Source organism: Pectobacterium jejuense, assembly GCF_026800125.1.
In the GTDB taxonomy this organism is placed as follows: domain Bacteria; phylum Pseudomonadota; class Gammaproteobacteria; order Enterobacterales; family Enterobacteriaceae; genus Pectobacterium; species Pectobacterium jejuense.
On record NZ_JAPQKX010000010.1, the window covers coordinates 1 to 115,343 of the forward strand.

A 115,343-nucleotide genomic window follows, 5' to 3' on the forward strand; every position below is an offset into this window, starting at 1 on the left:
AGACTTTTTATATCGTTAAGATACGGTCTTGTGAGTGCCCACACAGATTGTCTGATTAAATTGTTAAAGAGCAGTGCCACTTCATCGGTGGCGCGGGCTGCATATACTATGCTTTTCCGCTGTGAAGTCAAGTCATTACTGACCGCCTTCGTTGAATCTTTTTTCCTGTCACCCCAACCGCATGTCGCTGTTGCCGTGTCAGTGGAGGCGCATTATAGGGACTTCTCGGCCACTGACAAGTGCTAAATGCAAAAAAATTACCGAGTGGGGATTTTTTCAGCAAAGCGAATTAAAAGACGCCGTTATGCCGGATTTTTCGCCGCTAATTGAGCGGAAATCTCATCGGACAGACTGGCGTACCATTAATTCCGGCGTCAGCACCAACGCATTTGGCGCGGTATTAGGATGTTCCAGACGATACAAAAGTGTATCCACCGCTAATTCGCCGAGTTCATCCTTCGGTTGGTGAACGGTAGTTAGAGGTGGAGACATATAGCGGGCCAGCTCAATATCATCGTAACCAATAACTGCCATATCTTGCGGAATAGAAAGTCCAGCCTGATAAAGCGCATGGTACACGCCAACGGCCATCGCATCGTTACTGGTGAACACCGCTTCAGGTTTATCTTCCAGCGCTAACAACTGCTGCATAGCGCGATAACCCGCTTCAAATTCAAAATCGCCGAAAATTTCATAATCAGAGGGAATGAATAGCCCAGCGAGCTGCATCGCCTGTCGATAACCTTCTAATCGGTTATAGGCGGTCGTCTTATCTTTCGGACCCGCAATGCAGGCTATCTTTTTATAGCCACGAGAAATGAGGTAATTGGTCGCGATCTCTCCACCGAGCAGAGAGTTATCTTTAATGACGTCCATGACGCCTTCAAAAGGTGCCCAATCCATCATGACCATAGGTATAGAAGGATAGCGGCTCATCATTTCAGGCAAAGGGCGATGGCTTTCGGTGCACATCAGCAGTACGCCGTCGACCCGCTTTTGTAGCAGCGTTTCGAGACTATGGCTCATTCTGTCGCGATCGCCTTCGGTGTTGCACAGAATCAGGCTATAGCCTCGCTCATAACAGCAGCGCTCTACGCCGCGAACCACTTCGGCATAAAACGGGTTATTACTGGCAGTGAGCAACATGCCGATGGTGCGGGTCTGGTTTATTTTCAGACTTCTGGCCAGCGCAGACGGCGCATAGTTGAGATCCTCAACGGCCTTCATCACTTTTTCGCGAATGGCATCGCTGACAAAGCGATTGTTATTAATGACGTGAGATACGGTAGAAGTAGAAACGCCCGCAAGACGGGCGACATCTTTCATGGTGGCCAAAGATCACCCCTGGGTTTGCAAAAATGCGTCGATCTCTTCACGCCACGGGACAGAGGGCTGAGCGCCTCGGCGAGTAACGGCTATCGCAGCTGCCGCATGGGCAAATTTTACTGCGGAGGACATGGGTTTATTTTCCAGCAATGCAGTCACTAACGCGCCATTAAACGTGTCTCCGGCGGCGATAGTATCCACGGCTTTTACACGATAGCCCGGAATTCGCTGCCCCTGACCGTTTTCACTTAACCATACGCCACGGCTACCCAATGTGATGAGAACCGTTTCGATGCCTTTATCATGCAGAACCTGTGCTGCGCGAGCCGCATCGTCTTCCGTCTCAACGGTAATTCCTGTCAGGAACTGTGCTTCGGTTTCATTCGGCGTGATCATATTGACCAGCGATAACAGTTCATCGGGCAGTTCACGGGCAGGGGCGGGGTTAAGAATCACTTTCGTTTGGTGTTCATGCGCCAGTTTAGCGGCCGCAATGACCGTTTCCAACGGCGACTCAAGCTGCATAAGCAATGCTGATGCATCAATAATGTGTTGCTGATGACGATGAAGGTAATCAGGCGTCACAGCAGCATTCGCGCCGGCGTTAATCGCGATCATGTTCTCAGCGTCGGCGTTAACAAAAATCAGCGCAACGCCAGTTGTTTCCCCGGAGATAGCCTCAACGGCGGAAACATCAATATTGTCCTTGGATAGCTGCTGGCAAATACGGGCGCCGATATCATCTTCACCAACGCAGGCAATGAAAGCGATGTCTGCACCGCTTCGACCCGCGGCAACGGCCTGATTGGCACCTTTCCCACCGAAAGCAACGTTATATTGCTCACCGATCACCGTTTCGCCTGGACGGGGAAATTGCTCAAGATTGAGAATATGGTCAGCATTAATACTGCCCAGCACCACCAGCTTACCCGTTTTCATTATGTCGAATCCCGCTACGTTAATAATGCGCCACCACAAACGGGTGGCGCGAGCCCTGCTTTATTCTTTAATTATTTTGCGACCAGCTTCAGGTCAACCGGAATGATGGCCTGCGTTTTTTCGCCTTTCAGCACTTTCGCAGCGGTTTCGATACCGATCACACCGATCTGATCAGGACGCTGAGCAACAGTCGCAGCCAGCTTGCCTGACTCAACAGCCTTCACGCCATCCTGAGTGCCGTCAAAGCCGACAACCAGCACATCTGTTTTGCCTGCGGTTTGCAGTGCACGCAGTGCACCCAACGCCATTTCATCGTTCTGAGCAAATACGGCCTGAACGTCAGGGTGCGCGGTCAGCAGGTTCTGCATCACGTTCAGCCCTTTAGTACGGTCGAAGTCAGCTGGCTGGCTGGCCAGCATGACGAATTTATTTTTCTCAGCAGATTTCATGAAGCCAGCCCCACGCTCGCGCGCGGCAGACGTTCCAGCAATGCCTTCCAGCTGAATCACTTTGGCACCTTCACCCAATTTCTTGGCAAGGAAATCACCGGCAACTTTACCGCCGAAGGCGTTATCAGAAGCCACGTGGCTCACCACTTCACCACTGCTCGCAACGCGGTCCAGTGTAATAACAGGGATTTTGGCCTGGTTAGCCATTTTGATCGCATTACCTACCGCATCAGAATCGGTCGGGTTGATCAGCAGAACTTTGGTTCCACGCACCGTCAAATCCTGAACGTTAGCCAGTTCTTTTGCTGGGTTATTCTGGGAATCCAGCACAATCAGCTCGTAACCCAGTTTGTCAGCTTCTTTCTGCGCACCCTCTTTCATTGAAACAAAGAACGGGTTATTCAGCGTAGAAACCACCAGAGCAACCGTATCTTTGGCCAAGGCATTAGCACTGACAGTCGCGCTCAGCGCAACAGCGGAAACCAGAGTAGCCAGCTTTTTCATATTCATAACTCAATTCCTGTGTGAATGAAGGTTATTTACTGCTTTTGTTATCTACCAGAACCGCCAGCAAAATGACGACTGCTTTAACGATCATTTGGTAGTAAGAAGAAACACCTAATAAATTCAGTCCGTTGTTGAGGAAACCAAGGATAAGCGCGCCGATCAACGTACCAACGATACGCCCTTTTCCTCCAGCCAGACTGGTGCCGCCCAATACTACAGCCGCGATAGCATCCAGCTCATACCCTGTACCCGCCGTCGGCTGTGCAGAGGACAAACGTGCGACTTCGATAATTCCCGCCAGGGCAGACAACAGCCCACACAGGGAATAGACAATAATCTTGACTCTATCAACGCTGATGCCGGACAAACGGGTGGCAGACTCGTTGCCGCCCAGCGCATAGATATAGCGCCCCAGACGCGTATGGTGCAACATGTACCAGGCTGCCGCGAACACGATAGCCATGATCCAGATTGGCGTCGGAATCCCCAGCGGACGACCGATACCAAACCAGCCAAAAGCATCTGCTACGTCGGAAAAGCCGGTATTAACCGGGCTGCCGTTGGTATAGACCATCGTCACACCGCGAAGTAACAGCATCATGACCAACGTGGCAATAAACGCCTGCACTTTGCCTTTGGATACAATGACCCCCGTACCCGCACCAATCAGCGCCCCCAGCGCCAGCGCGCCAAACACCGCCACCAGCGCATTGACTTCAAGCCCGACGATGGAAGCCGCTACGGCACCAGTCAATGCCAGCAGTGAACCCACTGACAAATCGATGCCCGAGGTCAGAATCACCAGCGTCATGCCGACGGCCATGATGGCGTTCACCGACGTCTGCTGGAGAATATTGAACAGGTTGTTCAGGGTAAAAAAGTTAGGGCTCATGGCGGAAACAACCGCAATCAGGATCAGGAGCGCGATCAGCGATTTCTGCTCCAGTAACCACTCTTTGCTGAACCAGCGTTTTGCCGCGATAGATTGAGAACTCATGTCTGACTTACTCCTGCTTTGCGCCGTATTGCTTACCAACGGCCGCGGCCATCAGTGCTTCCTGGGTTGCTTGCTCAATAGGGAAATCACCGCTCAAGCGCCCTTCATGCATCACAATGATGCGATCGCTCATTCCCAAGACTTCGGGCATTTCGGATGACACCAATATGATGCTCAGCCCTTCTTCTTTGAATTGATTGATTAACTGATAAATCTCTTTCTTCGCCCCGACATCGACGCCACGCGTCGGTTCATCGAGGATCAGGACATTTGGGCGCGTCATCAGGCCACGGGCAATCGCCACTTTCTGCTGATTACCGCCGGAAAGCAGGCCGATAGGCTGCTCCATCGAAGGCGTTTTCACGTTGAACAGGCGAATAAAGTCGGCAACCGTCAGTTGCTCTTCGGCGTGTTTCAGACGACCACCCGCATGGCTGAAATAGCGCAGCGCGGTTAAGGACATGTTTTCTTTTACCGACATGCCCAGCACCAGACCATCGCGTTTACGATCTTCTGATATGTAAACGATGCCGTTCGCCAGGCCATCCTGCGGTTTACGGGTCACTACGTCACGGCCATCCAGCGTCACATTACCGCCAGTTCGCGGCAGCGCACCGTAGAGAATCTTCATCAGTTCGGTACGGCCCGCGCCCATCAGCCCTGCGACGCCCAGAATTTCGCCTTTCCGCACCGTAAAGCTGACGCTGTCGACGCCCGGCCCTGACAGGTTCTGCACCTTAAGGCGAACCTCTCCCGGCACTTTATTCGAACGCGGGTACTGATCTTCCAGCTTACGACCCACCATCATTTCAATCAGCGTATCTTCCTCTAAGTCACTGACCGGACGCTCGCCGATAAACTGACCATCGCGGAACACGGTAATGTCATCGCAGATTTCAAAGATTTCTTTCAGGCGGTGGGAAATATAGACAATGCCGCATCCCTGAGATTGCAGCTCTTTGATCACGCTGAATAACGAAGCGGTTTCAGTATCTGTCAGGGCATCGGTCGGTTCATCCATGATGATGACTTTCGATTCAAAGCTCAGCACCTTGGCAATTTCTACCATTTGCTGATCGCCAATCGATAAATCCCCAACCATACGGCGGCTGTCATAGCGCAGATTAAGACGCTTCAGCAGCTTATCGGCTTCCGCATACATCTTGTTCCAGTCGATACGACCGAACCGGTTGGTAAATTCACGACCAAGGAAGATATTCTCGGCAATCGTGAGTTGGGGTATCAGGTTAAGTTCCTGATGGATAATGCCGATACCTGCTTCCTGGGATGCTTTCGGTCCGTTGAAATCCACCTCTTGTCCAAGAAAATGGATGCTGCCGGCATCTTTACGATAGATCCCGGTCAGGACTTTCATCATGGTGGACTTGCCCGCACCGTTCTCGCCCACCAGCGCCATCACTTTTCCCGGACAGACATTGAGTGCCGCACCGGAAAGCGCTTTAACGCCGGGAAAAGATTTCGTGATGCCTTGCAGTTGCAGTAAAGGTTGCATTGATGCCTCAGAACGTTACGCCAGCACAAAGGATGACATTGGCATACGGAGAGCACTCTCCGCTGCGAATGATGGCCCGGCTTTTGCCGCTTTGGGTTTTAAATTCTTCATGGCTGACATAGTGCAATGCAATTGAGTTTCCCTGATGTTGTTCAAGTTGCTTCAATTGATCGAGTAATGCGTCATGGACGGCGGGGTTCTTTTCAATAATCTCTTCCGCCAGAATAGCGGCCTCGACCTGCATTTCGCTGGTGACAACGCTAACCACCTGCAAGAACGTCGGAACGTTATGCGTCAACGCCAGATCGATACGGGTCGTCGTTTCAGGAATCGGTAAACCGGCATCACCAATCACAAGACTATCGGTATGCCCCAGTCGAGAAATCACGGAAGAAATATCTGAATTCAATAATGCTGCTTTTTTCATCTTCTCACCCCACCAGCGAAACGTTTCGCTAATAACATTCTAGAAAAAGAAGCAAGAAAGGCAATGAAGAGATAAAAAAAATGTGATCACCATCGAAACGTTTCGCTAACAAAAAAAGAAAGGAAACGATAGGTCATTATAGACCCTAAATAATTCGAGTTTCAGGCAGGCGGCGAGTGAGGGACAAATTCGTCGGGAACGAATTTGTCCAGCCAGCGGCTGGCCTTCGGTGAGAGACAGGATGTCTCTCATTTCATCCCGATGAGCTTACTCAAGTAATTGACTCTGGTGACAAATCTTCCGGGATCAGATTTGAACGCTGCTTGCAGCGGCCCTTCAGGGCGAGTATTTGAATGAAGCCAACGCACATGCAACGTGAAGAATGACGGATATAGGAGATTGATAAATAGAGAAATGGCGGGCAACAGCCCGCCAATAGGGAACACAGGATAATGCGTTAGAGTTTACGAATCTGCTTCACATCCACCCCGACAGCGTTGAATTCTTTATCCAACTCGCCTGAGATTTCCACTTTATCGGTGGGTGAAATCATCTGGCCATTCCAACGCTTGTGATCGATCTCGACTTCCATCGTGCCCGTTGAATCGCGGAACAGGTAGTTTTCATCGCCGAGTCGTTTTTCAATATTCCCTCTCAGCGTCACCCAGCTGTCATCACGCAAATCTTTAGCTTTATCTACCGTGGTGAGGGAACTCTGCGAATCGACGAATCCCCCTTGATGGGTACCAACGGCTGGTGTTTCTGGATTGACAAAACCACCGCCACTTTGTGCAGCAAATGCTGGTGCAGAAACCAGAGCGGTAATGGCGAGTAACGCAGCTGCTTTTTTCATATTTACCTTCCTTATTTGCCTGTCGTTTCGCAGTCAACCTGCGGGAGTAATCGGTCTTCGATAAGGATTAAAGCAAACCATTCTTAACAGAATCTTAAGGAACCAACTTTCGCATTGTTGTTTTTTTATATTGCCGGATATTGCCCAGTTTCAGTGATTTGACCTGTACACACCGCCTCTCTATTTCGTATAAAACCGGAAAAGGCATAAGTGCAACAGTAGCATTCCCTGTGAGACAGCCATGAGAATATTGTTAATCGAAGACGATCGCCTGATTGGCGACGGCCTGAAAGCTGGGTTGAACAAACTGGGCTTTAATATCGACTGGTTTACGGAAGGTAAAGCAGGTGCCACAGCATTGAAGGCAGCACCCTATGATGCGGTGGTGCTCGACCTCAGCCTGCCGGGCATGGACGGGATGGATATTCTGCGCCAGTGGCGTCAGGCTGGGCATGACGAACCGGTACTGATTCTGACCGCCCGAGATGCACTGGAACAACGGGTGGAAGGGTTACAGCGAGGTGCCGATGATTATTTATGTAAGCCCTTTGCGCTGACAGAAGTGGCTGCTCGCCTGCAGGCGCTGATTCGCCGTCGTCATGGTCAACTTCAACCGACATTAACGCACGGCGCGGTTTCCCTTGAACCGGGATCGCGGAGCGTGACGCTTAACAACGAACCGCTGATACTAAAATCTCGCGAACTGGCGTTACTGGAACTGTTCTTGCTCAATCAGAACCGTGTACTCACGCGTACTCAGTTGGAAGAAAAGCTCTACGGATGGGACGATGATGTCTCCAGCAATGCGGTAGAAGTGCATATCCACCACCTGCGTAAAAAGCTGGGCAGCGGGTTTATCCGAACCGTGCATGGCGTTGGCTATATTCTGGGAGAGGCGCCATGAACCGACTCAGCCTGCGCTTACGCCTGATTGCGGGTTTTACTCTGCTGACATTGATCTGCTGGGGCGTAGCCAGTCTGCTTTCGTGGTATCAAACACGCCATAATATCAATGAGTTATTTGATACCCAGCAAATGCTGTTTGCCAAACACCTGGCCACCATGAACCCTGATGAGTTGCGAATCCAGTCAGTTTCTCTGCCCAAAACCAAAAGTCTGGTACATAAAGACCGAGGCAAGCAGGAAGAGGATGCGCTGGCCTTCGCTATTTTTACCCGCGACGGGAAAATGGTGCTGAATGATGGCGAGAACGGCAAGGATTTCATTTTTGACTATACGCGCAACGGCTTTACTGACGGCAAACTACGCGATGACAACGACGCCTGGCGCATCGTCTGGCTAACAACGGCAGATAATCGCTATGTGATTGCTGTCGGGCAGGAGTGGGAATATCGTCAGGACATGACGCTGGATATTGTAAAAACCAACCTGATGCCCTGGCTGTTCGCCCTGCCGATCATGCTGGCGCTGCTGTTCTGGCTGGTCACGCGTGAGCTCTCGCCGCTAAAACGCATCACCGCCGAGCTTCAGCGGCGTTCACCCGATGAAAGCACACCGCTGGCGACACAGCACATCCCGCAAGAAGTTCGCCCGTTGGTCAACGCGTTAAACCATCTGTTTTCCCGCATCAGCGACATGCTGGTGCGGGAACGCCGTTTTACCTCCGATGCGGCTCACGAATTACGTAGCCCGCTGGCAGCGTTGAAAGTCCAAACCGAAGTCGCACAGCTGGCGCATGATGATGAAGCCATGCGGCACCATGCGCTGGTCAATCTGGATAAAGGCATCGAACGGGCTACACGGCTGGTGGATCAGCTCCTGACGTTATCGCGGCTGGATGCCGAATCGTCCCCTGAAGGGATGCAGCCCGTCCAGTTCAATGAACTATTACAACAGGCGGTGATCGCGCATTACCACTCGGCGCAAACCGCAGGTATCGAGCTGACGCTGGATTTACCGGATACTCCGGTTATCCGGCAGGGTCACCCGCTGTTGCTGACTCTGCTGGTACGCAATCTGCTGGATAATGCTATTCGCTACAGCCATGAAGGGGGGACAGTAAGCCTGACGCTGACAGCGCGCGGCTTTCAGGTTGCCGATAACGGACCGGGCATTAGCGAGGAGGCGCAGGCAAGAATTGGCGAACGCTTTTATCGCCCGCCGGGGCAGGAGAAATCCGGCAGCGGTCTTGGGATTTCCATCGTCAATAACATCGCCAAACTGCACCACATGCGGGTCACGTTCACCAACCAGCCCCAAGGCGGGCTGGTTGTCGCCATAAATTGGTAAAGGTCATTCTCTCTACAGTTAACACACTGACAGTAACATGCCCCCAACCAACAGCGACTCGTTGTTGGTTGTTAGGGAAACACGGGGATGAGGTTCCCGCAGGGACGCATCGCCCCGTGGTCGACCGTGTATCTCGATCTTATCCCAACATAACGCCCTAATAGTGGGTTCACTTAAATCTCAACCTGTATCCCTAGCTCAATCAGCCTGTTCGGCGGTATTTCAAACTGATCTGCCGCTCTCAGCGCATTACGGCTGAGCATCATGAATAGCTTACCGCGCAAGCGTAGATACCACGGGCGCTCGCCGATAATCAGCGATTCATTGGACATAAAGAAAGACGTTTCCATCATTTGGCAGGTTAACCCATCCTGCCAGCAGCGCTGAAAGACCTCTTCCACATCTGGCGTCTCACGCCAGCCATAGTTGGCAATCACGCGCCAGAAAGTCGGCGAAAGCTGTTCAACCGTCACTCGACGCGCGTTCAGCACATAGGGCGCATCCTCTGTTCGCATGGTCAACAGCACCACGCGCTCGTGCAGGATCTTATTGTGCTTAAGGTTATGCAGCAGCGCGAACGGAATCACACGAGTCGCGCGCGAGAAATACACGGCGGTCCCCGGCACGCGCGTCGGCGGCGTTTTCTCCAGCGAGGCAATCATGGCATCCAGCGAGTTACCATGCTCATGCAACCGACGCAGCAGCCTGAAGCGCTCGCTTTTCCACGTCGTCATAATGATAAACATCACCATACCCAGCGCCAGCGGCAGCCAGCCGCCGGAGAGGATCTTGACCACGTTTGCCAAAAACATCGGCACGTCAATAATCAGCAAGCCCGCCAGTAAAACCCACGCCAGATAGCGATTCCAGAGCCAATTTTTCACCGCCACCGTACAGAACAGAATGCTGGTAATCACCATCGTACCCGTTACCGCAATCCCGTAAGCCGCCGCCAGATTGCTTGAATGCTCAAAGCTGACAATCACGATAACGACGGCGATATACAGCATCCAGTTAATGGCGGGGATATAAATCTGACCGGATTCCATATCTGACGTGTGTACGATACGCATCGGCGGCAAGTAGCCCAGCCGCACCGCCTGACGCGTCAGGGAGAAAACGCCGGAAATCACTGCCTGTGAGGCAATGATTGTCGCCAGCGTGGCCAATATCATCAGTGGAATCAGCGCCCAATCTGGCGCCAGCAGGAAGAAGGGGTTCTTGATCGCCTCCGGGTTCTTCAACAGCAGCGCACCCTGGCCGAAGTAATTTAATATCAGTGACGGCAGCACCACCGTAAACCAAGCCAGACGAATCGGGAATTTACCGAAGTGACCCATATCGGCATACAGAGCCTCGACCCCGGTAATCGCCAGCACCACCGCCCCCAGCGCGAAGAACGACACCGCTTTATATTCGATAAAGAAGCGCACGGCATACATCGGGTTCAACGCCTGCAAGACTTCGGGGTTAGCAATAATGCTGCGCGCGCCCAGTACGCCAAGCGTCAAAAACCAGATCAGCATCACGGGCGCAAACAGCTTGCCGACGCTACCCGTACCGTGTTTTTGAATGATAAACAGTAATGTCAGAACGACAATCGAGAGTGGAACGATATAGCTGTCCATCGACGGCGCGGCGATTTCCAGCCCTTCCATCGCCGACATCACCGAGATGGCTGGCGTGATGACCACTTCCCCATAGAAGAAGCTGCCGCCAATCAACCCCATGATGACCAGCACGGACGTCATGCGATCGGAGGTATTGCGCCCAGCTAGCGACATTAATGTGAGAATCCCGCCTTCGCCTGCGTTATCGGCACGCATCACATAGGTCAGATATTTCAGCGAAACAACGAGGACCAACAGCCAAAAGATCAGTGAAAGAAAGCCAAAAACCGAATCAGGTTCGACCCCAAAACCAAACTGCCCTGATAAACATTCCCTTAGCGTATAAAGAGGGCTGGTTCCTATATCTCCATAAACCACCCCGATGGCCGCCAGCGTGACAGCCGGAAGCGAACGTTTATGTTCTGAGCTCATATCTATCTTCTGTTGTTAATCAGTCCGCGAAGCGCGTCATCCACAGCAACTCGTCCAAGAGCGCACAGTATGCACAAATCAGGGTAAAAACCCATTTTTATTGTGCGGCCACCTCTACCCCTAAATAATTCGAGTTGCAGGAAGGCGGCAAGCGAGGGAGACCCGATGAGCTTACTCAAGTAAGTGATTCGGGTGAGTGAACGCAGCCAACACACCTGCAGCTTGAAGTATGACGGGTGTATACGAAACATCCTGTAAAAGGTGGTTTATTGCTTACTTACCCCGTTAGGGTGAATAATCCGTAAAAGTATTCTAATAAAAAACTGTGATCTGCCGTTTATTATTACTATTGTCTTTCTGAAAGTAGGGTTTTTCTGAGACACCGCTTTCAGTAGAGCAACCAGATTCAAAAATAAACGATTTCGGTGCATCACATCATGGGACTAACGGATTAATTATGCGTCAAACTGCGGCATTGGCTGAAAGAATTTCTCGTCTCAGTCATGCGCTAGAACACGGGCTCTACGAAAGACAGCACACCATTCGTCTCTGTCTGCTGGCAGCGCTAAGCGGGGAAAGTGTTTTCCTGCTGGGGCCGCCAGGTATAGCCAAAAGTATGATCGCCCGGCGTCTTAAATTCGCTTTTCGTCATGCGAACGCGTTCGAGTACCTGATGACTCGCTTTTCCACCCCGGAAGAGGTATTCGGTCCCCTTTCCATTCAGGCGTTAAAAGACGAAGGGCGCTATCAGCGTCTGACAGCCGGCTATCTGCCGGAAGCTGAAATCGTGTTTCTGGATGAGATCTGGAAAGCGGGCCCCGCCATTTTGAACACCCTGCTGACGGCCATTAACGAGCGGCGTTTCCGTAATGGCAACAGCGAAGACACCATCCCGATGCGCCTGCTGGTCGCCGCGTCGAATGAACTGCCGGAAGCGGATGGCGGTCTGGAAGCGCTCTACGACCGAATGCTCATCCGTCTGTGGCTCGATCGCGTGCAGGAAAAACAGAATTTCCGTGCACTGCTCGTGAATAACAGCAGCGAACGCGATAACCCCGTTCCGCCCGCTCTCAGCGTCAGCGATGAAGAATATCAACAGTGGCAGAAAGATATTGAGCACGTCACGTTGCCAGAAGTCGGTTTCGAACTGATTTACACACTGCGTCAACAGCTCGATGCGCTGGAAAATGCGCCTTACATTTCCGATCGACGCTGGAAAAAAGCCCTGCGCCTGCTTCAGGCCAGCGCGTTTTTCTGCGGACGGGATGCCATTACACCAATTGATATCATTCTGCTGAAAGACTGTCTCTGGCATGACCAAAGCACGTTAACGCTCATCGAGCACCAGCTTGAATTACTGATTACCGAGCACGCCTACCAGCAGAAAAGCCTACTGTTCCGCTTACAACAGGTGAACACCCGACGTCAGCAATACCAGCGTGAACAAAGCGAATTACAGGCATTTTCGGTGGAAAAACAGGGGCACTTCCTCGGCCGCAAATTCCACTACACCTTGCCTGACACGATCGCCGCTGAAACGCTGGATCTGGTGCTGCAACGCCCGCTGATCCTGCACGATATTGAAGTCAACCACCTGATCATTGAGAAGCATGCTTTGCAAGGCTGGCTGCAAAAAGGGGGAGAAATCCGGGGCAAGCTCAACGGCATCGGCTTCACGCAACGTCTCGATCTGCTGGTGGACGAACGCCAACATCTGACGGTTCGTGATATCAGCCTGCAATCCTCTATTCTCTCTCTGCCGGAAAAGCGCGACTGTGCGCTTCCTGCCGACATTATCGATGAGTATGAAAAGCTGAACATGCAGTTGCGCGAACAGCGCCGCTTATTCAGCCAGCATCAGCCTTGCCTGTTCGTCCCCAGTGAGTGGTTGGCCAAAATAGAAGCCAGCCTGCAACAGGTCGCCGAGCAGATCCAGCAATCAGAGCAACAGGACTAACGCCCGATGATCACGCTGGAATCACTGGAAATGCTGCTGTCTATCGATGAAAACGAGCTGTTAGACGATCTCGTCGTCACACTGCTGGCGACGCCTCAGCTCGCTTTCTTCTTTGAAAAGTATCCCAGCCTGAAGTCCGCGTTACTCAACGACTTACCTCACTGGAAAGAAACCTTAAAACTGCGCCTGCGTGCCACACAAGTACCGCAGGAGCTGGAAAAAGAATTTAGCTGCTACCAGCGTTCACAATCGATCGACAATCAGACTTTTCAGACACGCCTGCCTGCGATTATGGATACGCTGAACAACGTGGAATCCCCCTTTCTGACGCAGGCCTCACAGCTCATGGCCTCTCCAGAGCGAACCTTAGGGCAGAAGATCACGAGCGGGCTTCACGCGCTCTTTCTTCAGCGCTGGCGGCTAAGCCTCACTCTGCAAACGGTTTCACTGCATCAGCAATTGATGGATCAGGAGCGGGAAATCCTGCTGGATGAACTGCAACAACGCCTGACCCTCAGCGGCAAACTCGAACCTATTCTGGCCGAAAACGAAAATGCGGCCGGGCGGCTCTGGGATCTCAGCGCCGCACAGCGTATTCACACCGATCCCCGTCCGTTACTGGATTTCGGCGCTTTCCTGCAACGCCAGCCTGCATTACAAAAACTGGCGGAACGCCTGGGTCGCAGCCGCGAAACCAAATCCATCCTCACGCAGGAAGCCCCGAAAGAAGCCTTCCGGGTCAGAGTACGGGAACCCGCCACCGTGCCTGAGCAGGTGAGCGGCGTGCGTCAGAGCGATGACATTTTGCGTTTGATGCCGACGGAGCTGGTCACGCTGGGTATTAGCGAACTGGAATATGAATTCTACCGTCGCCTGCTGGAACATCGGCTGCTGACCTATCACTTACAGGGGGAGAGCTGGCGCGAGAAAATCACCGAGCGCCCCGTGGTCCATCAGCAAAACGAACAGCAGCCGCGTGGCCCCTTTATCGTCTGCGTCGATACGTCAGGCTCGATGGGCGGCTTTAATGAGCGCTGCGCCAAAGCCTTCTGTCTGGCGCTGATGCGTATCGCGCTCGCCGACAATCGTCGTTGCTACATCATGCTGTTTTCTACCGGCGTGGTGAAATATGAACTCACGTCTGCGGACGGCTTAGAGCAGGCGATACGTTTTCTCAGCCAGTCCTTCCGCGGCGGCACGGATATGAGCGCCTGTCTGTCAGCATTGTTGGATAAGATGGATGACGTACTCTGGCATGATGCCGATGCGGTGGTGATTTCGGATTTTATCGCCCAGCGGTTGCCGGATGAGGTGGTAAATAAGGTGAAAAGCCGTCAGAAGCAGCTACAGCATCGTTTCCATGCTGTAGCGATGTCCGATCATGGCAAACCCGGCATCATGCATATCTTTGACCATATCTGGCGCTTTGATACCGGGTTAAAAAGCCGCTTAATGCGCCGTTGGCAGCACGGCAAGGCTTATTAAAGCAGGCCGGAAACTGACTCACGCAGCGACTGTGGCCACACACCGCACTGAACCTGACCAATGTGCGGCAATTGCAGCAACAGCATGACCAGGCGAGACTGACCAATTCCCCCACCGATCGTTTGCGGCATTTCACCGCGCAGCAGCGCCTGATGCCATTCCAGTTTCAGACGTTCTTCATCCTGCGTCAGCGCCAACTGGCGTGTTAAGGCTTCCGCATCGACACGGATGCCCATGGATGAAATCTCAAATGCATCGTTCAGAACCGGGTTCCACACGACGATATCGCCGTTCAGACCCGCCAGTTCCTGCTCGCCCGGCGTCGTCCAGTCATCATAATCCGGCGCACGCACATCATGAGAGTGTCCGCTGGACAGCTTACCGCCAATCCCAATCAGGAAGACAGCACCCAGTTCTTTAGCGATAGCACGTTCACGCCCTTTGGCGTCCAGATCGGGGTAGCGCTGCAGCAACGTTTCGGTATGCACAAAGTGAATCTGCTCTGGCAGGAAAGGCTGAATGCCAAACGCCTGATGTACTGCGGCTTCCGTCGCTTTAATGCCCTGATAAATACGCGTCACTGTCGATTTCAGATATTCCACATTACGCTCGCCATCCCCCATCACGCGCTCCCAGTCCCACTGATCGACATAGACCGAGTGGATCGGGCTCAGACGATCTTCGTCCGGGCGCAGTGCCTTCATGTGGGTATAGATGCCTTCGCCGAAGCTAAAATCATACGCACCCAGCGTTTTACGTTTCCATTTCGCCAGAGAGTGCACCACTTCAAATGTGGCATCTGGAAGGGCTTTAACCTTAACCTGCACCGCTTTTTCGGTACCGGACAAGTTATCCTGCGTACCGTCGCCGATACGGCTGAGAATCGGTGCCTGAACTTCAATCAATCCCAAAAGCTGCTCCAGCTGGCTGGAGAAGAAAGACTTAACGAAGCTGATTTGCTGTTGTTTTTCGATGTACTGCTTTTTCATTGCCGCGTCTCTTATTCATCGTATTTAGTTATTCATTAAGCAATAAAAACTGCCAGTCATTCAATAATCTTATGGATAAATTGCACTTGTGCTTTTAATCCGTCATTTTAGAGCGGTATAAAATCATTATTCGCTAAAATAGGGGGCTCAAAGTGGCAGAAATTTATCAGATCGATAATCTCGATCGCGGCATTCTTTCCGCCTTAATGGAAAATGCGCGCACGCCTTATGCCGAACTGGCAAAACAGTTTTCTGTCAGTCCAGGCACGATCCACGTTCGAGTGGAGAAAATGAAGCAGGCGGGCATCATTGTCGGCACGCGTCTGGATGTGAATCCCAAACAGCTGGGCTATGACGTATGCTGTTTTATCGGCATCATTCTGAAAAGCGCCAAAGATTACCCGTCTGCTCTAGAGAAGCTGAACAATCTGGAAGAAGTGGTCGAGGCCTACTACACCACCGGGCATTACAGCATCTTTATTAAGGTCATGTGCCGCTCGATCGAGGCGCTGCAACATGTGCTTATCAACAAGATCCAAACAATTGATGAAATTCAGTCCACTGAAACGCTAATCTCCCTGCAAAACCCCATCATGCGGACGATCGCACCGTAATGCTTTTTTCCTATACCCATATTATCCACAGGTAGATCCCAGCCAGATCACAGCGTACAATGTCCCGTCTTTTATCGGATGGGATCGCTATGGCAGACATTACCTTAATCAGTGGCAGTACCCTTGGCAGTGCCGAATATGTTGCAGAGCATTTGGCTGAACTGCTGGAGAAGGATGATTTTTCCACTGAAATTCTGCATGGCCCTACGCTTGATGCACTGCCTGAAAGCGGTATATGGCTGGTGGTGACGTCTACGCACGGCGCAGGGGAATTCCCTGACAACCTGAAAGCGCTGTTTGAACAGCTGGAACAGCAAAAGCCCGATCTTTCTCAGGTGAGTTTCGGTGCGGTGGGGATCGGTAGTAAAGAGTACGACACGTTTTGTGGCGCGATCCAAACAGCGGATCGTGTGCTCGCTCAATTAGGGGCCAAACGGATCGGTGAAATCCTCGAGATCGACATCACTCAGCATCAGATTCCAGAAGATCCAGCAGAAGAATGGCTAGGATCGTGGGTTAATTTACTCAAATAAGATGAAATATTCGGCAGTTGAATGTGGATAACTATGCTTAATTCAGGTGTAAAAGCCGTAGTTATCCCAATAACAACCCAAGTATGTTTTTTGTCCTGTGCATAAACCCGCATTAAGATCCCAGCTTATACTGTCCAGGATCACCGATCATTCACAGGTAAGGATCAACGCCATTCTCTTGATCTTTAATATGAATAATCACTTATCCACACAACATGACGATCCTAATAAGAGATCTAATAAAGAGATCTTTAAATAAAAAGATCTTTCTTTAATTAACGAGGATCCAACGGACTTGGTCGTTGGCTCAAAGTTGAGTAGAATCCCCATCCCAGGGCAAATAACGATCGTTCGCCACTCATCATTCGCGATAATGCGAGGAGCAGTACCATGTTTTATCCAGATCCATTTGACGTCATCGTGATCGGTGGCGGTCATGCCGGAACAGAAGCCGCTATGGCCTCTGCCCGAATGGGCCAACAGACGCTTTTGCTCACACACAATATTGATACGCTGGGACAAATGTCTTGTAACCCCGCGATTGGCGGTATTGGAAAAGGTCATCTGGTTAAAGAGATCGATGCCATGGGAGGCTTGATGGCGCGTGCCGTCGATCAGGCAGGTATACAGTTTAGGATACTAAACAGCAGCAAAGGCCCGGCAGTCAGAGCGACGCGCGCACAAGCGGATCGCGTGCTCTATCGTCAGGCGGTTCGCACCGCACTGGAGAATCAGCCAAACCTGACGATCTTCCAACAGGCTGTTGACGATCTGATCGTGGAAAACGATCGCGTCGTCGGGGCTGTTACCCAGATGGGACTAAAATTCCGTGCAAAAGCCGTGGTGTTGACGGTAGGCACTTTCCTTGATGGCAAAATTCATATCGGGCTGGATAACTACAGCGGTGGCCGTGCAGGCGATCCGCCTTCCACTCCGTTAGCACGTCGCCTGCGTGAACTGCCTCTGCGCGTCAACCGCCTGAAAACCGGTACTCCGCCACGTATTGATGCCAGAACGATCGATTTTAGCGTGCTGGCTCAACAGCACGGTGACAACCCGATGCCGGTTTTCTCATTCCTGGGTAATGCGAGCCAGCATCCGGCGCAAATACCGTGCTACATCACGCATACCAACGAGAAGACCCATGATGTGATCCGTAATAATCTGGATCGCAGCCCGATGTATGCCGGGATCATCGAAGGGATCGGCCCACGCTATTGCCCATCGATCGAAGACAAAGTCATGCGCTTTGCCGATCGAAATACACATCAGATCTTTCTTGAACCAGAAGGACTGACCAGCAACGAAATTTATCCTAACGGGATATCAACCAGTTTGCCGTTTGACGTCCAGTGGCAGATTGTTCGCTCAATGGCAGGCATGGAGAATGCACGCATTGTTCGTCCTGGCTATGCGATTGAGTACGATTTCTTCGATCCTCGCGATCTGAAACCTACGCTGGAAAACAAATTTGTTCATGGTCTGTTCTTCGCCGGACAGATCAACGGAACAACAGGTTATGAAGAAGCGGCCGCACAGGGCATGCTGGCTGGGCTGAATGCGGCTCGACTGGCTGCCGATAAGGAAGGCTGGTCACCACGCCGCGATCAGGCTTATCTCGGCGTGCTGGTTGACGATCTCTGTACGCTGGGGACGAAAGAACCCTACCGTATGTTTACCTCACGCGCTGAATATCGTCTGATGCTGCGCGAAGATAATGCCGATCTGCGTTTGACTGAAATGGGTCGTGAGCTGGGAATGGTCGACGATCATCGCTGGGCACGTTTCAACGAGAAGCTCGAGAGTATTGAAAAAGAGCGTCAGCGCCTGCGCGACATTCACGTTCATCCACAATCTGAGCAGCTAGACCAGATCAACTCACTGCTAAAGACACCGCTGTCCCGTGAAGCGAACGGTGAAGAGCTGCTGCGTCGCCCGGAAGTGGATTACGTTCAGCTTACTGCGCTACCGCTGTTTGCCCCAGGATTAACCGACGAGCAGGCTGCCGAACAGGTTGAAATTCAGGTCAAATACGAAGGGTATATTGCTCGCCAGCAGGATGAAATCGAGAAACAGCAGCGTAATGAAAATGCACTGCTGCCTGCCGATCTGGATTACAAACAGGTGAGTGGATTGTCCAATGAGGTGATTGCCAAGCTGAACGATCATAAACCTTCGTCGATCGGTCAGGCTTCACGGATTTCTGGCATTACGCCTGCGGCGATCTCCATTCTGCTGATCTGGCTTAAAAAACAGGGTCTGCTGCGTCGTAGCGCCTGATTTAAGGTAAACTTATCCCCTAAATAGCCGGTCCTCCGGCTATTTTTATTACTAACCTCATATTTTTCATCGGGATCTTATTGTGCGCAACACACTCGATAATCTGCTAAACGCGGCCGGCATTGTGATTTCAGATAAGCAAAAAAATCTTCTGATACAGTATGTTGATATGCTGAATAAGTGGAACAAAGCTTACAACCTGACGTCGGTACGCGATCCGCAGCAAATGCTTGTCCGTCATATTATGGATAGCATCGTGGTTGAGCCACATTTACACGGACAGCGTTTTATCGATGTGGGTACCGGACCTGGATTGCCGGGAATTCCATTGGCAATTGTTCGCCCTGATTCGCATTTCACTTTGCTGGATAGCCTGGGTAAGCGTGTGCGCTTCCTGCGTCAGGTCCAGCATGAACTACAGCTTGAAAATATCACGCCAGTGCAGAGTCGCGTTGAGGCGTTTCCAGCAGAGCCACCTTTTGATGGGGTGATCAGCCGGGCATTTGCCTCTTTGCAGGACATGATTAGCTGGTGCAGCCATCTTCCGGCCAGACCGACAGGGCGGTTTTATGCTCTAAAAGGCCTACTTCCAGAGGATGAATTGTCATCCTTGCCACAAGATGTCCTATTAGATCAGGTTGTTCGCTTATCCGTTCCCGATCTGGAAGGTGAGCGCCATTTGGTTGTGCTTAAACCAAACTAATTTTGTTTTTTATCAAAAAAATTATAACTAAATATTGCATGTCAGGATGCCATCTCGTCTATCGGTGGCATTGTTCCAAAACGCATCGCGATCACTGAAATTTTACATCTTCGTTTTTTCAGCGTTGTCCTTTTGCTTTCGCACTGAATAATAACGAGCGAAAATAAATCATCGGCATCAAAATTTAGTTATTTTTGTGTTAATTGAGTAAAAAAACGATATCAATAATGTCAATAGGTGGTTGAAACGTTATTTATTGCGATTTTTGGATAAGTTTTTTATTAACTTATTGAAATTAATTAAAATAAATACGTTTTATTGCTAAGGTCAAAAAAAGATACATCCTGTTGTAAATATTCGTAAGCCCTTTTATGTGAGTCATATCACAGATTAGAGGCCTTTAGAAATTAATGACACTAGGCATGAGTCGTGATGATTGTTAGTAAAAACGAGGCTTCAGAAAGAAATTTAAATAATTGTTCACCTTTTCGCTACTTATCGATTGAATTCGCAGGTGTGACCCGTATAATTTGCTCGTTTTTTGCTGCTTGACTCAGTGGTGTAAAGGCAGTTTTATACGTCATTCGGTATACCTCTGAAAAGGTACGGAGAGAGCAAACGTCATGCCTGTATCCCTTTACAGCGGAAAAGTAGCCTTAAGGCTGCTGTTGTTACAGTTAGTGACTTTTGCTTTGTTGAGTGCTGCTTTCAGCCTCAATAGCGTCAACGCTGCTGCTTCTGCATTAGGCGGAGGATTGGCAGCCTGGTTACCGAATGTGTTGTTTGTGCTGTTTGCCTTGCGTCATCAGTCACTCAAGCCTGCTGATGGGCGTGTGGCCTGGTCATTCGCGATTGGCGAGGCGCTTAAGGTATTTATCACCATTGCACTGTTAGTGGTGGCGTTAGGCGTGTTTAAAGCGGCATTCTTTCCGCTTGGCCTGACTTATTTATCGGTGCTGGTTATGCAGATCGTGGCACCGGCCGTAATTAATCGTTGCCGTAATTAACAACAAAAGGGTAAGAGACATCATGGCTGCTGGAGAAATCTCTACTCCGCAAGAGTATATCGGTCACCACTTGCAGCATTTGCAGGTCGGGACGGGTTTTTGGTCGATCAACGTCGATTCGATGTTTTTCTCCATCGCTCTTGGGGTCCTCTTTCTGGTTATCTTTCACCGCGTAGCGAAACGTGCGACCAGCGGTGTGCCAGGTAAGCTGCAAACGGCTGTCGAACTGATTATCGGTTTCGTTGATGGCACCGTACGCGATATGTTCCATGGCAAAAGCAAACTGATTGCTCCTCTGGCGCTGACCATTTTCGTCTGGGTTTTCCTGATGAACCTCATGGACCTGCTGCCTATCGATCTGTTGCCGCAAGCCTGGGCGGGCATCTATAGCCTGTTGGGATACGATCCGGCGCATGCTTATCTGCGTGCTGTGCCGACAGCCGACGTGAACATCACGCTGTCGATGGCGCTTGGGGTGTTTGTTCTGGTTCTGTTCTACAGCATCAAAATGAAGGGGCTCGGTGGTTTTGTTAAAGAACTGACCATGCAGCCGTTCAACCATCCAGTATTTATTCCTATCAACCTGATTCTTGAAGGTGTCAGCCTGCTGTCCAAACCTATTTCTTTAGGCTTGCGACTGTTTGGCAATATGTATGCGGGTGAGTTGATCTTCATCCTGATTGCCGGTCTGTTGCCGTGGTGGTCACAATGGCTGTTAAATGTGCCTTGGGCTATTTTCCACATTTTGATTATTACGCTTCAGGCTTTTATTTTCATGGTTCTGACGGTTGTTTATCTCTCGATGGCATCTGAAGAGCATTGATTTTCTTTCAACAAATAACGTTTTTAACTGAAACAAACTGGAGACTGTCATGGAAAACCTGAGTGTGGATCTGCTGTACATGGCTGCCGCGTTAATGATGGGTTTGGCGGCAATCGGTGCTGCGATCGGTATCGGCATTCTGGGTGGTAAATTCTTGGAAGGTGCTGCTCGTCAGCCTGACCTGATTCCTTTACTGCGTACACAGTTCTTTATCGTCATGGGTCTGGTTGACGCCATCCCGATGATCGCTGTTGGTCTGGGGCTGTATGTGATGTTTGCGGTGGCCTAAGCAGAATGTTTTCTGCTGAGGTTAAAACATCAACTTATTTAACTTTGAAAGAGGCATTGTGCTGTGAATATTAATGCAACAATCCTCGGCCAGGCCATTGCGTTCGTCCTGTTTGTCTGGTTCTGCATGAAGTATGTATGGCCGCCTATGATGGCAGCCATCGAGAAACGTCAGAAAGAAATTGCTGACGGTCTGGCTTCTGCTGAACGTGCCAAAAAAGATTTGAACTTGGCTCAGGCCAATGCGACAGATCAACTGAAGAAAGCCAAAGCGGATGCTCAGGTTATCATCGAGCAGGCGAACAAACGCCGTGCTCAGATCCTGGATGAGGCGAAAGCTGAAGCGGAAGCTGAACGTAACAAGATTGTGGCGCAGGCGCAGGCTGAAATCGAAGCCGAACGTAAACGTGCTCGTGAAGAGCTGCGTAAGCAAGTTGCCGTATTGGCGATTGCCGGTGCCGAGAAAATTATTGAACGTTCCGTGGATGAAGCTGCTAACAGCGACATCGTTGATAAACTGGTCGCTGAACTGTAAGGAGGGAGGGGCTGATGTCTGAATTTGTCACGGTAGCTCGCCCCTACGCCAAAGCAGCTTTTGACTTTGCGGTTGAGAATCAGGCCTTGGATCGCTGGCAGAACATGCTGGCATTTTCGGCCGAAGTGGCGCGCAATGAGCAAATTGCCGAGTTGCTTTCTGGTGCGGTTGCACCGATTGAGCTGGCGAAAACATTTATTGCCGTTTGTGGTGATCAACTTGATGAAGCCGGTCAGAACCTGATTAAGGTGATGGCCGAAAACGGACGTTTACCAGTGCTTCCTGAAGTACTGGAACAATTTATTCAACTGCGGGCAACTCTGGAATCGACGGTTGACGTCGATGTGATTTCTGCCAGCACGTTGAGTGAGCAGCAGCAATCAAAGATCGCTGCCGCTATGGAAAAACGTCTGTCACGCAAAGTGAAGCTGAATTGCAAAATTGATAAGTCTGTCATGGCCGGCGTGGTTATCCGCGCGGGCGATATGGTGATAGATGGCAGCATTCGCGGTCGTCTGGAACGTCTGGCAGACGTCTTGCAGTCTTAAGGGGACTGGAGCATGCAACTGAATTCCACCGAAATCAGCGAACTGATCAAGCAGCGCATTGCTCAGTTCAATGTGGTGAGCGAAGCTCACAATGAAGGTACTATTGTTTCCGTCAGTGACGGAATCATCCGCGTCCACGGTCTGGCAGACGTGATGCAGGGAGAGATGATCTCTCTGCCGGGTAACCGTTATGCGATCGCATTGAACCTGGAGCGCGACTCTGTTGGTGCGGTTGTTATGGGTCCGTATGCGGATCTGGCTGAAGGCATGAAAGTAAAATGCACCGGCCGTATTCTTGAAGTTCCAGTTGGCCGCGGCCTGCTGGGTCGTGTGGTCAACACACTGGGCGCACCGATTGACGGTAAAGGCGCATTGGATCACGACGGTTTCTCTGCGGTTGAAGCGATTGCGCCTGGCGTTATCGAACGTCAGTCCGTTGATGAGCCAGTACAAACGGGCTATAAGTCCGTTGACGCCATGATTCCAATCGGTCGTGGTCAGCGTGAGCTGATTATCGGTGACCGTCAGACGGGTAAAACCGCACTGGCCATCGACGCCATCATCAACCAGCGTGATTCCGGCATCAAATGTGTGTACGTCGCTATCGGCCAGAAAGCTTCCACGATTTCTAACGTGGTACGTAAACTGGAAGAGCACGGCGCACTGGAAAACACCATTGTTGTTGTTGCTACCGCGTCTGAGTCTGCTGCTCTGCAATATCTGGCACCGTATGCCGGCTGTGCGATGGGCGAATACTTCCGTGACCGCGGTGAAGATGCGCTGATTATTTATGATGACCTGTCTAAACAGGCCGTTGCTTATCGTCAGATTTCTCTGCTGCTTCGTCGTCCGCCAGGTCGTGAAGCTTATCCTGGTGACGTTTTCTATCTCCACTCCCGTTTGCTGGAGCGTGCATCGCGCGTTAACGCCGATTACGTTGAAGCATTCACCAAGGGTGAAGTGAAAGGGAAAACCGGTTCGTTGACCGCTCTGCCGATCATCGAAACGCAAGCGGGTGACGTTTCTGCGTTCGTTCCGACCAACGTAATTTCTATTACCGATGGTCAGATCTTCCTGGAATCTAACCTGTTTAACGCCGGTATTCGTCCTGCGGTTAACCCAGGGATTTCCGTATCCCGTGTGGGTGGTGCAGCACAGACCAAGATCATGAAGAAACTGTCCGGTGGTATTCGTACCGCTCTGGCACAGTACCGTGAACTGGCAGCATTCTCTCAGTTCGCTTCCGATCTTGATGATGCAACCCGTAAGCAGTTGAGCCACGGTCAGAAAGTGACCGAGCTGCTGAAACAGAAACAGTATGCGCCGATGTCTGTCGCACAGCAGTCTCTGGTTCTGTTTGCGGCAGAACGTGGTTATCTGGAAGATGTTGAGCTGTCGAAAGTCGGTAGCTTTGAAGCGGCACTGTTGGCTTATGCTGACCGTGAGCATGGCGAACTTCTGCAACAAATCGACCAGACTGGCGCTTATAACGATGAGATCGAGGGCAAGTTTAAAGGCATCCTCGATACTTTTAAGGCAACCCAGTCCTGGTAACGCCCGGTGGCCTGCTGTAAAGCAGGCCGCAAGGCTTTGAGGAGAAGCAAAGATGGCCGGCGCAAAAGAGATACGTAGTAAGATCGCAAGCGTCCAAAATACGCAGAAGATCACCAAAGCAATGGAAATGGTCGCCGCTTCCAAAATGCGTAAATCGCAGGATCGTATGGCGGCCAGCCGTCCTTATGCGGAAACCATACGCAATGTGATTGGTCACCTTGCGTTAGGAAATCTGGAATATAAACACCCGTACCTGGAAGAACGCGACGTTAAGCGCGTTGGGTATCTGGTGGTGTCTACTGACCGTGGCCTGTGCGGTGGTTTGAACATTAACCTGTTCAAGAAACTGCTGGCTGATATGAAATCCTGGAGCGACAAAGGCGTTGAAACTGATTTAGCGCTGATTGGTTCCAAAGCGGTTTCTTTCTTCGGTTCGGTAGGCGGAAACATTGTTGCTCAGGTTACCGGTATGGGGGATACCCCTTCCGTATCAGAATTGATCGGCCCGGTTAAAGTTATGCTGCAAGCCTATGACGAAGGTCGTCTGGACAAGCTGTATATCGTAAGCAACAAGTTTATTAATACCATGTCTCAGGAACCGCTTGTTGTTCAAGTGTTACCGTTACCGCCTTCGGATGACGGTGAGTTGAAGAAGAAAGCCTGGGATTACCTGTATGAACCCGATCCTAAGTCGCTGCTGGATACCCTGCTGCGCCGTTATGTAGAATCTCAGGTTTATCAGGGCGTCGTAGAAAATCTGGCTAGTGAGCAGGCCGCGCGAATGGTTGCGATGAAAGCCGCGACCGATAACGGCGGTAGCCTGATCAAAGAGCTGCAGTTGGTATACAACAAAGCTCGTCAGGCCAGCATCACCCAGGAACTCACCGAAATCGTCGGGGGAGCCTCCGCGGTTTAAAGCAGGTTTACGAATTACGTATTGTCGAATTACGTAGAGGATTCAAGATGGCTACTGGAAAGATTATCCAGGTAATCGGCGCCGTGGTGGACGTCGAGTTCCCGCAAGATGCCGTACCGAAGGTGTACGATGCGCTTGAGGTAGAGAACGGCGCTGAAAAACTGGTGCTGGAAGTGCAGCAGCAGTTGGGCGGCGGCATTGTTCGTTGTATCGCAATGGGTTCTTCTGACGGCCTGCGTCGCGGGTTGAACGTGAATAACCTGGACCACCCGATCGAAGTACCGGTAGGTAAAGCAACGCTGGGTCGTATCATGAACGTATTGGGTGACCCAATCGACATGAAAGGCGATATCGGCGAAGAAGAGCGTTGGGCTATCCACCGTTCAGCTCCGAGCTATGAAGAGCTGTCAAACTCACAGGAACTGCTGGAAACCGGCATCAAGGTTATCGACCTGATGTGTCCGTTTGCCAAGGGCGGTAAAGTGGGTCTGTTCGGTGGTGCGGGCGTAGGTAAAACCGTAAACATGATGGAGCTGATCCGTAACATCGCGATCGAGCACTCCGGTTACTCCGTGTTTGCAGGCGTAGGTGAGCGTACCCGTGAAGGTAACGACTTCTACCACGAAATGACCGACTCCAACGTAATCGATAAAGTATCACTGGTGTATGGCCAGATGAATGAGCCGCCGGGTAACCGTCTGCGCGTAGCATTGACCGGTCTGACCATGGCGGAAAAATTCCGTGATGAAGGCCGTGACGTACTGCTGTTCGTCGATAACATCTACCGTTATACCCTGGCCGGTACGGAAGTATCCGCACTGCTGGGTCGTATGCCTTCTGCGGTAGGTTATCAGCCGACGCTGGCGGAAGAGATGGGCGTTCTGCAAGAACGTATCACCTCAACCAAAACCGGTTCTATCACCTCCGTTCAGGCCGTTTACGTTCCTGCGGATGACTTGACTGACCCGTCACCAGCCACCACCTTTGCTCACTTGGATGCAACCGTGGTACTGAGCCGTCAGATCGCTTCTCTGGGTATCTACCCGGCCGTTGACCCGCTGGATTCCACCAGCCGTCAGTTGGATCCGCTGGTTGTTGGTCAGGAACACTATGATGTTGCTCGTGGCGTGCAGTCTATTCTGCAACGTTACCAGGAACTGAAAGACATCATCGCGATTCTGGGTATGGACGAGCTGTCTGAAGAAGACAAGCTGGTGGTATCCCGTGCGCGTAAGATTCAGCGCTTCCTGTCTCAGCCGTTCTTCGTAGCGGAAGTATTTACCGGTTCTCCGGGCAAATACGTTTCCCTGAAAGACACCATCCGTGGCTTTAAAGGGATTATGGAAGGCGAATACGACCACCTGCCAGAGCAGGCGTTCTACATGGTTGGTTCCATTGAAGAAGTCGTGGAAAAAGCCAAGAAACTGTAACGCCTTGTAGGAGGGTGACATGGCTATGACTTACCATCTGGATGTCGTGAGTGCAGAACAGCAAATGTTCTCCGGTCTGGTGCAGAAGATCCAGGTAACGGGGAGCGAAGGCGAACTGGGTATTTATCCGGGACATGCCCCTCTGCTCACTGCCATTAAGCCGGGTATGATTCGTATCGTTAAGCAGCACGGTGAGGAAGAGTATATCTATCTTTCTGGCGGCGTCCTTGAGGTGCAGCCGAATATTGTCACCGTACTGTCTGATACCGCTATCCGTGGGCAGGATCTGGATGAAGCACGTGCGCTGGAAGCGAAACGCAAAGCTGAAGATCATATCCGCAATTCGCATGGCGATGTGGATTATGCTCAGGCTTCCGCAGAGCTGACTAAAGCGATTGCGAAGCTGCGTGTTATCGAGCTGACCAGAAAAGCGATGTAACAGATAAGCTTGCAATAATTAAAGGCCAGTCAGTTCACACTGACTGGCCTTTTTCATTTAAGGTGATGCCTCTTCTCTGCCTTCACAGATTCACCTCTTAGTGACATTTTTATGCAGACTAAGAGATGGTTTCGTGCGCGATAGTTTCGCCATTTTCATGCTACTCCGTATCACGCGCCCGACGCAGGGACGCTCAGTCGCCGCCGCCCTGCGAACCCAGGCTTCCGGCTAAATTATGCCGCTACGCGGTTCCTTCGTCGGTATCGGGCTTAACGGACCGCTTGCGACACGTTCCTGACGTGGCGCAAGCTTTCGCCGCGTCCATGCGGCTCATCCTAAGCCTGCTATCTCCTCAGCATAACTTTTTTGCGCCGGATAATGGCAAAATCTGTGATGCTCTCTGCACAAACTTATTTTTTCTTCAGGAAGTCGCCAAGTACCAGATTGCCTTTGGCATCACGTGTAAACGCCTCAGGGATAGCTACCGACACGAAATTATTTACGGTGATTTCCTTACCTTGCGCGTTAACCGAACGGTCGCCTTTGATGAAATAGTTGGTGTTATCGATATTGCCGACAACCGCATCATCATATTTACCCGCTTTGGTTTTCAGCGAAACGTTGTTTTTGAAGACGCCTTGTTTTTCCGGGCCAGAGTAAGGGCTTGGGCGGAAAATGAAGTTAAAGCGTTCGTTATCTAACGCGATGTTGTCTTCAACGATCAATGCACCTGGGTTGAAGTTGTCAGTGAAACCATCAAGTTTGTTGCCCACAGCAATGCTGTTTTTAACCTGATGAGCCACTGGCTGGCCTTCGCCACCCATTTTGAAGCCGTTGCTGGTGTTGTTCATGGCAATTGAATTCTCGATCACCACAACGCCGTTTGCGCCGTCTTCAATTTTGTTAAACAGGTCGAAGCCATCATCGATGTTGTTGTGCGAGAACGCGCCGCGAATCACGTTGCCTTCACCCACACGCATTTTCACCGCGAAACCGTCGGCGTTAATTTTGCCTGGGTCCTGATTGCTGTGAGATTCTGAATTCAGAATCAGGTTGTGGCTGGCCCACAGTGGTCTGCCTACATCAGCCGTCGACGTCACCTGAATACCGGTATCGTCAGCGTGGTGCGCCAGAACACGTTCGATGGTGTTGTAGCTCCCCTCGATACGGAACGGTTTCTCTGTGATTTCAATCCCTTTAACATGCCAATGGCTCGCTTTCAGCTGTAGGCCATGAATCACGGCTTTATTGCCGACAGCAAACAGGTTCTTGACGGTTTTTTGCTGGCCGCTGGCGCTGACAGGGATTTCAGTTGCGCTGTAATCACCATCGTTGAGCCAGATTGTGCCACCAGCAGGCAGAGCGGCGACGGCGCTGGCTAAATCGATCGGTGCATTTTTACTGCCGTCATTGCTGGCTGAACCTTGTGGCGAAACATACAGATTTTTAGCGTCTGCGTAGGCCACTCTTTCAACCTTGAACGTGCTCTCTTTTACGGCTTTATCATCACCTTCAGCAGGTTGGTAGGCAATCTTGAACTCAGCGCTATTACCGGCAATTTTCGCTGGCAGAGATAAGGTTTCTCCCGCTTTTACCTGCTTTGCTTCACCCAGAGGCTGACCGTTTTGCGACACCGCGATCGTGCCAGCGTAGTTGGCTCTGGCCTGAACCACATAGTGTTCGCTGGTGGTTTTAGGCGATGACATCACCTGGAGCAAAGGATCATAGGCCTTAGCCTTGAACTCCGGTGACGCTTTGGTTTGCGCTGGCGTTGTCGTCAACTGTGCATTGCTGACGGTGATTTTGGCATTACGGGAAGCAAAGAAACCGACATAGTAGTGGTCTTTATCCAGCTTGGTGACAACATCCGCGCCTTTAACTTCTTTTGATACCCAGTTATCCGTGCCTTTCGGCGCATAAGAGGTAATAAAGCCGTCGTTGGTACGTTCCAGTTTCAGACGGAACGTCGGCGTTTGCTCCAGATTCACATTTTCCTGGTAGCTGGTCTTGGTAATTTTCGCACCGGCATTTCCCCACGGCTGTGTGACGCCATTGCGCAAAATAGCCTGCAGCTTGATTTCGGTATGAGACTTCTTATCTTGCGTCATGATGGCGTTCATCACCATGTTGGATGCCGCAGGGAATTCCTCATACCCTTCTTTCAGCGGTTCCTGACGCGGCACGCCAATAATATCGCGTACCAGAATCCCCGCTCCTTCCTGAGCCGCCGGCTTAGCGCCGTTTTCTGGCCCAAACTGCTCCACGGTAATATCAGACTGAAGCGTGAAATTCACATTCGCAGGCAGCTGCGTATAGAAGAACGTCAGCCCGTCATGGGTGTTGGCAATCTTTCCGCCACGACTTTCGATCGTGATAGGTGCGGATAAATCAGCGTTATCCCCCGGTGCTAATTTCTTGCCGTTAATGGTGACGTCGTTAACACCAATCTTTTCTGGCAGGACATTGGATGAGAAGTTTACGTCTGTTGATTGACCAAAGGCGATGCCGTGCCAGACAGGGGTTGATTCTGTCGCAGCGTGTGTACTAAAGCTAAAGAGTAATGCATTCGTCAACGCGACGGCTGCGAGGCGTGAAGAACGGTGTTTCCGTAATGAATCACATTTTTGTGAAGAACAACGTTTCATTGTATCTCCTTCGTTATTGAATTATTTGCCCGCGTATATTGCTATAAATGAAACACTGTTTCTTTTGTGTGTGTCACAAATGGAAATACTTAAAAACAAAGTCTGTTTTTTATGAAACTCTGTGTCATTTCTGTTTAGGTTGAGAGTATGGTGCTTGTATCTTCTTCTCGTGAACATTCGTCGTTTTGAGCGAAATTTTCAGAAAAAACTCACCAAAAAGTATCCGCGTTAAGCATGAGTTTCGGTAAACTCAGGTTATTCATGCCGTAACAGGCTGGTCATTTTATTCTTGCGGAGCGGTGGCTCCGTACTGTCAGGATACTTATGTCAAATAGTGCGATGAGTGTGGTGATCCTTGCTGCGGGTAAAGGAACCCGTATGTATTCCGACCTTCCCAAGGTGCTGCATAAACTGGCGGGTAAACCGATGGTTCAGCACGTTATTGATGCTGCCATGACGACAGGCGCGCAGCACGTTCATCTGGTCTATGGCCACGGAGGCGATTTGCTAAAACGTGAATTGGCCGATCCGGCATTGAACTGGGTATTGCAGGCGGAACAGCTGGGAACCGGGCATGCGATGCAGCAAGCCGCGCCTCATTTTGCTGATGATGAAGATATCTTGATGTTGTATGGCGATGTGCCGCTGATTTCATCGCAAACGCTGGGGCGTTTACGTGAGGCTAAGCCGCAGGGTGGTATCGGCCTGTTGACGGTGAAGCTGGACGATCCGACGGGCTATGGGCGAATTGTGCGTGAAAACGGTGCTGTTGTCGGGATCGTCGAGCACAAAGATGCCAGCGAAGAACAGCGCCAGATTAACGAGATCAATACCGGTATTCTGATCGCGAACGGCAAGGATCTGAAGCGTTGGTTAAGCCAGTTGAATAACAACAATGCACAGGGTGAGTTTTACATCACCGATATTATTGCGATGGCAGCGGAAGAAGGTCAGCGTGTCGAAGCGGTCCATCCTGAGCGACTGAGCGAAGTTGAGGGCGTCAATAATCGCCTGCAACTGTCGGCGCTGGAGCGGGTTTATCAGCGTGAACAGGCAGACAAGCTGCTGCTGGCCGGTGTGATGCTGCTCGATCCGGCACGATTTGATCTGCGTGGCGAGCTGGCTCATGGTCGCGATGTGGTGATTGATGTCAATGTTGTCGTGGAAGGCAATGTTAAGCTGGGTAACCGGGTGAAAATCGGTGCTGGCTGTGTGATCAAAAACTGCATCATTGGCGATGACAGTGAGATCAGCCCTTACTCTGTGTTGGAAGACGCGGTGTTAGAAGCAGAATGTACCGTTGGCCCATTTGCCCGCTTGCGTCCAGGCTCAGAACTGGCCGAGGGCGCGCATGTCGGCAACTTTGTCGAATTGAAAAAAGCGCGTTTAGGTAAAGGATCAAAAGCGGGTCACCTTAGCTATTTGGGTGATGCGGATATCGGTTCCGGTGTTAATATTGGCGCGGGAACGATCACCTGTAATTATGACGGCGCGAATAAACATAAAACGGTTATTGGTGACGATGTATTTGTCGGTTCGGATAGCCAACTGGTGGCACCCGTTAGCGTTGCCAGCGGTGCGACTATCGGCGCGGGAACGACGGTTACGCGCGATGTGGCAGAGAATGAGCTGGTGGTCGGTCGCGTGAAGCAACGGCATATTTCCGGCTGGCAGCGTCCGGTGAAAAAGAAATAATATTTAATGCCTCCGCATAGGGCGGAGGCGGTTTTGTCCTGTGCTTTGGCCGATCCCTCTGCGGAGTCGATCCCAGAGTGCAGAACAAAACATAATAATCCCCAACTCTCTACAAGGCTCGGGGAGCCCGGAAAAACCGGAATAATCAGGTCTAAGACATCCCTGGTGACACAATATGTCACTTTTATAGGAATACCATCGATGTGTGGAATTGTAGGCGCAGTTGCGCAACGTGATGTTGCTGAAATTTTGTTGGAAGGTTTACGCCGTCTTGAGTACCGCGGCTATGACTCTGCGGGGTTGGCGGTTGTTGACAGCGAAGGACATGTCGCCCGTTTGCGCCGTCTGGGGAAAGTGCAGGTGCTGTCTCAGGCAGCCGAAGAGCATGAACTGCACGGCGGTACCGGCATCGCCCATACCCGTTGGGCAACGCACGGCGAACCTTCTGAAGAGAACGCACACCCGCATGTTTCTGAACATATCACTATCGTTCATAACGGCATTATCGAGAACCACGAGCCGCTGCGCGAACTGCTGATCGGCCGCGGCTATCGCTTTGTCTCCGAAACCGATACGGAAGTGGTTGCCCATCTGGTTCATTTCGAACAGCAGCAGAATGGCGGAACGCTGGTTGAAATCGTTAAGCGCGTGATCCCACAGCTGCGCGGTGCGTATGGCATGGTGGTGTTGGATAACCGTGACCCAAGCGTATTGGTTGCCGCTCGTTCTGGTAGCCCGCTGGTGATTGGCCGTGGTGTCGGAGAGAACTTTATTGCCTCCGATCAGCTGGCGTTGCTGCCTGTGACGCGTCGCTTTATGTTCCTGGAAGAAGGCGACATCGCAGAAATCACCCGTCGTGATGTGCGCGTGTTTGATAAATCAGGTCAGCTTGCCGCACGTGAAGAAATTGAATCAAAAGTGAATTACGATGCTGGTGACAAAGGCGCGTATCGTCACTACATGCAGAAAGAAATCTACGAACAGCCGATGGCAATCAAGAACACCCTTGAAGGGCGTTTCAGCCATGGTGAGATCAATCTGTCTGAGTTAGGCCCGAAAGCGGATGAGCTGCTGGCGAAGGTTGAACACGTTCAGATCATTGCCTGCGGCACATCCTACAATTCCGGTATGGTTTCCCGTTACTGGTTTGAATCACTGGCTGGTATTCCGTGCGACGTGGAGATTGCTTCCGAATTCCGCTATCGCAAGCCTGCCGTGCGTAAGAACAGCCTGATGATTACCCTGTCTCAGTCCGGTGAAACGGCGGATACGCTGGCAGCACTGCGTTTGTCCAAAGAGCTGGGCTATCTGGGATCGCTGGCTATCTGTAACGTTGCGGGCTCCTCGCTGGTGCGTGAATCCGATCTGGCGCTGATGACCAAAGCGGGTGTAGAGATTGGCGTGGCCTCGACCAAAGCCTTCACCACTCAGCTTACCGTTCTGCTGATGCTGGTGGCTCGCGTTGGCCGCCTGCGCGGTATGGATGCGCAGATTGAGCATGACATCGTTCATGGTTTGCAGGCGCTGCCAGCGCGTATTGAGCAGATGCTGTCTCAGGACAAGCTCATCGAAGCTCTGGCAGAAGGTTTCTCTGACAAGCACCATGCGCTGTTCCTCGGCCGTGGCGATCAGTACCCGATCGCGATGGAGGGGGCGCTGAAGCTGAAAGAGATCTCTTATATTCACGCGGAAGCCTATGCGGCAGGCGAGCTGAAACACGGCCCGCTGGCGCTGATTGATGCGGATATGCCGGTTGTCGTCGTGGCACCGAACAACGAACTGTTGGAAAAATTGAAATCCAACATCGAAGAAGTGCGGGCGCGCGGCGGTGAGCTGTATGTCTTCGCTGATGAAGATGCGGGTTTCACCAGCAGCGAAAATATGAAGATTATTCCACTGCCGCATATCGAAGAAGTGATTGCGCCAATCTTCTATACGGTGCCGTTGCAGCTGCTGTCTTATCACGTCGCGCTGATTAAAGGCACCGATGTCGATCAGCCACGTAACCTGGCGAAATCCGTTACGGTAGAGTAACTTTCCGGTATTTTTTCGTTACGATCGTCCGCCTTATGTCGCAAAGCATAAGGCGGATTTTTTTATATCCATTTTTTAATTGTGATTATTGTTCTGCCTCACACTACAGATATCTGTGTGCTGAAAACCTGAGGCAGGGAACCATGTTTCTTTTGTCAGGTTATCTCTATTTTGTGTAAAATAGTTTTAATGATGCATTAATTTTACATCTTGCATCAGAAACGAATTCTTTTTTGGCAGTGATGTTTTTGTTTGATAGGGATTTTATGAAAAAACAGATTATTTTCGCCGCTTTAGTCTCTGTTCTTATATTGACGGGTTGTGCTGAGCGTACGGTTCCGGTAGCGAATGTGACACAGTCCATCACTGGGCAGCACACCACTGAACAGGTAAAGAATGCCATTATTGAAGCAGGGCAAAAGCGTAAGTGGGCGATGACTCAGGCTTACGCCGGTGCGATTGATGGTCGTCTGGTTCAGCGTAGCCATGTGGCAAATGTTCGCATTACCTATTCGCAAACCAGTTATTCCATTAGCTATGTTGGAAGTGAGAATTTGTTGGCGGGAGGTGGGAAGATTCACCGAAATTATAATAATTGGATAAAAAATCTGGATCATGAAATTCAATTAACACTTGCCGGTCAACAGATTAAATAATTTTAATAGTCGGATATCTCCATTGTTATCCGACTCTATTTTTTGTTGTTCTTTTCTGATCGTTTTTGTCCGACCTCAAGGGAAAAGTCAGTGTATTACGGATATGACAAAGATAATGTCAGCGCGCTGGATGCTATTACTGAAGCGCAGCGAATTGCGTTTGCTCCCATGCTGTTTCAGGCGGCTATCAATCTGCGTAACCACGGTATTTTAGATTTTCTGGATAAGCGCGGTCATCAGGGCGCAAATCTCGATGACATTGTTGCCATTACCTCATTAAATCGTTACGCCGTTGAACTGCTGCTGGATGTTGGGCTGAGTGGCCGCATTATTATCCAGAAAGAGGAAACCTACGCGCTGGCTAAAATTGGTCATTATCTGCTCCATGACCGCATGACGCGCGTCAACATGGATTTTACTCAGGATGTTTGTTATCAGGGGATGTTTTACCTTGATGAGGCGTTGGCAAAAAATGAACCCTCTGGATTAAAAGTCTTTGGTGAGTGGCCGACAATATATCCAGCGTTAAGCCAACTGCCGCCGCAGGCAAAGTCGAGTTGGTTTGCGTTCGATCATTTCTATTCAGATACCGCATTTGATGCTGCCTTGCCGCATGTCTTCCAGCTAAAGCCAAAACATCTCTACGATGTCGGCGGGAATACCGGTAAATGGGCCATGCGCTGCTATGACTACGATCGTGATGTGAACATGACGATTTTGGATTTGCCGGAGCAAATTGCGCTGGCGACAGAAAATATTGCAGAAGCAGGGAAATCTGATCGTATTAAGGGCTGTGCTGTCGATATGCTCTCCGATTGCCCGTTGCCGGGTGAAGCGGATATATGGTGGATGAGCCAATTCCTCGACTGTTTTAGTGAAGAACAAATCGTGGCTATCTTGCGTAAAATCGCCGGCGTGATGAAGCCAGATGCCAGAGTCTGTATTTTGGAAATTTTTTGGGATCGTCAGCGGTGGGAAGCTGGTGCTTTTAGCCTGAATGCTTCTTCGCTCTACTTTACCTGTCTTGCCAATGGGACCAGCCGTTTCTATGCCGCCAGACGATTTTTACCTTTAGTAGAGCAGGCTGGATTTGTCGTTGAAAATCAAATCGATAATATTGGCGTGGGTCACACGCTGCTGATCTGTAAAAAGCGATAATAAAATAGCGGACGTAAACGGGAAATAGCAGCGATAACGCCGAAATAGGTCGGACTGGAAGAAGGCAGTATGAGATTAGCATTTTCAATCATTGATTGGCAGGCCAGCGCGCCGGGCCTCAGCAGCGCGGACGATTGGCTGAATTGGTCGCGGGTATCTGCTGCGATCAATGCCGAGCAAACTTTGGATAAATGTCGACATTTACCCATGATGATGGCTCGTCGCCTCAATCAAGGGAGCCGTTTGGCGGTCGATAGCGGGTTAGCGCTACTGCGTCGCCAGTCGGTGGATGCCATTGTCTTCACCTCGCGCCACGGCGAGCTGGAACGCAACCTGAATATCCTGAAGGCGCTGTCAGAAAATGAGAACATTTCTCCTACTGATTTTGCAATGTCGGTACACAACGCGGCAGTGGGAAGCCTGACGATTACGGCGAAAGCCCCGCTGGTTTCTACGTCGATTGCCGCAGGAATGGACTCTTTCCAGCAAGGCCTTATCGAAGTAAAGGCATTACAGGCCGCGGGATACCGCAATATTCTATTGGTTGATTTTGATGGTGCGATCCCTGATTTCTACCACCCACATGTTTCGGCAGATATGCCTGGTTACCCCTACGCTGTCGCCCTAGTGTTAGGGGATGGTGATGACATGGTGTGTGAATCGCGACCTCAGGCGGAATCTCACAGCGGTGATTCACCACAAAGCCTGTTGTTCTTGCAGGCTTTTCTTGCCGAGAAGCCGAGTTTTTCCCTACCAGGCGAACGCGTTGACTGGGCGTGGGAGAGAAGGGATGTCTGAGTCATCGCTGGTGCTTCGTTCTTCGACTTATCTGAATCGTTTATGGCGATTAATGATGACCGGCGCGTGTTTTGCCATGTTTGGCGTTGGCGGTTTACTGCTTTCTCTGGTGTGGTTCAATGTGTTGCTGATTCAGCGTGATACCACCCGCCGCCGCCAGCTGGCTCGCCGCAGCATTTCCGCCAGCTTCCGCTTTTTTTTATGCAGTGCCCGCAAATTAGGGGTGCTGGATTACCGCATTGACGGCATCGAAACCTTACAGCGCGATCGCAGCTGTTTGATTGTCGCCAATCACCCGACGTTAATTGACTATGTTTTGCTGGCATCCGTCATGCCAGATGTCGACTGTCTGGTTAAGGCCGATTTACAGAAAAACCTGTTTTTCCGCGGCGTCATTCGTGCGGCGGATTACCTGCTTAACAGCCAGTCTGATGCGCTATTGCCGGACTGTCAGCGACGGCTTGATAACGGCGATGCGATCATTATTTTTCCTGAAGGCACACGTACGCGTTATGGCGAACCCCTTGTTCTGCAACGCGGTGCCGCAAATATTGCGGTGCGTTGCGGCTGTGATTTGCGGGTCGTGCATATTCGCTGTAGCCAAAAAACATTGGGAAAACAAAGTCGCTGGTATCACATTCCGCCTGAAAAACCGTGTTTCACGGTGAGCGTACGCGAACGCATCAATAACGACACTTTTATGGCGCCTGAAGAGGCGCGATCCTTGGCGGCTCGCCGTTTGAACCGCCTTTTGCAGCAATCTTTAACACCAGAAAGCTGATCACCATTTGGAAATACATATGGAAAGTATGTTTGTTGAAATCAAAGAGATGATTATCGACTCTCTTAATCTTGAAGATATCAGCGTTGATGAAATAGAAACGGACGCCCCGCTTTTTGGCGATGGCCTTGGTCTGGATTCTATCGATGCGCTTGAGCTGGGATTAGCGGTAAAAAACCGTTATGGCGTCGTGCTTTCTGCGGAAAGTGAAGAGGTACGCCAACACTTCTTTTCCGTTGCAACCCTTGCAGCTTTTATCAACACTCAGCGCGCCGTGAGTGCCTGATAGTAAAATAAAATGAGTTGATGATGGATAAAAACGAAATTTATCAGGAAATTACAGGCTTACTGGTCAAGCTGTTTGAACTGGATGCTGATGATATCAAACCTGAATCCCGCCTCTATGAAGATCTTGAGCTAGATAGCATCGATGCGGTGGATATGGTGGTTCACCTGCAAAAACGCATCGGGCGCAAAATATCGCCGGAAATTTTTAAATCTGTGCGTACCGTGCAGGATGTGGTTGATGCGGTAGAAAGCCTGCTCCGTGAAGGTTGATGAGTTCGCCAAGTGATGCGTGTGCTGATAAGTAGTCTGAACATCTTAATGACGCTCGCCTGGCCTTTTCTGGCCTGGTTTAGCATCACACACCCTGAGCATCGTTGGCTACTCGCGGTATTGGCACTGATGTTTGTTCTGCGTTTCGTTACGTTGCGTGATGCAAACAATTTATTTGAAAACAAGGCATTCAAAGGGACGGCCCTGTGGCTGGCCGCGGCTGGGGTGGTGCTTTCCGTTGCCAGTTTATTACTGCGCGATGGCGGTTGGCTGCTGTGGTATCCCGTTGCGGTAAATAGCGTCATGTTGATGCTGTTTGGTGGCTCGCTCTATAGCGGTATGCCGATTGTAGAGCGCCTTGCCCGCCTTCGGGAACCGGAACTCCCCGTTCAGGCTATTGCCTATACGCGGCGTGTGACGAAAGTCTGGTGTTGGTTTTTTATTTTTAACGGCAGTATCGCCGTGCTGACCTGTCTTGTCGGCAATCTTCATTGGTGGACGTTATGGAACGGCGTGATCAGCTATGTGCTTATGGGGTTGTTGATGGGGGGAGAGTGGTTGATACGCCAGCGTCTGAGGAAGCGCGTATGAACGGGTCGACTGTCCGCGCCGTCAATGACTGGCTGGCGGGAAATGATTCCCTTCAGCGCATTGTTGCCAGTAATGGTGCCAGTACGTTTACGCTGGGATCGTTGAAAGCGCAGGTGATCGCACTTTGTCAGCAGCTAAGTCTGCGACAGGAGACGCGTTGGGCGCTGTGTTTTGAAGACAGCTACCGCTTCACTATCGGGCTTCTGGCTGCTCTTCATGCAGGAAAAACCCCGGTCATCCCCGGCCACTGTCGCCAATCCGTATTAGAAGAACAGGCGGATGAATTTGACGGGGTGCTGACCGATGTGTCCCTGCATCTGGATTGTCCGGTGTTTGCTCTGACGGCAGATACGGAGAGCGTCGCGGATGCCGTGTTGCCCCCCATACCGGATGATGCCTGCGTTGTGTTATTCACGTCAGGCTCCACCGGCAAGCCTCGTCAGATTGTTAAACCGGTACGCTGTCTGGATGAAGAGTCGCGTTGGCTGGCGGAACGCTGGGGCACACGCTTGCAAGGCTGTGATGTGATCGCTTCCGTTACCCACCAGCATTTATATGGGCTGACGTTTCGCATCTGGCTGCCGATGGCGCTGGGGCTGCGCTTTGATAGCCGCCAACTGCTTTATACCGAACAACTTACTTCACAACAGCATCAGCGGCGTTACGTGTTTATCAGCAGCCCGGCATTCTTACGTCGCATCGATCGTGCGCTTCCTGCTCCCTTGTGTTCGTTAATCGTCTCTGCGGGGGGAACCTTGCCCTGGCTGCATGCTGAAGCGGCAGCGGCGTGGTTTAGGCAGCCCGTCAATGAGATATACGGCAGTACAGAAACGGGTGTTTTAGCATGGCGCTCGCGCGAGACGGATACCGTACCGTGGCAGCTATTCCCCGGTGTGTCACTGCGGCGCGATGAACAAGATAACTGGTGGGCGCAGTCGGCGCTGATTCCACATGTTCTGGGGCATAAGCTGGATGATCGACTGGCGTTTGATGACGCGGGGCATTTTCAGCTGTGTGGCCGACACGACCGCGTGGTGAAGATCGAAGATAAGCGTATTTCGCTAAGTGAGATAGAACGGCGTTTACTCGATCTGCCCGACATTGCTGATGCGGTTGCGCTTCAGGTGACGCGCCCGGAGCGGAGCGGTATTGGCGTGGTACTGGTGCTGAATATTCCCGATAAGGCCGATGACTTACCGAATTTGAAACGCCAATGGCGGCATGAATTGCAAAAATGGCTGGAGCCGTTAGCGATGCCGCGTTTCTGGCGCATCGTCGACGTTATTCCCCACAATAGCCAGAGTAAACGCGCCTGGCCGCAGATACAGGAATTGTTTCATGTTGCCCGTTGAGCTTGTCCGGCACGATGTAAAAAAGACGGATGAAACGTCTCAGATCGAATTGATGCTACAGGCTGATCCTGAACTGTTCTGGTTCAAGGGTCACTTTACGGGTCAGCCGCTGTTGCCTGGTGTGGCACAGCTGGATTGGGTCATGCATTACGCAACGACGGTGCTGGCGCAAGGGTGGACGTTTTTGTCCATTGAGAACATTAAATTCCAGCAGCCGATTTTGCCCGGCAAAACGCTGCGTCTGGTGCTGACATGGCATACCGGAAAGCAACAGCTGACCTTTAGCTACACCATTCTGGATGGCGAGACTGAGCGCACGGCCAGCAGCGGGAAAATAAAGCTCACGCCGATGATGGAAGATCGCCCATGTCAGTAAATGGCGCCTTCTCGCCCTGCGTGGTAATCCCTTGTTATAACCACGGTGCCATGATGGCATCGGTGTTGGCGCGTTTGGCACCGCTAGCGCTGCCCGTTTTCATTGTTGATGATGGAAGCGATACGGCAACGCAACACGTTCTCGCTCAACTGGCCGCGGAAAATGACGGCGTGACGCTGATTCGGCTGGCGCACAACAGCGGCAAAGGTGCGGCGGTGATTCGTGGCATCGAAGCCGCAGCGCAGGCTGGCTTTAGCCATGCTTTACAGGTTGATGCCGACGGGCAGCATCAGATTGAAGATGCACCGCTTCTGCTGGATGAGGCGAAAACGCACCCGCATTGTCTGATTTCCGGTCGACCGCGTTACGATGCCTCTGTACCGAAATCACGGCTTTACGGGCGCTATGTCACCCATGTTTGGGTCTGGATTGAAACGCTATCTCTCTCCATCAAGGACAGCATGTGCGGTTTCCGTGTCTATCCGGTTGCCGCCACGGTCTCTCTTCTTTCACGAAAGTCTCTCGGTCACCGTATGGATTTCGATACGGAAATTATGGTGCGTCTGTATTGGGCGGGAACGCCTAGCCGCTTTATTGAAACGGCGGTGACGTATCCAGAAAACGGCCTGTCTCATTTCGATGCGCTACACGATAACCTGCGGATTTCCTGGATGCATACCCGTCTGTTTTTCGGCATGCTTCCGCGCATTCCCGTGCTGCTGATGCGGCAACGTCAGCAACACTGGGCTGGCGTGTCTGAACGCAAGGGCCTGCTCGGTATGCGGTTCATGCTGGCGATATATCAACGGTTAGGTCGCGGGGTATTTACGCTGTTTCTCTGGCCTGTGATTGCGTTTTACTGGCTGACTGGCCGTACCGCGCGTCAGGCGTCTCAGTCATGGCTGCGGCAAATCGGGGATTATGCGCATCAGCACGATATCACGCTGCCTAAACCGCTCAACAGCTATCACCATTTCCTCCGTTTTGGTCAGGCGATGCTGGATAAAATCGCCAGCTGGCGCGGCGATCTGCACTGGGGCCGCGATATTGATTTTGCCCCCGGTGCTCTGCAAACCATTGAACAAAGCAGACAGAAAGGGCAACTGATTCTGGCTTCACACCTCGGCGATATCGAGGTGTGTCGGGCGCTGGCGCAGCAGGTGAGTGGACTGGTGATTAACGCGCTGGTGTTTACTGAAAATTCCCAGCGTTTTAAGCAGATACTGGAAGAGATCGCCCCGCAGGCTGGTGTGAACCTTATTCCTGTCAGCGACATCGGGCCGGATACCGCCATCATGCTGCAAGAAAAGCTGGATGCCGGCGAATGGGTGGCGATTGTCGGCGATCGCACAGCGGTCAATCGTCAGCGTGGCGGTGTACGACGCGTGGTGTGGAGCCCATTTTTGGGAAAAGAAGCGCCTTTTCCTCAAGGGCCTTTTATTCTGGCGGCGGCGCTGCGTTGCCCTGTGCTGCTGATGTTTGTCATTCGCGAGCAGAAAAAGCTGCGCGTCTACTGCGAACCCTTTGCCGATAGCATTGCGTTGCCGCGTCCAACCCGACAGCAGGCCTTACAGCAGATCGTCGATCGCTATGCCGAACGGCTGGCGCACTATGCGCTGAAATCTCCGCTCGACTGGTTTAATTTTTTTGATTTCTGGAGCCTGCCTGATGATGACGGCCAAGCTGCTGGGAAAAAGGAGTAAGGGTGCTAAACGATTCTCGCTTAAGCCATGAAGTTGAACTGACGGTGTCTTTCCATGATTGCGACCCGATGGGCGTGGTGTGGCATGGTAACTATTTTCGTTTTTTCGAAGTGGCGCGCGAGGCGCTGCTGAGCAAATTTAACTATGGCTATCGTGAAATGCAGGCCTCTGGCTATGTGTGGCCTGTGGTCGATACGCGGGTGAAATACCGTGCGGCGCTGACTTACGAACAGCGTATACGCATTCGCGCCACTATCGAGGAAGTCGAGAATCGTTTGCGCATCGCCTACCAGATTTTCGATGCTGAAAGCGGCCAACGTGCCACGACGGGCTATACGATTCAGGTCGCGGTACAGGAAGGATGCCGCGAGCTGAGTTTTGTTTCTCCCCCCATTTTGTTTGAGCGCCTTGGAGTGACGCCATGATACGACTGATTGTCGCAGTTTTTGTGCTGTTGAGCGGTGTGGCGCAGGCCGTTACGCTGGATGATTTACAACAGCGGTTCAGTAGCCAGCCTGTTGTGCGGGCTGATTTCACCCAACTGCGTGAAATAAAAGGCATGGCAAAGCCGTTGAAATCCAGCGGACAACTGCTGATCGCGCAGGACAAAGGGCTGTGGTGGCATCAGGCCACGCCGTTTCCGCTGACGATGGTGTTGGATGAAACGCGTATGGTTCAGGTGATGAACGGACAAGCGCCGCAGATCGTCACAGCGGAAAGCAATCCGCAGATGTTTCAGTTTAACCACCTGTTACGCGCCTTGTTTCAGGCCGATCGCCTCGTATTAGAGCAGAATTTTTCCATCGATTTTACCGATCTCGGCAAGCAGCAGTGGAAACTGGTGCTGACGCCCAAAACGTCGCCGTTAGATAAATTGTTTAACTCGATTACGCTGAACGGCGGTGAATTTCTTGACGGCATTGCGCTGGATGACCGCCAGGGCGACATGACCCGAATTACGCTGAACAATCAGCGGATCGAACCCCGGATGTTGAGTGATGATGAGCAACAGCGTTTCGTTTTCTGACGGCATTCGTCGCGCGGCGCGGGTTTGGATTGGCTGCTGTGTCGTGCTGATCGCCGCGCTGGCGCTGTTGCTGCCGAAGGCGCAGATCAACAGTAGCGTATTGGCGCTACTGCCCAAGCAGTCGATGGGCGCACTTCCTCCTGAGCTACAGCAAGGCTTTATGCAGCGCCTCGATCGGCAAATGGTGTGGCTGGTGACGCCGGGCAAGCAGGCGGATCCTGCGGTCGCGGACTGGTGGCTGAAACACCTGCGTGCGCTTCCCGATCTACAGCAGGTTAATGGCCCTATTGATGCCGAACAGCAGCAGCGATGGGGGAAATTCGTTTTTGAACATCGCAATGGTCTGGTCGATCCCGTCACGCGCGCGCGGTTGGAGAATGGCGGCGCGGCGCAGGCCGATTGGGTGCTGGCACAGCTTTATTCCGCGTTTGCTGGCGTGAGCGGCAAGGAGTTAAATCACGACCCTTTGATGCTGGTGCGCGGATCTCAATTGGCGTTGCAGCAAAATGCCAACCAGTTGGGGCTGTCACAAGGCTGGTTAACGGTAAAAGACGCGCAAGGCCGCACCTGGTATTTCCTGCACGGCGAGCTTAGCACCGGCTCATTTGACATGGCGCGTAACCAGCAACTGGTTGATAAACTCGGTGTCCTTGAGCGCGATCTCAAGGCCGCATTCCCTGATGCCGAGGTGCTCACTCGCGGGACGGTACTGTTCAGCAACTACGCCAGCCAACAGGCCAGACAGGATGTGTCTACTCTCGGCGTCGCCACGGTGGCGGGCGTTCTGCTGCTGATCTTCTTTGTGTTTCGTTCACCGCGCCCGCTGTTGCTATGTGGATTATCGGTGGGCATCGGTGCGCTGGCAGGTACGGTCTTTACCCTGCTGCTGTTCGGTGAGCTGCATTTGATGACGCTGGTGATGAGTATCAGCATCGTCGGGATTTCAGCGGATTATACGCTCTATTATTTGACCGAACGGATGGTGCACGGCGGCCATGTTTCGGCGATGGAAAGCCTGAAAAAGGTGCTGCCCGCGCTTCTGCTTGCGCTGGGTACGGCGGTGGTGGCCTACCTGATCATGGCGCTGGCTCCGTTCCCCGGCCTACAGCAGCTGGCGGTGTTCGCCGCAACCGGGCTGACAGCCTCCTGTCTGACAGTGGTGTGCTGGTATCCTTTTCTGGTTAAGGGACTGCCGGTCAGACCCGTTCCCGCGATGGTGCTGATGGGGCGCTGGCTGGCTGCGTGGCGGCGTCAGCGTGTCGTACGTTTCGGGATCCCACTGGCACTGCTGGTGCTTTCTGTCGTGGGGCTGCTGCGGCTGGAGGTCAATGATGATATCTCCCAGCTACAGGCGCTGCCGCAGGATTTGATGCAGCAAGAGCGGCAGTTGACGGCATTAACGGGACAGAGTGCCGATCAAACCTGGTTCGTGGTCTACGGCGACAGCGCAGAAGAGACATTGCTGCGTCTGGAACAGCTCGCGCCTAAACTGCGTGACGCGCAGCAACAGGCGTGGCTAAAGCAGTATCGGCTGCTGCCGCTTTCTTCTCAGGCTCAGCAACAGCGCGATAGTCAGCTTATTGCATCGGCCGCGCCTGTGGTTATCGAGCGTCTTAAAGACACGGGGGTTGATGTGGCCATGCCGGATCTACAACCGATGCCGGTCACGCCGGAGCGCTGGCTCGATAGTCCGATAAGTGAAGGGTGGAGGCTGCTGTGGCTGACGTTACCCAATGGGAAAAGCGGTGTTCTGGTTCCAGTCAGCGGCGTGAGCGATAGCGCTGCGCTGGGACAGATGGCTAAAACGCTATCGGGCGTGGAGTGGATCGACAGAAAAGGGACATTCGATGCCCTGTTCGGTTTCTATCGCGTCATGCTGGGATGGTTGCTGGCGGCTGCGCTGGTCGTGATTGCGCTGAGCTACGTGATCCGGCTTGGGCTGCGTCGTGGCGTCATCAATGTGGTGCCGTCGGTGCTGTCGCTGGGCGGTGGACTGGCGGTGCTGGCGTTGAGCGGTCATTCGCTGAACCTGTTCTCATTGCTGGCGCTGGTTTTGGTGCTGGGTATTGGCATCAATTACACGCTGTTTTTCAGCAATCCACGCGGTACGCCGATGACTTCGCTGCTGGCAGTAACGCTGGCGATGTGCGTCGCCTTGCTGACGCTGGGTATGCTGGTTTTCAGCAGCACTCAGGCCATTAGCAGCTTCGGGATTGTGCTTTGTAGCGGTATTTTTATCGCCTTCTTGCTGGCGCCTCTGGCGTTGCCTGATTCAAAAGGGAAACGAAAATGACATTATTGCGACGTGGGCTTCTGCTTATTGGCGTGCTGCTACTCAGCAGCTGTGCCAGCAAACAGCATGATGATAATCGTCCACAGGCGTGGCTCAAACCGGGTGTGAAAGTCACTCTACCCGCCCCCGCGTTTACTCCGTCGGTCAACGAACAGCAACTGCTGACGGGAACCTTTGACGGTAAGCAGCAATCGCTGCTGGTGATGTTGAGTGCCGATGATAAGCAGCTTTCACTGGTCGGGCTTTCCTCTATCGGTATTCGTCTGTTTAAGGTCACCTACGATGCGCAGGGTGTTCATACGGAACAGTCCATCGTCCTGCCGCAGCTGCCGCCAGCCAGTCAGGTTCTGGCGGATATCATGCTGAGCCACTGGCCGATTGCCGTGTGGCAGACGCAGCTACCAGCCGGTTGGATGCTGAAAGATAGCGATGACAAGAGACAGCTGCGTGACGATCGCGGCACGCTGATTACGGAAATTCGCTATATGACGCGGAATAACCAGCGTGTGCCGATGAGCGTTCAGCAATTCGTCTTTGGTTATCACATCGTGATTCAACATCTGGATAGCTAGCATGATTTACATTAACGCCGTCGGGGCGCTGAATGCGCTGGGCAATAATCTGGATGAGATTGCCGGTAACCTTGCCAGCGGTCATGCGCCGGGCATGCGCCCTGACACTGGATGGCTGCTGCACGATAAGCCCTGTTGGACAGGAAATGTGGATGCGGAATTACCGGTTATTCCGGTGGAGTTGGCGGCGCATGACAGCCGTAATAACCAGCTCTTGCTGGCCGCCCTGGAGCAAATTCGACCTCAGGTTGACGCGGCTATCGCGCAGTTTGGCCCCGAGCGGGTAGCGGTGATTCTGGGCACCAGTACCTCTGGATTGGATGAAGCCGATCGGTATGTCAGCGAAAATCTTCCCACTTATCACTATGCGCAGCAGGAACTTGGCGATCCTTCCCGGTTTCTGGCCGCCTATCTGGCGTTAAATGGGCCGGCTTACACGATATCAACCGCCTGTTCTTCCAGCGCCAGAGCGTTGATCAGTGGTAAACGATTGATTGATGCCGGGCTGGTGGATGTCGCCATCGTCGGCGGCGCGGATACGCTGAGCCGTATGCCGCTAAATGGCTTCGATAGCCTTGAGTCGCTTGCATCAACGCGCTGCCAGCCGTTCAGCGAAGAACGTAATGGGATCACCATCGGTGAAGGCGTGGCGCTTATGCTGATCGGGCGGCAACCCGATCGTGTGGCGATATTGGGCGTCGGGGAGTCGTCCGATGCTCACCATATGTCGGCACCGCACCCGGAGGGTGAAGGGGCGATTCGCGCGATAACGATGGCGTTGTCGCAAGCGGGATTGCAGCCTGATGACGTGGGTTATATCAATTTACACGGTACTGCCACGCGCCTGAATGACCAGATTGAAGCCAGCGTGATTCACGCCGTGTTTGGCGATCGCGTGCCTTGTAGCTCAACTAAACACCTTACCGGCCATACGCTGGGAGCGGCGGGGATCAGTGAAGCCGCGATCTGCTGGCTGCTTCTGACGCGGGATCTCCCTTTGCCCGCGCAGGATTTCTCATGCAGTCACCCCGATGCCTCACTGCCATCATGCGGCTTGCTCAGTGCGCCTGCTCCGCTTGCACGCTCGGTCATTCTGTCTAACTCTTTTGCGTTTGGCGGCAATAATACGTGTCTGATCCTGGGGACGAATCATGAGTGAGTATCCGGCTGCGGCAGCTTATTTGCCCCATTCCGCCCCAATGGTGCTGGTGGATGAGGTGATCCATGTTGATGATGAGCATGCGCACTGCCGTGTGGCGGTCAGCCGCGAGAGTATTTTGGCACCGTTTCTGAATGATCAGGGACATCTGCCTGCCTGGTTTGGTATTGAAATTATTGCTCAAACGATTGGGGTTTGGTCTGGCTGGCACGGGCGTCAAATCACTGGGCTGCAAGAGAAGCCGCGCCCCGGCATGTTGCTGGGCGGACGGGGTTATCGCTGCAAGCAGGATAATTTTCCTGCCGGCTCCCTACTTGATGTGACCGTCACGCTGCTGATGCGTGACGATAAAATTGGTAGCTTTGAGGGGGAGATCGCGATAGCCGGGGAGACGTATGCCTCTGGCCGGTTGAACACCTATCAGCCTGACGAACATGAGTTAAAAGCACTTTTAGAACAGGGAAAGCTATTATGACAACCGGAAGAACGACGATGACAACCGGGGAAACTATTATGAAAACCGGGAAAACAGGCATGACGCGCTCTGTGTTAGTGACCGGTGCCAGCAAAGGGATTGGTCGAGCCATTGCGCTGCGTCTGGCGGCGGATGGTTTTACCGTGGTGGTGCATTATCACCGTGATGAAAACGGGGCGCAGGAAACCTTACGCCAGATTACGGCACAAAACGGTTCCGGCCGTATCGTCAGTTTCGATATCGCCGATCGGGAAACGTGTCGCACCGTGATTGAGCAGGATATTGAGGCGAACGGTGCCTACTATGGCGTGGTCAGTAATGCGGGTATCACCTGTGACGGCGCTTTTCCCGCCCTCGACGATCAGGCGTGGGATAGCGTCATTCACACCAACCTCGATAGTTTCTATAACGTGATTCATCCCTGTGTGATGCCGATGATCGGTCTGCGTAAAGGCGGACGCATTATCACGCTGTCTTCGGTTTCCGGGATCATGGGAAATCGGGGGCAGGTTAACTACAGCGCCGCGAAAGCGGGCATTATCGGCGCAACGAAAGCGTTGGCTATCGAACTGGCGAAGCGAAAAATCACCGTTAACTGCATCGCTCCCGGTTTGATTGATACTGGCATGATTCAAATGGAGCCAGTAGCCGTTGAAGAAGCCATGAAGATGATTCCCATGAAGCGCATGGGGCAGGCGGAAGAGGTCGCAGGGCTGGCGAGTTATCTTATGTCCGATATCGCGAGTTATGTCACGCGTCAGGTCATTTCTATTAATGGAGGGATGCTGTGATGCGTCGTGTTGTGGTAACGGGTATGGGCGGTGTCACCGCGTTCGGTGAGTCCTGGGAAAGTGTGTCTGACGGGTTGCGTGCGGGTCGTAATGCGATACGTAAGATGCCCGAATGGCAGGTTTATGATGGCCTGAATACGCAGTTGGGCTCGCCGATTGATCACTTCAGTCTGCCAGAACACTACACGCGTAAACGCATCCGTTCGATGGGGCGCGTGTCTCTGATGGCAACCCGAGCAACTGAGCTGGCGTTGGAACAGGCTGGATTGATTGGTCATCCGGTGCTGACTAACGGAGAAACCGGCATTGCTTACGGCTCCTCAACGGGCAGCACAGGGCCGGTGAGCGAATTCGCCACCATGCTGACCGAAAAGCACACCAATAATATTACCGGTACGACCTATGTGCAGATGATGCCGCATACCACCGCGGTGAATGCTGGCCTATTTTTCGGCCTGCGCGGCCGTGTGATTCCGACGTCCAGCGCCTGTACGTCGGGAAGTCAGGCGATTGGCTACGCCTGGGAAGCGATTCGTCATGGTTATCAGACGGTCATGGTGGCGGGCGGTGCGGAAGAACTGTGCCCGTCAGAGGCCGCCGTGTTTGATACGCTGTTTGCCACCAGCCAACGCAACGATGCGCCGGAAACAACGCCGTCGCCTTTTGACACCAGCCGTGACGGTCTGGTTATCGGCGAAGGGGCGGGGACGTTAGTGCTTGAAGAGCTTGAACATGCCGTCGCGCGTGGTGCGACGATTTATGCCGAACTGGTTGGGTTTTACACCAACTGTGATGCGGCACATATTACGCAACCTCAGCGTGAAACCATGCAGATTTGCATTGAAGGATCGCTGCGCTGCGCGGGTTTGCAGCCTAGCGATGTGGGGTATATCAGCGCACACGGTACCGCAACCGATCGGGGCGATGTCGCGGAGAGTCAGGCTACCGCTGCCGTGTTCGGTAAATCCACGCCGATTTCGTCGCTGAAAAGCTATTTCGGCCATACGCTGGGTGCCTGTGGTGCGCTTGAAGCATGGATGAGTATTGAAATGATGCGTGAAGGTTGGTTTGCACCGACGCTTAATTTACGGCAACCTGCAGAAGACTGTGGCGAGCTGGATTACATCATGGGTGAGCCGCGCCATATTGAGACGGATTATATCCAGTCTAATAACTTCGCCTTTGGCGGCATCAATACGTCGCTGATTTTCCGTCGTTGGCAATAATGGATTGAGAACGTTAACGGGTTCATGATGAATAACAAACAACAATACCTGGATATCGCTGAAGGGAAGGGTGAAAAAGCACCTTCAACGATGGTGGCCTTTTCCTCACGAGAGATGAGCTACCCGCTGCTGGAAAGCCTGCTAGAGGCGCAGTCATTTTTCACCGATGGCGAAGTAAGCTATACCGAGCAGGGACAGGGCGGATTCTTTTATACCTGTCGTCATCACGATCGCGAGCTGACCTTTTATCTTGAGGTATCGGAGCGCGATCCCGAGAATAGCATCACGCCGATACATTCAACCGACCCGATTTCGCCCGAGCTGCTGGCGCAGGCGAATGCGGCGACGCAGGAAGTGATGGTTGAGTGTATTTTTGGGCCAAATCCGCTGGAAGACTACGTTCATCAGCTTCGCTTATTAAACGCCGTGGTACCGGATTTTCTCCTGGGGATCGATATTTCTGCTGCTGGTAACGTGTTTACCCGTGAATGGCTGAATTTTCAGCTGGAAGATGATGTCCTGCCGGAAATTGAATCGCTGTATACCATTCATGCCGTGTACGACACCGAGAACGATCCGCCCACGACATTCTGGTTTCACTCGCATGGTCTGGCGCGATGCGGCCTGACAGAGGCCGAATTAGTCATTCCCGAGACGCTCAGTTCGTATTATGGCATCCCGGATTTATTCAGAAGTTTTGTCAATAATGCCATTCAAAATCAGCAGATTACCTTTAACGAACCTATTCTGTGCGGGCAAACGGACAGCGGCTATGAATATCTGGTGGCGTTGCCGTTTGAAGAAGGGCTGCGGCATGTGAATCAATCCACGCCGATTGACCAACTGCGGCCTCTGGAAGACATGCGCTATGATCTGGAAGGGACGCCGGAAGGCGTGTTTCTGGGCGATCGCGCCGATCGGGATGACGTGCATCAGGAGCCTTCCTGTATGCTGTTTCGTACCAACGAAGAAAACCCTGTACTGCAAACGTTCTTCAAAGGGTTTGATGAGCAGAACGCTATCATGTTCTGGCGCACGAATGCGGAAACGGCAGAAATGTCACGTAAGGCACAGCTGCGCTGGCGTTATTTCGTCAACATGTTTAAAAACTACCACGTGAGTGACGAACCGGCTAAGCCGGGTTTTTTAGCTAAGCTACTAAAAAAAGCACCTAAACCTGTCGAAAGTGAATGGCGCTTTATGGTGAAGTTTGGCATTCCTCATGGCGAAGAGGGAGAAGAGCGTGAACACATGTGGTTTATTCCCGAAAAAATCGACGACACGGTCGTCACCGGGACATTAATCAATCATCCGTTCTACGTTGAGGATATGCAGGAAGGCGGTGTGTATTCTATTGATATATCGTGGGTAACCGACTGGGCGATTTATTATCAGGGCGATAGTTATAAGCCTGATACAATTTACAAACTGCTTAGCCATAGCCAGACTCACTGACCTCTTTCCTTCCCCAGTCAGAACGCCTGTTCTGGCTGGTGGCACCTGAATTTCCCTGCATTCTGCGCCATTGTCATAAAACTGTCATATTGCGTACATTTTACTGTCACCAAACTGTCCTATTTTTCCTCCTGCGAACTACACTCTGATTTGATAACTCTGATAGATAACGACGTTACGTCGACACGTTTGAGTATCCCACAGGAGGGATTATGAAACTGATGCGTACCACTCTTGCCAGTGTTGTTGCGGCAACCTTTTCTCTGACGGCATTTTCTGCTTTAGCTGCTGCTAACCTCACCGGTGCCGGTGCGACATTCCCTGCGCCTGTTTATGCCAAATGGGCTGACTCCTATCAAAAAGAAACCGGTAATAAAGTTAACTATCAAGGCATCGGTTCTTCTGGTGGTGTAAAACAGATTATCGCTAAAACAGTCGATTTCGGTGCTTCTGACGCCCCTCTGGCTGACGACAAATTAGCACAGGATGGTTTATTCCAGTTCCCAACCGTTATCGGTGGTGTGGTGCTGGCAGTGAACGTTCCTGGTATCAAATCTGGCGAATTGACGCTGGATGGTAAAACGCTGGGTGATATCTACCTGGGCAACATCAAAAAATGGAACGACCCAGCAATCACTAAACTGAACCCGAATGCCAAGCTGCCGGATCAGGACATCGCTGTGGTTCGTCGTGCTGACGGTTCTGGTACGTCTTTCGTGTTCACCAGCTACCTGGCAAAAGTGAACCCAGAATGGAAAGAGAAGATTGGTGCAGGTTCTACTGTGAACTGGCCAACCGGTCTGGGCGGTAAAGGTAACGATGGTATCGCGGCGTTCGTACAGCGTCTGCCTGGTTCTATCGGCTACGTAGAATACGCGTATGCCAAGCAGAACAACCTGGCTTACACCAAACTGATTTCTGCCGATGGCAAAGCGGTTAGCCCGACTGGCGCAAGCTTCAGCAACGCGGCTAAAGAGATCGACTGGAGCAAGTCTTTCGCTCAGGATCTGACTAACCAGAAAGGCGCTGATGCATGGCCGATCACTTCAACCACGTTCATCCTGGTTCACACCAAACAGGAAAAACCTGAGCAGGGCACTGAAGTGTTGAAATTCTTCGACTGGGCGTTCAAAAAAGGCGGCGAGCAAGCTGAAGCGCTGGATTACGCCACACTGCCAAAAGAAGTGGTTGAGCAAATCCGTGCTGCCTGGAAAACTCAGGTAAAAGACAGCAGCGGTAAAGCACTGTACTAATTATTGCATCGACACGTCGTGTTGATAACCAGAGCATGATGAGGCTATCAGGTTCTGGGAAATACGTAGTGGAATAACAAGTCGTATCGGGGCGGAGAGGTGATAGCAACCTCTCTGCCTTCAATAGCTTATCAAATGTAGTTAAAACGAGAAGAGAGACGTATGGCGGAGTACAAGCCAACTATCAAAGCCCCGGGAAAATATGGCGATATCCTCTTTAGCACGCTGGTAAAACTGGCGGCGCTGGTCACGCTACTGCTATTGGGTGGCATCATTGTTTCCCTGATTGTGGCGTCCTGGCCTAGCATCGAGAAGTTCGGTTTTGCCTTCTTGTGGACGAAAGAGTGGGATGCGCCCGCAGAGCAGTTTGGTGCACTGGTTCCGATTTACGGCACCATCGTTACCTCACTGATTGCACTGATTATTGCGATTCCGATTAGCTTCGGGATTGCGCTATTTCTGACAGAACTGGCACCAGCCTGGTTGAAGCGTCCGCTTGGCGTGGCGATTGAATTGCTGGCGGCCATACCGAGTATTGTTTACGGCATGTGGGGGCTGTTCATTTTCGCTCCGCTGTTTGCCAAATACTTCCAACAGCCAGTAGGCAATGTCCTGTCCGGTATTCCTATTGTTGGCTCGCTGTTCTCCGGCCCGGCATTCGGGATCGGTATTCTGGCGGCTGGCGTCATTCTGGCCATCATGATTATCCCGTACATTGCGGCGGTGATGCGTGACGTGTTTGAGCAAACGCCGGTGATGATGAAAGAGTCCGCTTACGGCATTGGCTGTACGACGTGGGAAGTCATCTGGCGCATTGTGCTGCCTTACACCAAAAACGGTGTAATCGGCGGGGTGATGTTGGGACTGGGACGCGCGTTGGGGGAAACCATGGCGGTGACCTTTATCATCGGTAACACCTACCAGCTCGACAGCGCGTCGCTGTATATGCCAGGCAACAGTATTACTTCTGCGCTGGCGAACGAATTCGCCGAAGCGGAATCCGGCCTGCACACGGCGGCACTGATGGAGCTGGGGCTGATTCTGTTTGTGATTACCTTTATTGTTCTGGCATGTTCAAAGCTGATGGTTATGCGTCTGGCTAAAAATGAGGGGGCGCGCTAATGGCTGCATTAGGCATAGAGCAAGACGCTGCTCTGGAGCGTTCGCGGCGTAAAATGCAGGCCTGGCGTCGCCAGAAAAACCGCATTGCGCTGTTCTTATCCATGTCCACGATGGTGTTCGGTCTGTTCTGGCTGGTCTGGATCCTGTTTTCGACCGTGACCCGAGGCGTGGATGGCATGTCTCTGGCGTTGTTTACTGAAATGACGCCGCCGCCTAATACGGCGGGTGGCGGGTTGGCGAATGCCATCGTCGGGAGCGGATTACTGATTCTGTGGGCAACGCTGCTGGGGACGCCGCTGGGGATTATGGCGGGCATTTATCTGGCGGAATACGGTCGTAAATCCTGGATCGCTGAAGTGATTCGTTTCATCAACGACATTTTGCTGTCAGCACCGTCGATTGTGGTGGGTCTGTTTGTTTACACGCTGGTGGTGGCAAAAATGCAGCACTTCTCCGGCTGGGCGGGCGTGATTGCGCTGGCGCTGCTGCAGGTGCCGATTGTGATTCGTACTACCGAGAACATGCTTAAACTGGTACCGGATAGCCTGCGTGAAGCGGCTTATGCGCTGGGTACGCCGAAATGGAAAATGATTTCTGCAATTACGCTGAAGGCCTCGGTATCGGGCATCATCACCGGGATATTGCTGGCCATTGCGCGTATCGCTGGGGAAACCGCGCCGCTGCTGTTTACGTCGCTGTCGAATCAGTTCTGGAGCACGGATATGATGCATCCGATTGCTAACCTGCCGGTCACCATATTTAAGTTTGCCATGAGTCCGTTTGTGGAGTGGCAACAGCTGGCCTGGGCGGGTGTACTGCTGATTACGCTGTGTGTGCTGCTGCTGAATATTCTGGCGCGCGTTATTTTCTCTGCCAAGAAGCACTAATTCGCTAAGAAAGCGTCGTTTTCTGAGAAACATTAAATAAATTCAAGGTGCTGCTAGTCAGCGCCAGGAAAAAGAGAGAAGTCTTGATGAGTATGGCTACTGAGACATCCAACAAAATCCAGGTACGCGATCTGAATTTCTATTACGGAAAATTCCACGCGTTGAAAAACATTACGCTGGATATTGCCGCGAATCAGGTTACCGCATTTATCGGCCCGTCCGGCTGTGGTAAATCCACGCTGCTGCGTACGCTGAACAAAATGTATCAGCTCTACCCGGAGCAGCGCGCCGAAGGCGACATCCTGCTGGATGGCAATAACATTCTGACGGATAAGCAAGATATCGCGCTGCTGCGCGCCAAAGTCGGCATGGTGTTCCAGAAACCGACGCCGTTCCCGATGTCCATTTACGACAACATCGCGTTTGGTGTGCGTCTGTTTGAAAAGCTGTCTCGTGCCGATATGGATGAGCGTGTCCAGTGGGCGTTGACTAAAGCCGCACTGTGGCAAGAGACGAAAGATAAACTGCACCAGAGCGGCTATAGCCTGTCCGGTGGTCAACAGCAGCGTTTGTGTATTGCGCGCGGTATCGCGATTCGCCCGGATGTCTTGCTGCTGGATGAACCGTGTTCTGCACTTGACCCGATTTCTACCGGCCGTATTGAAGAGCTGATCTCCGAGCTGAAAAAAGACTACACCGTGGTCATCGTGACGCACAACATGCAGCAGGCAGCGCGTTGTTCAGATCATACGGCGTTTATGTATTTGGGTGAGCTGATCGAGTTCAGCGATACTGATACCCTGTTTACTGCCCCACGGCAGAAACAGACTGAAGATTACATCACCGGCCGTTACGGTTGATTAGGAAGCATCATGGATAATCTGAATCTGAACAAACACATTTCCGGTCAGTTTAACGCCGAACTGGAACACATCCGCACGCAGGTCCTGACCATGGGCGGGCTGGTGGAGCAACAGCTGAGTGACGCGATTACCGCGATGCATAATCAGGATGCGGAGCTGGCTCAGCAGGTTATTGAAGGCGATGCCAAAGTTAACCTGATGGAAGTGGCGATTGATGAAGCCTGCGTGCGCATTATTGCGAAGCGCCAGCCTACCGCCAGCGATCTGCGTCTGGTGATGGCGATCATCAAAACCATCTCCGAGCTGGAACGTATCGGTGACGTGGCGGATAAAATCTGTCGCACCGCGCTGGAGAAGTTCTCCCATCAGCATCAACCGCTGCTGGTGAGTCTGGAGTCATTAGGGCGCCACACCGTGCAGATGCTGCATGACGTGCTGGATGCGTTTGCCCGCATGGATCTGGACGAAGCGATTCGTATTTATCGCGAAGATAAAAAAGTGGATAAAGAGTACGAAGGGATTGTGCGTCAGCTGATGACCCACATGATGGAAGATCCTCGCACCATCCCAAGCGTACTGACGGCGTTGTTCTGCGCCCGTTCTATCGAGCGTATCGGTGACCGTTGCCAGAACATCTGCGAATTTATCTTCTACTTCGTCAAAGGTCAGGATTTCCGCCACCTCGGCGGCGATGCGCTGGAAAAACTGCTGGCGCAGAAAGATAAGAAAGAAGAAGAGTAAGCCCGTTCTTACGCTTATCATGCTGACGCCCTGCTTGCAGGGCGTCATTTTTTATCACGATTTAGTTTTTATCAGGGTAGTGAATCAGGTCGTGAAAGCGTGCCGCGGTATCGGCAGGGTTGTGGTAGCGGTGTTCTCTGTCGGCGGCAAAGCGTAGAGCATCTCCGGCGGACAGCACATGCGTCTGTCCATCAACGGTCATCTCCAGTTGTCCCTCCAGCACAATAATATGCTCGATCACCCCGTTTTCATGCGCCGATGAGGTGCTGCTGGCACCCGCCGCCAGCTCAATAACCAACATATCAAAACGTAGTTTTTCGTCGAAGGGGAAGAGGGGAACCACGTGCATTCCCGCTTCGTTTTCCCTGAATGACGATCCCGCACCCGAGCGATAGGTCACGTCTTCATCCGCGAGCGTTGGTTCGATAAAGGTAGAGAACGCGACATTCATGCCGGTCGCAATTTTCCACAGCGTGGCGACTGTCGGGCTGGATTCACCGCGCTCGATCTGGCCGAGCATCGCTTTGCTCACCCCCGTCTCTTCTGCCGCGCGCGTGAGGCTCCAGCCTTTCTCTTGTCTTAACGTTTTCAGCGTATTGCCAATACGGCGGATTAGCTCATCAGACATCAATATTGGCTCCTGCTTGTGCGTTATAGCGCACGCTGCTATGTTAACGCTTTCTGTGCGTTATAACGTACGACAAGAGTGAAGGTATACCATGCCTGCGTCATTTGCGCTAAAAGATGTCACCTTTTCGACCCTCATCGCTGGTTTTGTTGCGGTGCTGGTGGGCTACACCAGCTCGGCCGCCATCATTTTTCAGGCAGCGGAAGCGGCGGGTGCCAGTGCGGTGCAGATCGGCGGCTGGTTAAGTATGCTGGGGATTGCCCAAGGGCTGGCGTCGATTAGCCTGTCGTTGTATTACCGTGCGCCGATACTGGCGGCTTGGTCAACACCGGGGGCAGCGCTGCTGGTCACCAGCCTGCCGGGTACGTCGCTCAATGAGGCGATCGGCGTGTTCCTGTTTGCCTCCGCGCTTATCTTTATCTGTGGGATCACTGGTCTCTTTGCCCGCCTGATGAATGTGATTCCACAGGCCATTTCTGCCGCTATGCTGGCGGGGATTTTGCTGCGCTTTGGCGCGGATGCCTTTCTTTCCCTGCAACAGGATTTCTGGCTGGTTTTTGCGATGTGCGTGACCTATTTGCTCAGCCGTCGGCTGCTGCCGCGTTTTGCCATTGTGCTGACGCTGCTTGCTGGCCTGCTGCTGGCCTTATTTCGTGGGCAAATTGCGGTTTCTGATTCGCCGCTGGTGTTCGCTGTGCCGGAATTCATTACGCCGCAATTTTCGTTGGCGTCTCTGCTGGGCGTCGGTATTCCATTTTTCATTGTCACGATGGCATCGCAGAACGCACCGGGCGTTGCCACGCTGAAAGCGGCGGGCTATCAGGTTCCCATATCACCGCTGATTACCATTACCGCATTAATCGCACTGATTTTGACGCCGTTCGGTGGTTTTTCCGTGTGTATCGCCGCGATTACCGCTGCGATCTGTATGGGGCCTGATGTGCACCCCGATCCCAAGAAGCGCTATCTTGCTGCCGTCGCTGCCGGTGGCTTTTACCTGCTGGCGGGCGTTTTCGGTGGATCTATCGGGCAGCTTTTCACGGCTCTACCACAGCCGCTGATTCACGCTATCGCCGGTTTGGCGCTACTAAGCACCATTTCGGGCAGTCTGTACCGCGCGTTGCTGGATGAAAAACAGCGCGATGCCGCGGTGGTTACTTTCCTGATTACCGCCTCTGGATTGACGCTGTGGGGAATTGGCGCAGCGTTTTGGGGACTGATTGGGGGGATGATGACCTGGTTTATTCTGTCAGCATACGCTGACGAGGCGCGTTGAATCATCAGGATAATCTGCCAGAATACCGAAGTAACATAAGGTTATATTATAGCTATTTATGTTATTTCCCGCGTTTTCGCCCTGCTGATAGCCTGCGGTTAATACAGCAATAATTAAGGGGCAGGGAATGAAAAAGCAGATTTTGACAGTGACTTTATTGGCCGGGTTGGCTTCCGTTTCTGGTGCTGCACAGGCAGATAAATTAGATGATATTCAGAAGGCGGGCGTGGTGAAAATTGCCGTCTTCGACAGTAATCCGCCGTTTGGCTATGTCGATCCGCAGAGCAAAAAGCTGGTGGGTTATGACGTGGACATCGCTGAGGCGATTGGTAAGGCGCTGGGCGTAAAAGTTGAGCTGCGCGCAACTAATCCGGCTAACCGCATTCCGCTGTTAAGCTCGCAGAAAGTCGATCTGATCGCCGCGAACTTCACCATTACCGATGAGCGTGCCAAGCAGGTTAACTTTAGTATTCCTTACTTCGCTACCGGACAAAAATTCATCGCCCGTAAAGGCGTGCTGAAAACGCCGGAAGACATCAAAACGCTGCGTATTGGCGCGGATAAAGGCACCGTGCAGGAAATTACCCTGCGCGAACATTACCCGACGGCCAAAGTGATTTCCTATGACGATACGCCGCTGGCTTTCGCCGCGCTGCGTAACGGCAACGTTCAGGCCATCACGCAGGATGATGCTAAGTTGGTCGGCTTGCTGGCTAACGTGCCTGATGCCCAGAAGGCGGAGTTTGAAATCTCTCCGTTCAGCATTACCAAAGAGTATCAAGGCGTTGGAATCCCGAAAGGCGAAGAGCGTCTGACGGCGAAAATTAACGACACGCTGATTAATTTGGAAAAACAGGGTGAAGCGAAGACGATTTACGACCGCTGGTTCGGGCCGAGCACGAAATCATCCCAGCCGCGCGGCGATTTCACCTTTGCCCCGTTGGATCAACAACCTAAATCCTGATAGCTGACGCCTAGTGCTATGATCTCAGCCCTCTGCATTGCAGGGGGCGTTTCTATTTATACCTCGTAATAATGACAAAGAGAGATAAAACGCATGGATACGGCGCTGCAATCGCTTGAATCGTGGCTGTTGGCTCCTCAATACCTCATCTGGCTGTGGCACGGTTTCCTGATCACGCTGGGCATTTCCCTGAGTACGATCGTGCTGTCTACGGTGTTGGGCTTTCTGTTGGCAGCGGCCAGAGACAGCCATATTCGTGTGCTGCGCGGCGTTGTGGTGGCCTATAGCTCGCTATTTCGTAATACGCCGCTGCTGGTGCAGCTGTTTTTCTGGTATTTCGGTGCCGGGCAGCTTTTTCCCTCAGAGATGATGCAATGGCTGAACACCCCACATGCTCTTTCGCTGCTGGGCACGACGTTAGCGTGGCCTTCTTTTGAGTTTTTGGCGGGATTGGCCGGGCTGACGCTCTACTCCAGCGCGTTTATTGCGGAGGAAATCCGCTCCGGTGTTCGCGGTGTAGCGCGCGGGCAGAAGTACGCGGCGCATGCTCTGGGATTAACTGGCTGGCAATCCATGCGTTATGTGGTGCTGCCGCAGGCGCTAAAAATCGCCCTGCCGCCGCTGCTTGGGCAGTACATGAATATCGTTAAGAACTCATCGTTGACGATGGCGATTGGCGTCGCTGAATTGTCTTACGCATCGCGTCAGGTGGAGACGGAAACCTTGCGCACGTTTCAGGCGTTTGGCGTAGCGACGGTATTGTACATCGTGATTATTGCGGTGATGGAAGGCTGGGGCATGTGGCGTCAGCAGCGTAGTCTGGCGGAGAGACACTAAGATGGATTTTACCGTTATCACCGATAACATCGACTATTTGATGTGGGGCACGTTCCCGGATGGCCCGCTGGGTGGCGCGGTGTTGACGCTGGTGATGAGTCTGCTGGCGGGCGTAGCCTCTGCTGTTTTGGGTACGGTGTTAGGCGTGGCGCTGGCGATGTCTCGGGGATGGTGGAGTGCGTTGTTGGCGATGGTGTTGGGGTTCTTCCGTGCGATTCCCGTCATCATGCTGATTTTCTGGACCTACTTCCTGCTGCCGATCGTTTTTGGCGTCGATATCCCTGAAATTACGACCGTGGTGTGTGCGCTGGCGCTGATCGCCTCGGCGTATCTGGCGCATGGCGTGAAGGCCGGTATTGTCGCTATTGGACGCGGTCAGTGGCAGGCTGGACTCTCATTGGGCTTAAGCCGCTGGCAGGTGTTGTGGCAGATTGTCCTGCCGCAGGCGTTGCGGATGATGGTGCCTTCCTTCATCAACCAGTGGATTTCCCTGATTAAAGACACCTCACTGGCCTACATTGTTGGCGTCGGCGAGCTGACGTTTCTTGCTACGCAGGTCAATAACCGCAGCATGGTCTACCCGATGGAGGTTTTCCTGTTTGTCGCGCTGGTCTACTTTGTGTTTTGTCTGTCGCTGGAACTGCTGGCTAACGGGGTTAATGCCCGTTTTAACCAGCAGGAAAAGCAGCCGAAACGCCGTTTGCTGTGGTGGCGGAATAAGCCAGCCTGACGCTGCAGATTGTCGACAAACTTATTTGCAGAACGAAAACGGCGACCTTTGTCAGTAGCCTCAAACCAGCCTTTTTGTGGTTTATTCCTGCTCGGTGATATTCCAGCCTTTTTCGCGCCAGATTTGCGGCAGTTCGCGCATATCATCGAACATCGTGACCAGCGGATGATGGATCGGCTGGTTATGGGGATCGGCGCAGTAATAGAACACCGGAATACCCGCAGCGATGCCAGCCTGTACGCCAGCGGCGGAATCTTCAACCAGAATGCAGTGCTCGATGGGAAGCTGTAACTGCTCGGCGGCGTGATACAGCACCGCCGGATCGGGCTTCCATTTTTTCAGATCGTAGCCGCTGTAGAGATGGTCGCCAAACAGATCGAGCATATGCGTCAGGCCGAGCGAATGCTGCATCTTGCTGACCGGACCATTGGACACCACGGCCATAGGAACGGTAATCGACTGCACTAACTCACGTGCGCCCTCGATAGGTTGCAGGAATTCATCGAACAGACGCTTCACCTCTTGCCGGAAATGACGCTCCGCATCGTCTACCGATACGGTTAAGCCATGCTGCTGGCTGATGCGGGCAATAATCTCGTACAGCTTCACGCCCTTGTAGGTTTTTATCACCTCCTCCAGCGATAAGTTCACCCCATACGGGACGAAGATATTCACATAAGCCTGGCAACACAGCACTTCGCTATCAACCAGCGTGCCATCACAGTCGAAGAAGACGCATTCAATACGGGGCATGACCAATCCTTATCGATGAAATAAAAGATGAGGCTCCTACTTTAACCAATTGACTCGATATTGCGACCTTCAAAGCCATTTTTAGCGCTATCTTGCGTAAAATTGGGGGGATTTAACCGAGAGAAAACGATGACGTTAATAGGTTCTTCTTATTCGATGAAAAAAAACGTGGGATCAACGTAAAAACACAGCGTTTTGTTATAGGATACCCGACGACAGTTATTCCCTTCTTTGGATTGTTACTAATGAATAAATCACAACCCGGTCTTGCTACCGAGCAAGGCCTGCTGGAGCGCGTGTTTAAACTTAAACAACACGGCACGACAGCACGTACGGAAACGATTGCCGGTTTCACGACGTTTTTGACGATGGTCTACATCGTTTTTGTTAACCCGCAGATTCTGGGTGTGGCGGGGATGGATACCAAAGCGGTCTTTGTGACCACCTGTCTGATTGCGGCATTCGGCAGCATTTTGATGGGGCTGTTGGCTAACCTGCCTGTGGCGCTGGCGCCTGCAATGGGGCTGAATGCGTTTTTCGCTTTTGTCGTTGTCGGTGCGATGGGTCTGCCATGGCAGGTTGCGATGGGTGCTATTTTCTGGGGCGCAATCGGTTTCCTGTTGCTGACTATCTTCCAGATTCGCTATTGGATGATCGCCAATATCCCGCTTAGCCTGCGTTTGGGTATCGCCAGCGGTATCGGGTTGTTCATTGCCATGATGGGCCTGAAAAACGCCGGTATTATCGTTCCTAACCCTGAAACACTGGTGACGATTGGTAACCTAACGTCACACAGCGTGCTGCTGGGTGCGCTGGGCTTTTTCATTATTGTGGCGCTGGCTTCACGTAATATTCATGCTGCGGTACTGATCTCCATCGTGGTGACCACCTCAATTGGCCTGCTGCTGGGCGATGTGACGTATTCTGGCGTGTTCTCCATGCCGCCGAGCGTAATGTCGGTGGTGGGTCAGGTTGATCTGGCCGGGGCGCTGAACCTCGGGATGTCCGGCATTATCTTCTCCTTCATGCTGGTTAACCTGTTTGACTCATCCGGTACGCTGATTGGCGTGACGGATAAAGCCGGTCTGGTTGATGCTCGCGGTAAATTCCCGCGCATGAAGCAGGCGCTGTATGTTGATAGCGTTAGCTCTGTGGCCGGTTCATTTATCGGGACGTCATCCGTTACCGCCTATATTGAAAGCTCTTCTGGCGTATCCGTGGGCGGACGTACCGGCCTGACGGCTGTGGTTGTGGGTCTGCTGTTCCTGCTGGTGATCTTCCTGTCGCCGTTGGCGGGTATGGTGCCTGCCTATGCGGCCGCTGGCGCACTGATTTACGTGGGCGTATTGATGACGTCCAGCCTGGCGCGCGTGAAGTGGGATGACTTGACGGAAGCCGTTCCGGCCTTTATTACCGCGGTAATGATGCCGTTCAGCTTCTCTATTACTGAAGGGATCGCGCTGGGCTTCATTTCTTACTGCGTGATGAAGCTGGCGACGGGCCGCTGGCGTGAAATCAGCCCTTGCGTGGTCGTAGTTGCGCTGCTGTTCCTGCTGAAAATCGTGTTTATCGACGGGCATTAATATGTTCGTGGCTCCGGGGCTTTCCCGGAGCCTCAGCCTGCGACAAGGCGGCTGGCTACTGTGAGGCGGTAGAGATGGCTTTTTCTATCGTATGGCTGGTTAATTTCATATAGCGTAAAGACTGGCGCTGCTGCTGTAGGATTTCCCCCGACTTTCTCATGCCCGTTGCCGACGTGTATTTCCACATGATCAATCGGTTAAGTGTGGGGATATGGGCACAGGCCCAGGCAAGGTAATCATCAACATCGCTCATTACTTCTACGGCGGGGGTGCAGGTTGAACGCAACCTGCCAGAGGCGGGGTGGAGTTTCAGGTTATTGGGAGGGTGGCTATTCACGCCAGGGATCTTCATCAATGACTGGCGGATGGTGCATAGCTGCGTTGCTGCCTCCAACGGATCGCGCTGCGCGTCGATCCACGCCTGTTCGGCCTGTGTCTGCGCCTGCATCTGTGGGACGACCTGATTTGTTGGCCTGACATGAACGATTTCGATATCCATACCGACGCTGCCTTCTTCGCTCAGGAGGATGGCGATAGTATTGCCTGCATAGCCGATGCTGAAATTGGGCATATTGGGATCGGCAAAATAAGGGCGTCCTTCAGGGGACACAAGTAGCGTGGGCAACAGCGGATAGCCGAAAAAATAGAACATCATCTCAGCCAGCAGCACTCGACTCTTCAGATAACGCTCGCGGCGTTTGGCTGAAAAACCTTGTGTTGATGAGATGAGCCTATCGGGCAGTCTTTGTAAGTCAGGAAGCGCTTCCGTGCTTGTCCACCTGACAAAATGGCAGGTCATTGTTCACTCCGTGATCGTGATAAAAGATGGGAACCTATCAGGCATTACCAATGCATATTATCAGACTAATATATGATCTAAAGAAAAATCGATGGATAAATCGGCGATAATTATTAATTAGGCACACCGAATTTTCTGCATCGTATGTTTTGTGGCGATCCTTCCCTGTCCGCCACCTTCCAGTCTGTTTTAATGACTCTGCCACCCCAGTGCGGAACGCCGCTGTTTTTCCAGCGTCTGTTTGCGCAACTCATCCGCTGTTACTAATCGCAGCGCCGATGTCGGACACACGCTGACGCAGGAAGGGCTCTGGGCGACATCCACGCATAAATCACATTTGTGAACCTCGCTTTGCGTGAGGGGGGCTTCCCCCTCGTCATTCGACGCTTTTGTCACCACATTGATGGCCCCGAAAGGACAGGCGACCACGCAGCTTTTGCAGCCGATACAACGGGACTGAATAACCTGGACGCTATTTCGATCGCGCACCAGCGCGTCATTCGGGCATACGCTGGCACAGGGGGCGTTCTCACATTGACGGCAAAGAACGGGGACACTGACCATGGCGCTTTTAACGACCTTCAGGCGGGGAAAGAAGTGAGAAGGCCGCAGCTGTGCGCTTTGACCACCGCTATGAGCCACCGCGCAGGCGATCTCACAGGTCCGGCAGCCGATACATTTTTCTGCTTCGGCGATAACAAATTGATTCATGAGCGGAGCTCCTCGCGGGTTGCGTGCGTTTCGGGGCGCTGCGGGTGTGCGGGAATGGCTCCCGTGACGGCGGTCAGCCCCATCGTCGCAATCATTCCCAATGCGGCTTTGCGCCCGTCGGCAATGGCGGTTACCACCAGATCGGCACCGCGTACGGCATCACCCCCGGCAAAAATACGCGGGTGGTTGGTCTGGCAAGGTATCTGGCTATCAAGTGGGGCGGTGATGTATCCCCAGTTATCCAGACCGACGTCGGCGTCTTCCAGCCACGGCATGCTGTGCGACTGAAAACCAAATGCGGTTATCACGGCTTCCGCAGGCTGCACGAATTCTGAACCAGGAATAGGGCGCGGACGACGACGGCCGCTGGCGTCAGGCTCGCCCAGTTCGGTGCGAACCAGACTAATGCCGCACACTTCGCCCTGTTCATTGAGGCAGATTTTTTGTGGCTGGACGTTAAACATGAACTCCACGCCTTCTTCGCGGGAGTTTTTCACCTCTTTTTTCGAGCCGGGCATGTTGGCTTCATCGCGACGATACGCGCAGGTGACGGATACTGCACCTTGCCGAACAGATGTGCGCAGGCAATCCATCGCGGTATCCCCACCGCCGAGCACTACGACACGCTTGCCCGCCATCGAGATATAAGGCTCATCCTCTAATTCAGGTAGCCCCATAACGTGTTTGGTATTGGCAATCAGGAACGGCAGCGCATCGAAGACACCGGGAGCCTCTTCGTTATCAATGTTGGCCTTCATGGAGCGGTAGGTGCCTACGCCGAGGAAAACTGTGTCATAGTCGTCCAGCAACTGAGCCAGAGAAATATCTTTCCCCACTTCGGTATTCAACTGGAACTCGATTCCCATGGCGCTGAACACTTCACGACGATGGATCAGGACGTCTTTATCCAGCTTGAACGACGGAATCCCAAACGTGAGCAGCCCACCAATTTCCGGGTGGCGATCGAACACCACGGCCTGCACGCCGTTGCGAGCCAGCACATCGGCACAGGCTAACCCGGCTGGGCCAGCACCGACGATCGCTGCGCGTTTGCCGCTGGGAACGACACGCGTCATATCAGGCGACCAGCCCATTTCCATCGCGGTATCGGTAATGTAGCGTTCAACGTTACCGATGGTGATAGCGCCGTACTCCTTACCCAGCGTACAGGCCCCTTCGCATAGCCGATCCTGTGGGCACACTCGGCCGCAGATTTCCGGCAGGCTGCTGGTTTGGTGCGACAGCTCTACGGCTTCAAGGATCCGCCCCTGTTTTGCCAGACTCAGCAGTTCGGGAATATTGTTATGTAGAGGGCAGGTCCACTCGCAGATTGCGCGTTTGCCGCAGGAAAGGCAGCGGTCAGCCTGATCTTCCGTCTGCTGCACCGAGAAGCCATGATAGATTTCATCAAACGTGGATGTTCTCTGGGTCAGCGGCTTTTTCTCGGCATCCCGACGCGGCCAGTTTTTTCTTTTGCTGAGCGGATGGGCTGTCAGCGCTTTCAACACGGGTGTTTCACGCTGCCAGTGGGAGGCTGAACGTAGCGCCATTACCTGCTGTTTCTCCTGACGGCGGGCCGCTAGCGTTTGCTCGCTGACGAGCTGTAAGGCTTGAGTTGGACAGGCTTCTACGCACGCTTGCCCTTCTGGACGATCGGCGCAGAGATCGCATTTGTGGGCGATGGTGCTGTTGTCTACAGGGCTTGTCACCATGGACATCGCGCCGAACGGGCAAGCCAGTACACAGCTTTTGCAGCCGATGCACTTTTCCTGAACGAGCTGAATGCTATTGTCTTTTCTGATCAAGGCCTGTGTTGGGCACACGCTGGCGCAGGGAGCATCTTCACAGTGACGGCAGGTCACGGCAGCCCGCAGCGTTGGCGTATTGAATGCTTTGATTCTGGGCTGAAACACCGCGGCGCCATCGGGATAGCGCTCGCCATTGTGTGAAATGACACAGGCGATTTCGCATGCATGGCACCCCATACAGTCTTGAGTACTGGCAATAACAAATCGGTTCATTACCTTTTCCCACTCTGGATCCCTCGATCGTGGCCTTTATCCTAATAGTTGGATAACACCCTGACCTTGATATAGAGCAGGTAAAAAGTCGGTTAATGTTAAATCTCACACGTGTTACTAATAAAATTATTGAATCGTTTCAGTGAGTTGTAATGTTATGTGAAAGTAATGGTCTGGTTGTATATAACCTTGTTTTTTGTCTGGTTTACAGTGGTTTATCTCGGGTAAACATTCTGGTTTTCATTATTTTTGTTAATTTCCCCATGAAATAACTCGTTACTTTTACTTACTCCCCTCATAATGTTGGGCGCTATTTACATGCATCAAAACAATGTTGCGGCTAAATAGCGTGTTTGCGGCATTTTCATTATGAATCAATAACAGAGCGTTGCTCAGGTTAATGGATTGTCACTAAGGGATAGTGTTATGAATAAAAAAATCGTTCTTTGTTCTGTATTCATGTCAGCTGCATTATTGAGCGGATGTGCCACAGAGTCTTCCCGTACCGTAGAAGCACAGAAAGTTACTTCTTACAGTACGCCTTATCAGGGTGTTCGCAGCCCGATTTCCATCGGAAAATTTGAAAACCGCTCTAACTACATGAACGGTATTTTTTCTGATGGCGTTGACCGTTTAGGTAATCAATCCAAAACCATTCTTGTTAGCCATCTCCAGCAGAGTGGCCGCTTTAATGTGTTGGATCGTACCAACATGGAAGAGCTGAAGGCGGAAGCGGGTATTAAAGGACAAACGCAGACGCTGAAAGGCGCTAGCTATGTTATTACCGGCGATGTGACCGAGTTTGGCCGCAAAGAAGTGGGTGACCATCAGCTGTGGGGCATCCTGGGTCGCGGTAAAACACAGGTTGCTTACGCAAAAACCACGCTGAACGTGGTGAACGTACAAACCTCTGAAGTCGTGTATTCCGTACAAGGTGCGGGCGAGTACACCTTGTCTAACCGTGAAATTATCGGTTTCGGCGGTACGGCCAGCTATGACTCGACGCTGAACGGTAAAGTGCTGGATCTGGCGATTCGTGAGGCCGTCAATAATCTGGTTGCAGGAATTGAAAGCGGTGCCTGGCGCCCAGCGAACTAATGGAATAGGAATATAACCATGTTATCTCATAAGAAAATTGTCCTGCTACTGGCAGCGGCAGTATTAGCAGGCTGTGCATCCGCGCCAAAAACGATTTACAGCTGGGACAAATATCAGCCTGCACTTTATGATTATTATCAACAGGATAAAGTCGGCCCTGAGCAGCAGATTCTTGCTTTGAATGAATCGATCGAAAAAGCCAAAGCCGCCAATAAACCTGTCCCGCCGGGACTCTATGCTCAACTTGGGTTGCTGTACGCCAATACTGGCCGTGATAGTGAAGCTCGCCAACAGTTTGAAACTGAAAAAGCGAAATTCCCTGAATCAGCACCTTTTATGGACTTCCTGTTGAGTAAAAATAAAGGGAGCATTAAATGAATCGTTTCTTAGGATTATGTGGTCTAGTTTTTGCGCTGGTGCTGACTGGCTGTGCTAAACCCGTGCCTTATGACTACACGGCATTTAAGCAGAGCAAGCCTAAGTCCATTCTGGTACTGCCACCGGTTAACCATTCTCCGGATGTGAAAGCGAGCTATAGCCTGCTTTCTCAGGTCACCTATCCGCTGGCAGAGTCGGGATACTATGTATTCCCTGTCGCGGTTGTGGAAGAGACATTCAAGCAGAATGGTCTGGTGACGGCGTCGGATATTCATGCGTTGAGTACCGCGAAGCTGCAGCAAATCTTTGGTGCTGATGCTGCGCTGTATTTGGACGTAAAAGAGTACGGCACGTCATACATCGTGATTAATAGCGAAACCCGCGTTTCTGCGGATGCGCGTCTGGTTGATCTGCGTACCGGAAAACTGCTGTGGAGCGGAAGCGCAACAGCGTCCAGCAACGAGCAGCAATCAAACGCTAACGGCGGCATCATCGGTATTCTGGTGCAGGCTGCGGTGAACCAGATTGCGGACACCATCTCCGACAAAGGCCACGATGTTGCTGGCGTGACCAGCGCGCGCCTGCTGGCAGCGGGCCATTCACGCGGTATGCTGTACGGGCCTCGTTCACTGCAATACGGTAAAGAAACCTACTAGGTTTCCAGGTCGTACACCGTTACCTTGCAGTACGTTGTTATAGTGTAATACGTCGCTAAATCATCAACGCCGTTCGTGATTGAACGGCGTTTTTTATTGCTAACTCAAAACCACGTCCTGTGGACGTGGTTATCGGCTTGGTTTTGGCTCTGCCTGTAAAAACCTACCCATGCCAAAATCCCTATCTGTTGTCCCCACAACTGATAAGGAAATTAAACATGAGCAGGTTTCAAAAAGCTTCCCACGTGCTGTGGCATTGTCAATATCATATCGTTTGGACACCTAAATGCCGCTTCCGAATACTAAAAGGTAATGTAGGCAAAGAAGTCTATCGTCAAATCTGGATCCTAAGCGAACAGCTAAAAATTCAGATAGTTGAGTTAAATGTGCAAATAGATCATGTGCATCTGTTGGTAAAAATACCGCCGAAGCTAGCGGTATCAGAAGTAATGGGTCACCTTAAAGGAAGAACAGCGATAAGGTTATTCAGTAAATTTCCTTATCTGCGTAAGCATAAATTATGGGGAAATCACTTCTGGGCGAAAGGTTACTGTGTGGACACCGTAGGTGTGAACTCAGAGATGATTCGTAAGTATGTAAAGTATCAAGAAAAACATGAAGTAGAAGAGAAACAACTATCACTTCATGAACTGTGAAGAGAGGGCTCTAGGAGTCCGAACTTAGTACGCCCCTCTGGGGCGCAATCAAAGCCACCTTCTATGAAGGCGGATTTTTACTGTCTTGACCGATGAGTCGGTGGTGCTATACATCGGCGGCCTGATGACGATGCTGTTTACTATTGCGGGTTGTCCAGACGAAGGCCGCGGTCAGCAGCAGGATCAGCGTGGCTGCGGCCAGCACAATGGAAAAACCCGAATCAAAGGCAGAATGGGCCTGTGTGGTAAGCATCTGCCGCATATTTTCCGGTAAGGATTCGGCAAAAATTAACGCTTCGTCCAGACTGTCATACGCGGTGTCCGGTGCGGCAAACCCTGCGGGCAGCATAAACGTTGCGGAATAAGCGAAAGACAGCAAACTGCCCATCAGCGTCACGCCCGTTGCGCCGCCTAATTCATACGACACTTCTTCGATTGACGCTGCCATACCCGCTTTTGATGCTGGCGCAACCTGCATAATAGTGCTCGATGCGGCCGTCATGGTGGAGCCCACGCCTGCGCCAATAACGGTCAGGCTGATGATTTGTATAATGGTGGGCGCATTGTGCAGCAGCAGATAGCTTCCCATTCCGAGCCCCGAAATCAACAGGCCAGCGGCTAGCATTGTCCCGCTATTCACGCGCGGCAGTATCTTTCCAGTTAACGGGCCAGAGATAAAGGATGCCAGCGACAGCGGTAAAATGAACAACCCCGCTTCTAGCGGAGACAGCCCGACGACTAACTGCAATCGCTGGGTGAAAGCCAGCTCCATTCCGATCAAGGCGGCAGCGGCTACGATAGCTGCGGCTACAGCCGCGCTGAAAGGGGGCAGGCGGAAGAGAGAGAAATCGACCAGAGGATGTTTGCTGTTACGCTGACGCCGAACGAACAGGGTAATGAAAGCCACGCCGATAAGCAGAGCGATTAGCGCATCCTCATAAGACGGAACCCGCTTGCCCAGCTCTTTTATGGCATAGGTGATACCAATCAAACCCACCATGATTAATAGGGAACCGATGAAATCCCAGCGGTGGGAGGCGTTGCCCGGCCGGTGTGGAATCACGGTGATTCCCATGATAAGCGCAAGCAAAACGACCGGCACGTTAATGAGGAAAACCGATCCCCACCAGAAGTACTCAAGCAGTATCCCGCCCATCACGGGGCCAAATGCCGCGCCACCGGATGCCACTGCAGCCCAGATACCGATCGCCAGTGCGCGTTCCCGTTCATCAGTAAAGGTCAGACGAATAATCGACAGTGTGGCAGGCATCATCATTGCGGCACCGACCGCGAGCAGCGCGCGGGCAGCGATAAGCATACTGGGTGTGGGAGAATAAGCGGCAAACAGTGACGCCGCACCAAAGACCACCAGTCCGGAAATAAATAGAGGTTTATGGCCCAGCTTATCGCCCAACGTGCCCATCCCCAGCAGTAAACCGGAGGCTACCAGCGCATAGATATTAACGATCCACAGCTTTTCCGATGCAGTAGCGTGCAGGTCGTGAGTCAGTGTTGGGAGTGCGGTGTACAGCACCGTCATGTCGATAACAATCAGGAACAGTGCGCTGGAAACAATGGCCAGGGTCAGCCACTTCTTTGGTGATTGCATAGCAGGATCTCTACCTTGAACTTCTATTTTTCATCTGTTGGATAGCGTTCTGATGATATAGAATTGCTTTTTAAATACAAACGTATTTTAAATTGGGGAAGACATGGGGCGTCATAAGAGCATTAATCGTGCGTGCGTGTTGGATGCGGCGGAGCAGATTGTCCGCACGCAGGGAACGGCTGCGCTGACGATCGATGCGGTCGCTAAAGCGGCGGGCGTGACAAAAGGCGGTATTCAGTCGAGTTTCGGGACGAAAGACGAGCTGATTCACGCGATGTATCAGCGCTGGGAAGATGAGTTTGATGAGATGGCCGCCGTGTGCATCGGGACGGATGATAGTCGGGAAGCCAGAGTGCGTGCGCATGTTGACATCACTTATCGGACGGATGCCGCAGAAGGCGATCGAGCGGCGGGCATGATGGCCTCGTTGTTGAATGCGCCTGAGCACCTTGCTAGATCGCAGGCGTGGTATGACAGTCAGTTGGCCGGGCTTGACCTGAATTCGCAGGAAGGGCGAGATGCTCGGCTGGCGTTTCTGGCCTCTGAAGGGGCATTCCTGCTGCGCTATTTTGGCTTTATGGCGGTCGATGACGAGACCTGGAAAGCCATTTTCTCTGATATTTCCCGCCTGTTACCCGAGCGCACTGCTTCCTGAGTCAGCACCTCTGTCCATGAGGTGCATTGATTATGATTTGATGGATTTTTGATGGATTATTGTTCGCCTGACTGCTGTGCCGCCATAATGTCGTCCAGATTTCCTTCGACCCATATCGCCAGCTCTTTTACCCGCACACCCACCTCTTTGCCTAATGGGGTGAGGCTATACTCAACATGTGGCGGGACAACCGGATAGGCCGTTCGCAGGACAAAACCATCACTTTCCAACCATTGAAGGGTCTGCGCCAGCATGCGCTCGCTCACGCCGCCAATCCGTCGACGCAGTTGACTGAAGCGATGCGTATCATCAAGTAATGCGATCAGAATCAGTACGCCCCAACGGCTGGTGACGTGGTTAAGTATCTGGCGAGACGGACATTTCTCAGCGAAGACATTGCCGGTTGGCAGAATGGGGGGCAATAAATCGATGGGCGTTTTGGGTTGACTCACTATACTTACCTTTATGTATGTACTTACTTAAAGTTAGCTTTGCCGATATTATGCCAGCCAGTCTCTGTTAACAAAAGACAGTTAACAAAAGACAGTTAACAAAAGACGGTTAATAAAGACAGTCAATAAAAGGAGCTCGAGATGATTGCTATTACTGGTGCATCCGGCCAACTGGGCCGCTTGGTTATCGCACAACTGTTAGAGAAGGTTCCGGCGAGCGACATCGTGGCGCTGGTGCGTGATGTCAATAAAGTTGCCGATCTGTCTGCAAAAGGCGTGCAGGTGAAAGCCGCGGATTACAATCAGCCAGAAGCGCTGGCTTCCGCGCTGCAAGGTGTGGATAAGGTGCTGCTGATCTCTTCGAGCGAAGTGGGTCAGCGTGCGGTACAACACCGTAATGTCATCGATGCAGCGGTGAAAGCCGGTGTGAAACTGGTAGCGTACACCAGTCTGCTGCACGCGGATAAATCGCCTCTGGCGCTGGCGGCAGAACACCAGCAGACCGAAGCGCTTTTGAAAGCGTCTGGCTTACCGCATGTCCTGCTGCGCAACGGCTGGTATACCGAAAACTACGCGGCCAGCATCCCTGCGGCGCTGGAACACGGTGTGTTTATCGGTAGCGCAGGCGAGGGGAAAATTGCCTCAGCAACGCGCGAAGACTTCGCTGCCGCTGCGGTCGCGGTGCTGACGCAGGAAGGGCAGGCTGGCAAGGTTTACGAACTGGCTGGTGACGAGCCTTACACGCTGGCAGAACTGGCGGCGGAAGTCAGCAAACAATCTGGCAAAAATATCGGTTATCAAAACCTGTCCGAAGCGGAGTTTGCCGCCGCGCTGGTTTCAGCCGGGCTGCCTGAGGGTTTCGCGCAGATCATTGCGGATTCAGACACTGGTGCATCCAAAGGCGGGCTGTTTGATGACGGTAAGCAACTGAGCCGCCTGATCGGTCGCCCAACGACGCCGCTGTCAGCCGTCGTGAAAGCGACGCTGAAATAACACTTAAAAAGTAACGCTTAAAAATCGGCCCAGAGAGCATTCTGGGCCGATTGCTTTTAAATCAATGAGAGTTTATTGCCTGATGTCATTCACTTATATCCGCAATGTATCTACCACCATTCTCAGCGCTGGTGACACATTACGATGGGGATAATATAGGTGTAATTCGGCCATACGGTGGCTATAACGTGTCAGTACACGTATAAGCGTGCCACGCTCCAGATCTTCTCTTACCAGCTCCTCTGGAACATAGGCCAGCCCTAGTCCTTGCCTTGCCGCTGCTGCCTCCATGTAGCTATCGGAAAACACCCACTGCCCTTGTGGCCTATGTTTTATCTGATTGCCTTCCTGCCATAATTCCCACTGATAAAGGCTGCCATCAGCAAACTGATAGGCAATGCAAGGGTGCACCGCTAAATCGGCTGGCGTTTGTGGAAAGCCGTAATGGAAAAAGTGGTCTGGTGTTGCGACGACAACCATCTCCATACCAGGCGCAATGCGTACGGCAATCATGCCTTCATCGACTTCGCCACCCAACCGTACGCCCGCATCAAACCGTTCATTGATGATATCGACAAAGCGACTTTCACTAATGAGTTCCAGCCGAATATCGGGATAAAGCTGCCTGAATATCGCCAGCTTGGGCAGCAGCACCTTATCAATCGCGTGCTGGCTGGCGTTAATCCGTACGGTGCCTGAAGGAGTATCACGGAAATGAGCAAGCGTAGTCAGGCCGATATCCAGTGATTGGAAACTGGTCACCGTGGTTCGGTAAAGCTGCTCACCCGCTTGCGTCAGCGACAGCTTGCGGGTGGTCCGCGTCAGGAGTTGCACGCCCAGACGATTTTCCAGATTGCGTATTGTGCGGCTGACACCAGACTGAGCCAAACCAAGCAGGCTTGCTGCTTTGGTAAAGCTGCCTTCACGCGCAACCAGCATAAACACGTAGAGATCGTTGTAGTTTTCTCGGCCTGTCATGTTCATCCACACCCATACGTTCAGACTGGAGTTGTCTTGCTTTTGAGCGATTCACTACAAAGATTTATAACACATGAACATTAATGTTATCTAATTTATGCGTCTAATCATCACCGGTTGTTCTAACTAAAATAAATCTCATGGGTCATAAAATCACCAAGCCCATACCAAACAACCACGAATCAATACTCTGTTTTTAAAGGAAATTTATCATGAATGTCCTTCCTAAGAAGCTGACCGCCATCGCGTCTGCTTTGTTACTGAGTGTCGCGTTAACTGGAGTTTCCACTATGACGTATGCACAAGACGCCAATCCTAATCAGCCCGTTTCCATGGTGACGCAATGGGATAAGACGTTTGCTCAAAGCAATAACGTCGACCACCGTAAAGTTACCTTTCAGAACCGTTACGGTATTACCCTGGTGGGTGATCTTTATATCCCGAAAAATCGGGGCGATCGTAAACTGGCCGCCATCGCTGTGAGTGGGCCTTTTGGCGCAGTGAAAGAGCAATCAAGCGGTTTATATGCGCAAACGCTGGCCGAGCAAGGTTTTATCACGTTGGCGTTTGATCCCTCCTATACCGGTGAAAGCGGTGGCCAACCACGTAACGTTGCCTCGCCTGATATCAACACCGAAGATTTCAGTGCAGCCGTTGATTTCCTTGGCCTGCAAAAAGAGGTCGATCGCAACCGGATCGGCTTGCTGGGTATCTGCGGCTGGGGCGGCATGGCGTTAAATGCGGCAGCAGCTGATACGCGGGTGAAAGCGGTAGCCACCAGCGTGATGTACGATATGAGCCGTGCGATGGGGCATGGTGTGGGTGACGGCAAGGATCGCTATACGACCGCCGATCGCCGTGCGGTATTGCAATACCTCAACAACCAGCGCTGGAAAGATGCTGAAAGTGGCACTTTTGCTCCGGGCGGTCACGATATCTCTGTGGATAAAGACGGGAAAGTCACTGCTGGTAACCGTATATTGCCCGAAGCGTTGCCAGAAAACCCACATCCAGTACTGAAAGAGTTTTTTGACTACTACCGATTACCTCGTGGCTTCCATGAACGTTCTGTCAACTCGACAGGCGCCTGGAATGCGACGATGCCGCTGTCGTTTATGAATATGCCGCTCCTGAGCTATGCGAGCGAAATTACTATCCCGACATTGGTCGTCACCGGTGAACAAGCTCACTCGCGCTATTTTGCTGAAGATGCCTACAAATTAGTCGGCAGCAAGCGTAAAGAACTGGTAGTGATACCGGGCGCCAATCATGTGGACCTGTACGACAATCAGGCAGGCAAAATACCGTTTGATAAGTTTGAGCAATTTTTCAAAACAAGCTTGCGGTAAATACCATCGAGGGTGAGAAAGCATCAGCGCCAACAATCTCACCCTGCTATACACCGTGTAGCCTTTGGTTTTGTCGGGGCTACACGAACATAAACAAACAGGCCGAGCGGTTCATGGGATCGTTTTAACCTAGGCTCGCGGTTTGCTTATATACCCGTCACAAGGTGTGTTTCCCACTGTTCTGCTTACACGCTTTAGCCGGTAAATACATAATTAACGGCTATAGCGTGTCATTCTTGTTTTACCTGCTAAAGCGTGTAATATTTATTCTACCGTTTATAACCGGTAGGATAAGATGATGAAGATCACCAACAGCAAGCAGCTTAGCAGCTATCTGAAAGATGTCCGTATCACGCAGAAGCTTTCACAAGGGAAAGTGGCCAGTAAAGTGGGTATTCGCCAGGATACGGTATCCAGTTTCGAGCAACATCCTGATTCCACTAAGCTGGAAACCTTCTTTAAAATCCTGTCGGCATTGAATTTAGAACTTACTGTTACGCCCAGGAATGCGGACAACACCAATAACGAAGCCTCTGCTGCATCAGCCTGGAAGGAAGAATGGTAATGGCTGCGCTCGATGTTTACATGAACGGCTATCGGGTGGGGATTCTGACCAAAACGGGCAGTGGGGCACATCATTTTACCTATGATGCGAACTGGCTCGGATTGCCGGGGAGTCGCCCCATTTCGCTTTCTATGCCGCTACGTCATCAGCCCTATCAAGGCGATGAAGTTTATAACTTCTTCGACAATTTGTTGCCGGATAACCCGGATATCAGAAGACGGATTGTCGCCAGGCATCACGCGGATTCCACCCAACCGTTTGATCTGCTGGCTAAAGTGGGGCAAGACAGTGTCGGGGCGTTGCAATTAGTGCCGCAGGGTACACCTGTGCACGATATAAAAAAGATCGAATACAAAACCTTATCCGAGCAGCAGCTTGAAAACATACTGACCGGATATCTGTCCGATGCCCCGCTGGGGATGATTGACGCAGAAGACGATTTTCGTATTTCTATCGCAGGTGCACAGGAAAAGACGGCGCTGCTTTATCTGGATGATCACTGGTGCCTGCCTAGCAATGCCACACCAACTACCCACATCATCAAGCTACCGATTGGTAAAATCGAGAGTCACTCTTACTCAATTGATATGTCTGACAGCGTTGAAAATGAGTACCTGTGTTTGCTCATTGCCAAGGCATTTGGGCTGCCAGTGCCGCACTGTTTTATGATCAACGCTGGCAAGATAAAGGCGTTGGCGGTGGAGCGTTTTGATCGTAAATACGCTTCGGATGTCAGTTGGATTATGCGGCTACCACAAGAGGATTTTTGTCAGGTATTAAACGTTCCTTCCGCACTGAAATATGAGAATCATGGTGGACCGGGTATTTCCGCCATTATGTCGTTTCTATTGGGTTCGGTTGATCCAGAAAGAGATCGTTATCGCTTTATGCAGGCTCAGGTACTGTTTTGGCTATTGGCTGCAACGGATGGTCATGCGAAAAACTTTTCCCTGTTTATTGAATCTGAGGGGCGATATCGACTTACACCTTTCTATGACATTCTCTCTATGTATCCGGCGATGGGCGGACGGGGAATTGACCGTAGAGAGGCCAAACTGGCGATGGGATTAACTGGCTCAAGAGGCAAGAAATATGCGATTGAGCAGATCTTTCCCCGACATTTTTTCCAGACGGCGAAGGTCGTTGGGTTTGCCAGAGAATCGATGGAAAACATTCTGGTGGAGTTTGCCCACACCGTTGAGACCGTCATGACGACTGTTGGAAGCCAACTGCCTGTGGATTTTCCTACTCATATCAGTGAGGCAATTCTGGCCGGGTTGCAGGCCAGATCGAGACGGCTCATGAGCGGATGGGAGTAATTTCCCCGACGGGTAAGATCGGGGATGGCGAACGTTCTCAAAAGTGACGCCGCCTTATGCTGGTTCAGCAGGAAGCACGGACGAAAAGCCTTCGGCAATGCCGTCCGAATTCTCTACAGCGTTCTGCCTGTCGCTAAGCCTGCAACAGGGTAGCGATAAGGGGGACACCAGTATCGATGACTGGAGGTCAGTTTCAGACCACGCCGCGTTCCCTGGTTGACAGGGGGCTGACCGCCAAAGGTGCTCCTTACAGGTCGCAGTTCGTCCAGGAACAGAAGCTTTTAGGGGTACTGCTATGAATTAGGGATAGGGTAGATCTGGAGGAAAGGAAAAACTGTGGGAAACTGTTTTTGAGATTTGAATATTTTATTTATCTGGAAAATCAATGAGTAATGAAGGTAAAGTTATGACGTAATATTCTAAGAAAGACATCTTTCGAGTTGTTCTGGGTATGACCTACTAAAGCGCTCTTAATTATTTATAACAGTGTAGCAAAAATATTTATTTATTACTTTTATTTTGTAATTTATATAAATTGTCAGAACCATATTTAATAACCATGCTCTTATAAAAGGATGGCTCTATGTTTTTAGCAAATGCAAGCAGCCCAATTAATTTGTTGGAGTCATCAGCAGACAGTTTTCCGTTTATAAAGTGATGAATCATGGCCGAAATTTTCCTTTTTCTCTCTCTACCTATGGATAATTTATTGTCATTTGTTAGAGTTATACCAGTAACGTGACGATTATGTCCTTTTGAAGAAAAGACTGTTTTTTCATGATTAATTTTTATTTTGCCTAGCGAGTATTTCGGCAATATGCTTTCAAGCATGTCTGGTATATCAAATAAAACATCTTTTTTATTTGTTGAAAAGGTTAAGTCGTCAGCGTAGCGAGTATAGTTAACGTCTATTTTAGAGCATATTTCCTGAATTTCAATATCCCAGAAATACATAACGAAGTTTGATATTAAAGGTGAGCTTGGTGCTCCAATGCTTAATCTTAAGTTACTATTCCTCTTAGATTTGAAGAATAATATATTCTCAAGAATCACTTTATCATCTGCTGTTAATTCAATATTTGCAAGTCGCAGTTTGGAGAAAAAAAGACGTGGTGTTATGCTAGGGAAGAAATTCTCAAAATCCATTTTTAATAAATATTTTGTATGAAGATGAATTTGAGCATTGTTCTTAATACTACTACCCTTTTTGTATGCAAATGCACATGCATGAATAGGTAATTTGTCTGATAAATACTCAGTGATTACGCGCTGTATGAATTTTAGCTCTTTCGACGGATGTGCAATAGTTCTCTTTTTGTCTGAGTTTCTCTTTGAAATTCTATATATTTTGTAGCGATAGGGCGCTGTCAATGAAAAGGAAATAATTTCACTTTTCTTGGTTAGTAGTAAGTCTGAAATATGCTGCAATATATCCATTATTGATTCTCCTCAGCAGTTTCTTTTTTTGTTATTATTTGACGTAGTGCCGTAATTCTTCGCTTTGATAATGGATCAGTTAATGTTACGAATGATTGTCTAAATTTCATAAATAATTGTTGATTATCTATGAGTTTATTATCTTTAGTTTTACCAAATTTTACCCATTTACGCTCTTTTAATGGAAAATAATATTTGTTTGAACTATATGATAAAACGTCTATGAAACCAACTTTTTGGAGTAAATAAATTGATCTGCTAATGATTTTCGTTGAGATGTTAATCCCCAATGAATTTAGGGCTGATTCTATTTCACTAAGTTGTATTGGGAAGCAAAGAGATATAATTTCAGTAATTAGAAGAGCTAGGTGTCCAGAGTTTTCCCTGCTGAATTGTTCTGTTTTTGGTATTGATGATAGCTTTTCTTTGATATTTATACATAAATCATCAAGAAAATCGTCGTCATATTTTAAAACTTCTGGATCAGGCCAGGGGTAAATTACAACAGAGGATGAAACTTTCTTCTTAATATACTCAAGTGGGCCTAAATAAATGAATGAATCCTCACCGGAAACTTCTTCCTCTGAAGCAACAATTAGTATTTTTTTAAACAGATCTGATTTATTGCAAAATATACCTAACTCAACTAATGATCCTGGACTTTCTAAAAAAATGATGATAAGAGATGAAATACTGGCTATATCGTCTTCAAACACCAGAAGGTCCGGATAGGCATTCTCTTTGAAATAATCTTTGAATGTTTCAGCGAGAATGAAATGTTCGTGAAGTTCAGGGACATGCTTTGCTGTGTAAGTAAGTAATCTGTCTCTAAAGCTGGGCGGAATGGGTTCACGCGCATCAACTTTGCCACCACATACGAAAAGGAGACGATGAGATATATCAACATTGAAGTTACTTATGTCTAACAATTCAAATTGTTTTTTTATAGTTTTTTCAAACATTGATTTAAAACTTACGTATTGTGGTTTGTGTTCCGTTGATGAAAAAAAACGAGCAATTTTGCTTTGCTCGTTTTTTTACTCTTTACTAGAGGAGGCGCTAGAAAGTTTTCTACCGATCCTAGAGACTTCTAGGATCGGTAGAAAACTTTCTAGCGCAACCCTAAAAGTACTCAATAAGTTAGTGTCTGGCGGAACGCTCGACAAGGCTATAAATCAAAGCCTAACGCTAAAGAGTAATGTTATTATGGGTGAGAAGTGAATCTTTTTCAACCAGTTAGATAGCATATTGTTATAAGACGTCGTTTTGCTTTATTTTCTATATTATTCAGTTTGTTACACTGTAATTCTTCCCAGGCTTCCCGATGATCACCTTCTTTCCAGCCTCGATCTGAGTATCAACAAAATCTGCCCACGGTTGAAGCATCTCCCGGCGCTGATTCAGGTACTCTGCATAGTTGTAAACGCCGCGAACGCCACCGATCTTATGTGCCAGACATTTCTCCACCCAATCCGAGCTATAACCCTGTTCATGTAGTAGCGTGCTGGCAGTATGCCGGAAATCATGAATAACAAAATCTCTGCCGTTCAGATCCAGCGTACACACTACGCAGTTAAGTGTTGTTTTGGAGATTGGGCATCGGTAGTCGTTACAGCTGCTGGGGAAGGAGTATGGAGAATCTCCGGCCAGAAATTTTAGCTCTTCGAACATCACTAGCGTCTGCTTTGACAGCGGAATTATATGTGGATTATCCATCTTCATGCTTTCGCCGGGAGTACGCCATTCCAGCGCATTGAAGTTTACTTCACTCCACTTTGCCTCAATCAACACTTTTCTTCCCTTTGGAAGTATCTCAATCATCAGGCTATCTCTATCAGCTATTTACCAAGGATGATCTTTTGGAACTAATGAACGGAGTTTTGTATCTGAAAGGACATTTTTCACCTCTTTGCTGTGCCTATGAGGTGTGATTTTTTAGCTATGGGCACAATTCAGGACACAAAATCGCAGATGTCCACGAATGACTACAGACAATAAAGACCAGCATTAATAGCTAGTTAATGCTGGTTAGTGGGCGTTCACGGACTACGCTGGACGCAATTTTACTTCCCAATACAAAAACTCGAGAAAATACGGCCTAGCAGGTCGTCAGAGGTGAACTCGCCGGTGATTTCACTCAGGGACTGCTGCGCCAGCCGCAGTTCTTCTGCCAGCAGTTCGCCCGCGTAGGCGCTCACCAGCTGCTCTTTCCCCTGAATCAAGTGCTGTGCAGCCAGTTCGAGTGCTTGCAGATGACGACGTCGAGCCAGGAAGCCGCCTTCTGTATTACTGGTGAATCCCATGCTCTGCTTAAGGTGGTCGCGCAGCGTATCGATGCCTTCACCCGTACGGGCGGACAGTCGGATAAGTGAGTGAGTATTCACATCTTTGATGCCGAGCGTTTCGCCAGTTACGTCAGCTTTATTGCGTACTACGGTAATCGGTAGCGTTTTTGGCAGGCGCGCCATAAATTCTGGCCAGATTTGCTCAGGCTCAGTCGCCTGCGTGGTGGTGCCGTCTACCATGAACAGCACGCGATCGGCCTGTTCGATTTCCTGCCAGGCGCGCTCAATACCAATGCGTTCGACTTCGTCGCTGGCATCGCGCAGCCCGGCGGTGTCGATGATATGCAGCGGCATACCGTCGATATGGATGTGCTCGCGTAATACGTCGCGTGTCGTTCCCGCGATATCCGTCACAATGGCGGCTTCACGACCGGCTAACGCATTGAGTAAGCTGGATTTACCGGCATTAGGACGACCCGCAATCACGACCTTCATCCCTTCCCGCAGCAGGCTACCCTGATGCGCTTCAGCTCTGACGGCATCCAGATCGGCCATCACGCCATTGAGTTGTGCTTCAATTTTGCCATCGGAGAGAAAGTCGATCTCTTCATCTGGAAAGTCGATGGCAGCTTCGACGTAGATTCGCAGGTGAGTAAGTGCTTCCACTAACTGGTTTATACGGGTCGAAAATACGCCTTGCAGAGAATTTAGCGCTGAGCGAGCGGCCTGTTCCGAGCTAGCGTCAATCAGGTCGGCAATGGCTTCCGCCTGCGCGAGATCGAGTTTGTCGTTCAGGAAGGCACGTTCAGAGAATTCGCCGGGACGCGCAATCCGCACGTTAGACAGCGTCAGGATACGTTGCAGGAGCAAATCAAGAATAACCGGACCGCCGTGACCCTGAAGCTCCAGCACGTCTTCACCGGTAAAGGAGTTCGGGCCGGGAAACCAGAGGGCAATACCCTGATCGAGCGTGGTGCCGTTGGCATCACGGAACGGCAGGTAATCGGCGTGGCGCGGCTTGGGGAGCTTACCCAGAACGGCATGCGCCACGCCTGCGGCCGCCTGTCCTGAAATGCGTAAAATACCCACGCCTCCGCGTCCCGGTGGCGTGGCTTGGGCGACGATGGTGTCGGTATTACTCATGATGTTCTCTCTGCATTGATGCCTGTCTGGCAGGCTATTTTACGTATCGTTGGCTGATAAAACAGCCATTAAAAAAATAAGGCGGTCAATGACCGCCTTACGCTTTCTATCGGTTAGCTATCAACCGGATTACTTTTTCTCGCGGCTATGCAAGCCACGTTTTTCCAGACCGCGGTAGATCAACTGCTGCTGGAGAATGGTAACCAGGTTGCTGACGATGTAGTACATAACCAGACCTGACGGGAACCACAGGAAGAAGACCGTAAAGATGACCGGCATGTAGGTCATGATCTTCTGCTGCATTGGGTCGGTCACGGTGGTTGGCGACATCTTCTGGATGAAGAACATCGTCACGCCCATCAGGATCGGCAGAATGTAGTACGGGTCTTGTGCAGACAGGTCATGAATCCACAGAGCGAACGGTGCGTGACGCAGTTCAACGGAGCCCATCAGCATGTAATACAGTGCCAGGAAGATTGGCATCTGAATCAGCAGCGGGAAGCAGCCGCCCAGCGGGTTCACTTTCTCTGACTTGTACAGCGCCATCATTTCCTGACTCATGCGCTGTTTGTCATCACCAATACGCTCACGCATCGCCTGCAGTTTAGGCTGCAGCAAGCGCATTTTCGCCATAGAGGTGTATTGCGCTTTCGTCAGCGGGTACATGATACCGCGCACGATAAAGGTAATGGCAATGATGGAGAAGCCCCAGTTGCCGATAAAGCTGTGCAGGAATTTCAGCAGCTTAAACAGCGGCTGAGAAATAAACCACAGCCAGCCGTAATCTACAGTCAGATCCAGATGCGGTGCGACAGCAGCCATCTTGTCCTGAATTTCCGGGCCAACCCACAGGGTGGTCTTCAGATCCTGCTGGCTACCTGCGGCAACCACAACCGGAGCGGATTTGAAGCCAATAGCAGCCTGACCGTTACCCAGCTTGCTGGTATAGAAGGTGTTAGCACCTGCCGTCGTTGGGATCCACGCGGTTGCGAAGTACTGTTGCAGCATCGCCACCCAGCCACCGTTGGTGGTGACATTCAGGTTTTCGTCCATGTCGCTGAAGCTGTACTTTTTGTACTTGTCTTCACTGGAAGAGAACGCTGCGCCACGATAAGTATGCAGTGCAAAGTTGCTGCTGCCGGTATCGCGGTGCTTAGGTAATTCGATAGATTGCTTTAACTGACCGAACAACGTGAGTTCCAGAGGCTGAGCGCTGGTATTGTTGACGCTATAGTCAACGTTCAGTGCATAGTCGCCACGTTTCAGAACGAACGTTTTGGTGTAGGTTACGCCGTCAGCCCCGGTGTACGTCATCGGGATGCGCAGTTCGTTCTGACCTTCTGCCAGTTCGAAGCTATCTTGCGTGGTGGTAAACAGCGGACGCGGTCCGTTAGCCGGGTTGTCTGGGCCGTTTTTGCCAGTCAAACCGCTCTGAGCCTGATAGACAAACTCGGATGTGGTTTCCAGCAGATGGAAAGGTTTATCTGAACCCAATGTGTCCGGGTAAGCCAGCAGATGCGCTTGCTCGATGTCACCGCCACGCGTGTTGATTGTCAGCGACAGCACATCGGTTTTCACCGTGATCAGTTTGCCTTGACCGCTGGCTGGTACGCCCTGGTTGGTAGCATCACCGGTCACTGCGTTCGTCGCCTGCTGTATGGCCTGCGTGGTTGCTGGCGGATTTTTATCCGTCTCCCAAGCCTGCCAAAGCATAAAGGTTACGAATAGCAGAGCGATGAGAAGAAGATTGCGTTGCGAATCCATCGTTAATGTTCTCTGTTATTGTCGGTTTTTGGCGGTACGGGATCATCACCACCAGGGTTCAAAGGATGGCATTTTAATACGCGTTTAAGCGTCAACCAACAGCCTTTTATCATGCCGAACCTGCGTATTGCTTCAACACCGTATTGCGAGCACGTTGGCCGGAACCGACAATGCGGTCCGAGCAACGGGCTGATCACGAGTTGATAACCGCGTATCAACCCGATCAGGAGTCGGGAGCCAAACGACAATGCCGACGCCATAGTTTTTCCAATGCTTCCGTCAAGGTACGGTTATCCAGTTCAGACACCCCTTTCTTCACCAGCACCACAAAGTCCATTGAAGGCAATGAATGTTGGTGTAGGCGAAAGCTTTCGCGCGTCAGGCGTTTAATCCGATTGCGTTCATGAGCACGTTTTACATGCTTTTTGGCGACGGTAAGACCGATGCGGGGATGCCCCAGCGAGTTCAGGCGGCCGAGAATGGTGATGTGCGGCGTGCCAGCCCGTTGCGGTTGCTGGAAGACGAAAGTGAAATGACTGGGAGTTAACAAACGTAACTCCCTGGGAAATGCTAGCTTAACCACTCGGTGGGTTAGCTTTTATTACTTAGAAACAGACAGACGAGTACGGCCTTTCGCACGACGGCGGGCCAGAACTTGACGACCATTTTTGGTGGCCATACGAGCACGGAAACCATGGCTACGGTTACGCTTCAGTACGGACGGTTGGAAAGTGCGTTTCATGGCGATTTCTACCTAAACTTGGAAAATTATAACTTCACAGTAAACGCGTTTGGCTGTTCGGCGTGAAAAAATGACCGACGCCTCAATCGCATATCACAGCTATATAACGGAAAGAGGCAGGATTGTAATAATTGTACAGTCCTGAGTCAATTAACATCACACTTAACACGCCAGCCATTCCGATTATTTTTGGAATTTCTGCCTGCCAGAGCACAGAAAAGGCGTAGACGCGCGGGCAGGGAATTATACGGACTCTGCTGCAAAGCGCAAGGATCCTCCAACGATCTGTCCGACAAGATCATGATCGATGTCACCGTAACGATCGTGTCTCCGGGGGTATGCTTGGGGGCGCTTCATCGCGGGCGGATAAAATGTGTGCTAGCCGCCCCTCTGCCGTGTTGCGGGTGGTCGCGATAAGAATAGCCTGTGGATAAAAAGGATCGAAACTGTGCAGAAGGGGAAGATCTCTTCGGCGGATTAGGTTATGATCCGCGGTTCCGTTAGCGATCCTTTTGACGGGATCGTCGGAGTAAACCGCCGCGCTACGTGGTGTGTCTGCTGTCCGTATTGTGAATGAAACAATCAATCAAACAATCGTGGATGACGCAGGCGCCAAAAAATCATGAGTCACATAAATAACGTCTTATTCTTTTCTTTTTGATCGTTCTTGTTCGAGTGGAGTCCGCCGTGTCACTTTCGCTTTGGCAGCAGTGTCTTGCCCGTTTGCAGGATGAGTTACCTGCCACAGAATTCAGTATGTGGATACGCCCGTTGCAGGCGGAGCTGAGTGATAACACTCTGGCGCTCTACGCCCCCAATCGCTTTGTGCTGGATTGGGTTCGTGATAAATACCTAAATAATATCAATGTCCTGCTGAATGATTTCTGCGGGATGGATGCCCCTTTACTGCGTTTCGAGGTGGGGAGCAAACCGTTGGTTCAGGCCGTCAGCCAGCCTGCGCAGTCGCACCACAATCCTGTCAGCGTTGCGCGGCAACAGCCGGTGCGTTCGGCACCGGTACGGCCAAGCTGGGATAACTCGCCTGTACAGGCAGAGCATACCTACCGTTCGAATGTGAACCCCAAGCATACGTTTGATAACTTCGTTGAAGGTAAATCGAACCAGTTAGCCCGCGCAGCGGCGCGTCAGGTGGCTGATAACCCCGGCGGCGCGTATAACCCGCTGTTTCTGTATGGTGGCACCGGCTTGGGTAAAACACACTTATTGCACGCGGTGGGGAATGGCATCATTGCCCGCAAACCCAATGCGAAAGTGGTTTACATGCACTCCGAGCGTTTCGTGCAGGATATGGTTAAAGCGTTGCAGAACAATGCGATTGAGGAATTCAAACGCTACTACCGCTCTGTTGATGCGCTGCTGATCGATGATATCCAATTCTTTGCTAATAAAGAGCGTTCGCAGGAAGAGTTCTTTCATACCTTTAATGCGTTGCTGGAAGGCAACCAGCAAATCATCCTGACGTCTGACCGCTACCCGAAAGAGATCAACGGCGTGGAAGATCGCCTGAAATCCCGCTTTGGTTGGGGATTAACGGTCGCGATTGAACCGCCAGAGCTGGAAACCCGCGTGGCGATTCTGATGAAGAAAGCGGATGAAAATGACATCCGTCTGCCTGGTGAGGTGGCGTTCTTTATTGCGAAACGCCTGCGTTCTAACGTGCGTGAGTTGGAAGGCGCACTGAACCGCGTTATCGCGAATGCCAATTTTACTGGCCGCTCGATCACCATTGATTTTGTGCGTGAAGCGCTGCGCGATCTGCTGGCGTTGCAGGAAAAACTGGTTACTATCGACAATATTCAAAAGACCGTGGCGGAATACTATAAAATCAAGGTAGCCGACCTGCTGTCTAAACGTCGTTCCCGCTCGGTGGCGCGTCCGCGCCAGATGGCGATGGCGTTGGCGAAAGAACTGACGAATCACAGCCTGCCGGAAATCGGCGATGCCTTTGGCGGGCGTGACCATACGACGGTGTTGCATGCCTGCCGCAAGATTGAGCAGTTGCGTGAAGAAAGCCACGACATCAAAGAAGATTTTTCCAATTTAATCAGAACTCTATCGTCATAACACTATGAAATTTATTGTTGAACGCGAACGTCTGTTAAAGCCATTACAACAGGTCAGCAGCCCGCTGGGCGGCCGACCGACTTTACCGATTCTGGGCAACCTGCTGATTCAGGTGACGGAAGGCGCGCTGTCGCTGACTGGTACCGATCTGGAAATGGAAATGGTAGCGAAGGTTGCGCTGACGCAGCCGCATGAGCCGGGTGCCACGACCGTCCCTGCCCGCAAACTGTTTGATATTTGCCGGGGTCTGCCGGAAGGCGCGGAAATCACGATTATGCTGGATGGCGATCGCATGCTGGTGCGCTCTGGCCGCAGCCGTTTCTCGCTGTCCACGCTGCCCGCAGCGGATTTCCCTAATCTGGACGACTGGCAGAGCGAGGTTGAATTCTCTCTGCCGCAGGCGACGATGAAGCGTTTGATTGAAGCGACGCAGTTTTCGATGGCGCATCAGGATGTCCGTTACTACCTCAACGGTATGCTGTTTGAAACCGAAGGCGAAGAGCTGCGCACGGTCGCGACCGATGGTCACCGTTTGGCGGTTTGCTCTATGCCGGTTGGACAATCTTTACCGTCACATTCGGTGATCGTGCCGCGTAAAGGCGTGATGGAGCTGGTGCGTCTGCTGGATGGCGGTGATACCCCGCTGCAGCTGCAAATCGGCAGCAACAACATTCGCGCGCATGTCGGCGATTTCATTTTCACCTCAAAGCTGGTTGATGGTCGCTTCCCGGATTATCGCCGCGTATTGCCGAAGAACCCGGATAAAACGCTGGAAGCCAGCTGCGATCTGCTCAAGCAGGCCTTTTCCCGTGCGGCGATTTTATCGAATGAAAAATTCCGCGGTGTGCGTCTGCATCTGATTCAGAATCAGCTCAAAATTACTGCTAACAACCCAGAGCAGGAAGAAGCGGAAGAAATTCTGGATGTGCAGTACGACGGCACCGAGATGGAAATTGGCTTTAACGTTAGCTACGTGCTGGATGTGCTGAACGCGCTGAAGTGCGAAGGGGTGCGTTTACTGCTGACCGATTCCGTTTCCAGCGTGCAGATCGAAGATAGCGCCAGCCGGGCGGCGGCCTATGTCGTCATGCCAATGCGGTTGTAGAATTATCGGGCAAGTTTACTTGCCCTTTCATCATTAAGATAACTGCAACATGGCTCTTACTCGTCTTCTCATCAAAGATTTCCGCAATATTGAGGCGGCCGATCTGGCGCTGGTTCCCGGCTTTAATTTTTTAGTGGGTGCCAACGGCAGCGGTAAAACCAGCGTGCTGGAAGCGATTTATACGCTAGGGCACGGGCGGGCGTTTCGTAGCATTCAGGCGGGGCGCGTGATTCGTCACGATCAGCCCGAATTTGTACTGCATGGTCGTATTGATGGTACGGAAACGGAGCGATCCGTTGGGTTAAGCAAAAACCGTCAGGGCGACAGCAAGGTACGGATTGACGGCAGCGACGGCCATAAAGTCGCTGAACTGGCGCAACTGCTACCGATACAGCTGATCACCCCGGAAGGATTTACCCTGCTCAACGGTGGCCCGAAATTTCGCCGCGCCTTTCTCGACTGGGGCTGTTTCCATAATGAACCCGGCTTTTTCGCGGCCTGGAGCAACATGAAGCGTTTGTTGCGCCAGCGTAATGCGGCGCTGCGTCAGGTGAGTCACTATGGGCAGCTTAGAGCCTGGGATCAGGAACTGGTGCCGCTGGCGGAACGTATCAGCGAATGGCGTGCGCAATACAGCGCGGCGATTGCCAATGATATCGCCACGACCTGTACGCAATTTTTGCCTGAATTTTCTCTCAGTTTCTCTTTCCAGCGCGGCTGGGATAAAGAAAGTGAGTATGCAGAACTGCTGGAACGGCAGTTCGAACGCGACCGTATGTTAGGTTATACGGCGCTGGGGCCGCATAAAGCCGACTTCCGCATCCGCGCCAGCGGCGTGGCCGTCGAGGATATGCTGTCCCGTGGTCAGCTAAAGCTGCTGATGTGTGCGCTGAGGCTGGCTCAGGGTGAATTTCTCACCCGTCAGAACGGACTGCGCTGTCTGTATCTGATCGATGATTTTGCTTCCGAACTGGATAGTACCCGCCGCCGTTTGCTAGCCGAACGGTTAAAAGCCACCCATGCACAGGTTTTTGTCAGCGCAGTCAGCGCTGAACAGATAGAGGACATGGTTGGTGAAAAGGGCAAGATGTTCCGCGTAGAACAGGGTAAAATAACGGTTCAATCACAGGACTAAAATGAGCGAGAAACGTTGATGTCGAATTCTTATGACTCCTCAAGTATCAAGGTATTGAAAGGGCTGGATGCGGTACGTAAACGCCCAGGTATGTATATCGGCGATACGGACGACGGTACCGGCCTGCATCACATGGTATTCGAGGTTGTGGACAACGCTATCGACGAAGCACTCGCTGGCTATTGTAAAGACATTATCATCACCATCCATGCTGATAACTCAGTATCGGTGCAGGATGATGGCCGTGGTATTCCGACCGGTATTCACGAAGAAGAAGGTATCTCTGCGGCTGAAGTCATCATGACCGTGCTGCACGCGGGCGGTAAGTTCGATGATAACTCGTATAAAGTCTCTGGCGGCCTGCACGGCGTAGGGGTTTCCGTGGTTAACGCCCTGTCAGAAAAACTGACGCTGGTTATTCACCGCGACGGGAAACTTCACGAACAAACCTATAAACACGGCGTGGCACAGGCACCGCTGGCTGTTACGGGTGAAACCAACAGAACCGGTACGACGGTGCGCTTCTGGCCGAGCCATGAGACGTTCACCAACGTGGTGGAATTCGAGTATGAGATTCTGGCTAAGCGTCTGCGCGAGCTGTCGTTCCTGAACTCCGGTGTTTCTATTCGCCTGATCGACGAGCGTGAGAAAGATAAAGCCGATCATTACCATTATGACGGCGGCATCAAGGCGTTTGTTGATTACCTGAACCGTAACAAGACGCCAATTCACCCGAACGTGTTTTATTTCTCGACGGTGAAAGATGACATCGGCGTGGAAGTGGCATTGCAGTGGAACGATGGTTTCCAGGAAAACATTTACTGCTTTACCAACAACATTCCACAGCGCGACGGTGGTACGCACCTGGCCGGTTTCCGTGCCGCGATGACCCGTACGCTGAATACCTACATGGATAAAGAAGGCTACAGCAAGAAAGCCAAAGTCAGTGCCACTGGTGACGATGCGCGTGAAGGGCTGATTGCCGTGGTTTCCGTGAAAGTACCGGATCCGAAATTCTCCTCGCAGACCAAAGACAAGCTGGTTTCTTCCGAAGTGAAAACCGCTGTTGAATCGCTGATGAATGAGAAGCTGGTGGATTATCTGATGGAAAATCCGTCAGACGCCAAAATCGTGGTCGGTAAAATTATTGATGCTGCCCGTGCCCGTGAAGCGGCGCGTAAAGCACGTGATATGACACGCCGTAAAGGTGCGCTCGATCTGGCTGGCCTGCCGGGCAAACTGGCGGACTGTCAGGAACGTGACCCGGCGCTGTCTGAACTGTACCTGGTGGAAGGGGACTCTGCGGGCGGCTCTGCCAAGCAGGGGCGTAACCGTAAGAACCAGGCGATTCTGCCGCTGAAGGGTAAAATCCTGAACGTTGAGAAAGCCCGTTTTGACAAGATGCTTTCCTCACAGGAAGTTGCGACGCTGATCACCGCGCTGGGCTGCGGCATTGGCCGTGATGAATACAACCCGGATAAACTGCGCTACCACAATATCATCATCATGACCGATGCTGACGTGGATGGTTCGCACATCCGTACTCTGCTGTTGACCTTCTTCTATCGTCAACTGCCTGAAATTGTTGAGCGTGGTCACGTGTATATTGCTCAGCCGCCGCTGTACAAGGTGAAAAAAGGCAAGCAGGAACAGTACATTAAAGATGATGAAGCGATGGATCAGTACCAGATCATGCTGGCACTGGACGGCGCGACGCTGCACACCAATGCACAGGCTCCTGCGCTGGCGGGTGAACCGCTGGAGAAACTGGTTTCTGAACATTACGCCGTACAGAAGATGATTGGCCGTATGGAGCGTCGCTTCCCACGTGCGTTCTTGAACCGCTTGATTTATCAACCAACGTTGGCTGAAGCCGATTTGGGCGAGCGTGAAAAAGTACAGGCGTGGGCGGAATCGCTGGTTAGCAGCCTGAACGAAAACGAATTGCACGGCAGCACATACAGCTTTGTCATTCACCATGATGAAGAACGCGGCGTATTTGAACCGGCGCTGCGCGTGCGTACGCACGGTGTGGATACCGATTATCCGCTGGGTGCAGGCTTCGTTGCGGGCAGCGAATACCGCAAATTGAATCAGCTGGGCGAAAAACTGCGTGGACTGATTGAAGAAGATGCGTACATCGAACGTGGCGAGCGTCGTCAGCCCGTTGCCAGCTTTGAGCAGGCGCTGGAGTGGTTGGTAAAAGAATCCCGCCGTGGTTTGACCGTACAGCGTTATAAAGGTCTGGGTGAAATGAACCCGGATCAGCTGTGGGAAACCACGATGGATCCGACCAGCCGCCGCATGCTGCGTGTGACAGTGAAAGACGCGATTGCTGCTGATGAGTTGTTCACCACGCTGATGGGTGATGCCGTTGAACCACGTCGTGCGTTTATCGAAGAGAACGCCCTGAAAGCGATGAATATCGATATCTGATTCGGTCTACGTTGTTATCGTTATCTAAGCCAGCTCCCTGCGGAGCTGGCTTTTTTTATGGCGAGCTTCCTGCCCGCCACCCTTTGGGCCGTCGCAAGCGACGTTGAAAAACGTTCCCTACGTTTTTTTATATCTTTTTATCAGGCCAGCGCACGTCGTTTGGCGCTGCGCATTTCTTGTAGCAGCGTGATGAAAGACGTGATCAGCATAAAGATAACGGCAGACCAGAAAATGGCGTGAGGATGGCCGTGATCCAGCAGCCAGCCGAACAGCACTGGTCCTGCGGCACCGCCAATGTTGAAGCCAGTGGAGACAATCCCAAACACTCGTCCTTCCGCGCCCGGTGGTGAGGCGGCGCGCACTAGCATATCCCGAGAAGGGGCAATCATGCCGGAGAGAAAACCCGCAGCGGCCAGCAACGGCACGAGCACAACGGTGGGTAAGGAATACATGGCAACGATACTGACCAGCACAGCGGTGACAGCCAGTGCCGCCGTCGCCACCAGCCCGTGGCGCTTGGTTTTATCCGCGAGTGAGCCGCCAGCCAATACGCCAAAGGCGCTGGCGAACAGGAACGCGGTCAGCGCTACGTTAGCCTGTGACAGCGACAAATCGTAGCCTGTGACTAACGCTGTCACCGAGAAGTTCTGAATCGAGCCCGTACTTAAATTCAGCAACAGGAACAAAATCAGCAGCGCCAGAATCGGCAGCGTGAAAACGGGCGCGCGCGATTTGCTCGGCTGGGTATCTGTTGCTGCCGCAGGTTTCACTCGGATGGGCTCATCGCGATCCGTCAGAAGCAGCGGTATCGTCAGCAAGCCGAGGACGCCGGAAACGATGAATGCGCTACTGATGCCGGAAAAGGCGGCAACGGACAGCAAAATACCGGGCGCAATCGCGGTGCCCAGAAAGCCGGAAAACGTATGCACCGAGAACGCCCGGCCCATGCGCTTCTCATCAATCCCACGCGACAGCAAGGCGTAATCCGCCGGATGGTAAACCGCGTTCGCTACCCCAGCGAGCCCCATCGCGGCGACCAGCCAAACGTAGCTACCTGAGAAACCGAGTGAGAGAAAACAGAGGCTCCCGAGCGTGATCCCGGCGGTTAACGTGCGGCGCGCGCCGATGCGGTCCACCATAAAGCCAATCGGCGTCTGTACGCAGGCGGAGACAATGTTGAATACGCTGAGCGCAAACCCGAGCTCGACAAAGCTGATATCGCGCTGGGCTGACAGCAGCGGAATGAGCGCGGGCAGCACCATCATATGGAAATGACTCACCAGATGCGCTGATGAGATTTGCGCCAGTAGCGGTAGTTTTATGAATTTCATGTTGTTTTTGCAGCTTACAGGTCTGTAGATTTTATTATCGTGAGAGCTGGCGCAGGAACAGGGCGTCACTCCCTGGCAAATGGATCATAAGGTTAGCATATTATTTATATCATCTATGGCGAATATTGATACCCGCCTTTGCGGCAGGATAGGAGAGAACGACATGACGATAAAATCGTATTTGGGTGGGTGCTTATGTGGTCAGATTCGGTTCAGAGCGACGGGTGAACCGGGTAACCCACATGCCTGTTCCTGCACCTACTGTCAGCAGCATTCCGGTGCACCAACGCTACTGTGGGTTGAGTTTCCCCGAGCTGCGGTTGAATGGATTGGCGAAGGCGGAGAGCCTGCGCGCTATCGCTCGTCCGACTACTCCAGCCGGGCTTTTTGTCCGCACTGCGGCAGCACGCTGGGGGCGATTGATGATGAGCCGACCATTGCGCTGACGATTGGGAATTTCGATGAGAAAAACAGCCCAGAGCTGAAGCCAACGTCGCATTCGTTCGAGGATTGCTGCCCACGCTGGGAATAACGCACGGGCCGTTTCCGGCCCGTGCGGGGGAGTTGAAGAAGAGTGGTGATTACGAGAGCTTAAATACCAGCACCGTTTGCGCGAGCTGTCTGGCCTGCTCTTCCAGCGATGCGGCTGCTGCCGTGGCTTCCTGTACCAGCGCGGCGTTCTGCTGGGTAACGCCGTCCATCTCGTGAACCGCCTGCGTTACTTGGCTGATCCCGCGCGATTGTTCATCCGATGCTGAGACAATCTCGTCCATGATGTCTTTTACCGACGTGACGGCACTCAGCATTTCCTGCATGGTCTCACCGGCGTTCTGAACCAGCGTGACGCCGCTATCGACACGGCTGGCGGACTCCGTAATCAGCGCGGTGATGTCTTTTACGGCACTGGCGCTACGCTGCGCCAGGTTACGGACCTCGTTAGCAACAACGGCAAAACCGCGCCCTTGTTCGCCCGCTCTGGCGGCTTCCACCGCCGCGTTGAGTGCCAGAATATTGGTCTGGAACGCGATGCCGTTGATGATGCTGGTAATGTCGGCAATCTTCTTCGAACTGTCGTCGATCTCACTCATAATGTGGACAACCTGACCGACTATCTTGTCACCTTTCTGAGCGATCTGCGCGGCATTCTGCGCCAGCGTTGTGGCGTTATGGGCATTATCCGCATTCTGTTTCACCGTTGCCGTAATCTGTTCCATGCTGGCAGCGGTTTCTTCCAGAGCTGCCGCCTGCTGCTCGGTGCGGGAAGCCAGATCGGTGTTGCCTGCTGCAATTTCCGTCGCACCGTGGCTGACAGATTCGCTGGTGCTAATTAGCTGCTCTGCGATATCTCTCAACTGCGTCTGCATGGCGTTCATGGCGTAAAAAATACTGCTGTCGTCCTTCGGTTGCACAGGGATGGTCTGTGTTAAATCCCCTTGTGCCACGGACAGAGCAATCTGCGCGGCCTGAGTGGGCTCACCACCGATAGGGCGCACGACCTTGCGGTTAAAGATGATGCCCAGCACACCGGAAACCACCACGATGCTCAGTATCATAAGCAGCAGGCCCACGTTGCGCTGCTGCACCGTTTCCGCCATCACCACATTGACGGGGGTGGACAGGCCGAGCATCCAGGGCGTACCGGTATTGCCGATGGTGACTGGCACATACACGTTAAACGCCGGCGTGTTCAGCACGGCATTGTCACGTTCGATCTGATAAGACTGACCTGTGGTGACATGCTCAAGCAGCGTTGGGTCGTTTTCAATTTTCTTGGTTATCCGGGCTTTGTCAGGATGAGAAATGTAGGCACCGGTGTGGGACAGCAACTGAGCGTAGCCCGTGCCTTCATAGGGCTTGATGTTGTTGGTGAGCTGTTGCAGCGTATCCAGCGAAAAGTCCGCGGTGACGGAGCCGTAAAATTTGTTGTTGATAATGATGGGTACGGCAATGGAGGTCAGCAGAACATCGACGCCGTTGTAAGGGTAGCTATACGGTTCCAGAATCACCTCTTTCTGGAGTTTCTTCGGCAGCAGATAGTAGTCGCCGCTGCCGGGCGTTTCATAATCCAACAGAGTATGCAGAGCAACGTTGCCTGCGGTATCGCGATCGACATAACGGACGAAGCGACCTTGCGGATCCTGATCGGGTTGGCCAGCGTACTCCCTATCTTTGCCGTCAAACGCATCGGGTTCCCACGCCAGCGACATTGAAAGGAAATCGGGGTGACTCTTCAGCGCATTCTTCAGCAGCGTCTCAGCGGTTTTTCGGTCGGCGTTGCCTGCTTCTTGCAGGCTGACAACGCTCTGCACCAGATTGCGCGCCGCATGTAACGCGACATCCAGCTTTTGCTGAATAAGATAGCTGTTGGTATACGCCGTTTGCTCAAGATACTGCTGTGCGATGGTTTTTTGCTGCTGGCCAGATTGCCAAATCAGCAGGCCAATAGTGAGAATAAAACCGAGTGCGATAGTGGTGACGCCCGCCAGGAGCATCAGCATACGTGTGCTGAGCTTTCTTTTTGACGCTGTTGGCGAGGTGTGAATGGATGGATTGCTGTGGTTAACCGGTAACAGTGTTGTAGACATATGCGTAATATCCCCTGGGATATAAGCGCCCGTAGGCACCTTTTTTTCATAAAAGAATCAATCGATTGTCTTCCTTTCTGTTTTTGGGCCATTCCCTTGCGCGACTCGTCATTATTTGTGATGTAAGTCACAAATAAATTATCGGCGAGAAACAATATCTCTTTAGGATGTTCACGAAAATGTCACAAATCAGCGAGGGCATAACTTGGTATCGCTGTGAACGGACAGAACAGTGAGGCAGGGTGCCTCACCGTGTGAGTGAGGATTAGGCGGCAGGGCCTTTGCTGACGGAATCGCGGATAATCAATTCGCCCTTGAAGGCTGGCGCAGACGCAACGGTTTCACCCTCCAGTCGGCACAGCAGTTTCTCAAGGGTATAGCTGATCATCTCGGCGACGGGCACATGCACGGTAGTCAGGGGTGGGTAGAACCATGATGCCATCGGTAAATCATCGAACCCCAACAGCGAGACATCCTGCGGAATCGCGAGGCCGTGTTCGCGCAGCGCTTTGGCTGCGCCAATCGCCATATCATCATTGCTGGCGACGAGGGCACTAAAGGTGGCAGACCGCTGAAGCAGGATTTGTGCTGCCGTATAGCCGCTGTCATGGGTCCAGTCGCCTGGCGCAACCAACCCGTCATTATAGGGAATCTCGTTTTCCTCCAGCGCTTGCCGATAGCCCGCCAGTCGGCTTGTGCCGGTAGGGGAGTTCGCCGCTCCGCAGACAAAGGCGATATCACGGTGGCCCTGTGCAATCAGGTAATTGACGGCATCATGGCAGTGCTGTCGGTGATTGGCGCAGATGCCATTATCGCCGTGCTGATGCAGTGTGCGGTTCACGACCATGATCGGCTGATCGTGCTGTTCGATAATCTCTTCCAGTTCATTCGTAGAGAGAAAACGCGGATAGATAATGACGGCATCGCAGCGTAAATCGAGCAGGAATTGGATTGCTTCGCGCTCTTCTTCCGCGCTGTGCTTGCCATCCGCCATGATGAGCTGTCGCCCGTATTTCTCCGTCATGGTTGCCGTTTGGAACAGCAATTCGCTGAAATAGGGGCCGCTGTACAGCGTGTTGGTCACAACCAAACCAATGATTTGCGACTTGCTCGTGGCGAGCTGGCGCGCCAGCAGGTTGGGCCGGTAGCCGATCTCTTCAATCGCTTGGAATACCCGATCCCGCGTGGTTTTACTGACGTAGTTATTCCCTGTCAGCACGCGTGATACGGTGGCTTTGGATACACCGGCTTTTTTCGCTACATCGAGCATGGTTACCATCGTACTTTCCCGTTCTCCTGTACTGCCTGATATCGTCATTATAGGGAAAAATCCTCCTTTTTTATCACCAATAACAAGTGTAGGGATAAAAATATTCCCCGATTGCGCTATTTATGATCGCCTTCAAAAAATAGTAAAAACAATATGAAACCGGTTGCATATTATTTTGTGTCTTGCTTGAATAATAAAAAAACGGACGGTGAGGTGCAGTATGAATAAGATTTTACTCTGTTGCGCAGCAGGAATGTCTACCAGCATGCTGGTACAGCGGATGGAAAAGGTCGCCGAGAAAAATGCGATCGCTGTTGAGATAAAAGCCGTGGGTTTTGAAGAGTTTAATGAGCTGATTGATCAATATGACTGCTGCCTTTTGGGGCCGCAGATTAAGTATAAATTACCTGAATTCAAGGTGATAGCTGACGAGAAAGCGAAGCCGATTGCGGTCATTAATATGGTTGACTACGGCATGATGAATGGGGAAAAAGTCCTCAATGATGCCCTGGCGATGATCAATTAGTATAACGGGAGGAATAATGAGTAAATTAAGCGAGTCATTATTCAGCGTTATCGAAAACCGTATTAGCCCAATTGCAGCAAAACTCTCTAGTCAGCGCCATGTTGTAGCAATTAAAGATGGCTTCATTGCCTCTATGCCGTTTTTAATTGTCGGCTCTTTTATGATGTTATTCGCTCATCCACCTTTTAGCCCGAATAGTGAATGGGCTTTTGCGCAGTGGTGGCTGGGGATGGTGGAACGCCATGGCGAACAAATCATGATGCCCTATAACATGACGATGGGCATTATGGCGGTATATATCACCAGCGCCATCGCTTATAACCTGGCGCAGAGCTATAAAATGAACGGTTTTATGGCGGCGAGTCTGTCGCTGATGTCGTTCATGGTGGTGGCGGCTCCGCAAATCGACAAAAGCCTGCCGGTTGGGTCGCTGGGCGGTGAAGGGATTTTCACCGCGATTATCGTAGCGATCTATTCGACTGAGCTGATGCATTTTTTGCAGAAGCGCAATATTGGTATCCGCCTGCCTGAACAGGTGCCGCCGAAAATTCGCCAGTCTTTCGATCTGTTGATCCCAATCCTTGCCATCTTCCTGACGCTTTTCCCACTTAGCCTGTTTATGCAAAGCCAGTTTGGCATGCTGTTGCCGCAGGCGATCATGGCCGTCTTCGCGCCGATTATCTCGGCATCCGACTCGCTCCCCGCCATCCTGATCGCGGTGCTGCTCTGCCACCTGCTGTGGTTTGCCGGGATTCACGGCGCGGTTATCGTCGGCGGCATTTTGCAGGCGTTCTGGCTGACCAACTTAGGGATCAATCAGGAAGCGTTTAACGCGGGCGCACCGATCACCAAAATCTTTATTGAACCCTTCTGGCAGTTCTTCATTACGGTGGGCGGCTCGGGCGCGACCATGGGGCTGGTCTTCCTCTATCTGCGCAGCCGTTCTGCCCACCTGCGCTCCATCGGCAAGCTGGCCGTGGTGCCTAGCATGTTCAACATCAATGAACCGGTGATTTTTGGTTCGCCTGTCGTGATGAACCCGCTGCTGTTCATCCCGTTTATTACCGCGCCGCTGGTGAACGCCACCCTTGCCTATATCGCGTTAAAAACCGATTTGGTGCACCGCGTGATTTCTCTTGCGCCCTGGACAACGCCGGGCCCGATTGGCGCCGCCTGGTCTACGGGATGGGACTGGCGTGCGGTGGTGCTGGTGGGGGTACTGATTGTCGTCTCGTCCTTAATCTATTACCCCTTCTTCAAAATGTATGAACGTCAGCTGGTCGCACAAGAAGTGGGGACGGCAGAGGAGGCAGTAAGTGATGCTCGATGAAACGACAGTAACGGAACTGATTATCTATGCGGGAGAGGCGCGTTCCAGCTCAATGGAGGCACTGAGCGCCGCCAGAAAATATGACTGGGACAAGGCTGAGGAACTGCTGAACACCGCTTCCGTTGCGGCGCGCAAAGCCCACCAAATTCAGACGGCCTTGATTGGTGCCGATGAGGGCAGCGGGAAAATCCCGGTCAACCTGATTCTGGTTCACGCGCAGGATCACCTGATGAACGCGATGCTATGCCGTGAACTGGTGGAGGAGCTGATTCAACTGCATCGGGAAATCTCCACCCTTAAACAGCTTATCAATTAATAGTATGCAAACCTGAAATGAGAAGGAAATAACATGTCTGTTCAACAATTACCGAAAGACTTTCTGTGGGGCGGCGCGGTAGCGGCGCATCAAGTTGAAGGTGGTTGGGATCAAGGCGGCAAAGGCGTCAGCATTTGTGATGTCCTGTCCGGCGGTGCCCACGGCGTTGACCGTGTGATTACCGATGGCGTACAGCCTGGTGTCAGTTATCCAAACCATCAGGCGGTGGAGTTCTACTCTCACTATAAGCAGGATATTGCCCTGTTCGCCGAAATGGGCTTCAAATGCTTCCGCACCTCGATTGCCTGGACACGTATTTTCCCCAATGGCGATGAGCTGGAGCCGAATGAAGCAGGCCTGCAATTCTATGACGACCTGTTTGATGAGCTGCTGAAATACAACATTGAGCCAGTGATTACGCTGTCTCACTTTGAAATGCCGCATCATCTGGTTAAGCAATATGGCGGCTGGCTGAACCGTAAAGTGGTGGATTTCTTTGTTCGCTACAGCGAAGTAGTCATGAAGCGTTACCAGTCCAAAGTGAAATACTGGATGACCTTCAATGAGATCAACAACCAGCGCAACTGGCAGTATCCGCTGTTTGGCTACTGCTGTTCCGGCGTGATTTTTACCGATCACGACAAGCCAGAGCAGGCGATGTACCAAACGCTGCACCACCAGTTTGTTGCCAGTGCGAAAGTGGTGAAACTGGGTCATGAAATTAACCCGAATTTCAAAATTGGCTGCATGCTGGCGCTGGTGCCGATCTATCCGTGGTCATGCCATCCGGATGACGTGATGTTTGCACAGGAAGCGATGCGTGAGCGTCACCTGTTCGGTGACGTGCAGCTGCGCGGTTACTACCCGTCTTACATCCTGAAAGAGTGGGCGCGCAAAGGCTATCAGATTGATATGCAGCCGGAAGATGAACAGACGCTGCGCGAAGGCTGCACGGACTATCTGGGCTTCAGCTACTACATGAGCAGTGCGGTGCAACTGTCGGCGAAAGGCCAGAAAAAAGAAGATGCGATCACGGGCTTTGACGGCGGCGTGAAAAACCCGCACGTGAAGGCATCGGAATGGGGCTGGCAGATCGACCCGGTTGGCCTGCGCTATACGCTGAACAGCTTCTACGAGCGTTATCAGAAACCGATGTTCATCGTCGAAAACGGTTTTGGCGCGGTAGACAAAGTGGAAGCCGACGGCAGCATTAACGATGATTACCGCATCGAATACCTCAAAGCGCATATCGATCAGATGAAGAAAGCTGTCATCGAAGACGGCGTGGAGCTGATGGGTTATACCCCGTGGGGCTGCATCGACTGTGTGTCCTTCACTACGGGTCAGTACAACAAACGCTACGGTTTCATCCACGTAGATAAACACGACGACGGCACTGGCACGTTCAAGCGCTCGAAGAAAAAGAGCTTTGACTGGTATAAGAAGGTGATCGCCAGCAACGGCGCCGAACTATAACGGCTATATGTTAAACCTATCTGTAGAACGGAAACGGGATTAACGGAATAGAAGAGTAAAGCGTTTGCGCCATGGATGGCGCAATCCGAGCTTACAGGGACGTACTTGCAGCGTCTTTACGATCTATCCGTTACTCCCGCTCTACGGACTTTGTCAGCAACCTCAGCCGTGCTTAACCGCACGGCTTTTTACGTTGCGCGTCATACGCCTGTCACCCTGCTGTATTTCACTAACGACTTCATCGCTGAATCGCGTTAGCATGAAAATAGATAACTTGATGCTGGAAAAACTATGTCTGTAAAACTGATCGCTATTGATATGGACGGGACGTTGCTGACGCCCCAAAATCAAATTTCACCTGCGGTAAAAGCCGCGATTGCCGCCGCCAGAGAGAAAGGCGTGCAGGTGGTGCTGGCTACCGGTCGCCCTTATATCGGCGTCGAACGCTATTTGATGGAGCTGGATTTGCAGCAGGAAGGCTGTTACTGCATCACCAATAACGGTGCGCTGGTGCAGCGTACGGTCAACGGTGACTGTGTGGCGCAAACGGCGCTGAGCTTTGACGATTATCTCTACTTCGAAGCGCTGGCCTGCAAACTGGGCGTCCATTTCCATGCGCTGGACTTCAATTTCGTCTATACCGCCAATAAAGATATCAGCCCTTACACCATTCACGAATCTCACCTGACCGGGATGCCGTTGAAGTATCGTGCGGTTGAAGAAATGGATCGCAGCCTGACGTTCCCGAAAGTGATGATGATTGATGAGCCAGAGATCTTGGATCGCGCTATCAGCCAACTGCCACCGGAAGCCTTTGAACGCTACACCATCATGAAGAGCGCCGAATACTATCTGGAGATTCTGGATAAGCGCGTCAACAAAGGTGAAGGCGTGAAGATGCTGGCAGAGCACCTCGGCATTCCACGTGAAAGCGTCATGACGCTGGGCGACCAGCAGAACGATCTGGCGATGATTCGCTATGCGGGTATCGGCGTCGCGATGGGCAACGCTATCGACGAAGTGAAAGAAGCTAGCCAGTTCGTCACCAAAACCAACATGGAAGACGGCGTCGCTTATGCGATCGAGAAATTTGTGCTGAATGCCTGATTAGAGCGATATAAATTGGAATAGCCATCAATGATGGCTATTTTTATTTAAAATAATAACCCTGGTATTTAATTTTTATAAATTCCTTCCCCAGTAGTCATTATTCAATAAATACATTAATAAAAATAACGGCTTTGGCTGGAAATTATTTTAATTCCAGACTACTCGCTATTTTTTCTTTCATAACCTGAGTGATGTGATTCACCACCTGGCTGCGGGGAATTTGCGGCGGATAAACCGCGCAATACGCCATTTTTATATCAGGATTGAAAGGCTTAACGATAACTGGCGAAGGGCTGTTCAGGGCGGTGATAAAATCTACCACGCCGATGCCGACGTTTCTTGAAGCCAGCACGCAGCAGTTAGCCATTGAGGTTTCGATGGGGTTATGCAGATAGATCTGCTCTTTTCTGGAGGAAATGTCGAGCTGCGCCCGCAGCGGTGTGGTTCTTCCCGGCAGAATAGCACGCGTACCGGCCAGGTCGGCAAGCGTCACTTCATCCGCCGTGGCAAGCGGGTGATCCACCGCTAACACCGCGACAGCACTGGCGTCAGCTAGTGGTTCAGCTTCCAGCCCTTTGATGCCTGGCTGGCCAAAAATAAAGCCGACGTCGTAGTGGTTTTCAGAAATTGAGCTCGTAATATGGCTGCTGCTTTCGATGTCTAAAAACAGGGAAAGATCGGGGTATTTCTTGAGTAAGGTAGGGAGAACCTGGTCTGAACACAGAAACGAGAGCGCCTGAACGGCGGCGATGCGCAGCACGCTGCCCTTGGCGTGGCGAATTTCATCCGCAATCATCCCTATGTGATCCAACCCCAGATAAAGACGCTCGACTTCGCGATACAGCTTCATCGCCTCTGCGCGTGGAATCAGGCCGCGCCCGTCCCTATCGAACAGCTTAAGATTCAGCGCGTCTTCAAAGTCCTTAATCAGTCTGCTGACCGCAGGCTGGGTGATGTACATCATGTTGGCGGCAGCGGTGATGCCTCCGGTGAGGATGACTTTATGAAAGGCTTCAACCTGGCGGGGATTGATACGCATGCTCGTCACCTTAAAACATAACATTTGGTTATCAATTTAACACAAAATGCAATTTTTCATTATCCAATCTAGCGCATAGACTCACAATCATAAGATTTAATACACTTCATCAGTACTCAATCATGGAATAGAGGATTAGTGAATGAAGAAATCGACTCTGGCGTTATTGTTTACCGTTTTATTTTCATCTTCACCTTTGGTTTATAGCGCGGACCTGAATATCGGTTTGGCTTCCTCCACCACATCAATGGATCCGCAGTTTTATGTGAGTGGGGCGAATAGCGCAATGGCGCGCAATATTTTTGACGGTTTGGTTGTACAGGATGAAAAACAGCAGATTGCACCTGCCCTGGCAACCAGTTGGAAAGTGATTGACGACAAGACGTGGGAGTTTGTATTGCGTCCTGGCGTTAAGTTTCACGACGGCAGTGATTTTACGGCTAAAGATGTGATTGCCAGCATTAAACGTATTGCGCTGGCATCGAAAAACAGCCCTAGCTCTTACGCACCTTACGTCAGCGACATTGCTGAAGTAATAGAAGTGAATCCATTAACGGTGCGGATTAAGACAAAAGAGGCTTCGCCGCTGCTGCTGAATAATTTAAGTCGGATTTCGATTTTACCGGCCCGACTTGAGAACGTCCCGACGGAAACGTTGAATTCAGGAAAAGATGTGATTGGTACAGGGCCATTCAAATTTGTTTCCTGGGTGCCGGACGACCGGGTAGTCCTTGTTAGAAATGACGATTACTGGGGAGGAAAAGCAGAGTGGGACAACGTAACTGTCCGTGTATTTAAAAACAGTAGTGCACGTGTAGCAGCCGTATTATCCGGTGATGTGGACATGATTGAAAACGTTCCAACAGCCGACAGCAGTAATATTGAAAAAAATCAGCAGTTAAAAACGATTTCAACACCAGGGAATCGTGTTATTTACCTTCATATGGACCAGCAGCGAGATGAATCACCGTTCGCCAAAGGTCCTGATGGTAAAAACCCATTACTAAAAAAAGAAGTACGCCAGGCGATGTCTTTAGCTATTAATCGTCAGGCAATCGTCGACCGTGTGATGGAGGGGCAGGCTGTTGTCGCCTCTCAGCTTGTACCGAAGGGGTACCCAGGCTATTCCGCGTCCATTCCTGCGCCGGTTTATAATCCGGAGAAAGCCAAACAGGAACTGGCGGCGGCGGGTTACCCCGACGGCTTCACGCTGACCTTCCACGCGTCGAACGATCGTTATCCTAATGATTCTAAAATTGCTCAGGCCATTGGCCAAATGTTCACACGTGCCGGTATCAAAACCGAGGTTGTTACGATGCCCGGCAGTGTGTACTTCTCACGTGCGTCCCGTCTCGAATTCAGTTTGATTATGGGCGGGGCCGCGATTGAAACCGGGGAAGCTTCTGGAGTGTTGGGGCCATTGTTAGAAACCTTTGGCCCCAATGCAGGACAGGGTAATCGTGGTCGCTATTCCAATCCTGTCTTTGATAAAACGCTGAACGAAGCACGTGTCACGCTGGATGAAACCAAACGTGATGCGCTGCTGGCTGAGGCGATGAACATTGGCATGAACGATCTGGGTGTCATTCCAGTGATGTTCCTGTCCAACACCTGGGCGATGAAAAAGCAGTATACCTACGTGGGCCGTTCCGATGCCTACACGCTGCCTTACTTCGTCCGTTCTGCCAAATAGTCACCTGTCATTTATGATTCAAATAAGGGGTGAGTATTCACCCCTTATCTATCCGTAACAAGGAGAGCGGAGTGAATACATTTAGTGGTGTTTTTCCCTATCTGGTGTCACCCGTCAGGCCCGATGGTCAGGTTGATAAGCCCGTTCTGGCGCAGCTCACTGAACATCTGATTCAATGCGGTGTACATGGCGTCGTGCCGTTAGGCAGCACCGGTGAATTTGCCTATCTCTCTGCGGCTCAGCGTCTGGATGTGGTTAAAACGGTGATCGAAACGACGGCGGGCCGTGTGCCGGTTATCGCCGGTGTCGCGTCGACAACGATTCAGGATGCCGTGGAGCAAACGAAACGCTACGTCGAACTGGGCGCGGATGGCATTCTTGCGGTACTGGAAGCCTATTTTCCCCTGAAAGACGAAGGCGTCGAACAGTATTTCCGCGCCATTGCCGAAGCCGCACAGGGCAAACCGGTGGTGCTCTACACCAATCCTCAGTTCCAGCGTTCCGATTTGAGTTTGCCCGTCATTGAACGCCTGAGCCATGTGAATAACATCCGCTATATCAAAGACGCCTCGACCAATACCGGGCGCTTACTTTCCATCATCGAACGTACCCGTGGCCGAATGGACGTCTTCTCCGCGTCTGCCCATATTCCCGCCTGCGTCATGCTGATTGGCGGCGTGGGCTGGATGGCTGGCCCGGCGTGTATCGTTCCCAAACAGAGTATTGCTTTGTATGAAGCCGCCCGCGCGGGTGACTGGAACAGAGCAATGGAGCTTCAGCGTCCGCTGTGGCGCATCAATGAAATCTTTGCCCGTTATTCCATTGCCGGCTGTATTAAAGCGGCGCTGCAATTGCAGGGATTTGCGGTAGGCGATCCGTTGCCGCCTCAGCAACCGCTGGATGAAAAGGCGCGTAAGGAGATCGCGGATGTTTTAGCATCCGTCGATTCCCTCTAGCGCAAAATACATTTTGTTATTTTTCACGCTGTAGAGGTGTGGGGCTTTCTGCACCTTGATGTTCGGCAGTACCTATTAAAAAGAGAAAAGGAATCATCGAAGGATGAGCGCGTTACCTATTATTATTGATTGTGATCCGGGGATAGATGACGCGATTGCGTTATTAAGTGCATTTGTGGCACCAGAGTTGGATATTCGCGGTATCTGCACGGTGTGCGGTAACCAGTCGCTGGACAAGACGGTGCATAATGCGCTGCAAATTGTTGAACTGGGTCAGCGTACGGATATCCCCGTTTTCGCCGGCTGCCATCGGCCGCTGTTGCGCGATCCTATTTATGGCCAGTTTCACGGCGAAAGCGGACTGGGCCAGACGGTGCTGCCTGCGCCGCAAAAACAGGCCGACGCACAGCACGCAGTGAGTTTTATTATTGCGCAGTGTAAGCAGGCGATAGCTGACGGCACGCCGATCACGCTCTGTACGTTAGGGCCGTTAACCAACGTGGCGATGGCGCTGCGTATGGCACCCGAGATCGCCGACGGTATTGCACGCATTGTGATGATGGGCGGCGCGTACCGCGAAGCGGGTAACCGTAGCCTGACGTCTGAATTCAATATGATTGCCGATCCGCAGGCCGCCAAGGTGGTGTTTGACTCGTCGATTGCCATCGTCGCGCTACCGCTGGATGTCACGCATCAGGTGATTTTAACGCCGGAATTAGTGGCGCGTTTCATTGCGCTATCCGGACGCATCTCCGCGCCGTTGGGTGAAATGATGGCGTTTTGGGATCGCAATGACATTCGCCGTTATGGCTCACGCGGTGGCCCGCTACACGATCCACTGGTCATCGCCTGGGTGCTGGCACCACACTGCTTCACAACCGAAAAAGCCAGCGTTTACATTGAGCAGGAAAGCGAGCTGTGCATGGGGCAGACCGTTGCCGACTGGTACGGAAAAACCGATCGTCAGCCGAATGTTGATGTGGTGACGGGGGTGGATGCCAAACAGGTTGTTGAGCTGTTTGCTGACCTATTGAGCCGCTACAGAGAGGGTGTCTGACATGGTTCGAGAACGCATTATTATTGATACCGATCCCGGCGTTGACGATGCGATAGCCATCTGGCTGGCATTGGCTTCGCCCGAGCTGGACGTACTTGGAATTACCGTGGTGGCAGGCAATGTGCCGCTGGCTGCGACGCTGCCGAACGCCTGCAACGTGGTGGGTGTAACGGGCAGAACCGATGTGCCGATTTTTGCGGGTGCCTCGCGTCCGCTCATCCGCGATCAGGTTTTCGGTAAATACGCTCATATCGGCAAGTTTTCCTCCGACTGGGTGCCAGAAAGTACGCTGTCGCCGGAAGAGGAACACGCCGTCGATTTTCTGGTTCGGATGACGCGTCAGGCGGCGGCCGACAATAATCCAATCACCATTTGTTCACTCGGCCCGCTGACGAATCTGGCGTTGGCGCTGTGCTTCCATCCTGATGTCGCTCGCGGCATCAAACAGATTGTGTCCATGAGCTGCGCCTTTACCGCGATGGGGAATCGCGTGCCGTGGGCGGATTTTAACGTTTATGCCGATCCACATGCGGCGGAAATCGTTTTTTCTTCCGGTGTTCCGATTGTCATCATGCCGCTGGATGTAACCTTTCAGGCGCTGATTCAGACGGAACAGGTGGATGCCATCGCACGCAGCGGCGGTGCGCCGGGTAAGGCGATGGCCGCGCTGCTGCGTATGTTTGACCGTAGCGAAGTCGAGCGTTTTGGTCGTGAAGGTGGGCCGATTCATGATGCGACCGTCATTGCGTGGTTGTTGAAACCAGAGCTATTCAAGTCAAAACACGTTCGCGTCGGGGTAGAAGTTGCGGGCAAGACGGCGGGTTACGTGTTTGCCGATTTTTATAACAAGCTGGGTGAGCCAGCGAATGCGCTGGTCATGCGGGAAATCGACGAACAAGGGTTCCTCGGGCTGATTGCCGATCGCCTGCGTCGCTATGGTGTTGACGCAATCAATGGATCTGAGGAGCGCTGATGATCGCCTACCTGCTGAGCCGAATCGGACAAACGCTGCTGACGCTGGCTGTGATGTCGGTGCTGGTGTTTGTGGGGGTTTATCTGGTCGGTAATCCGGTCGATATGCTATTGAGTGCGACGGCTACGCCAGCGGAACGGCTGGCGGTGATTCAGTCCTTTGGTCTGGATAAGCCCGTCTGGGAACAGTACGGGCTGTTTGTCTGGAACGCCTTGCAGGGCGACATGGGCAACTCGTTCATCTTTAACCAACCCGCGCTGACGCTGATTTTTCAGCGCATGCCCGCTACGCTAGAGCTGGCGATGGTGGTGTTCGTGATGGCGCTGGTTGTCGGTATTCCGCTGGGGATTTACGCTGGCCTGAAGCCGGACAGCGCGGTGTCCAAATCCATCATGACCTTTTCCATCCTCGGCTTTAGCCTGCCCACGTTCTGGATCGGGCTGGTGATGATCATGCTGTTCAGCGTGAAGCTCGGTTGGCTGCCATCCTCTGGACGGGGCGATACTCACGATCTCTTCGGTATTCCCTTCAGTTTTCTGACGCGCGATGGTCTCGAACACCTGCTTTTGCCTGCGTTTAACCTCGCACTGTTTAAAATCTCGCTGGTTATCCGCCTGATGCGTGCGGGCGTGATGGAGTGTCTGCAACAGGATTATGTGCAGTTTGCCCGTGCGAAAGGGCTGTCAGAAACCCGCATCGTGCTGGTTCATGTGCTGCGCAACACGCTGATTCCATTGATTACCGTGCTGGGGCTGGAGCTGGGATCGCTGATCGCATTCGCCGTCGTCACGGAAACCATTTATGCCTGGCCGGGCATGGGCAAGCTGATTATCGACTCGATCGCCGTGCTCGACCGTCCGGTCATCCTGGCTTATCTGATGATTACCGTCGTGATGTTCAGCGTGATTAACCTGCTGGTCGATTTGCTGTATGTGTTGGTCGATCCGCGCGTGCGGCTGGGAGGAGATAAGGGATGACGGGAAATACGATACACCAGCCTGCGGCTGTGCAAAAAACGGCCCATCCAGTGATGCGCGTTATGATGGCGCTGATCAACGATCGGCTGGCGCTGTGCGGGCTGATCATGCTGGCGATTTTCGTGCTGCTGGCGCTGCTTGCCCCGCTTCTGTCGCCGCAAAATCCCTACGATCTGATGCAGCTCGACATCATGGATGGCCGACTTGCGCCGGGTTCGCAGAGCATGGCGGGCATGACGTACTGGCTGGGGACGGACGATCAAGGGCGCGACCTGTTCAGCGCCATTTTGTACGGCACCCGTATCAGCCTGATGGTGGGCTTCTCCAGTGCGGCGTTTGCGCTGCTGATTGGTGCCTCGCTGGGGCTGATTAGTGCCTACGTCGGCGGAAAAACGGATGCCACGATCATGCGCATCGTCGATATCCAGCTCAGCTTCCCGCCTATCCTGATTGCACTGATCCTGCTGGCGGTGCTGGGGCAAGGGGTCGACAAGATCATTATGGCGCTGGTGGTAACGCAGTGGGCTTACTACGCGCGCACGATTCGCGGTTCGGCGCTGGTGGAACGTCGCCGCAGCTACGTGGACGCGGCGCGCAGCATGGCGCTGTCCAACCGCCGAATTCTGTTTCGTCATATTTTACCGAACTGTCTGGCACCGCTGATCGTGGTGGCGACGATGCGCATTGCCTACGCCATCATGCTGGAAGCCACGCTCTCGTTTTTGGGGATCGGGCTGCCTGTGACGGAACCGTCACTGGGGCTGCTGATCTCAAACGGTTTTGAATACCTGATGTCGGGCGACTACTGGATCAGCTTCTTTCCGGGGCTGACGCTGTTGCTGCTGATTGTGGCGATCAATCTGGTCGGGGATGCGCTGCGCGACATCCTCAACCCGCGGAATTAATCTGTGGGAACGCCCATAGGAATAAGGGGTAACGAGCACATGACAGCGCCGATTATGTCCGTTTCGCATCTGACCACTGCCTTTCAGGTGAACGGCGAGTGGATGAACGTGGTGCGGGATTTATCTTTCACGATTGGCGAGAAAGAGACGGTCGCCGTGGTGGGAGAATCCGGTTCAGGGAAAAGTGTGATGGCGAAATCCATCATGCGCCTGCTGCCACCCGGCCAAAGCCGGGTTGAGGGTCAGATTCATTTCGGCGATACCGAACTGCTGTCGCTCCCCAATAAAGCGATGCAGGACGTGCGTGGGAACCGCATCGGCATGATTTTCCAGGAGCCAATGACCAGCTTGAATCCGGTCTTGCCGATTGGCTACCAGATTACGGAAGTGCTGCGACGCCATCGCGGCATGGGCAAAGCCGAAGCGCGTGCCGAAGCGGTGCGCCTGCTGGAAAAAGTCCGTATTCCGGCGGCTAAATCACGGCTGAACGAATATCCGCAGAGCTTCTCTGGTGGGATGCGTCAGCGCGTGGTGATTGCGATTGCGCTGGCCTGCCATCCGAAGCTGCTGATTGCCGACGAACCGACGACGGCGCTGGACGTCACGATTCAGGCACAGATTCTGACGCTGATAAAAACCCTTCAGGAAGAAGAAGGGATGTCGGTGCTGTTTATCACCCACGACATGGGCGTGGTGGCGGAAGTGTCCGACCGCACGCTGGTGATGTATCAGGGCGAGATGGTGGAAAACGCCGTCACGCGGGAGATCTTCCATCACCCGCAGCAGCCCTATACCCGCATGCTGCTGTCCGCGGTGCCTAAATTAGGTTCGATGTCCGGCAGCGCATGGCCGCAACGCTTTCCGCTGATCGATCTGAAAACGGGCGAACGCCAGCCAGTGCCCGAAGCGGTGAATACCGTGTCGGGCGAGGAACCAGTGCTGACGGTAAAAAATCTGGTTACTCGATTTGATATCCGATCAGGGTTTTTCCGTCGGCTGTCCGGGCGGGTTCACGCGGTGGAGAATGTCTCGTTCGATCTCTGGCCGGGAGAAACGCTCGCGCTGGTCGGGGAGTCGGGCTGCGGTAAATCCACTACCGGTCGGTCGATTATTCGCCTCAACGACGCCGTTAGCGGTGACATTCAGCTGCTGGGAAAAAATATTCTGACGGCGGATAAGCGTGAGCTGACGGATTCGCGGCGGCAGATTCAGATGGTATTTCAGGATCCGTATGAAAGCCTGAATCCGCGCATGCGGATAGGGGAAGCTATCGCCGAGCCGATGCTGCTGCACGGTCTGGCGACTCGACAGGATGTTAATGCGAGAGTAAGCGCACTGCTGGAACAGGTGGGGTTATCCGGCGATATGGCTTCACGTTTCCCGCATCAGTTCTCCGGCGGGCAGCGCCAGCGCGTTTGTATTGCGCGCGCGCTGGCGTTGGAGCCGAAAGTGATTATTGCCGATGAATCGGTGTCGGCGCTGGATGTGTCCGTCAAGGCGCAGGTGATCAACCTGATGCTGGATCTCCAGCAGAAGCTGGGGCTGTCATTCCTGTTTATCTCGCACGATATGGCGGTGGTCGAACGAATCAGCCACCGCGTGGCGGTGATGTATCTCGGTGAAATTGTGGAGATCGGGCCACGTTCGGCGATCTTCGACAATCCGCAGCATGACTACACCCGACGTCTGATTTCTGCGGTGCCCGTGCCGGATCCGGATACCCGTCCGGTGCGTAATATCACCAATGATGAACTGCGCAGCCCGGTACGCGCCCCTGATTTCCATCCTCCCGCACGCCGCTATAAGCAAGTCGGAGAGGGGCATTTCGTTCTGGAACAGGAGTAGAGCTCCACCTTTACCTGAATTTGCCATTAATGGCGGTTCTTTTGCGTGCGCATTGCGTATGGCCTGAACCGCCATTCTTTTTCTTCTTATCTCTTCTTTCTCTTTCTTTCCCTATCACCGCTGCTGGCGTGCTGTCGTCGCCTTCCATCTTCGCTCGACCCAATCCCTCTGGATGTTGAAATCCGGTAATGCTGGATGTTGCCAAATTGTATTGATTGTCCGTTTTGTGATCCAGATTGTAGTACAACATATATAAATGGTACTACAATCAAGCCAAGAAAAGAGGGAAGGATGCGGTTATTGTGCAACAGTTCGACGACGTCAGGCGGCATGGCGGGTAAAGTAAGTGCAGTGATATCAATCCGTTTTGTCTCGTTGAGGTGATGATGAATAAGCAGGAATTAAGCAAAACCGACCGCATCATTCTGGATATTGGCCAACAGATCGTTGGCGGGAAATACGCGCCGGGCACGCCGTTACCCGCAGAAGCCGAGCTGTGTGAAGAATTTCAGACATCGCGCAACATCATTCGCGAAGTGTTCAGAGCGCTGATGGCGAAAAGGCTGGTGGAAGTGAAACGGTATCGCGGCGCGTTTGTGGCCGCGCGTAACCAGTGGAATTACCTGGATACCGACGTTCTGCAATGGGTTCTGGCAAGCGACTACGACCCGCGTCTGATCAGCGCGATGAGCGAGGTGCGTAATCTGGTGGAGCCGACGATTGCCCGCTGGGCTGCCGAACGGGCGACTTCAAGCGAGCTGGCAGTGATTGAAGCGGCGTTGAACGACATGATTTCTAACCATCAGAATCGCGACGCATTTAATGAAGCGGATATTCGCTTCCATGAGGCGGTATTGGCGGCGGTGCATAACCCAGTACTACAGCAGTTGAGCGTCGCGATCAGTTCGTTGCAGCGTGCGGTGTTTGAACGCACCTATATGCCGGACGAAGACAACATGCCACGGACATTGCGTGAGCATCAGGATCTCTACGATGCCATTCGGCATCAGGATATTGAAGCAGCAGAGCGGGCGGCGTTGACCATGATCGCCAGCTCGACCAAACGGTTAAAGGACATTACATGAGTGAAAGCTATATCGCCATTGACTGGGGTTCGACCAATCTGCGGGCGTGGCTGTATCTGGACGGCGTCTGTATCGACAGCGTGAAATCTGAAGCGGGCGTCACGCGTTTAAACGGTCAGACGCCGCAGCAGGTTTTTCAGCAGATCGTTGCGCCGTGGCAGCAGCACAACGTGCCTGTCGTGATGGCAGGCATGATTGGCAGCAATGCGGGCTGGCTTTCCGTGCCGTATCTGCCATGCCCGACTCGCCTGACGGACGTCGCCCACCGCCTAACGCGCGTGGAAGAAGCCCAGCCGCTGGCCGCCTGGATTGTGCCGGGGTTGAGTATTGCGCAGGACGATAACTGCAATGTGATTCGCGGTGAAGAAACCCAGCTGATTGGCGCGTATAGCGAATGTCCTTCCTCTCTTTATTTGATGCCGGGAACCCACTCGAAATGGGTGCGGGCCGATGACAGCAACGTGCTGGATTTCCGCACGGTGATGACCGGCGAACTGCACCACCTGCTGATGACGCAGTCGTTAATTGGCGTGGGGCTGACCGAACAGCAGCCGTCCCCCGATGCTTTCCAGCAAGGGCTGGCGCTGGGCTTTGCCGACGACAACATCATCCGCTGCCTGTTTGAAACCCGCGCGGCGCATGTGCTGGGGCGTCTGGAGAAAAGTGCCGTGAGCGACTGGCTGTCCGGGCTGCTGATTGGCAACGAAGTCTCACAAATGCAGCGCCACTATCAGGTGGCGGCGGGAGACAGCATCACACTCATCGGCTCCCCTGCGCTGACCGCGCGCTACGAAAAAGCATTACAACAAGCTGGATTGCGCTGGCAGCAGCTGGATGGCGATCGGGCTTTTCAGGCAGGAATAAGGAGCATTGTTAATGAGCTGGAATACTAATCTTCCCTTGATTGCGATTCTGCGCGGTATCACGCCGGATGAGGTGTTGGAACACGTCGCGGCGCTGCTCGATGCCGGATTCGATGCGGTAGAGATCCCGCTGAATTCGCCAAACCCGTATGAAAGTATTCAACTGGCCGTAGAGCATTTTGGCGATCGCGCCCTGATTGGTGCAGGTACGGTACTAAAAGCCGAATATGTCGACAAGTTGCAGGAAATTGGCAGCAAGTTAGTCGTTACGCCTAACATTTCCCCCGAGGTGATTCGTCGGGCGGTGGGTTACGGCATGATGGTGTGCCCTGGCTGTGCTACTGCGACGGAGGCCTTCACGGCGCTGGATGCGGGCGCACAATCGCTGAAAATTTTCCCGTCATCCGCGTTTGGGCCGGACTACATCAAGGCGCTGAAAGCGGTATTGCCAAAAGACGTTCCCGTCTTTGCCGTCGGTGGCGTCACGCCAGAAAACCTGAAGGATTACCTCAGTGCGGGCTGCGTCGGTGCCGGGTTAGGCAGCGATCTGTATCGAGCCGGTCAGTCGGTTGACGTCACCGCGCAAAAAGCACATGCATTTGTTAACGCCTATAAGGACGCTGTTCAATGAAAATTACCAAAATCACCACGTACCGGCTGCCGCCACGCTGGATGTTCCTGAAAATTGAAACCGATGAAGGCATTGTCGGCTGGGGCGAGCCAGTTATCGAAGGCCGTGCACGTACGGTTGAAGCTGCTGTTCACGAGCTATCTGACTATTTGATCGGGCAAGACCCGGCGCGTATCAACGACATCTGGCAGGTGCTTTACCGCGCGGGCTTCTACCGCGGTGGTCCAATCCTGATGAGTGCGATCGCGGGTATCGATCAGGCATTGTGGGACATCAAAGGCAAGGCGCTGGGTGTACCGGTTTATCAGTTACTGGGCGGGCTGGTGCGCGATAAGATCAAAGCGTACAGCTGGGTGGGCGGCGATCGTCCTTCCGAAGTGATCGCAGGCATCAAGAAGCTGACCGACATTGGCTTCGATACCTTCAAGCTGAACGGCTGTGAAGAGATGGGCATCATTGATAACTCGCGCAAAGTGGATGCGGCGGTGGCCGTGGTCGCGGAAATTCGCGAAGCCTTTGGTAACAGTATAGAGTTCGGTCTGGATTTCCACGGTCGTGTGGATGCGCCGATGGCGAAAATCCTAATCAAAGAACTGGAGCCGTACCGTCCGCTGTTTATTGAAGAACCCGTGCTGGCTGAACAGGCGGAATACTATCCTCGTCTGGCGGCGCAAACCCACCTGCCGATTGCAGCGGGCGAGCGTATGTTCTCACGCTTTGATTTCAAACGCGTACTGGCAGACGGCGGACTGGCCATCATTCAGCCTGACCTGTCTCACGCGGGCGGTATTACCGAGTGCTTTAAAATTGCCGCCATGGCGGAAGCCTATGATGTCGCGCTGGCACCACACTGCCCATTAGGCCCAATTGCACTGGCTTCCTGTTTGCATCTCGACTTTGTGGCACGTAATGCCGTATTCCAAGAGCAAAGTATGGGCATCCATTATAATAAAGGTGCCGAGCTGTTGGATTATGTTATCAATAAAGAAGACTTTGCCATGACCGACGGCCATTTCTATCCGCTGAATAAGCCTGGCCTCGGTGTGGAAATTAATGAAGAACTGGTTATTGAACGTAGTAAAAATGCGCCAGACTGGCGTAACCCGGTGTGGCGTTATCCTGACGGTGCCGTCGCCGAGTGGTAATACCCGTCATTCGCGTTGGCTTTCCTGCAACTCGAATTATTTAGGGTATAACAAATACAATAGGTTAGGTGTTGAATAACAAGTAATACATAACGCATTTCCCCGGCGCGACGGAATATAACACGCATGGATTATCACGAAATACATTATTTCGTGAGGGATTACTGTTTTATTTTATTAGCGTCGGGGAAAGTAATCTTCCATTTATCATGAGTAAGCCACCACCGGGATTTTAAAAATAAAACGCCATGTTCAATAAAGGAATGTATTGACTGTGTGCGGTTATTTATTTCATTAGAAAAAATAAAGCATACCAACTGCTGGTGTTGTTGATCGTTCAAAAATAGCGGGCAATAAGTATTAACGTCCGTTTAATAAATAACAGGAAAATAAGATGGATATGACATTAACTACCCGTCCTACAAAACGGCGTTATTTCACCTTGCTGATGATTTTTATTACGGTCGTCATCTGCTATGTGGATCGCGCCAACCTGGCTGTGGCGTCGGCGCATATTCAGGAAGAGTTCGGCATTACAAAAACACAAATGGGCTATATCTTTTCCGCGTTTGCCTGGACCTATACGTTATGCCAAATACCCGGCGGCTGGTTCCTTGACCGCGTCGGTTCAAAGGTCACCTATTTTATCGCCATCATGGGATGGTCGATTGCCACGTTGCTGCAAGGTTTTGCCACCGGTCTGGCATCGTTGATTGGTTTGCGTGCGGTGACCGGGCTGTTTGAAGCGCCTGCGTTTCCGACGAACAACCGTATGGTGACCAGCTGGTTCCCTGAGCAGGAACGTGCTTCTGCTGTTGGATTCTATACGTCAGGACAGTTCGTTGGTCTGGCATTCCTTACGCCATTGCTCATCTGGTTGCAGGAAATCCTGAGCTGGCACTGGGTGTTCATCGTCACCGGCGGCGTCGGTATTGTCTGGGCAATTATCTGGCACTTTGTTTATCAGTCACCGAAGAAAAGCAAAGGGATCAATCAGGCTGAGCTGGATTACATTGCCGAAGGCGGCGGTATCATCGATGGTGATGCGCCGACTGAGAAAAAGGCGCGTACGCCGTTAACGGCAGCCGACTGGAAACTGGTGTTTAACCGCAAGCTGGTCGGCGTGTATATCGGGCAGTTTGCCGTGACCTCTACGCTGTGGTTCTTCCTGACGTGGTTCCCGAACTACCTGACGCAGGAAAAACAGATTAGCGCACTGACGGCAGGCTTTATGACAACGGTGCCTTTCCTGGCGGCGTTCGTTGGCGTGCTGTTGTCTGGGTTTGTGGCGGACCGTCTGGTGCGTAGTGGAAAATCGATCGGTTTGGCGCGTAAAACGCCGATTATCTGTGGCCTGTTGATTTCAACCTGCATCATGGGGGCGAACTACACCAACGATCCGGTATGGATTATGGTGTTGATGGCGCTGGCGTTCTTTGGCAATGGCTTTGCCTCCATCACGTGGTCGCTGGT

At 52.0% G+C, this 115,343-nt stretch carries 109 protein-coding genes and 1 pseudogene (1 of these 110 running past the window's edge); 79 read left to right on the forward strand and 31 right to left on the reverse strand.

Annotation, left to right across the window (positions count from 1 at the left end; genetic code table 11):
- Positions 1 to 339: 339 nt before the first annotated feature.
- The 7 genes from rbsR to NXT09_RS17440 form a co-directional block, all read right to left on the reverse strand.
- Positions 340 to 1,335 carry a ribose operon transcriptional repressor RbsR gene (gene rbsR / locus NXT09_RS17410; RefSeq protein ID WP_268580705.1) on the reverse strand — a complete coding sequence of 332 codons (996 nt, stop codon included), beginning with the start codon at positions 1,333 to 1,335 and terminating at the stop codon, positions 340 to 342.
- Positions 1,336 to 1,338: 3 nt separating this feature from the next.
- Positions 1,339 to 2,265, reverse strand: coding sequence for a ribokinase (gene rbsK, locus NXT09_RS17415; protein ID WP_268580706.1), 927 nt, complete (start codon positions 2,263 to 2,265; stop codon positions 1,339 to 1,341).
- A 71-nt stretch (positions 2,266 to 2,336) separates the two neighbouring features.
- On the reverse strand, positions 2,337 to 3,224 hold the full coding sequence (rbsB, locus tag NXT09_RS17420) for a ribose ABC transporter substrate-binding protein RbsB (RefSeq protein ID WP_095993251.1): 888 nt from the start codon (positions 3,222 to 3,224) through the stop codon (positions 2,337 to 2,339).
- A 25-nt stretch (positions 3,225 to 3,249) separates the two neighbouring features.
- The gene (gene rbsC / locus NXT09_RS17425) at positions 3,250 to 4,218 is read right to left on the reverse strand and encodes a ribose ABC transporter permease (RefSeq protein WP_010300121.1); all 969 of its coding nucleotides are present in this window, start codon (positions 4,216 to 4,218) and stop codon (positions 3,250 to 3,252) included.
- A gap of 7 nt (positions 4,219 to 4,225) precedes the next feature.
- The gene (gene rbsA, locus NXT09_RS17430; RefSeq protein WP_268580707.1) at positions 4,226 to 5,731 is read right to left on the reverse strand and encodes a ribose ABC transporter ATP-binding protein RbsA; all 1,506 of its coding nucleotides are present in this window, start codon (positions 5,729 to 5,731) and stop codon (positions 4,226 to 4,228) included.
- 7 nt (positions 5,732 to 5,738) lie between these two features.
- Positions 5,739 to 6,158 carry a D-ribose pyranase gene (rbsD, locus tag NXT09_RS17435; protein WP_010300118.1) on the reverse strand — a complete coding sequence of 140 codons (420 nt, stop codon included), beginning with the start codon at positions 6,156 to 6,158 and terminating at the stop codon, positions 5,739 to 5,741.
- Positions 6,159 to 6,615: 457 nt separating this feature from the next.
- A complete protein-coding gene (locus NXT09_RS17440; RefSeq protein WP_240584134.1) occupies positions 6,616 to 7,011 on the reverse strand; it encodes a YgiW/YdeI family stress tolerance OB fold protein in 396 nt (131 codons plus the stop codon).
- 241 nt (positions 7,012 to 7,252) lie between these two features.
- Here NXT09_RS17440 and qseB point away from each other — a divergent pair, with 241 nt between their 5' ends.
- Positions 7,253 to 7,915, forward strand: a complete 663-nt coding sequence (gene qseB, locus NXT09_RS17445) for a quorum sensing response regulator transcription factor QseB (RefSeq protein ID WP_268580708.1) — start codon at positions 7,253 to 7,255, stop codon at positions 7,913 to 7,915.
- Positions 7,912 to 9,261 carry a quorum sensing histidine kinase QseC gene (gene qseC / locus NXT09_RS17450; RefSeq protein ID WP_268580709.1) on the forward strand — a complete coding sequence of 450 codons (1,350 nt, stop codon included), beginning with the start codon at positions 7,912 to 7,914 and terminating at the stop codon, positions 9,259 to 9,261. Before qseB ends, qseC begins: the two co-directional genes overlap by 4 nt.
- Positions 9,262 to 9,434: 173 nt before the next feature.
- Here the strand turns inward: qseC and kup are convergent, their stop codons facing one another.
- Positions 9,435 to 11,303, reverse strand: coding sequence for a low affinity potassium transporter Kup (gene kup, locus NXT09_RS17455; protein WP_268580710.1), 1,869 nt, complete (start codon positions 11,301 to 11,303; stop codon positions 9,435 to 9,437).
- Between the two features lie 457 nt (positions 11,304 to 11,760).
- Here kup and ravA point away from each other — a divergent pair, with 457 nt between their 5' ends.
- Both ravA and viaA read left to right on the forward strand, forming a co-directional pair.
- Complete coding sequence (ravA, locus tag NXT09_RS17460; RefSeq protein WP_268580711.1) at positions 11,761 to 13,260, forward strand: ATPase RavA; 1,500 nt, start codon at positions 11,761 to 11,763, stop codon at positions 13,258 to 13,260.
- Between the two features lie 6 nt (positions 13,261 to 13,266).
- A complete protein-coding gene (gene viaA, locus NXT09_RS17465) occupies positions 13,267 to 14,745 on the forward strand; it encodes an ATPase RavA stimulator ViaA (RefSeq protein ID WP_268580712.1) in 1,479 nt (492 codons plus the stop codon).
- Here the strand turns inward: viaA and asnA are convergent.
- Entirely contained in the window at positions 14,742 to 15,734 is a 993-nt protein-coding gene (asnA, locus tag NXT09_RS17470) for an aspartate--ammonia ligase (RefSeq protein WP_268580713.1), read from the reverse strand. The two genes, viaA and asnA, sit on opposite strands and share 4 nt — an antisense overlap.
- Before the next feature lie 152 nt (positions 15,735 to 15,886).
- Between asnA and asnC the strand changes: the two genes are divergently transcribed.
- The 13 genes from asnC to NXT09_RS17535 all read left to right on the forward strand — a co-directional run bounded on the left by asnC (position 15,887) and on the right by NXT09_RS17535 (position 27,404).
- Positions 15,887 to 16,348 (forward strand): transcriptional regulator AsnC, encoded by a 462-nt coding sequence (gene asnC, locus NXT09_RS17475; RefSeq protein WP_010300103.1) that lies wholly within the window; start codon positions 15,887 to 15,889, stop codon positions 16,346 to 16,348.
- A gap of 89 nt (positions 16,349 to 16,437) precedes the next feature.
- The gene (mioC, locus tag NXT09_RS17480; protein ID WP_010300101.1) at positions 16,438 to 16,881 is read left to right on the forward strand and encodes an FMN-binding protein MioC; all 444 of its coding nucleotides are present in this window, start codon (positions 16,438 to 16,440) and stop codon (positions 16,879 to 16,881) included.
- Positions 16,882 to 17,271: 390 nt separating this feature from the next.
- The gene (mnmG, locus tag NXT09_RS17485) at positions 17,272 to 19,161 is read left to right on the forward strand and encodes a tRNA uridine-5-carboxymethylaminomethyl(34) synthesis enzyme MnmG (RefSeq protein ID WP_268580714.1); all 1,890 of its coding nucleotides are present in this window, start codon (positions 17,272 to 17,274) and stop codon (positions 19,159 to 19,161) included.
- Positions 19,162 to 19,243: 82 nt separating this feature from the next.
- On the forward strand, positions 19,244 to 19,864 hold the full coding sequence (gene rsmG / locus NXT09_RS17490; RefSeq protein WP_268580715.1) for a 16S rRNA (guanine(527)-N(7))-methyltransferase RsmG: 621 nt from the start codon (positions 19,244 to 19,246) through the stop codon (positions 19,862 to 19,864).
- Positions 19,865 to 20,487: 623 nt separating this feature from the next.
- Positions 20,488 to 20,871, forward strand: a complete 384-nt coding sequence (gene atpI / locus NXT09_RS17495) for a F0F1 ATP synthase subunit I (RefSeq protein WP_268580716.1) — start codon at positions 20,488 to 20,490, stop codon at positions 20,869 to 20,871.
- 22 nt (positions 20,872 to 20,893) lie between these two features.
- Complete coding sequence (atpB, locus tag NXT09_RS17500; RefSeq protein WP_039487786.1) at positions 20,894 to 21,694, forward strand: F0F1 ATP synthase subunit A; 801 nt, start codon at positions 20,894 to 20,896, stop codon at positions 21,692 to 21,694.
- Positions 21,695 to 21,743: 49 nt separating this feature from the next.
- On the forward strand, positions 21,744 to 21,983 hold the full coding sequence (gene atpE / locus NXT09_RS17505; RefSeq protein WP_005976545.1) for a F0F1 ATP synthase subunit C: 240 nt from the start codon (positions 21,744 to 21,746) through the stop codon (positions 21,981 to 21,983).
- A gap of 63 nt (positions 21,984 to 22,046) precedes the next feature.
- Positions 22,047 to 22,517 carry a F0F1 ATP synthase subunit B gene (gene atpF / locus NXT09_RS17510; protein ID WP_010681466.1) on the forward strand — a complete coding sequence of 157 codons (471 nt, stop codon included), beginning with the start codon at positions 22,047 to 22,049 and terminating at the stop codon, positions 22,515 to 22,517.
- 14 nt (positions 22,518 to 22,531) lie between these two features.
- Positions 22,532 to 23,065 carry a F0F1 ATP synthase subunit delta gene (atpH, locus tag NXT09_RS17515; RefSeq protein ID WP_039498322.1) on the forward strand — a complete coding sequence of 178 codons (534 nt, stop codon included), beginning with the start codon at positions 22,532 to 22,534 and terminating at the stop codon, positions 23,063 to 23,065.
- Between the two features lie 12 nt (positions 23,066 to 23,077).
- Positions 23,078 to 24,619 carry a F0F1 ATP synthase subunit alpha gene (gene atpA / locus NXT09_RS17520; RefSeq protein WP_005976551.1) on the forward strand — a complete coding sequence of 514 codons (1,542 nt, stop codon included), beginning with the start codon at positions 23,078 to 23,080 and terminating at the stop codon, positions 24,617 to 24,619.
- A 52-nt stretch (positions 24,620 to 24,671) separates the two neighbouring features.
- Entirely contained in the window at positions 24,672 to 25,535 is an 864-nt protein-coding gene (atpG, locus tag NXT09_RS17525) for a F0F1 ATP synthase subunit gamma (protein ID WP_268580717.1), read from the forward strand.
- A gap of 47 nt (positions 25,536 to 25,582) precedes the next feature.
- Positions 25,583 to 26,965, forward strand: coding sequence for a F0F1 ATP synthase subunit beta (gene atpD, locus NXT09_RS17530; protein ID WP_039317443.1), 1,383 nt, complete (start codon positions 25,583 to 25,585; stop codon positions 26,963 to 26,965).
- A 19-nt stretch (positions 26,966 to 26,984) separates the two neighbouring features.
- On the forward strand, positions 26,985 to 27,404 hold the full coding sequence (locus NXT09_RS17535; RefSeq protein WP_010300077.1) for a F0F1 ATP synthase subunit epsilon: 420 nt from the start codon (positions 26,985 to 26,987) through the stop codon (positions 27,402 to 27,404).
- A gap of 410 nt (positions 27,405 to 27,814) precedes the next feature.
- On the opposite strand, the gene pelX is transcribed toward NXT09_RS17535, so the two are convergent.
- On the reverse strand, positions 27,815 to 30,049 hold the full coding sequence (gene pelX, locus NXT09_RS17540; protein WP_268580718.1) for a pectate disaccharide-lyase PelX: 2,235 nt from the start codon (positions 30,047 to 30,049) through the stop codon (positions 27,815 to 27,817).
- A gap of 324 nt (positions 30,050 to 30,373) precedes the next feature.
- Here pelX and glmU point away from each other — a divergent pair, with 324 nt between their 5' ends.
- From glmU to phoU, 26 genes are all read left to right on the forward strand, one after another.
- Positions 30,374 to 31,744: a bifunctional UDP-N-acetylglucosamine diphosphorylase/glucosamine-1-phosphate N-acetyltransferase GlmU gene (gene glmU, locus NXT09_RS17545; protein ID WP_224072845.1), complete on the forward strand. Its 1,371-nt coding sequence runs from the start codon at positions 30,374 to 30,376 to the stop codon at positions 31,742 to 31,744.
- 201 nt (positions 31,745 to 31,945) lie between these two features.
- Positions 31,946 to 33,778, forward strand: coding sequence for a glutamine--fructose-6-phosphate transaminase (isomerizing) (gene glmS / locus NXT09_RS17550; RefSeq protein WP_268580719.1), 1,833 nt, complete (start codon positions 31,946 to 31,948; stop codon positions 33,776 to 33,778).
- Between the two features lie 266 nt (positions 33,779 to 34,044).
- On the forward strand, positions 34,045 to 34,434 hold the full coding sequence (locus NXT09_RS17555; RefSeq protein ID WP_205549445.1) for a hypothetical protein: 390 nt from the start codon (positions 34,045 to 34,047) through the stop codon (positions 34,432 to 34,434).
- Between the two features lie 90 nt (positions 34,435 to 34,524).
- The gene (locus NXT09_RS17560; protein WP_268580720.1) at positions 34,525 to 35,592 is read left to right on the forward strand and encodes an SAM-dependent methyltransferase; all 1,068 of its coding nucleotides are present in this window, start codon (positions 34,525 to 34,527) and stop codon (positions 35,590 to 35,592) included.
- A gap of 69 nt (positions 35,593 to 35,661) precedes the next feature.
- Complete coding sequence (locus tag NXT09_RS17565) at positions 35,662 to 36,390, forward strand: beta-ketoacyl synthase chain length factor (RefSeq protein ID WP_268580721.1); 729 nt, start codon at positions 35,662 to 35,664, stop codon at positions 36,388 to 36,390.
- Positions 36,383 to 37,171, forward strand: a complete 789-nt coding sequence (locus NXT09_RS17570; protein WP_268580722.1) for a lysophospholipid acyltransferase family protein — start codon at positions 36,383 to 36,385, stop codon at positions 37,169 to 37,171. Before NXT09_RS17565 ends, NXT09_RS17570 begins: the two co-directional genes overlap by 8 nt.
- A gap of 19 nt (positions 37,172 to 37,190) precedes the next feature.
- Positions 37,191 to 37,457 (forward strand): phosphopantetheine-binding protein, encoded by a 267-nt coding sequence (locus NXT09_RS17575; RefSeq protein WP_205549453.1) that lies wholly within the window; start codon positions 37,191 to 37,193, stop codon positions 37,455 to 37,457.
- A gap of 23 nt (positions 37,458 to 37,480) precedes the next feature.
- Positions 37,481 to 37,729, forward strand: coding sequence for an acyl carrier protein (locus NXT09_RS17580; protein ID WP_010681454.1), 249 nt, complete (start codon positions 37,481 to 37,483; stop codon positions 37,727 to 37,729).
- Positions 37,730 to 37,744: 15 nt separating this feature from the next.
- On the forward strand, positions 37,745 to 38,320 hold the full coding sequence (locus tag NXT09_RS17585; protein ID WP_268580723.1) for a COG4648 family protein: 576 nt from the start codon (positions 37,745 to 37,747) through the stop codon (positions 38,318 to 38,320).
- Positions 38,317 to 39,672 (forward strand): AMP-binding protein, encoded by a 1,356-nt coding sequence (locus tag NXT09_RS17590; protein ID WP_268580724.1) that lies wholly within the window; start codon positions 38,317 to 38,319, stop codon positions 39,670 to 39,672. The genes NXT09_RS17585 and NXT09_RS17590 overlap by 4 nt, the downstream gene beginning before the upstream one ends.
- Entirely contained in the window at positions 39,659 to 40,048 is a 390-nt protein-coding gene (locus tag NXT09_RS17595; protein ID WP_205549459.1) for an ApeI family dehydratase, read from the forward strand. The genes NXT09_RS17590 and NXT09_RS17595 overlap by 14 nt, the downstream gene beginning before the upstream one ends.
- Positions 40,039 to 41,751 carry a glycosyltransferase family 2 protein gene (locus NXT09_RS17600; RefSeq protein WP_268580725.1) on the forward strand — a complete coding sequence of 571 codons (1,713 nt, stop codon included), beginning with the start codon at positions 40,039 to 40,041 and terminating at the stop codon, positions 41,749 to 41,751. Before NXT09_RS17595 ends, NXT09_RS17600 begins: the two co-directional genes overlap by 10 nt.
- A gap of 2 nt (positions 41,752 to 41,753) precedes the next feature.
- The gene (locus tag NXT09_RS17605) at positions 41,754 to 42,176 is read left to right on the forward strand and encodes an acyl-CoA thioesterase (protein ID WP_010681449.1); all 423 of its coding nucleotides are present in this window, start codon (positions 41,754 to 41,756) and stop codon (positions 42,174 to 42,176) included.
- On the forward strand, positions 42,173 to 42,778 hold the full coding sequence (locus NXT09_RS17610) for a LolA family protein (RefSeq protein ID WP_205549463.1): 606 nt from the start codon (positions 42,173 to 42,175) through the stop codon (positions 42,776 to 42,778). Before NXT09_RS17605 ends, NXT09_RS17610 begins: the two co-directional genes overlap by 4 nt.
- On the forward strand, positions 42,750 to 45,071 hold the full coding sequence (locus NXT09_RS17615) for an MMPL family transporter (RefSeq protein ID WP_268580726.1): 2,322 nt from the start codon (positions 42,750 to 42,752) through the stop codon (positions 45,069 to 45,071). The genes NXT09_RS17610 and NXT09_RS17615 overlap by 29 nt, the downstream gene beginning before the upstream one ends.
- The gene (locus NXT09_RS17620; RefSeq protein ID WP_268580727.1) at positions 45,068 to 45,643 is read left to right on the forward strand and encodes a DUF3261 domain-containing protein; all 576 of its coding nucleotides are present in this window, start codon (positions 45,068 to 45,070) and stop codon (positions 45,641 to 45,643) included. Before NXT09_RS17615 ends, NXT09_RS17620 begins: the two co-directional genes overlap by 4 nt.
- A gap of 1 nt (position 45,644) precedes the next feature.
- Positions 45,645 to 46,802, forward strand: coding sequence for a beta-ketoacyl-[acyl-carrier-protein] synthase family protein (locus NXT09_RS17625; RefSeq protein WP_268580728.1), 1,158 nt, complete (start codon positions 45,645 to 45,647; stop codon positions 46,800 to 46,802).
- Entirely contained in the window at positions 46,795 to 47,277 is a 483-nt protein-coding gene (locus NXT09_RS17630; protein ID WP_268580729.1) for a hotdog family protein, read from the forward strand. Before NXT09_RS17625 ends, NXT09_RS17630 begins: the two co-directional genes overlap by 8 nt.
- A gap of 59 nt (positions 47,278 to 47,336) precedes the next feature.
- A complete protein-coding gene (locus tag NXT09_RS17635; protein WP_268580796.1) occupies positions 47,337 to 48,068 on the forward strand; it encodes a 3-ketoacyl-ACP reductase FabG2 in 732 nt (243 codons plus the stop codon).
- A complete protein-coding gene (locus NXT09_RS17640) occupies positions 48,068 to 49,294 on the forward strand; it encodes a beta-ketoacyl-ACP synthase (protein WP_119872139.1) in 1,227 nt (408 codons plus the stop codon). The genes NXT09_RS17635 and NXT09_RS17640 overlap by 1 nt, the downstream gene beginning before the upstream one ends.
- A 27-nt stretch (positions 49,295 to 49,321) precedes the next feature.
- Positions 49,322 to 50,749, forward strand: a complete 1,428-nt coding sequence (locus tag NXT09_RS17645; RefSeq protein ID WP_268580797.1) for a DUF4026 domain-containing protein — start codon at positions 49,322 to 49,324, stop codon at positions 50,747 to 50,749.
- Positions 50,750 to 50,961: 212 nt separating this feature from the next.
- A complete protein-coding gene (gene pstS, locus NXT09_RS17650; RefSeq protein WP_205549478.1) occupies positions 50,962 to 52,002 on the forward strand; it encodes a phosphate ABC transporter substrate-binding protein PstS in 1,041 nt (346 codons plus the stop codon).
- Positions 52,003 to 52,164: 162 nt separating this feature from the next.
- Positions 52,165 to 53,124: a phosphate ABC transporter permease PstC gene (pstC, locus tag NXT09_RS17655; RefSeq protein ID WP_010300064.1), complete on the forward strand. Its 960-nt coding sequence runs from the start codon at positions 52,165 to 52,167 to the stop codon at positions 53,122 to 53,124.
- Positions 53,124 to 54,011: a phosphate ABC transporter permease PstA gene (pstA, locus tag NXT09_RS17660; protein ID WP_268580730.1), complete on the forward strand. Its 888-nt coding sequence runs from the start codon at positions 53,124 to 53,126 to the stop codon at positions 54,009 to 54,011. Before pstC ends, pstA begins: the two co-directional genes overlap by 1 nt.
- Positions 54,012 to 54,097: 86 nt before the next feature.
- Positions 54,098 to 54,871 (forward strand): phosphate ABC transporter ATP-binding protein PstB, encoded by a 774-nt coding sequence (pstB, locus tag NXT09_RS17665; protein WP_010681437.1) that lies wholly within the window; start codon positions 54,098 to 54,100, stop codon positions 54,869 to 54,871.
- Positions 54,872 to 54,883: 12 nt separating this feature from the next.
- The gene (gene phoU, locus NXT09_RS17670; protein ID WP_039487837.1) at positions 54,884 to 55,615 is read left to right on the forward strand and encodes a phosphate signaling complex protein PhoU; all 732 of its coding nucleotides are present in this window, start codon (positions 54,884 to 54,886) and stop codon (positions 55,613 to 55,615) included.
- Between the two features lie 61 nt (positions 55,616 to 55,676).
- Here the strand turns inward: phoU and NXT09_RS17675 are convergent, their stop codons facing one another.
- On the reverse strand, positions 55,677 to 56,243 hold the full coding sequence (locus tag NXT09_RS17675) for a helix-turn-helix domain-containing protein (RefSeq protein WP_268580731.1): 567 nt from the start codon (positions 56,241 to 56,243) through the stop codon (positions 55,677 to 55,679).
- Between the two features lie 91 nt (positions 56,244 to 56,334).
- Here NXT09_RS17675 and NXT09_RS17680 point away from each other — a divergent pair, with 91 nt between their 5' ends.
- From NXT09_RS17680 to NXT09_RS17695, 4 genes are all read left to right on the forward strand, one after another.
- A complete protein-coding gene (locus tag NXT09_RS17680; RefSeq protein ID WP_268580732.1) occupies positions 56,335 to 57,519 on the forward strand; it encodes a benzoate/H(+) symporter BenE family transporter in 1,185 nt (394 codons plus the stop codon).
- A gap of 127 nt (positions 57,520 to 57,646) precedes the next feature.
- Positions 57,647 to 58,483, forward strand: a complete 837-nt coding sequence (locus NXT09_RS17685) for an ABC transporter substrate-binding protein (RefSeq protein WP_010681432.1) — start codon at positions 57,647 to 57,649, stop codon at positions 58,481 to 58,483.
- Between the two features lie 93 nt (positions 58,484 to 58,576).
- A complete protein-coding gene (locus NXT09_RS17690; protein ID WP_268580733.1) occupies positions 58,577 to 59,320 on the forward strand; it encodes an amino acid ABC transporter permease in 744 nt (247 codons plus the stop codon).
- Between the two features lies 1 nt (position 59,321).
- The gene (locus NXT09_RS17695; protein ID WP_268580734.1) at positions 59,322 to 60,050 is read left to right on the forward strand and encodes an amino acid ABC transporter permease; all 729 of its coding nucleotides are present in this window, start codon (positions 59,322 to 59,324) and stop codon (positions 60,048 to 60,050) included.
- Between the two features lie 81 nt (positions 60,051 to 60,131).
- Here NXT09_RS17695 and yieH read toward each other — a convergent pair whose 3' ends face one another.
- Positions 60,132 to 60,803 carry a 6-phosphogluconate phosphatase gene (gene yieH / locus NXT09_RS17700; protein WP_240584161.1) on the reverse strand — a complete coding sequence of 224 codons (672 nt, stop codon included), beginning with the start codon at positions 60,801 to 60,803 and terminating at the stop codon, positions 60,132 to 60,134.
- A gap of 245 nt (positions 60,804 to 61,048) precedes the next feature.
- On the opposite strand from yieH, the gene NXT09_RS17705 reads away from it, so the two are divergent.
- Entirely contained in the window at positions 61,049 to 62,386 is a 1,338-nt protein-coding gene (locus NXT09_RS17705) for an NCS2 family permease (RefSeq protein ID WP_010302438.1), read from the forward strand.
- A gap of 55 nt (positions 62,387 to 62,441) precedes the next feature.
- Here NXT09_RS17705 and NXT09_RS17710 read toward each other — a convergent pair whose 3' ends face one another.
- From NXT09_RS17710 to aegA, 3 genes are all read right to left on the reverse strand, one after another.
- A complete protein-coding gene (locus NXT09_RS17710; RefSeq protein WP_094370743.1) occupies positions 62,442 to 63,185 on the reverse strand; it encodes a 4'-phosphopantetheinyl transferase family protein in 744 nt (247 codons plus the stop codon).
- Between the two features lie 189 nt (positions 63,186 to 63,374).
- Positions 63,375 to 63,896, reverse strand: a complete 522-nt coding sequence (locus tag NXT09_RS17715; RefSeq protein WP_268580735.1) for a 4Fe-4S dicluster domain-containing protein — start codon at positions 63,894 to 63,896, stop codon at positions 63,375 to 63,377.
- Positions 63,893 to 65,917, reverse strand: coding sequence for a formate-dependent uric acid utilization protein AegA (gene aegA, locus NXT09_RS17720; RefSeq protein WP_268580736.1), 2,025 nt, complete (start codon positions 65,915 to 65,917; stop codon positions 63,893 to 63,895). The genes NXT09_RS17715 and aegA overlap by 4 nt, the downstream gene beginning before the upstream one ends.
- A 426-nt stretch (positions 65,918 to 66,343) precedes the next feature.
- Between aegA and NXT09_RS17725 the strand changes: the two genes are divergently transcribed.
- The 4 genes from NXT09_RS17725 (at position 66,344) to tnpA (ending at position 68,705) form a co-directional block, all read left to right on the forward strand.
- On the forward strand, positions 66,344 to 67,015 hold the full coding sequence (locus NXT09_RS17725; protein ID WP_180776266.1) for a CsgG/HfaB family protein: 672 nt from the start codon (positions 66,344 to 66,346) through the stop codon (positions 67,013 to 67,015).
- A gap of 18 nt (positions 67,016 to 67,033) precedes the next feature.
- A complete protein-coding gene (locus NXT09_RS17730; RefSeq protein ID WP_010302423.1) occupies positions 67,034 to 67,393 on the forward strand; it encodes a DUF4810 domain-containing protein in 360 nt (119 codons plus the stop codon).
- Positions 67,390 to 68,049, forward strand: a complete 660-nt coding sequence (locus tag NXT09_RS17735; RefSeq protein ID WP_240584164.1) for a DUF799 domain-containing protein — start codon at positions 67,390 to 67,392, stop codon at positions 68,047 to 68,049. The genes NXT09_RS17730 and NXT09_RS17735 overlap by 4 nt, the downstream gene beginning before the upstream one ends.
- A gap of 218 nt (positions 68,050 to 68,267) precedes the next feature.
- A complete protein-coding gene (gene tnpA / locus NXT09_RS17740) occupies positions 68,268 to 68,705 on the forward strand; it encodes an IS200/IS605 family transposase (RefSeq protein ID WP_205549498.1) in 438 nt (145 codons plus the stop codon).
- 106 nt (positions 68,706 to 68,811) lie between these two features.
- Here tnpA and NXT09_RS17745 read toward each other — a convergent pair whose 3' ends face one another.
- A complete protein-coding gene (locus tag NXT09_RS17745; protein WP_268580737.1) occupies positions 68,812 to 70,314 on the reverse strand; it encodes an MFS transporter in 1,503 nt (500 codons plus the stop codon).
- A gap of 103 nt (positions 70,315 to 70,417) precedes the next feature.
- Here NXT09_RS17745 and NXT09_RS17750 point away from each other — a divergent pair, with 103 nt between their 5' ends.
- Positions 70,418 to 70,969, forward strand: a complete 552-nt coding sequence (locus NXT09_RS17750; protein WP_268580738.1) for a TetR/AcrR family transcriptional regulator — start codon at positions 70,418 to 70,420, stop codon at positions 70,967 to 70,969.
- 56 nt (positions 70,970 to 71,025) lie between these two features.
- Here NXT09_RS17750 and NXT09_RS17755 read toward each other — a convergent pair whose 3' ends face one another.
- The gene (locus NXT09_RS17755; RefSeq protein ID WP_095993289.1) at positions 71,026 to 71,421 is read right to left on the reverse strand and encodes a winged helix-turn-helix transcriptional regulator; all 396 of its coding nucleotides are present in this window, start codon (positions 71,419 to 71,421) and stop codon (positions 71,026 to 71,028) included.
- A 141-nt stretch (positions 71,422 to 71,562) separates the two neighbouring features.
- Here NXT09_RS17755 and NXT09_RS17760 point away from each other — a divergent pair, with 141 nt between their 5' ends.
- Positions 71,563 to 72,414 carry an SDR family oxidoreductase gene (locus NXT09_RS17760; RefSeq protein ID WP_268580739.1) on the forward strand — a complete coding sequence of 284 codons (852 nt, stop codon included), beginning with the start codon at positions 71,563 to 71,565 and terminating at the stop codon, positions 72,412 to 72,414.
- 93 nt (positions 72,415 to 72,507) lie between these two features.
- Here the strand turns inward: NXT09_RS17760 and NXT09_RS17765 are convergent, their stop codons facing one another.
- Positions 72,508 to 73,392 carry a LysR family transcriptional regulator gene (locus tag NXT09_RS17765; RefSeq protein WP_205549507.1) on the reverse strand — a complete coding sequence of 295 codons (885 nt, stop codon included), beginning with the start codon at positions 73,390 to 73,392 and terminating at the stop codon, positions 72,508 to 72,510.
- A 212-nt stretch (positions 73,393 to 73,604) separates the two neighbouring features.
- Between NXT09_RS17765 and NXT09_RS17770 the strand changes: the two genes are divergently transcribed.
- From NXT09_RS17770 to NXT09_RS17780, 3 genes are all read left to right on the forward strand, one after another.
- On the forward strand, positions 73,605 to 74,741 hold the full coding sequence (locus NXT09_RS17770) for an alpha/beta hydrolase (RefSeq protein WP_268580740.1): 1,137 nt from the start codon (positions 73,605 to 73,607) through the stop codon (positions 74,739 to 74,741).
- A gap of 298 nt (positions 74,742 to 75,039) precedes the next feature.
- Complete coding sequence (locus NXT09_RS17775) at positions 75,040 to 75,306, forward strand: helix-turn-helix domain-containing protein (RefSeq protein ID WP_268580798.1); 267 nt, start codon at positions 75,040 to 75,042, stop codon at positions 75,304 to 75,306.
- Positions 75,306 to 76,625 (forward strand): type II toxin-antitoxin system HipA family toxin, encoded by a 1,320-nt coding sequence (locus NXT09_RS17780; protein WP_268580741.1) that lies wholly within the window; start codon positions 75,306 to 75,308, stop codon positions 76,623 to 76,625. The genes NXT09_RS17775 and NXT09_RS17780 overlap by 1 nt, the downstream gene beginning before the upstream one ends.
- Before the next feature lie 501 nt (positions 76,626 to 77,126).
- On the opposite strand, the gene NXT09_RS17785 is transcribed toward NXT09_RS17780, so the two are convergent.
- From NXT09_RS17785 to rpmH, 8 genes and pseudogenes are all read right to left on the reverse strand, one after another.
- Entirely contained in the window at positions 77,127 to 78,062 is a 936-nt protein-coding gene (locus NXT09_RS17785) for a retron St85 family RNA-directed DNA polymerase (protein ID WP_268580742.1), read from the reverse strand.
- Entirely contained in the window at positions 78,062 to 79,024 is a 963-nt protein-coding gene (locus NXT09_RS17790) for a retron St85 family effector protein (RefSeq protein WP_268580743.1), read from the reverse strand. Before NXT09_RS17790 ends, NXT09_RS17785 begins: the two co-directional genes overlap by 1 nt.
- A gap of 325 nt (positions 79,025 to 79,349) precedes the next feature.
- A pseudogene (locus NXT09_RS17795) lies at positions 79,350 to 79,850 on the reverse strand (tyrosine-type recombinase/integrase); the annotation flags it as partial.
- 275 nt (positions 79,851 to 80,125) lie between these two features.
- Positions 80,126 to 81,490: a tRNA uridine-5-carboxymethylaminomethyl(34) synthesis GTPase MnmE gene (gene mnmE / locus NXT09_RS17800; protein ID WP_268580744.1), complete on the reverse strand. Its 1,365-nt coding sequence runs from the start codon at positions 81,488 to 81,490 to the stop codon at positions 80,126 to 80,128.
- A 129-nt stretch (positions 81,491 to 81,619) separates the two neighbouring features.
- Positions 81,620 to 83,254 carry a membrane protein insertase YidC gene (gene yidC, locus NXT09_RS17805; RefSeq protein ID WP_205549516.1) on the reverse strand — a complete coding sequence of 545 codons (1,635 nt, stop codon included), beginning with the start codon at positions 83,252 to 83,254 and terminating at the stop codon, positions 81,620 to 81,622.
- A 2-nt stretch (positions 83,255 to 83,256) separates the two neighbouring features.
- The gene (yidD, locus tag NXT09_RS17810) at positions 83,257 to 83,514 is read right to left on the reverse strand and encodes a membrane protein insertion efficiency factor YidD (protein ID WP_268580745.1); all 258 of its coding nucleotides are present in this window, start codon (positions 83,512 to 83,514) and stop codon (positions 83,257 to 83,259) included.
- Positions 83,478 to 83,837 carry a ribonuclease P protein component gene (gene rnpA, locus NXT09_RS17815; RefSeq protein WP_010281235.1) on the reverse strand — a complete coding sequence of 120 codons (360 nt, stop codon included), beginning with the start codon at positions 83,835 to 83,837 and terminating at the stop codon, positions 83,478 to 83,480. The genes yidD and rnpA overlap by 37 nt, the downstream gene beginning before the upstream one ends.
- 18 nt (positions 83,838 to 83,855) lie before the next feature.
- The gene (rpmH, locus tag NXT09_RS17820) at positions 83,856 to 83,996 is read right to left on the reverse strand and encodes a 50S ribosomal protein L34 (protein ID WP_005976668.1); all 141 of its coding nucleotides are present in this window, start codon (positions 83,994 to 83,996) and stop codon (positions 83,856 to 83,858) included.
- A 687-nt stretch (positions 83,997 to 84,683) separates the two neighbouring features.
- Here rpmH and dnaA point away from each other — a divergent pair.
- Genes dnaA through gyrB form a run of 4 tightly spaced genes read left to right on the forward strand, consistent with a single transcriptional unit; the run spans position 84,684 to position 90,757 of the window.
- Positions 84,684 to 86,081: a chromosomal replication initiator protein DnaA gene (gene dnaA / locus NXT09_RS17825; protein ID WP_010281224.1), complete on the forward strand. Its 1,398-nt coding sequence runs from the start codon at positions 84,684 to 84,686 to the stop codon at positions 86,079 to 86,081.
- Between the two features lie 4 nt (positions 86,082 to 86,085).
- Complete coding sequence (dnaN, locus tag NXT09_RS17830; protein WP_005976672.1) at positions 86,086 to 87,186, forward strand: DNA polymerase III subunit beta; 1,101 nt, start codon at positions 86,086 to 86,088, stop codon at positions 87,184 to 87,186.
- Between the two features lie 49 nt (positions 87,187 to 87,235).
- The gene (gene recF, locus NXT09_RS17835; protein WP_010281217.1) at positions 87,236 to 88,321 is read left to right on the forward strand and encodes a DNA replication/repair protein RecF; all 1,086 of its coding nucleotides are present in this window, start codon (positions 87,236 to 87,238) and stop codon (positions 88,319 to 88,321) included.
- A gap of 18 nt (positions 88,322 to 88,339) precedes the next feature.
- Positions 88,340 to 90,757, forward strand: coding sequence for a DNA topoisomerase (ATP-hydrolyzing) subunit B (gyrB, locus tag NXT09_RS17840; protein WP_268580746.1), 2,418 nt, complete (start codon positions 88,340 to 88,342; stop codon positions 90,755 to 90,757).
- Positions 90,758 to 90,897: 140 nt separating this feature from the next.
- Here gyrB and NXT09_RS17845 read toward each other — a convergent pair whose 3' ends face one another.
- A complete protein-coding gene (locus NXT09_RS17845; protein WP_205549519.1) occupies positions 90,898 to 92,088 on the reverse strand; it encodes an MFS transporter in 1,191 nt (396 codons plus the stop codon).
- Between the two features lie 163 nt (positions 92,089 to 92,251).
- Here NXT09_RS17845 and NXT09_RS17850 point away from each other — a divergent pair, with 163 nt between their 5' ends.
- A complete protein-coding gene (locus NXT09_RS17850) occupies positions 92,252 to 92,620 on the forward strand; it encodes a GFA family protein (protein WP_095701036.1) in 369 nt (122 codons plus the stop codon).
- 49 nt (positions 92,621 to 92,669) lie between these two features.
- On the opposite strand, the gene NXT09_RS17855 is transcribed toward NXT09_RS17850, so the two are convergent.
- Both NXT09_RS17855 and NXT09_RS17860 read right to left on the reverse strand, forming a co-directional pair.
- The gene (locus NXT09_RS17855; protein ID WP_370690965.1) at positions 92,670 to 94,673 is read right to left on the reverse strand and encodes a methyl-accepting chemotaxis protein; all 2,004 of its coding nucleotides are present in this window, start codon (positions 94,671 to 94,673) and stop codon (positions 92,670 to 92,672) included.
- Between the two features lie 265 nt (positions 94,674 to 94,938).
- Positions 94,939 to 95,952: a LacI family DNA-binding transcriptional regulator gene (locus NXT09_RS17860; RefSeq protein WP_268580800.1), complete on the reverse strand. Its 1,014-nt coding sequence runs from the start codon at positions 95,950 to 95,952 to the stop codon at positions 94,939 to 94,941.
- 211 nt (positions 95,953 to 96,163) lie between these two features.
- Here NXT09_RS17860 and NXT09_RS17865 point away from each other — a divergent pair, with 211 nt between their 5' ends.
- From NXT09_RS17865 to yidA, 5 genes are all read left to right on the forward strand, one after another.
- A complete protein-coding gene (locus NXT09_RS17865) occupies positions 96,164 to 96,469 on the forward strand; it encodes a PTS sugar transporter subunit IIB (RefSeq protein ID WP_039485150.1) in 306 nt (101 codons plus the stop codon).
- Between the two features lie 16 nt (positions 96,470 to 96,485).
- Positions 96,486 to 97,799, forward strand: coding sequence for a PTS sugar transporter subunit IIC (locus tag NXT09_RS17870; protein ID WP_268580747.1), 1,314 nt, complete (start codon positions 96,486 to 96,488; stop codon positions 97,797 to 97,799).
- Positions 97,789 to 98,115, forward strand: a complete 327-nt coding sequence (locus NXT09_RS17875; protein ID WP_268580801.1) for a PTS lactose/cellobiose transporter subunit IIA — start codon at positions 97,789 to 97,791, stop codon at positions 98,113 to 98,115. Before NXT09_RS17870 ends, NXT09_RS17875 begins: the two co-directional genes overlap by 11 nt.
- A gap of 33 nt (positions 98,116 to 98,148) precedes the next feature.
- Positions 98,149 to 99,591: a 6-phospho-beta-glucosidase gene (locus NXT09_RS17880; protein ID WP_268580748.1), complete on the forward strand. Its 1,443-nt coding sequence runs from the start codon at positions 98,149 to 98,151 to the stop codon at positions 99,589 to 99,591.
- 291 nt (positions 99,592 to 99,882) lie between these two features.
- Complete coding sequence (gene yidA, locus NXT09_RS17885; RefSeq protein ID WP_010281188.1) at positions 99,883 to 100,698, forward strand: sugar-phosphatase; 816 nt, start codon at positions 99,883 to 99,885, stop codon at positions 100,696 to 100,698.
- A gap of 145 nt (positions 100,699 to 100,843) precedes the next feature.
- Here the strand turns inward: yidA and NXT09_RS17890 are convergent, their stop codons facing one another.
- The gene (locus NXT09_RS17890) at positions 100,844 to 101,740 is read right to left on the reverse strand and encodes a LysR substrate-binding domain-containing protein (protein ID WP_205549526.1); all 897 of its coding nucleotides are present in this window, start codon (positions 101,738 to 101,740) and stop codon (positions 100,844 to 100,846) included.
- A 142-nt stretch (positions 101,741 to 101,882) separates the two neighbouring features.
- Here NXT09_RS17890 and NXT09_RS17895 point away from each other — a divergent pair, with 142 nt between their 5' ends.
- From NXT09_RS17895 to NXT09_RS17925, 7 genes are all read left to right on the forward strand, one after another.
- Positions 101,883 to 103,433, forward strand: coding sequence for an ABC transporter substrate-binding protein (locus tag NXT09_RS17895; protein WP_268580749.1), 1,551 nt, complete (start codon positions 101,883 to 101,885; stop codon positions 103,431 to 103,433).
- A gap of 71 nt (positions 103,434 to 103,504) precedes the next feature.
- Entirely contained in the window at positions 103,505 to 104,389 is an 885-nt protein-coding gene (locus NXT09_RS17900) for a dihydrodipicolinate synthase family protein (RefSeq protein WP_039508234.1), read from the forward strand.
- Between the two features lie 103 nt (positions 104,390 to 104,492).
- A complete protein-coding gene (locus tag NXT09_RS17905) occupies positions 104,493 to 105,446 on the forward strand; it encodes a nucleoside hydrolase (protein ID WP_205549530.1) in 954 nt (317 codons plus the stop codon).
- 1 nt (position 105,447) lies between these two features.
- On the forward strand, positions 105,448 to 106,419 hold the full coding sequence (locus NXT09_RS17910) for a nucleoside hydrolase (protein ID WP_268580750.1): 972 nt from the start codon (positions 105,448 to 105,450) through the stop codon (positions 106,417 to 106,419).
- A complete protein-coding gene (locus NXT09_RS17915; RefSeq protein WP_268580751.1) occupies positions 106,419 to 107,396 on the forward strand; it encodes an ABC transporter permease in 978 nt (325 codons plus the stop codon). Before NXT09_RS17910 ends, NXT09_RS17915 begins: the two co-directional genes overlap by 1 nt.
- On the forward strand, positions 107,393 to 108,301 hold the full coding sequence (locus tag NXT09_RS17920) for an ABC transporter permease (RefSeq protein ID WP_240584184.1): 909 nt from the start codon (positions 107,393 to 107,395) through the stop codon (positions 108,299 to 108,301). The genes NXT09_RS17915 and NXT09_RS17920 overlap by 4 nt, the downstream gene beginning before the upstream one ends.
- Before the next feature lie 39 nt (positions 108,302 to 108,340).
- Entirely contained in the window at positions 108,341 to 110,146 is a 1,806-nt protein-coding gene (locus tag NXT09_RS17925; RefSeq protein ID WP_268580752.1) for an ABC transporter ATP-binding protein, read from the forward strand.
- Positions 110,147 to 110,156: 10 nt separating this feature from the next.
- Here the strand turns inward: NXT09_RS17925 and NXT09_RS17930 are convergent, their stop codons facing one another.
- Positions 110,157 to 110,396, reverse strand: coding sequence for a hypothetical protein (locus tag NXT09_RS17930; protein ID WP_268580753.1), 240 nt, complete (start codon positions 110,394 to 110,396; stop codon positions 110,157 to 110,159).
- A gap of 136 nt (positions 110,397 to 110,532) precedes the next feature.
- Here NXT09_RS17930 and dgoR point away from each other — a divergent pair, with 136 nt between their 5' ends.
- The 5 genes from dgoR to NXT09_RS17955 all read left to right on the forward strand — a co-directional run.
- Entirely contained in the window at positions 110,533 to 111,231 is a 699-nt protein-coding gene (gene dgoR / locus NXT09_RS17935; RefSeq protein WP_005976717.1) for a D-galactonate utilization transcriptional regulator DgoR, read from the forward strand.
- Entirely contained in the window at positions 111,228 to 112,124 is an 897-nt protein-coding gene (locus NXT09_RS17940; RefSeq protein WP_268580754.1) for a 2-dehydro-3-deoxygalactonokinase, read from the forward strand. The genes dgoR and NXT09_RS17940 overlap by 4 nt, the downstream gene beginning before the upstream one ends.
- Positions 112,108 to 112,725, forward strand: coding sequence for a 2-dehydro-3-deoxy-6-phosphogalactonate aldolase (locus NXT09_RS17945; protein WP_268580755.1), 618 nt, complete (start codon positions 112,108 to 112,110; stop codon positions 112,723 to 112,725). Before NXT09_RS17940 ends, NXT09_RS17945 begins: the two co-directional genes overlap by 17 nt.
- The gene (dgoD, locus tag NXT09_RS17950; protein WP_180787230.1) at positions 112,722 to 113,870 is read left to right on the forward strand and encodes a galactonate dehydratase; all 1,149 of its coding nucleotides are present in this window, start codon (positions 112,722 to 112,724) and stop codon (positions 113,868 to 113,870) included. The genes NXT09_RS17945 and dgoD overlap by 4 nt, the downstream gene beginning before the upstream one ends.
- Positions 113,871 to 114,264: 394 nt before the next feature.
- Positions 114,265 to 115,343 carry the 5' portion of an MFS transporter gene (locus NXT09_RS17955; protein WP_240584188.1) on the forward strand. It continues 211 nt past the right edge of the window, so the window shows 1,079 of its 1,290 coding nt (coding positions 1–1,079); the start codon lies at positions 114,265 to 114,267; its stop codon lies off the right edge, out of view.

Excerpts from the sequence above, each read along its gene's own strand:
- NXT09_RS17865 (WP_039485150.1), top strand. The coding sequence starts at position 96,164 with ATGAATAAGATTTTACTCTGTTGCGCAGCAGGAATGTCTACCAGCATG.
- kup (WP_268580710.1), bottom strand. The coding sequence starts at position 11,303 with ATGAGCTCAGAACATAAACGTTCGCTTCCGGCTGTCACGCTGGCGGCC.
- NXT09_RS17565 (WP_268580721.1), top strand. The coding sequence starts at position 35,662 with ATGAGATTAGCATTTTCAATCATTGATTGGCAGGCCAGCGCGCCGGGC.
- mnmE (WP_268580744.1), bottom strand. The coding sequence starts at position 81,490 with ATGAGTAATACCGACACCATCGTCGCCCAAGCCACGCCACCGGGACGC.
- rbsB (WP_095993251.1), bottom strand. The coding sequence starts at position 3,224 with ATGAATATGAAAAAGCTGGCTACTCTGGTTTCCGCTGTTGCGCTGAGC.
- pstA (WP_268580730.1), top strand. The coding sequence starts at position 53,124 with ATGGCTGCATTAGGCATAGAGCAAGACGCTGCTCTGGAGCGTTCGCGG.
- yidA (WP_010281188.1), top strand. The coding sequence starts at position 99,883 with ATGTCTGTAAAACTGATCGCTATTGATATGGACGGGACGTTGCTGACG.
- NXT09_RS17705 (WP_010302438.1), top strand. The coding sequence starts at position 61,049 with ATGAATAAATCACAACCCGGTCTTGCTACCGAGCAAGGCCTGCTGGAG.
- pelX (WP_268580718.1), bottom strand. The coding sequence starts at position 30,049 with ATGAAACGTTGTTCTTCACAAAAATGTGATTCATTACGGAAACACCGT.
- NXT09_RS17600 (WP_268580725.1), top strand. The coding sequence starts at position 40,039 with ATGTCAGTAAATGGCGCCTTCTCGCCCTGCGTGGTAATCCCTTGTTAT.
- qseC (WP_268580709.1), top strand. The coding sequence starts at position 7,912 with ATGAACCGACTCAGCCTGCGCTTACGCCTGATTGCGGGTTTTACTCTG.
- pstS (WP_205549478.1), top strand. The coding sequence starts at position 50,962 with ATGAAACTGATGCGTACCACTCTTGCCAGTGTTGTTGCGGCAACCTTT.
- rpmH (WP_005976668.1), bottom strand. The coding sequence starts at position 83,996 with ATGAAACGCACTTTCCAACCGTCCGTACTGAAGCGTAACCGTAGCCAT.
- dgoR (WP_005976717.1), top strand. The coding sequence starts at position 110,533 with ATGAATAAGCAGGAATTAAGCAAAACCGACCGCATCATTCTGGATATT.
- NXT09_RS17860 (WP_268580800.1), bottom strand. The coding sequence starts at position 95,952 with ATGGTAACCATGCTCGATGTAGCGAAAAAAGCCGGTGTATCCAAAGCC.
- NXT09_RS17610 (WP_205549463.1), top strand. The coding sequence starts at position 42,173 with ATGATACGACTGATTGTCGCAGTTTTTGTGCTGTTGAGCGGTGTGGCG.
- yidC (WP_205549516.1), bottom strand. The coding sequence starts at position 83,254 with ATGGATTCGCAACGCAATCTTCTTCTCATCGCTCTGCTATTCGTAACC.
- NXT09_RS17625 (WP_268580728.1), top strand. The coding sequence starts at position 45,645 with ATGATTTACATTAACGCCGTCGGGGCGCTGAATGCGCTGGGCAATAAT.
- NXT09_RS17925 (WP_268580752.1), top strand. The coding sequence starts at position 108,341 with ATGACAGCGCCGATTATGTCCGTTTCGCATCTGACCACTGCCTTTCAG.
- rbsK (WP_268580706.1), bottom strand. The coding sequence starts at position 2,265 with ATGAAAACGGGTAAGCTGGTGGTGCTGGGCAGTATTAATGCTGACCAT.
- NXT09_RS17730 (WP_010302423.1), top strand. The coding sequence starts at position 67,034 with ATGTTATCTCATAAGAAAATTGTCCTGCTACTGGCAGCGGCAGTATTA.
- NXT09_RS17930 (WP_268580753.1), bottom strand. The coding sequence starts at position 110,396 with ATGTTGTACTACAATCTGGATCACAAAACGGACAATCAATACAATTTG.
- atpD (WP_039317443.1), top strand. The coding sequence starts at position 25,583 with ATGGCTACTGGAAAGATTATCCAGGTAATCGGCGCCGTGGTGGACGTC.
- NXT09_RS17765 (WP_205549507.1), bottom strand. The coding sequence starts at position 73,392 with ATGACAGGCCGAGAAAACTACAACGATCTCTACGTGTTTATGCTGGTT.
- NXT09_RS17615 (WP_268580726.1), top strand. The coding sequence starts at position 42,750 with ATGATGAGCAACAGCGTTTCGTTTTCTGACGGCATTCGTCGCGCGGCG.
- atpH (WP_039498322.1), top strand. The coding sequence starts at position 22,532 with ATGTCTGAATTTGTCACGGTAGCTCGCCCCTACGCCAAAGCAGCTTTT.
- atpB (WP_039487786.1), top strand. The coding sequence starts at position 20,894 with ATGGCTGCTGGAGAAATCTCTACTCCGCAAGAGTATATCGGTCACCAC.
- NXT09_RS17690 (WP_268580733.1), top strand. The coding sequence starts at position 58,577 with ATGGATACGGCGCTGCAATCGCTTGAATCGTGGCTGTTGGCTCCTCAA.
- NXT09_RS17575 (WP_205549453.1), top strand. The coding sequence starts at position 37,191 with ATGGAAAGTATGTTTGTTGAAATCAAAGAGATGATTATCGACTCTCTT.
- aegA (WP_268580736.1), bottom strand. The coding sequence starts at position 65,917 with ATGAACCGATTTGTTATTGCCAGTACTCAAGACTGTATGGGGTGCCAT.
- NXT09_RS17440 (WP_240584134.1), bottom strand. The coding sequence starts at position 7,011 with ATGAAAAAAGCAGCTGCGTTACTCGCCATTACCGCTCTGGTTTCTGCA.
- NXT09_RS17870 (WP_268580747.1), top strand. The coding sequence starts at position 96,486 with ATGAGTAAATTAAGCGAGTCATTATTCAGCGTTATCGAAAACCGTATT.
- NXT09_RS17745 (WP_268580737.1), bottom strand. The coding sequence starts at position 70,314 with ATGCAATCACCAAAGAAGTGGCTGACCCTGGCCATTGTTTCCAGCGCA.
- NXT09_RS17710 (WP_094370743.1), bottom strand. The coding sequence starts at position 63,185 with ATGACCTGCCATTTTGTCAGGTGGACAAGCACGGAAGCGCTTCCTGAC.
- dgoD (WP_180787230.1), top strand. The coding sequence starts at position 112,722 with ATGAAAATTACCAAAATCACCACGTACCGGCTGCCGCCACGCTGGATG.
- NXT09_RS17555 (WP_205549445.1), top strand. The coding sequence starts at position 34,045 with ATGAAAAAACAGATTATTTTCGCCGCTTTAGTCTCTGTTCTTATATTG.
- mnmG (WP_268580714.1), top strand. The coding sequence starts at position 17,272 with ATGTTTTATCCAGATCCATTTGACGTCATCGTGATCGGTGGCGGTCAT.
- NXT09_RS17535 (WP_010300077.1), top strand. The coding sequence starts at position 26,985 with ATGGCTATGACTTACCATCTGGATGTCGTGAGTGCAGAACAGCAAATG.
- NXT09_RS17595 (WP_205549459.1), top strand. The coding sequence starts at position 39,659 with ATGTTGCCCGTTGAGCTTGTCCGGCACGATGTAAAAAAGACGGATGAA.
- ravA (WP_268580711.1), top strand. The coding sequence starts at position 11,761 with ATGCGTCAAACTGCGGCATTGGCTGAAAGAATTTCTCGTCTCAGTCAT.
- NXT09_RS17880 (WP_268580748.1), top strand. The coding sequence starts at position 98,149 with ATGTCTGTTCAACAATTACCGAAAGACTTTCTGTGGGGCGGCGCGGTA.
- NXT09_RS17620 (WP_268580727.1), top strand. The coding sequence starts at position 45,068 with ATGACATTATTGCGACGTGGGCTTCTGCTTATTGGCGTGCTGCTACTC.
- NXT09_RS17785 (WP_268580742.1), bottom strand. The coding sequence starts at position 78,062 with ATGGATATATTGCAGCATATTTCAGACTTACTACTAACCAAGAAAAGT.
- NXT09_RS17855 (WP_370690965.1), bottom strand. The coding sequence starts at position 94,673 with ATGTCTACAACACTGTTACCGGTTAACCACAGCAATCCATCCATTCAC.
- NXT09_RS17780 (WP_268580741.1), top strand. The coding sequence starts at position 75,306 with ATGGCTGCGCTCGATGTTTACATGAACGGCTATCGGGTGGGGATTCTG.
- asnA (WP_268580713.1), bottom strand. The coding sequence starts at position 15,734 with ATGAAAAAGCAGTACATCGAAAAACAACAGCAAATCAGCTTCGTTAAG.
- NXT09_RS17875 (WP_268580801.1), top strand. The coding sequence starts at position 97,789 with ATGCTCGATGAAACGACAGTAACGGAACTGATTATCTATGCGGGAGAG.
- atpI (WP_268580716.1), top strand. The coding sequence starts at position 20,488 with ATGCCTGTATCCCTTTACAGCGGAAAAGTAGCCTTAAGGCTGCTGTTG.
- NXT09_RS17910 (WP_268580750.1), top strand. The coding sequence starts at position 105,448 with ATGGTTCGAGAACGCATTATTATTGATACCGATCCCGGCGTTGACGAT.
- NXT09_RS17890 (WP_205549526.1), bottom strand. The coding sequence starts at position 101,740 with ATGCGTATCAATCCCCGCCAGGTTGAAGCCTTTCATAAAGTCATCCTC.
- atpA (WP_005976551.1), top strand. The coding sequence starts at position 23,078 with ATGCAACTGAATTCCACCGAAATCAGCGAACTGATCAAGCAGCGCATT.
- NXT09_RS17585 (WP_268580723.1), top strand. The coding sequence starts at position 37,745 with ATGCGTGTGCTGATAAGTAGTCTGAACATCTTAATGACGCTCGCCTGG.
- NXT09_RS17920 (WP_240584184.1), top strand. The coding sequence starts at position 107,393 with ATGACGGGAAATACGATACACCAGCCTGCGGCTGTGCAAAAAACGGCC.
- NXT09_RS17760 (WP_268580739.1), top strand. The coding sequence starts at position 71,563 with ATGATTGCTATTACTGGTGCATCCGGCCAACTGGGCCGCTTGGTTATC.
- NXT09_RS17675 (WP_268580731.1), bottom strand. The coding sequence starts at position 56,243 with ATGTCTGATGAGCTAATCCGCCGTATTGGCAATACGCTGAAAACGTTA.
- rbsD (WP_010300118.1), bottom strand. The coding sequence starts at position 6,158 with ATGAAAAAAGCAGCATTATTGAATTCAGATATTTCTTCCGTGATTTCT.
- qseB (WP_268580708.1), top strand. The coding sequence starts at position 7,253 with ATGAGAATATTGTTAATCGAAGACGATCGCCTGATTGGCGACGGCCTG.
- glmU (WP_224072845.1), top strand. The coding sequence starts at position 30,374 with ATGTCAAATAGTGCGATGAGTGTGGTGATCCTTGCTGCGGGTAAAGGA.
- NXT09_RS17945 (WP_268580755.1), top strand. The coding sequence starts at position 112,108 with ATGAGCTGGAATACTAATCTTCCCTTGATTGCGATTCTGCGCGGTATC.
- tnpA (WP_205549498.1), top strand. The coding sequence starts at position 68,268 with ATGAGCAGGTTTCAAAAAGCTTCCCACGTGCTGTGGCATTGTCAATAT.
- NXT09_RS17645 (WP_268580797.1), top strand. The coding sequence starts at position 49,322 with ATGAATAACAAACAACAATACCTGGATATCGCTGAAGGGAAGGGTGAA.
- dnaN (WP_005976672.1), top strand. The coding sequence starts at position 86,086 with ATGAAATTTATTGTTGAACGCGAACGTCTGTTAAAGCCATTACAACAG.
- pstC (WP_010300064.1), top strand. The coding sequence starts at position 52,165 with ATGGCGGAGTACAAGCCAACTATCAAAGCCCCGGGAAAATATGGCGAT.
- NXT09_RS17570 (WP_268580722.1), top strand. The coding sequence starts at position 36,383 with ATGTCTGAGTCATCGCTGGTGCTTCGTTCTTCGACTTATCTGAATCGT.
- NXT09_RS17715 (WP_268580735.1), bottom strand. The coding sequence starts at position 63,896 with ATGAATCAATTTGTTATCGCCGAAGCAGAAAAATGTATCGGCTGCCGG.
- NXT09_RS17630 (WP_268580729.1), top strand. The coding sequence starts at position 46,795 with ATGAGTGAGTATCCGGCTGCGGCAGCTTATTTGCCCCATTCCGCCCCA.
- NXT09_RS17640 (WP_119872139.1), top strand. The coding sequence starts at position 48,068 with ATGCGTCGTGTTGTGGTAACGGGTATGGGCGGTGTCACCGCGTTCGGT.
- NXT09_RS17680 (WP_268580732.1), top strand. The coding sequence starts at position 56,335 with ATGCCTGCGTCATTTGCGCTAAAAGATGTCACCTTTTCGACCCTCATC.
- yidD (WP_268580745.1), bottom strand. The coding sequence starts at position 83,514 with ATGGCGTCGGCATTGTCGTTTGGCTCCCGACTCCTGATCGGGTTGATA.
- NXT09_RS17750 (WP_268580738.1), top strand. The coding sequence starts at position 70,418 with ATGGGGCGTCATAAGAGCATTAATCGTGCGTGCGTGTTGGATGCGGCG.
- NXT09_RS17735 (WP_240584164.1), top strand. The coding sequence starts at position 67,390 with ATGAATCGTTTCTTAGGATTATGTGGTCTAGTTTTTGCGCTGGTGCTG.
- NXT09_RS17845 (WP_205549519.1), bottom strand. The coding sequence starts at position 92,088 with ATGAAATTCATAAAACTACCGCTACTGGCGCAAATCTCATCAGCGCAT.
- NXT09_RS17775 (WP_268580798.1), top strand. The coding sequence starts at position 75,040 with ATGAAGATCACCAACAGCAAGCAGCTTAGCAGCTATCTGAAAGATGTC.
- NXT09_RS17635 (WP_268580796.1), top strand. The coding sequence starts at position 47,337 with ATGACGCGCTCTGTGTTAGTGACCGGTGCCAGCAAAGGGATTGGTCGA.
- viaA (WP_268580712.1), top strand. The coding sequence starts at position 13,267 with ATGATCACGCTGGAATCACTGGAAATGCTGCTGTCTATCGATGAAAAC.
- NXT09_RS17915 (WP_268580751.1), top strand. The coding sequence starts at position 106,419 with ATGATCGCCTACCTGCTGAGCCGAATCGGACAAACGCTGCTGACGCTG.
- NXT09_RS17580 (WP_010681454.1), top strand. The coding sequence starts at position 37,481 with ATGGATAAAAACGAAATTTATCAGGAAATTACAGGCTTACTGGTCAAG.
- gyrB (WP_268580746.1), top strand. The coding sequence starts at position 88,340 with ATGTCGAATTCTTATGACTCCTCAAGTATCAAGGTATTGAAAGGGCTG.
- atpE (WP_005976545.1), top strand. The coding sequence starts at position 21,744 with ATGGAAAACCTGAGTGTGGATCTGCTGTACATGGCTGCCGCGTTAATG.
- pstB (WP_010681437.1), top strand. The coding sequence starts at position 54,098 with ATGAGTATGGCTACTGAGACATCCAACAAAATCCAGGTACGCGATCTG.
- yieH (WP_240584161.1), bottom strand. The coding sequence starts at position 60,803 with ATGCCCCGTATTGAATGCGTCTTCTTCGACTGTGATGGCACGCTGGTT.
- NXT09_RS17725 (WP_180776266.1), top strand. The coding sequence starts at position 66,344 with ATGAATAAAAAAATCGTTCTTTGTTCTGTATTCATGTCAGCTGCATTA.
- NXT09_RS17940 (WP_268580754.1), top strand. The coding sequence starts at position 111,228 with ATGAGTGAAAGCTATATCGCCATTGACTGGGGTTCGACCAATCTGCGG.
- recF (WP_010281217.1), top strand. The coding sequence starts at position 87,236 with ATGGCTCTTACTCGTCTTCTCATCAAAGATTTCCGCAATATTGAGGCG.
- NXT09_RS17905 (WP_205549530.1), top strand. The coding sequence starts at position 104,493 with ATGAGCGCGTTACCTATTATTATTGATTGTGATCCGGGGATAGATGAC.
- phoU (WP_039487837.1), top strand. The coding sequence starts at position 54,884 with ATGGATAATCTGAATCTGAACAAACACATTTCCGGTCAGTTTAACGCC.
- rbsC (WP_010300121.1), bottom strand. The coding sequence starts at position 4,218 with ATGAGTTCTCAATCTATCGCGGCAAAACGCTGGTTCAGCAAAGAGTGG.
- glmS (WP_268580719.1), top strand. The coding sequence starts at position 31,946 with ATGTGTGGAATTGTAGGCGCAGTTGCGCAACGTGATGTTGCTGAAATT.
- NXT09_RS17590 (WP_268580724.1), top strand. The coding sequence starts at position 38,317 with ATGAACGGGTCGACTGTCCGCGCCGTCAATGACTGGCTGGCGGGAAAT.
- NXT09_RS17850 (WP_095701036.1), top strand. The coding sequence starts at position 92,252 with ATGACGATAAAATCGTATTTGGGTGGGTGCTTATGTGGTCAGATTCGG.
- atpG (WP_268580717.1), top strand. The coding sequence starts at position 24,672 with ATGGCCGGCGCAAAAGAGATACGTAGTAAGATCGCAAGCGTCCAAAAT.
- mioC (WP_010300101.1), top strand. The coding sequence starts at position 16,438 with ATGGCAGACATTACCTTAATCAGTGGCAGTACCCTTGGCAGTGCCGAA.
- NXT09_RS17685 (WP_010681432.1), top strand. The coding sequence starts at position 57,647 with ATGAAAAAGCAGATTTTGACAGTGACTTTATTGGCCGGGTTGGCTTCC.
- NXT09_RS17790 (WP_268580743.1), bottom strand. The coding sequence starts at position 79,024 with ATGTTTGAAAAAACTATAAAAAAACAATTTGAATTGTTAGACATAAGT.
- rbsA (WP_268580707.1), bottom strand. The coding sequence starts at position 5,731 with ATGCAACCTTTACTGCAACTGCAAGGCATCACGAAATCTTTTCCCGGC.
- NXT09_RS17895 (WP_268580749.1), top strand. The coding sequence starts at position 101,883 with ATGAAGAAATCGACTCTGGCGTTATTGTTTACCGTTTTATTTTCATCT.
- NXT09_RS17695 (WP_268580734.1), top strand. The coding sequence starts at position 59,322 with ATGGATTTTACCGTTATCACCGATAACATCGACTATTTGATGTGGGGC.
- NXT09_RS17770 (WP_268580740.1), top strand. The coding sequence starts at position 73,605 with ATGAATGTCCTTCCTAAGAAGCTGACCGCCATCGCGTCTGCTTTGTTA.